Here is a 115,343-nt window from a genome sequence, read left to right as displayed (position 1 = left end):
GCGGCAAGCTAAAGCCAGCTTGAACAGCGTGCTGGATGGTATCGAAGCGGGGATGCCGATCGATTTGGTGCAAATCGATATGACTGCCGCTTGGGATAAGCTCGGTGAAATCACCGGCGACGCCGCCCCAGACGAGCTGATCACCCAGTTGTTCAGCCAATTCTGTCTGGGCAAATAAACCAGAGCGAAACTGCCCGGGCTTAGCGGTGGATATAAGGTGGGATGACGTTTGGGCGTACTTTGCCCAAGCGGCGTCACGACTTATATCATGCCGCGCTGGGCAGCGCAGCTCGACGAAGACCAGAGCGTGTAAAGTCCGGACAGGCGTTGTTCCGGCGCACGGGGAAAGCATCGGCGCAGGCGGTGCGGCCGGTTCCAACCGCACTGAGAAACGTGCGTTTTCCACCTAAGTTTGCAGCCACGCGCTCGCTTCGCTCACCTACGTGTCTGCAAACTTGCTGCGATCAGCACAGCAAGCCAAGCACAAACCGCTTGTCTCGCTGCGCTGATCGTTTCACGGCCTGACCGACGCTTTCCCCGCACACCTGCACAACGCCTGCCCTCCAATAGTCGAATCAGGCTTTTGATCGGCTTTACGGACGAACGGAAGTAACTTGTGTGTCCGGCGGCCTGGCGACTCGATGCATATATGAATCAGTCACAACGTCCAAGGCAAGGATCGACATAGATCAACCTTCAAAGCGGCGCCGAGCTCGATCCGGGTTACATTTTCGAATCAACACTCAAAAAATTTCCGCAAATATCACCCGGGAAATATCACCCCACAGCACAGATCATGATTTCAGTTAAGGAGAACGTAATGCCAAAAGTACGTGAATATGAAGCAGCAAGCTACGACGTGGTCGTGGTTGGCGCCGGACATGCCGGCAGTGAAGCCGCGTTGGCGGCGGCACGCATGGGCAACAAGACCTTGTTGATCACCATCAGCTTGGAAATGTTGGCGTTTATGCCATGCAACCCTAGTGTCGGCGGACCAGCCAAAGGGATCGTCGTGCGCGAAATCGATGCGCTTGGCGGCGAAATGGGCCACAACATCGACAAGACTTACATTCAAATGCGCATGCTCAACACCGGTAAAGGCCCAGCGGTGCGCGCATTGCGGGCCCAAGCCGATAAGGCCGCATACCATCGCAGCATGAAAGCCACCATCGAAGCTGAACCGAACTTGGACTTGCGCCAAGGCTTGGTGGAGCGCTTGTTAGTCGAAGACGGCACCTGCGTCGGTGTGGTTGCCGCCACAGGTGCCCGTTATCGGGCCAAAAGCGTCGTTTTAACGGCTGGGACCTCCAGTCGTGGGAAAATTATCATTGGCGAGTTAATGTACTCCAGCGGCCCGAATAACAGCTTGCCAAGCATCAAGTTATCCGAATCTTTGGAAGACAACGGCTTCAAGCTGCGCCGCTTCAAGACTGGCACGCCGCCGCGGGTCGTGGGCAATTCCATCGACTTCTCTAAGACAGAAGAGCAGCCTGGCGACACCACGCCGAATCATTTTAGCTTCATGACGCCGGATTCTATGTATCTCAAGGATCAATTGTCTTGCTGGATGACTTACACCAACAGCACCACCCATGACATCATTCGCCAGAACCTCGACCGCGCGCCGATGTTCTCCGGCGTGATCAAAGGCGTGGGGCCGCGGTATTGCCCGTCGATCGAAGACAAGGTCGTGCGCTTTGCCGATAAGCCGCGTCATCAGCTGTTCTTGGAGCCTGAAGGCCGCGACACCGACGAGTATTATGTTGGCGACTTCTCCACTTCCATGCCGGAAGAAGTGCAACTCAAAATGCTCCACTCGGTAGCAGGGTTGGAAAAGGCGGAATTAATGCGGCCAGGTTATGCCATTGAATACGACATCATCGAACCTTGGCAGTTGACGGCCACTTTGGAAACCAAAGTCGTGCGTAATTTGTTTACTGCCGGACAGATGAATGGCACTTCCGGTTATGAAGAAGCCGCGGGCCAAGGCTTGATTGCCGGCATCAACGCCGGTTTGCGTGCGCAAGGCAAGCCTGGTTTTACCTTGAAGCGCTCTGATGCCTATATCGGCGTGATGATCGATGACTTGGTTACCAAAGGCACCAATGAGCCTTACCGCCTGTTGACGTCGCGTGCGGAATACCGCTTGATCTTGCGCCATGATAACGCCGACTTGCGCTTGACTGATATGGGCCGCAAATTAGGCTTGATCTCAGACGCGCGTTATGCGCAGTTTGAAGCCAAGAAAGCCGCCATTGACGCGGAGAAAAAGCGCCTGGAAACCACGCGCTTGAAGCCTAAAGACGTCAACCCGTGGCTTGAAGCGCATCACGCGCCTGATTTGAAAGACGGTGTGTTGGCCAGCGATTTTCTTAAGCGGCCGGAAGTCACTTACGAGGATCTGATGCAGTTTGCCCCAGCAGAGACGGCAGTTGGGCGCTATGTGGCTGAAGAAGTTACCGTTCAAATCAAGTACGCCGGCTACATCGACAAAGAGCTGCAATCCATTGCCAAGCTGCAGCGCATGGAAAGCAAGCTGATCCCGGCGAATATCGATTATGAAGCGATCAACGGCTTGGCCACTGAAGCGCGCCAGAAGCTGACGAAGATCCAGCCTGAAACGCTTGCCCAAGCCAGCCGTATCAGCGGGGTCAACCCGGCGGATATCGCGATTTTGTCGGTATACATCGAACAAGGCAGAATTGCCAAAGTTGCCCAATAATCACTAGCATGGCCAGCAAAGCGGCGTCCAGTCGCCGCTTTGCTGGCCATTTTTGGATTCTGGGCTTGACCCTGACGCAGCGTCAGCGCTTATCTTAAATTTGGGAGGGGATATCATGTATACGACTAGCGAATTGGCAGCCTTGAGCGGTGTGACAGCGCGCACCCTGCGCTATTACGATCAAATCGGCTTGTTGACGCCGCCTGTGGCCAATAACGGCTATCGGCAATATGGCCAAGCGCAAGTCGATTGGCTGCAGCTGATCTTGACGTATCGGGCGCTAGGGTTTTCACTGGCAGAGCTGCAGACTTTGCTGGCACAGCCTGCAGCCAAGCAAATTGCCATGTTGCGCGCCCAGCGTGAGAAATTGCTGGCTGCGCGGCACCAAGTCGATCAACAGCTGCAGGCCCTTGATGTCACCCTCGCCAATCAGAAAGGGGAATCTGCCATGAGCGATCCAGAGAAATTTGCAGCACTAAAGCAACAACGCCTTAAGGACAACGATCAGCGCTTTGGGCCAGAAGTCAAAGCACGTTACGGTCAAGCGGCCAAGGCGGCGGCAGATGCGCGCTATGCCGGCTTGACTGCGGCCCAATATCAAACCATGACCCAAGCCGAAGATCAGCTTAAAGCGGCGTTACGGCGTTATCTCAGTGCACCTGTACTGTCGAGTGCGGAGGCCTTGCAAGCCTTTGATGCGCATCGCACGTGGCTGCTGGTCACCACGCCGGAATTAACGCCAGAATGGCATCGGGCACTGGCGGCGATGTATACAGATGATCCGCGCTTTGCCGCTTATTACACGCAGCTGACTGGCGATGCGCAGGCGGCTTGGGCGTTGCGGGCGATTATTGAACACTATACTGCATAAGTGAAATGCTGCTTAATGTGCCCAAAGCTTCACTTAACTGCTAATGCTATTGTAAAAATATCAAACAGGTCTAGAATTCGTGGCGTCGAATATTTCTCGCCAGCGGTTCTAGACCTTTTGTCATATTGGACGATCGTGGACAGTTTGATTGGACACTAATGTAAGCGCTTGTTATCGTGCTTAGGCTAAAGAAAGGAGAACGCGAGTCAGCGTCTTTGAACAAACGCAAGACTTGCGATGTGATGAGGATGATCAATATTGAGGACGTTAAAGCGTCATTGCGGCAGCCTGCTTCATACTACATCCCCAAAGCAGTAGCGCTGATCAATGGGCGCCGGCTTAAAGGACGGGCGTTAAAAATCGACGGGTTGACGCTGCCGGGTAAAGGCACCTTTGGAAAGATCTTCACGGCTTTGCAGCATAACATCGATGTCACTGTGAGCGACCACCAGCTTGTCGTTACCGAAAACGACACTGTACTTAAGTTTGTCGATCCGCAAATCGACGTGTATTGGCTGTTGATCCATTCTGAAAGCTATGGGGCGATTTCTGCGACAGGGCCGATTTATCACACAGTGTTGCATATTGTGGCGCAGCCGTATGATTTCTATGTTCAGCTTCCTGGCGCCCGCGCCGCCACTTACTTGGTGCACCACCCGCATAATTTGACCATCAACGACTGGACCCAAACTGGCAGCTTTGAAGAACATGATAGTAAGTATGCGCTGTATGACCAGATCAACCGAGTGGGTTATGCCAAATTAGTCGCCGGCACAGGGCTGGAATTTCTGAACAGGGCGGTTGACGAAAGTCCATTGAGCAAGCTGGACGAAACCGAACCTCAAAAGTAAACCCAAGCACAAACAAGCCGCCGTGATCACATGATCGCGGCGGCTTCTTCAGTTGACTCAGCGCACAATAAGCAGGCTGATCAAGACGCCTAACAAAACGACGTCGACGACCCCTTTCAGGGTGTAGCTGACCTTATTGCCGGTGCGGGTGCGCACTTCTAAGGCCAATAAGGCGGTGGTGACTGTCAGTGCAGCCAGCACCATGATCATCAATTTAATGACGACACTGTGCATGCGTTACACCTCCAGGTCGAAATAAGGGTTGAGGCGCTTTTGGATCGCGTGAATCTGCAACAAGTCGATCTTGGGCAACAAACGGTAGATGAAGCCGGCGAAGGTGTCGCGATGGAACTTGTAATCCATGCGGCCAAGGCGCTGATCGTGATCATCACTGGTTTTCTCCCAGACTTCTAGATTATATGTGCGGTCCGGGGTGATCGTGATGTAGCAATTGTCGTTGAGCCATACAACGGGTTTCGTGAGTGATTGATCCAGCACCTGATTATGCCTCCAGTTATCTAATCGAATCGCCATGCCGCAGCTTGTTGCGACATGGTATGTCATCTATTATAGCAGAATCAGCGCTCACGCAAATGTTGCCAGCTTTGTGAAAGATGATTCACAAACCGGCCGATTGCGCCATGGCGCGGGTGCGCTGTGTCAACCCCAAATTCGTTGATACAGCGTGGTATAACAGGTTGGAAGCCGGTCGAGTCGCCTCTTGCCCACGAAAAAAATTATTTTTGCGGCAGCAGCCGGTGTCTGTTTCGTTCACAAAGTCAGCAGAAACCGAACATATGCTCGCATAAATTATTCTTTCCCGATCAAAGCCCGCAGGCATCACCGCGTGCAAGGCCCAGGTGTTATTTTATCCGCGATGAAACAGCCAGGTCAGTCGATCAAGTGGAAGTGTTGCAAGGCCTTGACGATGCCGCCGGCCATATAGTCGGCAGTTTCGTAATCGGCGATGGCTTTGACTTGCGGCAAGGCGTTGCCCATAGCGATGCCGTGATCGGCCGCTTGCAAAATCGCGATGTCGTTGTTGCCATCCCCGAAGGCGTAAGTCGGCAAGCCGGCCAACTCCGGCTGCTGCATCAACAAGCGCAAGCCGGTGGCCTTAGATTGGCCGGCGTTGACGATGTCCAAGGTATTCTCAGAATTGCGATAGAAGGTGAATTCCGGAAAAGCGTCGATGTACTGCTTGGCCACGGCGTCGCCAGCTTCGTCGTGAGCCAAGAAGATCAACAACATGCACACGGCTTGATGCAAGTAGAAGGCTGGATCAGTAAGCGGCGGTGTTTGGTGAACCCATTGGTAGTTGGCTTGGGTCAAGGCGGTGGTTTGCGACAACGCCGCGCGTTGGTCGTTGTAATAGGCCAAGGCCAAGCCGTCTTTGGCGGCTTGGGCGCTGAGGCGTTTGAGCTGCGGAATGCCGATCAGGCTTTGGAAAATGTGTGCGTCGCGATAGAACACATCAGCACCGTTAGCGGCAATGGCGCTTTGAATGTGGCCCACCCGCATCCAGTCGGCTAATTCATAGTAGTTGCGGCCAGTGGCGATCACCGGCAGCACATGATTGGCATTCAATGCGGCCAAGGCGGCGATGTTTTCTTGCGGGATCTGTTTGTCTGGGTTGAGTAAGGTTTTGTCTAAATCGAATAATGCAACGGCTTTATAGCTCACGATGAACCCCCCTAAAGATAATGGTTTTATTTTACACCACTTCTCAGGTGCGTGGCGGATGCGCTTGGGGTTAAGCGTGTTATGCTGGTCAGGTGACAATTTTGTTCGTTGTATCTTGATGGGCAAAACAGTATATTTTGGGTGACATAAGATGGAGGGGTAAAATGGAAGAATTGTTGAAAGTCTCAGGCCTCAACAAGTCGTTCGGCAAGAAACAAGTCTTGCACGGCGTTGACTTCACAGTGGCTTCAGGCCGCGTCGTGGGGCTGGTGGGGCCTAACGGAGCCGGCAAAAGTACGATCATGAAGTCGGTGTTGGGCTTGATCCCAACAGATGCCGGCAAGATCGAAATCGCCGGCCAACCGGTGGCCATCACCAGCCACCAGGCGCTGAAACATGTTGGCGCGCTGATCGAATATCCCGGGATCTACCCGTTTCTGACTGGCAAGCAGCATTTGGAATTATTCGCCGCCAAACAAGACCGCAGCAAGCATGTGCAAGAAATCGTGCAGGCGATGGGGATGAGCGGCTACATCAATAAACCAGCGAAGTCTTATTCGCTGGGGATGAAGCAGAAACTTGGCATCGCCCAGGCGTTAGTCGATCAACCGCAATTGGTGATCTTAGACGAGCCGATGAACGGCTTGGATCCACAAGCCGTTAAAGACTTGCGCGACATTATCCGCAGCCGAGCCCAAGCCGGCACCAGCTTCTTGATTTCCAGCCATATCCTTAGTGAATTGGAGAAAGTCGCCGATGATGTGTTGATCTTAGATCATGGCCACATCGTCCAACAATCCACGATGCAAGCCCTCACCGAAGCCGGCGGGACGACATATTTGATCAAGACTGTCGACGATCGTGCCGCCCGGGCTGCCTTGGTCGCCGCGCATATCGAATTGGTTGGTGACGAGTTTGCCTTGCGCATCCCGCAACGCGACAAAACAACGCTTAATCAAGCGTTGCGCGCCCTTGTCACGGCGGGCATTGCGATCCAAGAAGTCGACAAGGCGCAACATGATCTTGAACAGTCCTTCTTGGACATGGTCCACACTGACAAGGAGGCCCAAGCATGATCACATTGATTAAACAAGAACTCTACAAGCTGTTGCATAAGAAAGGCACTTGGCTGGCGGTCATCTTTATGGTCGTGGTGCAAATCGGGTTTGCGATTTTAGGCAAGCAGTACCCCAAGATCTTCACCGCCGATGCATTGTTTGGTGAAGAATATATTGGCGGCGAGCTGGTGATATTCATTATGATCGCCAGTTGTGCCGGGATGATTGCCATGGAGTTCCAGTATGGTACGATCAAACAATTACTGTATCGGCAGTACTACCGCAGCCAAGTCTTCATCAGTAAGATCATCGTGATGGTGTTGCAGCTGGCGGCTTTGCAAGCTATCGCCAGTGGGGTGACGTTTGCTTTGACTGTGGCCTTGTTTCCCAAGTTTGATTTGCAACAAGCGGCAGGCCAAGGCCACACACTGTTTGAGAATTACTGGATCAATATCGGCGGCGCAACGGTCGTGACATTGCTGATTTTAAGTGTCGTGGTGTTGTTGGCCACGTTGTTTAAGAGCAATGCTACGGCAATTGCCACTGGCTACATTGGTTATTTTGTGTCGATGCTTGCTTCGGAACTGCTGTTGCTGTTGGTCCACCAGTGGCATTATCTCAAGTGGAATCCTTTCACCATGTTGTTGGTGCAAGATCAGATTCAAAATCCCAAGGTGTATAGTCAAGCCACTTATCTCAGTACCAATGTGATGATCTTGTGCGCGTTGGGGTATACCGTGTTGTTTACCTTCATCGCCTATCTCAGCTTCCGTCGTCGTTCCGTATAAACACAAATAGGAGGAAAATGTAATGGCAGATATGTTAGTGACCACCACCGAGAATATCCCTGGGCGCAAGTATGAAGTAATTGGTGAGGTGTTTGGTCTGACCACCCAGTCCAAGAACGTCTTTTCCAACATCGGTGCTGGCTTGAAGAATGTCGTCGGCGGCGAGATCAAGGCATATACGGGGATGCTGCATGATTCCCGCGAGAAAGCTTTGACCCGCCTGCGCGAAGAAGCCGCAGCCAAAGGCGCCGACGCAGTGGTGATGATGCGCTTTGATTCAGGAGCTATTGGCGGCGATATGCAGTCAGTTGCCGCGTATGGGACTGCGGTTAAGTTCGTCGATTAACCAGAGCGCAGTGGCGCGCATTTAGCGGTGGATATAAGGCGGGATGACGCAAGGGCGGTTTATGCCCAAGCGGCGTCACGACTTATATCACGCCGCGTTGCGCCACGCAGCTCGACGAAGCCCAGCGGAGCAAAGCGTACTTAGCGGCTGATATAAGGCAGGATGACGTTTGGGCGGTTTATGCCCAAGCGGCGTCATGACTTATATCCTGCCGCGTTGCTTTGTGCAGCTCGACGAAGACCACAGTCGTAAAAGGCCCGGATCGGTGAGGCTTCGGTGCGCTGGGCCAAAGAGACGGCGCAGGCGGTGCGGCCGGCTTCAACCCCGCAAAGTACGCGTGGTTTACGCCTAAGTTTCGAGCCCCGCATCGCTTTGCTCAGCGCGGGTCTTGAAACTTGCCGCGATCAGTACAGCGAGCCAAGCAAAGTGCGCTTGTCTCGCCGTGCTGATCGTTTCACGGCCTGACCGTCTCTTTGGCCCAGCGCACCTGTGCCTCACCGATCCTCCAAAGTTGGTATCCGGATATTAAGTTGTGCGATGAACGAAGTGTCGACGTTTCGGTAGTGTTAGTCAGCTGATCATCACTGGGCTGACGCAACTTTGCGCCATGATAAGTCAGATAAACAACGCTGCTTTACGATTAAACGTACATAATCGTTGAGGCAGCGCTGTTTGCATTATCGGCAAGACCCGTCTGTGACTTGGCCGGACCACTTGCCGTTTAAGGTTAAGCAGCAGGGATGCTCGCCGAAAACCCGCCTGACTGTGCCGCTACTGCGCTATAATGGAACTAAAGCGCTTAGCGGGAGGCGAGGCTGATGGGAGCCATCGAATTAGAGCGTTACACCGTCGTCAATGAAGACGGCGAGTTCTTGGAAGGCGACAATTTATTGTTGTTGCCGGCGTGGACGGCGGAAATGCGGCAGATGTGGGTAACGACCAGTGCTTTAGAAGCGCAGAAAATCGCTCACCAAGCTGGCGGTGTGGCGTGTGCCATTCAGTTGGCACCTTTGGCCATCGACCCTAAAGCGGCGCATCACCGCGGCATTCCCGTTTCGGTTCAGAAACAGATCGTTAACTTGCGCGATCAAGGGATGAGCTACCGCAAGATCGCCAGTTTATTAAATATTTCGAAGACGACTGTCGGCAATATTTTGCATCGGTAATCGGTAAACCGCCTGTTGGAGGCGGTTTTTTTATTGTGTGAAAACGTCTTGCTTAAAATTTCTTCAAAAAGAATACGAATTCAGATTGCGCTTTCATCGAGTAAAGACTATACTTTTAGTTGTAAATGATTGTGCTTTAAGATTTTATCCTGCTGGGAGGTGGGGCAAGTTCAATAAAGTTCCGGGGGGAACGCTTAAATATTCTGTATTTCGTATTATTTGGGTATTGCTATCATAACCTTGCCTTGCAAGGAGATATTGTTTGAAACGGAGATGAATCTTAATGGAAAACAAGAAGCAAAGTGGCTTCTCGAAAGTCCTTAACGAGACGATCTTTCCCAAGATCATGAAATTCGTCAACACCAAGGCTGTTACGGCGTTGAAGGATGGTATCGTGTACTCGATGCCGTTTATCATCATTGGGTCGATCTTCTTGATCTTGAACAACATCCCGATTCCATCAGTTGCCGCAGCAGTTACTGCTAGCGGTTGGGGCGCCATTTTTAATCAGGCATACACCGCAAGTTTCGCGATCATGTCTGTCTGGGCCGCCGTTGGGATCGCGTATGTCTATGCGCGTAACGAGAATGTTGAAGCGCTGCCAGCTGGGTTGACCAGTTTGGCGACCTTCATCTTGATTCAGTCATTAAGTATCGCTAACCCATTGGTCGCAGCCATGGGCAAAACCGGCACTGGTGTCAAAGACGCTGCCGGCAAGGTGGTCATGAGCGGCACACAGCTGCAAGCCTTTGTTGATAAGGCGCCTAAAGCAGTTCAAACCTTCATGAGTGCTGATGTGACTGGTGTTATCAACCTGACTTGGTTAGGCGGTCAGGGCATGATCGGTGCCATCGTTGTCGGCTTGTTAGTCGGCTGGACTTACACCGCCATGATGAAGAAAGGCTGGCAGATCAAGATGCCAGAGCAAGTACCTGCTAACGTCGCAGGTCAGTTCTCTGCTATGATCCCAGCCGGTGTGATCTTAACTGTTTCCATGATCATCTACGGCTTGTTGTCCAAGTTCGCTCACACGAACCTGTTGCAACTGGTTTACACTTGGTTGCAGACGCCATTACAAGGGATCTCCGATTCCTTAGGCGGCGCGTTGCTGATTGCCTTCTTAGTACCATTCTTCTGGTTCTTCGGGGTCCATGGTGGGATGATCATGGGTGCCGTAACTGGCGGCTTGTTGATCCCTAACACTGCCGACAACGCTGCTTTGTACCAAGCTGGCAAGTTAACGCTTGCTCATGGTGCGCACATTGTAACCAACGAATTCTACAACAACTTCATTAACTTAACTGGTTCTGGTATTACCATTGGCTTGGTTATCTTCACTTTGTTCTTTGCCAAGTCCATCCAATTCAAGTCAATTGGTCAAATCGAAGCTGTACCGGCGATCTTCAACATCAACGAACCATTCCTGTTCGGGTTGCCATTAGTTATGAACCCATTCCTGGCTGTACCATTCTTCTTGACACCAGTGATCGTGGCTTTAACCACTTATCTGGTCATCGCATCTGGGATCGTACCACCGCTGAATGGTGTCGCTGCGCCTTGGACCACGCCTCCGATCATTTCTGGTTTCTTGATCGGCGGCTGGAAGATGGCGATTTGGCAGACCATCGTCTTGGTTGAATCTGTATTGATCTACTTCCCATTTGCACGCAAGTACGACAATGTCTTATTCAAGCAGGAACAAGAAAAGGCTGCTGAAGAAGCTAAAGCAGGCAAAGCCAACGCTTAATCTAATGTAATTTATCGGGAGGCATTATTATGGCCAAGAAAACGATCATGCTAGCATGCTCTGCTGGTATGTCCACATCATTGTTAGTTTCTAAAATGCAAAAGGCAGCAGCGGCAGAAAACAAAGACTATGAGATCTTCGCTACCTCTGTTTCTGACATTGACAATCAATTGAGCAAAGGTACTGTCAGCGTCTTAATGCTTGGCCCACAAGTGAGCTACATGAAAGGCGATGTCAAAGCTAAGACAGATCGCGCCGGCATCCCGATGGACGTCATCAACATGCAAGACTACGGCATGATGAATGGCGAGAAGGTTCTGGCGTCTGCAGAAAAGCTGATGGGCATCTAAACCAAAGCGAAGCAGCTCGCGGAAGACATCGGCTCGAGGGCTGTCCTTAGCCAACGTCAAAAGTTTAATATCTTATTGAGCAGCCCTGATCATTTTCCCCGGTCAGGGCTGTTCTGTACGTTTGGAAGGTCAAAAGCGTATAATATTATATGATGGGTGTAAATTGTAGTAAGGAGCGTGTATTATGTCGACACCAAAGTATCAAGTGATCGCCAGTGAGATCCGCGATCGCATCAAAGCAAACATTTATCCGCCGAAATCACTGATTCCTGATCAGAATACGCTTGCCAAGGAATTTGGCGTGAGTCGCATGACGATCAAGAAGGCTTTAGACGGATTGGCCACTGAAGGCCTGATCTACAAGCAATCCGGCTTGGGGACCTACGTTTTGGGAGACGTATCCGTTCATGCCAGTGATTCACCGGTCGAGCGTTTTGATGGCTTGACGCGGCAAGAAGGCAAAGGTCATGTCACCAGCCAAGTGCTGAAGTTCGATGTGTCGCTGCCTGATCCGTATGTTCAAGCCAAACTCGACGCCGCTGCTGATGAGCCGGTGTATGTGATCGATCGCTTGCGCTTAGTCGACAACGTACCGCGGGTGTTGGAGCACACTATTTTTCCGTTGAAGTTGGTGCCGGGATTGACGCATGACATCTTGTTGGGTTCGATTTATGATTACATCAATAATGACTTGAACTTGAAGTTCGGCGGGGCGCTGCGCCGGATCAATGCGACAGCGGCAGGCGAGATGGAAGTCAAACATCTTAACGCCACAGCAGGTGAGCCGGTGTTGGAAGTCGAGCAGGTGATCTGGCTGACCACCGGGGAAAATGTTGAGTATTCCACCAGCCGCAACTTAGCGAGCTGGCGCGGGTACACAGTTTTGGATATCAATAGCGATTAAGCGTGAATTGTTGACATTTCCGTCGCAGAATCTTCACATCTCGCCGGTAGTATAACCAACATAGAAACAAGTTGCCCGCTTGTTTCTACCCACTTTTTCATTTTTACTCCTCCAATGAAGACACCAGTAAACTGATATCTTCACCAACCCTTTTTCGCCGCCAAGCCCATGGCGGCTTTTTTTGTTACCAGAGCGCAGCAAAGCGTATTTAGCGATGTGTGTAAGATGGCCTGAGCTAATGGCGGGCTTTGCCATAAGCTCGGGACAGCTTACACGCAATCGCGTTGCTTTGCGGAGCTCGACGAAGAAACCAGAGCGCAGTGGCGCGCTTCAAGCGGGTCGGGTAGCCTAGCCCGCGTGCTTGAGGCGTACTTTGCCTCGAGTACGCGGGCGTAGCTAACCGCACCCGCGATGCGCCACGCAGCTCGACGAAAGAACCAAAGCGGAGCAGCCCGAACTTAGCGGTGGATATAAGGTGGGATGACAGTTGGGCGTACTTTGCCCAATTGACGTCACGACTTATATCACGCCGTCAAAAGCCCAGACAGACGTTACCTTGGCGCATGCTAGCCCAACAAGCTGCTACCTTTGCAAAGGTGCCGGCTTGTTGGGCTATTTTAAAGGTGCCAATCTAATGGCTAACAATGGGTGCTTCATGTTCAAACTGCGCCACAGCTTATCTTGTACATGATATTTGCGAATTTCCTTCCCAGGACCGAAGACGTTGGCTTGCCATTCGTGTAAACTAAAGTTTCAAGGAGGGCGACGTCATGAAACATTATTTGCGATTTGTGAGCGTAGCGATGTTAGCAATGGTGCTGGTGGGGTGCCGCCAGCAAAGTACCCCAACGCATCGCAGTTCAACCAGCAGTGCAGCGACGCAATCCAGCGCGCAAGATCCGCTGGCAACGGTGAAAACCCAGGGCTTAACGGTAGAACAAGTCAAACAACTGCACACCTATCCAGAGGCGGTCAAAGCCACCAGCGGCTTGGCTTGGCAAGGGGCCAGCGGCGTGGCGATGCAGCTGTTGACTTTTCAGAATAACGAAAATTGTCAGGCAGCACGAAAATATTATGCCGGGCAAGACTTGCGGGTCTACACTAGCGGCAATCGCCTGTTGACAGCGGCGCGCGGCATGGGTCGCGGGTGGTTTGAGAAATATCAGCACGCCATTTTCAAGCAGTGATGTGAGGTATACCAAATTCAAGTTAGAAAAGTTACCATGACGAATATGTAACGTTTTCTGACACAGGGATTGGACAAAGACTTGAAGAATCGGTAAACTTAAATCTAGTTTGATAAATTTCAGAAAGTGGTGTGTTGTATGAAACGAAAGTGGCTCTGGTCCACCTTGTTCGTCGGGCTGTTGGTCGTGTTGGGGTTAGTCAATCCATCGCAGCAGGTTCACGCCGCGCAGAAGACTTACACGATCGGGACCGATGTAACTTTTGCACCGTTCGAATTCGCAGATAAGAATAACAAATATGTCGGCATCGACATTGACTTAATGAACGCCATCGCCAAAGAAGAAGGCTTCAAAGTCGACATTAAACCACTAGGCTTCAACGCCGCAGTGCAGGCCTTAGAAGCCGGTCAAATCGACGGCGTTATCGCCGGGATGAGTATCACCAAGGAGCGCCAAGAGAAGTTCTCTATGAGTGATCCTTATTACAAGTCTGGGGTCGTTATGGCCGTCAACAAAGGCTCCAAAGTCCAAGGGCTCAAGGATTTGCGCGGCAAGAAAGTCGCTGTTAAGACTGGTACGGCCAGTGCCGATTACGCCAATTCCGTGAAGGCCAAATATGGCTTCTCGGTGGTGACGTTTGACGATTCCAATAACGTCTACGATAACGTCAAAACCGGTAACGCACAGGCGTGTTTCGAAGACAAGCCGGTGATGCAATACGCCATTGCCACCAGCTATAAGAACGACTTGGAATTAGCCAAGGGCTTCAAGATGGCCATGGCCAACAACTACGGCATCGCCGTTAAGATGTCGGAAAAAGACACCTTGACCCCAAAGATCAACGCTGGCATCAAGAAGCTCAAGGCCAATGGGCAATACGACAAGATCGTCAGCAAATACTTAGGCGATGGTTCTGCCAGCTCCCAAGCTAAGAAAACCGCCAAAATGCAAGAAACTGACCGCAGCTTCTTTGGTTTGTTGAAGTCCAACTGGGGCACGTTGATGTCCGGGTTAGGCGAAACCTTGTGGCTGACGGTGGTCGGGATCGTTTTTGCCACGATCGTCGGGGTTTTGATCGGGCTGTTAGGCGTGGTGCCGAACAAGTTCGCCCAAGGTTTGTCGACGGTGTTTATCTACATTTTCCGCGGCTTACCAATGATGGTGCTGGCGTTGTTCATCTATTCTGGGGTGCCAACGCTGATCGATCAGAAGGTGCCGGCTTTCATCGCCGGGGTGATCACGCTGACGCTTAATGAAGGGGCGTATACGGCCGCTTTCGTTAAAGGCGGGATCTCGGCGGTTGACGGCGGCCAAATGGAAGCTGCACGCAGTTTGGGGCTGCCATGGGGCAAGGCGATGCGCCGCGTCATTCTGCCGCAAGGGATCCGCATTATGATCCCGAGTTTCGTCAACCAATTCATTATCACGTTGAAAGATACGTCGATTCTGTCAGTGCTGGGGCTGCTTGAATTGACCCAAACTGGGAAGATCATCATTGCCCGCAACATGGAAGGTTTCAAGATCTGGGCAATGGTGGCGTTGATCTACTTGATCATTATCACGTTATTGACATGGCTGTCTAATTGGGTACAAAAGAAGGTGAATGCATAATGGCAACACGAGTTGAGATGAAAGATGTGCGCAAAGCATATGGCGACAATGAAGTCATCAAAGGCGTTGACTTACAAGTGCAAGACAATGAAGTCGTTGTGCTGATCGGTCCTTCTGGTGCCGGCAAAAGTACCGTGCTGCGCATGATGAACGGCTTGGAAACTACGACCAGCGGTGAGATCTTCATCGATGGCAAAGACATTGCTCATGCCGGCAAGAACATCGATAAGATCCGCGAGAACATCGGCATGGTGTTCCAGCACTTCAACTTGTTCCCGAACATGTCGGTGCTGGACAATGTGACCTTGGCGCCGATCGAATTAGGCAAGAAGAACAAGGCTGAAGCCGTGCAAGACGCCAAGAAGTTCTTGGATGTCGTGGGTTTGGCGGACAAAGCCGATGCCATGCCGAGTTCCTTATCCGGCGGGCAAAAGCAGCGCGTCGCGATCGCCCGCGCCTTGGCGATGAACCCGGATATCATGTTGTTTGACGAACCGACTTCCGCGCTTGATCCGGAAATGGTGGGCGATGTCTTAGGCGTTATGCGCAAGCTTGCTGAAGACGGGATGACCATGGTGATCGTGACGCATGAAATGGGCTTCGCCAAAGAAGTGGCCGACCGCGTCGTGTTCTTCGGCGATGGCAAGATCTTGGAACAAGGTACGCCGCAACAGATCTTTGATCATCCGCAACACCCGCGCCTGCAGACGTTCTTGAAGCAGGTGCTGGAAGCTTAAGTACAAGCAAAACACCGCCAGTTGGCGGTGTTTTTGTATATCATGCCGCGTTGCCTGTGTGCCTGCGCAATACCTGTCCGTAATTTCGAATACTGACCGGATTTGAAGTCAGTGAAGAACTGGTGATTGTGATTCAAGATCGTATAGATTATACGCAAGCGTGGTATTTAGCTGCTGGTGCAGGAGGGGCGGATGGCTCGGCAGCGGATAATTTGTGCATCGCCACATTTGGACAAAAAACAGTTTTCCAAGTCTGTACTACTGTCGTCAGCTATCGCATCGATATCGTTGATCAGTGACGTTATGCATAAGGGATGACAGCGCTTGCTGCAATGTGTTAAACTGAAGAAAAATCGGGTGTAATGGCCTGGAAGAAGGAGCTGTCTTATGACAGAGCATACTTTTGAACAGTTGGTGTTTCATTTTCGCAACGGGGATGAATGGACGGTGGCTCATGATGAGCTGGCCGACATCTGGATCAGCCGCGTGACCACCAGTTATGGCCGGATCAATGGCGGACGCATTCAAGAGATCCATCCTTGCAAGAGTTTCCGCGTGGAGATCTTGCCGCAAGCCGATCATGTCAAGTCCAGTGATATCAACACTGGCAGCCTTGAATTAGGGATGTTCGGCCGCGCGACGAAGTACCAAGATATTGAGCGCATGGATCTGGTGTTCAATGGTGATCGCACCAGTCAGATCTATTTCCCATTCACCGCTAAAGATCCCAGCGGCTTGGACAACGCCAATCAATCCAGTTACGAAGATCCTAAGAGTGGACACTTATTTATCGTGATCGATCCTGAACATAACGTGAAGGATATTTACAAGCAGTTAGGTTAAGAAAGGAGGCCGTTGCATGGCGATCGTAGTAGATGACGCGGCAAGCGCGTGGTTTCGACGGGAATTAGAACTGCCAGCCGGGGCCGGCGTGCGCTTTTTCGGCAAGGTGTACGGCCAAACCAACGTGCACGACGGGTTCTCTGTGGGGATGACGCGCGATGACGCTGTAGAATCACCGGTGGTCCAAACCACCAAAGACCAAGTGACCTATTACGTGGATAGCAACGACGCTTGGTTCTTCGATGGTTTAGACCTGGCAGTCGGCTATGATGCCAAGCGCGACGAGCCGACTTACCACTTCACCCCGAATGACGGCTCGACAGTAGACGCCGTCAGCGGCGCTTCTAAACATTGAGGAATCGGCAACAAAATGAGCCAGATCACGATGATCTGGCTCATTTGTTATGCATCGCGCGATTCGCGGCGCAAAGGTTTGCGGTTAGGCAATAAGTGGCGGTACACATCGATGTCGCTGAGGCGCGTTGAAACCGTCAATGGCGGACAGCCTGCCAGCTGCAGCAGATGTGCCCAGGACCAATCGCGTGCGAGCACCTGCGCTTCTAGCGTGGTGAAGGCACAATTCAGCCGACAACAGGTATAACGCGGCCCATCCGGCGTGTTTAAGTAGCCAAAGCGCGCCACCAAAGGCGCTAAGGTCATCAGATCCAAGCCTTGATAGTCGCAAGCAACGACTAACACATCGACATGGGCGCGCGGCAAAGTGGCAAAATAACTCCACAAGCCGCTGATCGGCCCGCGATCCACCACCGGTTGGCGATCGACCACCACCGTGGCCCCTAAGGCAGCCACGGCTTGTTGCACAGCCATTTTGTTGTTAGCGTTGACGGCAACGTACACTTGGCTGCACAAGGCTTTAAGCAGCTTCACTGAATGCGCAACATTGGATAAGGTTGCCGAGTCAAAATGCGCCAAGGCTTTGTCGCTGCCGAAGCGGCGTGAAGAGCCGCCAGCTAGTACCAGTCCATCCATCACGCCGCCTCCTTTCTTGTAGCCAATCAAATGGTGACGTTTTCTATATTATAATGCTATTTTAATCAGAAATAAACGCTTACATTCAAGTTATCAGCGGCTTTGCGACACATTTGACGCGTTGCAGTCATTAAAAAAATCAGCACGCGGTTAACATGCTGATCGATTCGGTTTGCGCAAATGTTTCACGTGAAACAATGCCCTTAGCGTTAGTATAACGGCATTCTTGGCGGCGGTTAATCTTCTAAGACTGATTCAGGCAATTTCTGACCAGCAATTTTCAGTAAGAATGGGGCGACCAGCGTGGTAATGATCACTACCGTTACCAAGGCCGAATAGGTGTTGGTGGCAATCAGCTGCGCTTGGTAGCCGACTTGGGCGATGATCAGCGCCATTTCACCGCGCGAGATCATCCCTGCGCCGACGAAATTGGCTTCAGGCCAAGAGAACTTCGCCAGCTTTGCGCCGGTGCTTGCACCGATCATTTTGCTTAAGACGGCAACCAGGCTCATCACCGCGATAAACAGCAGCTGCTCGCGCAAACCGTCAAAGCGCATCGACAAGCCGATGCTGACGAAGAATACCGGAATGAATAACGCATAACCGATTGGCTCAATGGCAATGTTCACCGCGTGACGGACCTTGGTTTGGCCAATGGCGATCCCGGCAAAAAACGCCCCGACTACCGCACTTAACCCCACCAAATCAGCCACATAAGCCATTCCCAAGCACAAGATCATCGCCATTAATACCGGCCCTACCGGCAACAACAAGCGTTTGCCCAGATGCGCCAATGTTGGCGCGATGAAACGCACCACCACCACGATCCCGGCAAAATACAACACTTGCTCCACCAAGGTCACAGCCAAAGGCGTTTGCGCCCCGCTGTCGCTCATGACACTGACCAGTACGCTTAACAACACCACTGCCACCACGTCATCAACCACCGCTGCGCCTAAGATCGTGGCGCCGCCTTTGCCGTTAAGCAAGTTAAGTTCTTTCATCACTGCCACTGAAATCGACACCGAAGTCGCCGCAAACAACACGCCGATAAACAAGCTTTCCATGGCCGACAAGCCAAAGGCCCAAGCCACTGCTGCTGTGGTCACCAGCGGCACCAAGATCCCTAATGCCGCTACTAAGACGCTGGGTTTCAAGAAGCGCCGCAACTGGCCTAAGTCGCTTTCCAAACCAGCCAGAAACATCAACACGATCACGCCCAATTCGGCGCTGTCATGGATGAAAGTGGTATTGGTGACCCAGCCCAGCATGGCCGGGCCGATCACGATGCCAACGACCAGCTGGCCTAACACCGCAGGCACCCCGATCCGTGCACATAAGTGGCCAGCCAAGGTCGTTGCAATCAAAATCAGAACTAAATTTCCCAGGAATGTCAATCAATGAACCTACTTTCTGAATACAAAAAAGCACACCTGCAAAGACCCCTATTCCGCCCCGAATAGAGAAGTCCTTGAAGCTGTGCTTCAACCGATGAAACATATCATGTTGTAGACTATTATACCAAAACAGCGCCGATAATGCTAATTTATGGTAAGCAAGTGATGCGAATGAGTGTCGCGTCACCGATCAGTTCTTCTGGTGCAGCAATAACGCCAGGTTCAGCCGCTCGCAGGTGCCAGGATCGCTGAGATCGGCGTCTAAGATCTGGCTGATCTTCTTGAGCCGGTAAGTGACGGTGTTGCGGTGAATGAACAATTGCTTGGCCACGGCGTTGACTTGCTGATTGTTGTATAAATACAAGCGCAAGGTGTGCAAGAGCTCTTGGCTTTCGGCGGCGTTGCTCAATTCCAACAGCGGCCCCAGCAGGCCTTGAACAAACGAGGCACCTTCGCTTTGCGGGATCAAATGCAGCAGTTCACTGGCTTCTTTCGGCCGAAATTTGGCGATATTAGCGGTGCCTTGTTTGGCCAAGGTGACAGCTTCTTTGGCTTCTTGATATAACGCCGGCAATTTCTGCAAGGTCATGCAGGCTTGACTGAAGCCGGCTTTCAGCACGAATTTCTCATCGACATTGGCGCTGAGAAAAGGCAGCAGATTCTCTAACAGCGGCCGCGGGGTTTGCGCGGCTTGGATCACCAACACCACTTGGGAATCGGCGACAAACACCGTGACTGGCAACTTATGTTCGGCAACAAACCAGTTGCACAAGCGCCGGCAAGTATCGATTTCGCGCAATGATACCAGCGTTTGCGAGCTGGCGGCGGTGAGTTCAACGATCGCACAATAGCAGCGCTGATCAAATTGTAAGGCATAATCTTGCAGCCGATGGCGCAATAAGTCGTCGCTAAGCGTGCCGTTAAGCATGTTGAAGAAGAAGTTGTTTTCCATATGTACCGCAGATTCATTGGCAACATCGGTGCGCGAGTTCATCAAGCTTAAGACATTCTGGATCTGCTGGAGTTGGAGTTGTTCAACTTTAGTCGGGGTGTCCAAATCGAACAAGCCGATGAAGGCCTTGTTTTCTGGATACATGACCATTAATGGCAGAATGGTGACGCGGTGCTGCAAGCGGGTGATGGTCAGCGGTTTGTTAAGGTGAAAGTGATCCGGAATGGCGCTTTGGAAGACTTCCGACCAAGTGCTTTGCACCGCTGCTAAGCGGGTGCTGCTGTAGACCACGTTGCAGTGGCTGTCCAACAAGACGATTTCATGGTGAAACCAAGTGGCGATTGCTTCCAACACCGTGTTGTAATTGGCGTTGGCCATGGCCAAGGCGGAAAGCTGCTGGTTTTGTTCGATGGTGCGGCTAAGCACCAAGGCGTCTGAGCCGATCACTAATTCGGTGAGGTGCTTGACAATGGCTGATAAGTTCTGGTCGGCAGGGGTGACCACTAGCGGCAAGCCGACTTGATCGGCTAATGCGATCACTGAATCAGGGATCTGTTTGAAATAGCGATCGGCTTTGATGCCCAAACCTGCACAGCCGCTTTCAGCCATTTGCTCGATTAAATGCGTCAGTTTCGAGAGATCTTGATAGTAGTGATACCCGGTGGTGAGCAGCAATTGTGCCGGCACCAGATATTCTTCGATATCAGGGGCTTCGATCACACCCACGGCACTGACGGCGCGGGATAAGCCGCTTTCGCCACCGAGTAAGCGGATCGTTGGATCGTTGATCAATTGGGCCATTTGCATGCTCCCACCTCCTATTTTGGGCTCATTGTACCACACCGATTGCCTCATGCGACTGTGCTGGGTGCATAATTTTGCTTGGCAAATTAGCCTTGCTGCTTGAATTGGGCAAGGTTTTTGTGCGGGATTCACTAAGCGGCCAATGGCGATGCTCGCAGATGGGGCTGTGCGCCTTTAACAATAGCGGTTGTAATGCATCCTAAAGAAGCTATGATTAGGAGGAAATGATATCGGTAAGGAGGGCGTGGTGTGAATTTCAATTACTCGAATCTGACCACTCAAGCTTGGGTGGTGCAAACTGTGTTGGCAACATTCTTTACCGCGGGATTCTTGAGTTTGGATATGTACTTATGGCAGAATTCATTTTCTGCCATAAGCCACCCACGCCAACAGTTGGATCGCGTGTTATTAACTGTAGTTCCGATCGTGTTAGGCGGCGTGATGTTTTACGGCGGGGTCATCGGTTTCATGGATACCATGATGTTTACTAATATCAGCTTGTTTGTGCTGGTGATGGCGTTGTTTGATATGCAAATCAGCTTAGGCGAGTATCTGCTGCGAGTGGCTGCGGTGCTGGTTGTGTGGGGCTTGCGCCACGCTGCGGCACCAACGGCTTGGACTGGCGTGACCGTGGCGGTGCTGATCGGCATCATGATCGGGTTGCGCTTGACCCAAAGCCATACCCAAGCACGGGCACGGACGATGTTTGTGGTGGCGGTATTCGTGGCTGTGGCCTTCTGGTTCACCTTGCCGCCATTATCTTTGGGCTTGCGCGTGGATCCGCGCTTAGCAGGGCAGGCTGCAGCGATGTTTATCGTGATGGCTGCCTTAACGGATTATTTCTGGTCTCGCCAGCGGCAACAAGCGCAGCAGCAACAGCAGCTCCAGGAGTTGGCAGGGTATGACGATTTGACCAATGTCGATCAATACGCTCATGAACAAGCCGACATCAGTGCGCTGTTTGATCAAGCGCAAGCCCAACAGCAGCCATTGACCTTAGCGGCGCTGGATATCGATCGCTTGCGGTTGGTGAACACCGACTATGGGCATTTGGCAGGCAATGCGGTATTGATCCAAGCGGCGGACTTGCTGTTGCAGGTGTTGCGGCAAGCCGGTTTAGCTGAGCACTTCTACCGCACCGGCGGCGAAGAATTTAATATTGCATTGCCCAACATGACGCCAGATCAAGCCGTGCCGATTCTGCGTGATTGTTGGCAAGCCGTGCATGATGCCCAATTCAACTATGAAGGCCAGCCGCTGAATGTGACTGTGTCTATTGGCGCTACCGCCGTGGTGCCTGGCGACAGCGGTGTGGCAGATTTATATAAGCGCGCCGACGACAACTTGTATCAAGCCAAACAGCGCGGCCGCGATACGATCATCGTTAACAGCGCAGCAATGGCAGACCGCACCCCGCACAAGGCGCCGCAATACGCGTTTTATACGCAGCCGATCAACGATACCAGCGGCGCGCAGGCGCAAGTTTGGGGCAGTGAGCTGCTGCTTAGGCAATATGATGCAACCAAGGCGCGCTGGGTGCTGCCGGCGGCTTTTGACTTGGCAGTCGATCAGCAAGTGCAATTGATTTATCAGGCGGTTGCGCATAGTGCCTGCAAGAACGTCGCGATCAACTTAACGTTGGCGCAATTCTCCGACACGCAAACGGCGCATGCTTTGATCGCCTGCTTGCACGCCGAGCAAGGACCCAGCGCTTTGACGGTGGAAATCGTTGATGTGCCGGATCTGGCCACGACGCGGCGGATCTCGGCGCTGTATCGTGCAGCAGGCATCCGCATTCATATCGATGATGTTGGCTCGGATAACAGCTATGAATTGGTGCGGCGGCTGCTGCCTTATGTTGACGGGGTGAAGTTTGCCATTCAGAACCTGCGCAAAACGGAGTCGATGCCGCGCCTGCGCGAACGCATTCGCTTCTGGGCTGAGGTGGCCAACCACAACCACCTGCGCTTTATCTTGGAAGGGGTAGAAGACGAAACCGATATTCGCTTTGCCACCGATTTAGGGATCCATTATTTCCAAGGCTATTATTATGCCAAACCGGCGCTGCCAAGTGCCGCATAATGCCGCACATATCCAAAAATACCGCTGCCTCATTGAGGCGGCGGTATTTTTGAAAGACGGATTTAGTCGTTGCTTTCGGCGGCTAAATCGTCGTCTTCGTCACTGGCTTCGCCGGTATGGCTAGCCACGTGCTTGGTGGCAGCTTGCAAAGCTTGTTGTTCTTCTTGCAAGATGCGGGAGCGGTTGAATAACATGAAGGCCAAAACCACCAAGCCAATGATGATCGGGCCAACCAAACCAGCGTGCGCTGTGCCTTGATAAATCAACCAAGTCAGCGGGCTTGCGGCGAAGTCCACTGAAGCCACAGAGCTGGTGCCGGCAGGGATCAAGGAAGCCTGGACGACACGTACGGCGCTGGTGAAGATCCCAGCCAAGCTGGTGGCGGACAGCACGCCAACGATCATGGTCACTAAGCCGACGATGAAGCTGCGCACCACGTTGCCTTTGGTATAAGGCAAGATCAATGGGAAGACATAGATCAAACCAGACAAGCTGGCCAACGGCAGGAATTCGTTACCTGGGATCACCACAGATAAGAACAAGATCACAGGAATCAACAACAAGGAGCAAACCAAAGTGACAGGATGTCCGATCACCAAGGCTGGGCTCATGCCGATGTTAAAGGAGCGGCCTGGAAAGCGCTTGGCGATGAGTTCTTGTGAACGCACGGAAATCGGCTTAAGCCCTTCGATGAACAAGGCAGTGATCCGCGGGATCAATACCATCACAGCGGCTAAGATGATGGCCAGCTGCAAGGTCTTGGCCACGTTGTAGCGCGCCAAGACCCCGATCAAGATCCCGACGATCACACCTAAGAAGATCGGGTCGCCAAGGATACCGAAGCGCTTTTGCATTTTGTCGGCGTCTAAGTCGATCTTGCGCAAGCCTGGGATCCGGTCGATCACCCAGTTGATCGCAATGGCAAAAGGAATATATGTCACACAGAAAGCTTGCGGCAAGGAAATACCAGACAAGTCTTTGCCGTAGAATTTCTCGACCATCTTCTGTGAACGGTCAGCGCCAACTAAGGTGATGATGTACACGGCGATCGCCGCAAAGGCGCCCCAAGCGAAGCTCTTGGTGCTCATTGATACGATCGAGCCAATGAAGGCAAAATGCCAGTAGTTCCACAAGTCGATGTTGACCGTCTTGGTGGTTTTGGTTGCCAGCATGATCACATTGACCACCAAACCCAGCGGAATGATGATCGCGCCGACTTCGGTGCCAAACGCCACGGCAGAAGCCGCCGGCCAGCCGATATCCAACGTATGCAGATGCAGGCCGTAAGTCTTGACCATCGACGACACTGCCGGGCCGATGTTGTCGGTCAACAGCTGCGTGATCACACTTAGCCCAACGAAGCCGACGCCGACAGACAGCCCCGCCTTCAGTGACTTGCCGATCCCCATGCCTAGTAATAAACCAAGCACTAAGAAGATGATCGGCATCATCACACTCGCCCCTAAGGACATGATGTAGTTAATGACACCCATTGCTTTTTCCCCCTGATAATAGCACGCGCTTACTGGCGCCGCTTACAATTATTTCTAAAAGAGAAATGCCGTTCCCGTCTTAGAAACATGTTAAGAAGTATACCGTGCGCACGCGCCTGACGCAAGCGCCGATTTGTTTGGGTGACCGCCGGCGGCTGGCCAGGCTTGATATCAAAGGATTTATCGAGCTAAAAAAGTTCAAATAATAACTTAGCTACATATTCTTTCTGGATTATCGAACAAATTCTGGTAAAATCTAATTAAGTTCTCATGAAAAATTAACGGAGGCGTCAGCATGGATGGACAATTAGACTTCAAAGCAGGGCTCAAAGACGTGCTGCCCACGGTGTTTGGCTACATCGGCGTGGGCTTGGCGTTTGGGATCGTCGCCCACACCAGCCACTTATCGGTGTGGATGGTGCTTTTGATGTCGTTGATCGTTTATGCCGGCAGCGCTCAGTTCGTGATCACCAGCATGTTGTTGACAGGCAGTCCCCTAGGCGCCATTGTGGTGTCGACGTTGTTGATCAATGCGCGTATGAGCTTGATGAGCATGACGGTGGCCCCTTATCTCAAAGAAGAATCCTTCGGCCAAAACGTCGCCATTGGTACGCTGCTGACGGATGAAACGTTCGCCTTATCGATGAACAAGCTGAATTTGACCGATCACAAATTGCGACCGGCGTGGTTTAACGCCGCTAATGTGGTGGCTTACTTGGTGTGGGCGATCGCCACGGTGGCCGGGGCTTTAATCGGCAGCTTGATCCCGGATGCCAAGGCGTTTGGCTTGGACTTTGCGGTAGTGGCGATGTTTATCGGGCTGTTGTATCTGCAAATGATCACCGATCGCAGCAAACCGTTGTTGCGCCACCTCACTGTTGCCGCGTTTGTCGCGGTGATGATGGTGCTTTTGATGCGCTTCATGCCAGGCTCTACGGCGATTTTAGTCGCCACGATCTTAGGCTGCTTGTTTGGAATGGCGGTGGAACACAAATGAACGAACACGTCTTTATCACGATTCTGTTATGCGGCTTGGTCACCTGGCTGATCCGCGTGGTTCCATTTGCCTTAGTCAAAGCGGCAACGCTGCCGAAGTGGCTGCTGCAATTCTTGAGTTTCGTGCCGGTGGCGATTTTGTCGGCGATTTTTGTGGAAAGTCTGCTGGTGTATCACAGCGGTCACTGGCCAAGCGTTAATGTTGAGAACTTAATGGCTTCGGTGCCTTCGATCATTGCCGGAGTGATTTCCAAGAGCCTGTTGGTCGTGGTGGTTGTCGGCATTGTGGCGATGGCGTTGATCCGCGCGCTTGGTTGGGCATAAGGTGACGTCAAATAACCCGTCTGCAAATTTGCAGGCGGGTTATTGTGACTTTGCCCGGGAAATAAAACCCCAGAGCGGAGCAAAGCGATTTTAGGGCGGAGTGTAAGACAGGATGACGTTTGGGCGCACTTGGCCCAAGCGGCGTCATGGCTTACACGCAAGCCCGTTGCTTTGCGCAGCTCGACGAAGACCACAGCGTAACAGGCGCCGGCTAGGGTGCGGCCCGGACAGGCGTTGCTGCGGGGCGCGGGGCAAGCGGCGGCGCAGGCAGTGCGGCCGGCTGCAACCACGCAAAGTACGCGTGTTTTCCGCCTAAATTCAGAGCCAGGCGCTCGCTTTGCTCGCCTGCCAGTCTCTGAATTTGCCGCGATCAGCATCGCAAGCCAAGCACAGCCCGCTTGTCTTGTGATGCTGCTCGTTTCACGGCCTGACCACCGCTTGCCCCGCGCACCTCCGCAATGCCTGTCCTACCGTAGTCGAATCAGGATCGTGTTTGGCTTGATCAACGAACAGATGCAGATCGCGTCTATCAACTCGCTGAAAATCAGTTTATTTATCGATTGAACACAGCAGGGACAAGCGCGAATTACCGATACCAGTTGGGTGTAAAGCTGATGGCCGATTAGTTGATACCGCGTAATGTCCACGGCAAATTTTTGGTTTAAATCGACAGGACAGACTGATTGCACAGTTCGATAATCATCACTCAAAATCCAGTGTTTGCTTGGCCCTGGCGCTTTCGTAGATTTTTTGGACCACTGCTACTGCTAAGCGGCCGTCAAGTGCAGTGATCAATGGCGTGCCGTTGGTTTCAATAGCAGTGAGCAAGTCGTCGATTTGCGCGGTGAAGCCGTGATAGGTCAAAGGCTTCACGGCTTGGTAGGATGCGTTTAAGCGCGCGACTAAAGCTGAATTGCCGCCTGGTTGGGGGAATCCGTCAGGCGCTGATTGTTCGGCAATGACCTGCCAAGGTGCGGCGATCATGGCGTGTTGGCCTTGGATGATGATCTGGCGCTTTTGGCCGTGGGAAATGGTTGAGCTGGTGATCGTTGCGATCGCGCCGCTGGCATATTGCAAGATGGCTACAGAGAGGTCTTCGACTTCGGCGTTATCATGGTTGGCATTGGTGGCTACAGCAGTCACGGTTTGGGGTTTGCCCATCAGCCAGTTGAGCATGTCGATGTGATGGATCGCTTGGCTTAATGTGGCGCCACCGCCTTCGCTGGCCCAAGTTCCGCGCCAAGGCACGTCGTAATAGCTGTGGCCGCGCCAAGACAAGGCATCGACTTGGATGTGCAAAGGCCGGCCGATCAAGCCGGTGGCTAAGACGTCATGCAAGCGCCAAATATCGTCTTCATAACGCTTCTGGGACACCACTGCCAGGATTTTGTTAGCGGTTTGGGCAGCTTCGATCATCGCATCACAAGCCGCTACCGTTAACGCTAACGGTTTCTCGCATAACACATCACAGCCCGCTTGCAAACAGGCGATGGCCACAGCTTCATGCAACTTTGGCGGCAGACAAATATCGACGAGATCAATGCCGCCTGCTTTGAGTAATTCGTGATAATCCTGATAAATCACAGCATCAGGCACTTTCAAGGCTTCAGCTTTGGCGCGGGTGCGGTTGACTAACGCAACGACACGGCAGCGCTTGGGGAATGTTTGGAAAGCGGCAAGGTGTTGTTTGGCAATTTTTCCAGTTCCAATAATGGCAACGTTTAACATGACGACCTCCCATAAAAGCACAGTATTCGCCAACATCTTAACACAGATTTCTGTAACCGCTTGATTTTTATGGCGCGGGGTTCTATATTAGAAGGGTATTAACAATATATAAACGACATTTCTGTTTAAGAAATCTGGAGGCTTTGGCATGACTTTTAGTATGACGACCAATTATTCTCACAGTCCTAAGGATATCGAGCATTACTCCACTGAAGAATTGCGCGATCAATTCTACGTTGATAAGATCTTCAACCCAGGCGACATCTTGTTGACTTATACTTACAACGACCGCATGATCTTCGGTGGTGTGACCCCGACGACGGAACCACTCGAAATCGTTCTGGACAAGGGTCTTGGCGTTGACTTCTTCTTGCAACGTCGTGAACTCGGTGTGATCAACATTGGCGAAACTGGCTACATCACCATCGACGGCGACAAGCAGGAAATGGTCAAGCATGACGGCTATTATGTCGGCATGGGCCACAAGCATGTGGTATTTGAATCCGCTGATCCAAAGAAGCCGGCGAAGTTCTATGTCGTTTCCACGCCTGCGCACAAGACTTACCCAGACAAGAAGCTGCCATTTGCTAACGCCTTGAAGAAGCCGATCGGCGATCAAGAACACATGAACAAGCGGACCATTTACAAGTATATCGATGCTTCACAAATGGACACTTGCCAGCTGCAAATGGGCTACACCGTCTTGGAACCAGGCAACTCCTGGAACACCATGCCTTGCCACACTCACGCACGGCGTATGGAAACTTACCTGTACATCGAATTCCAGTCTGAACAAGACCGCGTCTTCCACTTTATGGGTCAACCACAACAATCCAAGCATATCGTCATGAAGAATGAATCCGCTGTGATCAACCCATCATGGTCTATCCACTGCGGCTTTGGTACCCAAAGCTACTCCTTCATCTGGGCAATGTGCGGTGAAAACCAAACTTACGATGATATGGACTTTGTACCAACTGAAACTTTGAAGTAAAAACAATACGCCGGTACTTTGACAAACTTGTCAAAGTACCGGCGCTTTTTTTGCGTTCAGGCGAAGTATTCAGGGTGGATCTTGCGCACCATTGCCAAATCGTCGACCAAAATGCCAAGGTGCTGATTGTTTAACGCAACGGCACCCTCGCCATCATGGGCACTAATGGCGTCTAAGATGCGCACATGGTCTTGATAAAGCTGCTGCCAATTGAGCTCTAAGAACTCCAGATGCAAGTAGCGCAAGCGGCTGTATTGCAAGTTGATGGTTTCCATCCATTTCCATACCGCTGGCTTTTCGGCGATTTGGTAAAAGTGGCGGTGGAATTGCTCATCCATATCAAAGAAGCGGTCGAAGTCATGAGAATATAGGTAGACTTGTTGCATCGCCAAGTCTTGTTGCAGGTTCTGCAGCTGGATGCTGGTGATGTGTTCGGTGGTTTCGCGGATCACGGTGCCTTCGATTTGTTTGCGCACCAAATGCGACTGGCGCACGATGTTTTCGTCGATGCGCGATACAAACGAGCCGCTTTGCGCAAACACGGCGACTAAGCCGTTGGTGCGCAAGTGGCCAATCGCTTCGCGCAATGGCGTGGCGCCTACGTTCAAGCTTTCGGTGAGCGTCTTCATGTGCAGTCGTTCATCAGGCTTGAGTTCGAAGTGCAGGATCTGTCGCTTCAGCAGTTCATAAACGTAACCTTGGGCACTCAATGGGTTCGCCATGCCGGTCATCACCTTTCGAATGTGAATTCACAAACATCTATTAATATCATAGTTAGCAGCTGAGCACTTGTCAAACGCACCCGCTACCAACATACTTGCAAGTGCTTACCAAAACTTATTTATGCTTAATAATTACGGGATTTTGCGACTAATATCACAGTTGCCTGGGAAATCAACTGTGATTTTAGTGGAAAAATCGTTACTTGTGGCTACTAAAAGCAAAGATCGGCTAAAATTTAGTCGTGTTATACAACATTTACAAAAGCCGTTAAATCGGCATTTCTATAGTGGAAACGGGTCAAACTAACACAGCGTTTCATTTTTTTGCGGCTGCGAATGCCGATAAATCAAGGGTTAGGGAATACCTGTGAATTTTTTAACTGGAATCGTTTGCAAAGCGTGCCTGGCTATTTTATGATGACGCTAGTACATCAGTTTGAGAGCTGATGCACAAAGGAGGGGAAAGTTTATGACAAATGTTGTGATTGGTCTTCTGCTTATCGCATCATTCTTCTTTATGGTCTGGTACTGTATGAAGGGCTACAACTTGATGGTTGGGTTCTTCATCATGGCAACGGTCTGGACGGTATTAGCACTTATTGGTAACGCGATCGAACCGACGACCGCGATGAAGGGCAAGGATATCATCCAAGTCCTGACTTTCGTTTATGCGGATGGTCCTGCCGCATATGCTCAATCGATCTTGGTTAACATCTTCTTCGGTGCCTTCTTCGGGCGCGTGTTGATCGATACTGGGATCGCGGCGACCTTGATTCGTAAGATCGTTGAACTTGGCGGTGATCGTCCACGCTTGACCATGGGTCTGCTGTGCATCATCGTCGCAGTTGTCTTCATGTCTATGACTGGTATCGGGCCTGTTATCTCGATTGCCGTCATCGTTTTACCGATCCTGTTCTCCTTAGGGATTGAAGCACCAGTGGCATTATTTGCTTTCATGGGGTCGATCATGGCAGGGATCTTCTGCAACACGGTCAACTTCATTCAGTATCAAACCATGTACAAAGGGTTTGTGAAAGCTGCAGCTAGCTATACTTATAACGATTACTTCAAGATCGGGATCATCGGCATGATCGTTGGTTTGATCGTCGTATTGACCATCGCCAACTTGACCATGAAGAAGACCGCTCACAACTGGGTCGTTGACGCTCAGCCAAGCGGTGGTTCCGGTGACGCACCTTGGTACTCTTGGATCTCTGTGATCCTGCCAGTGCTTGGTGTGGTTGTATTGAACCTTCCTATCATCCTTGGTTTCATTTTGTCCGGGGTCTATGCGATGTTGACCACTGGCAAGCTGCGCGGCAGTTACAAGGAAGTTTGCCGTCACTTTGCTAAGTTATTCACCGATGGCTCTATCGATGTCGCACCAATGATCGGCTTCTTGCTGGCATTGGCGATGTTCAACAACGCGGCAACTTTTGCTGCACCATACTTCACGGCTTTAATCGGGAACTTGATTCCGACTAACCACTTAGTATTGGCCTTAGTCTTTGCATTGTTAGTACCACTTGGCTTCTTCCGCGGTCCTATGAACTGGGTCGGTTCTGGCGCGGCGATCTTCGCGGTCGTATTGGCTGCCAACCCAACCATTCCGGTTCAATTCATGTATCCTTTGACCGCTGCTACCACGATTTTCCCACAACACTTGGATGTTACCCAGTCATGGGTTGCTTGGGGCTTTGGTTACACCAAGGTCGCTTCCAGCGATTATCTCAAGCGCTCCATCCCGACCGGCTGGATCTGCGGCGCCATCATGTGTATCGTCGCTTATCTGATGTACGGGATCTAATCGCGAGTTTCTGAATCAAATTTTTATAAGGTAAGGTGGAATGCATATGAAACGATCAGTAAGAATGGGGATCGATGTCGGCGGGACGCATACTAAAGCCGTTGCCATCGATAATGATACCCACAAAATGATAGGGGAACCGTCAGTTGTGAAGACGACCCATGACGACGTGCACGGCGTTGCCGCCGGCGTGGTGGAGTCCTTTGAGGCGTGTCTCAAGCAGAATGGGATCAGCCCAGACGAAGTGGTGTTCGTAGCGCATTCCACAACGCAAGCGACTAATGCGTTGATCGAAGGTGATGTGGCCCCTGTTGGTGTCATCGGCATGTCTAAAGGCGGCATCGAAGGCTTCTTGGCTAAGCGCCAAACGCGCTTGGACGATATCCAACTCGATGAGAAGAAGAAAATCGTGATCCATAACGATTATCTGCCGCTGAAACAAGCCACAGAACCCAACATCAAGAAGTCGATCGAAAAGCTCAAAGGTGAAGGCTCCAAAGTCTTGGTTGCCTCGATGGCCTTTGGGGTCGATGAAGGCGGTCCAGAAGAAACTGTGGCCAAGGTCGCCAAAGCAGAAGGTATGCCAGTCACGGCGGCTTCTGAAATCACCAAGTTGTATGGCTTGACGCGGCGCACCCGCACCGCAGCTATCAACGCCTCGATCCTGCCGAAAATGCTGGATACCGCCAATTCGACTGAAGATGCCGTGCGCAAAGCCGGCGTCAAAGTCCCATTGATGATCATGCGTGGTGATGGCGGGGTCATGGAAATCTCTGAAATGAAGAAGCGGCCTGTTTTGACGATGCTGTCAGGGCCAGCGGCTTCGGTCATGGGCTCTTTGATCTACCTGCGCGCTTCCAACGGGATCTATTTTGAAGTTGGCGGCACCACTAGTAACATCGGGGTTATCAAAAACGGCCGGCCTGCGATCGACTACTCGATCGTTGGTGGGCACAAGACTTACATCTCCAGTTTGGATGTGCGGGTCGTCGGTGATGCCGGCGGTTCCATGATTCGGGCCAATAAGAACGGTGTCGTTGATGTCGGCCCACGTTCGGCGCATATCGCCGGCTTGGACTATGCAGCGTTCATCGATCCGGCCAAGATCAAGAACCCGCATATCGAATTCTTCTCACCAATGGAAGGCGATCCAGACGATTACGTGAAGTTGGTCAACGAAGACGGAACGGCCTTTACCATCACCAACACCTGCGCGGCTAACGCGCTGGGCTTGATCGATGAGAAGTACTTCTCTCATGGTAACCGCGACAACTGTCGCAAGGCGATCCAAGTGGTGGCTGACTATCTGGGCAGCACGGTGGATGAAGTCGCGACGCAGATCATGGAGAAGGCCTTCGCCAAAGTCGAAGCCATCTACAATGACTTGGTTGAGAAGTATCAACTGGAGAAAGACCAAACCACGCTGGTCGGTGTTGGTGGCGGTGCGGCTGCGCTTGTACCGTACTTCTCTAACAAGACTGGGGTTAAGTACAGCATCCCAGACGATGCCGAAGTCATTTCCAGTATTGGGGTTGCTTTGTCGATGGTGCGTGATGTGGTTGAACGGATCGTGCCAAACCCGAGTAAAGACGATATTCGCTCGATCAAGAACGAAGCGACTAACAAAGCCGTGGAATCTGGTGCAACGCCAGAATCTGTGGAAGTCCATGTCGAAATCGACCAGCAAACCTCTAAGATCACCGCGATCGCCACTGGTTCTACTGAAGTCAAGACGGCTGACTTAACGGCCAACGCTGACGAAGGTGAAGCCCTCAAGATCGCTGCTGAAGACATGCGCTTGACCGAAGACCAGACGAAGTTAGTCCAAAAGGATAACTACTTCTACATCTTCGGCGGTCCGCATAACGGCGACGATCCAGCGCAGCCAATGCGCATCATCGACAAGAAAGGCTTCATCAAAGTCCAACGCAAGCGCGCGATGTGCTTGAAGGTCAAAGCCAAAGATTACGTGACGGCTTTGAAGAAGTTGTGGGACGACATGGCAGTTTACCAAGCCGAAAACGTCGCCCATCCAGACTTCTATCTGTGCTTAGGGGCGCGTGTGATGGACTTCTCATCCACTGACTTTGAACAACTTGAACTGTTGACTGACCTTGAAGTCTCCAGTGTGGAGCCAGACGATGAAGTCTTGATCGTTGCCGCTAACATCGATCAGACGTGATAACATGGATGCCGAGAAGCTCTACCTCACCTTGACGCATGTCGACCTTGAGACTTGGTGTGAGTTCTTGTTCAACCGCGACTTGTTGGCCAAGAAAGTCGACGCGCCGATGCGCAAGCAATTGATCAAAGATGCCATCGACAGCGGCGAAGAATTGGCAGTACAAGTGCGCAAAGAACATCCAGGGATGGATACCATTGAGTTGGCTGATGAACTATGTGAAGTCGAATATGGCAAATCACAAAACATCTCCCAGCAACTGTTCCTGGCGACGTTTCGCGGGCCCAACAAGATCAAGATCTACAATGAGCCGATCCAGAAGCTGGCGGCGTTAAACATCGCTGGTTTCCCTGAGCAAACCATTCGCCAAATCGTGATGGGTCATGAGTTGTTCCATTACTTTGAAGACAAAGACCCGAATATCGCTTCACGCATGGTTAAGATCCCGCTGTGGCACTTCTTGGGCTATGAGCACAAGTCGACTGTGCGCGCGGTGAGCGAAATTGCCGCAATGGTATTCTCTTGGCGCGTGCAGAAGCTGCCGTATTCGCCATTAGTGTTGGACATCATGTTGTTGAATATCTATAACCAAGACGCTGTCACGCCAGCGCTTGAAGAACTCAAGCAAGCCGGCATGGCCGAATAAACAAGAAGGCACTGCTGCGATTCGTCATTGAATCGTGGCGGCGCCTTTTTGCATCACGCACAAGGGCGTACGATCAATTGTAAAAAGTTTGTAAAACGCTTGCGATAAATCGGGGATGGTGCTATATTATCCTTGCAACCTGCAGTGGGGTGTTGAGACTGGCAAAGTACAAGTTGGTCTGTACCCGGCATCCCTACACGAGCTGATCTGAGGGTGTTATGTGTAACGGCATGCACCGCGGCTCGTGCGTTCAAAGCGCCAGAGCGCCATGAAGCCCAATGTCCGCAGTCTTGGGCAATGCCAGGACGTTATCAGATTGCACCACGACCACCTCAGCGCACGTAGGCTTACGGCGTTGGGTACTTAATTGAATATACCAGAGCGGAGCAGCCCGCTTTTAGCGGTGGATATAAGGCGGGATGACGCAAAGGCGCTCTTTGTCTTGGCGGCGTCACGACTTATATCACGCCGCGTTGGGCTGCGCAGCTCGCCGATCAACAGGCACAAGGCAACCATAGCCTGTTGGACCAACTATGCACGATACGCCACGGCATATCGTGTATTTGGCGTGGCTGGGAACAATCAAGGCGACTCAGCGAATACGCTGAGTCGCCCTTTTTAAGGAACAAGTTTTGTATTTATGCGCTAATCGGTGGTGCTGTGATTGACTGGCCGCTTTGTTATGTTGTCGAACAATCCGCAAGCTAGCTAGACGGCAAAGAATAGGTACATTTTGCGACTTGGTCGTAGCGATGAAACTTTTTAGCCGGTTATTTTCCGGGCAATATCCAAATTTGGCTGCATAGTCAGCGCAAAAAGCGCTTCTGCAACGATTATTCGCTGCAGAAGCGCTTTTTGAATGCTGATTTAGTCTAAGGTCATGGTGTAGCTGTAGTTTTGCGAACTGTTGGCAGCTAAGATGTTGTTGCCAGCCTTCTTGGTCCATTCGCCAGGCTTGCCGGCTTGATCTGGCAGGCCAGCGAAAGGTTCCACACACATGAATGGGGCTGTTTTGTGTTCAGGGCTCCAGATGCAGACATATGGGAAGTCGTCTAAGCTGACTTTGACGGTATGGCTGCCGTCTTTGTCTTGCAACACAGCCGCGGTAGCTTCAGGGGCGTTGATGATCACCAAGCCGTCGTCAAGCAGCTTGTGCGACAAAGGCACGACGTTGGTGGCTGAGAGCTTCTGGACGCTGCCATCGCGGAAAGGTACCGGACCAACGCCGAACTTCGTCAGCGGGCTGCTGACGCCTTCCAGCGTCAAGCGGTAGTCTTCAAGCGGCGCGTTCAATTGAAACGCCGGATGGCTGCCTAAAGCGTAAGGGAAAGGCTTGTCATCGTGGTTGACCACTTCAAAGTCGGTGGTCAAGCCGGTATTGGTCAGCACATAGCTGACGCGCAAGGCGAAGTTGAATGGGAACTTCTTGAGGGTCTCGGCATTGGCGTGCAAAGTTAAGGTGACATGCGTTTCGTCTTGCTGGTTGACTTCGTCGAATTCAAAGTCGCGGGCAAAGCCGTGTTGACCCATGGGATATGCCTTACCATCCAGCAAATAAGTATCGTCGTTAGATTTGCCGATTGATGGGAAAAGGATCGGGGCGTGGCGGTTCCAGTACTTGCCTTGCGGGTCGTCGATCAGGTATTTGCGGCCAGAGTCGTTATTTTCGATTTGTTGGATCTCCGCGCCAAGTTCGGAGATGGTAGCGGTATAAGCTTCATTCTTTAACGTGATCATGAGCAGCGCTTCTTTCTATTTGTAGAAACCGAAATAATCGTGGGCATTGTTATACGAAATGTCTTCGACGATCTTGCCCAGATAGTCTTCGTCATCAGGCACTTGCCCGCGTTCTGCCAAACCGCCGATGTAGTCGCACAAAACACGGCGGAAGTATTCGTGACGTGGGTAGGACAAGAAGCTGCGAGAATCCGTCAACATGCCGACGAAGTTTGCCAGCAGGCTTTGTTCAGCCATGGTGCGCAACTGTTCTTGCATGCCTTCGCGGGTGTCGTTGAACCACCAAGCCGCGCCGAGTTGAAGCTTTTGCTTGATGCCGTCGCCGTAGAAGTCGCCCATGCCAGTGGCCAGCTGCATCCAGTCGTTGGGGTTCAAGGAGTAAAGGATAGTCTTTGGGATATTGTTTTCACTTTGCATGGCGGTGAACAATTCCACCATTTGGCCAGCAAAGTCCGGCTGCGTGCCCATGGAGTCAAAGCCGGTGTCGGCACCGATCTTGGCAAACATCGGCTTGTTAGCGGAACGCACCGCGTTGCCATGGAACTGCATGGTCCAGTTGAAGGCTTTGTTCAGGCGCATCAATTCTTCGATCAAGGCAGTGGTATAGACATCTACATCATGCGCAGACAAGGCTTCGTTGTTCAAGCCTTTGGCAAAAACGGCTTCAACGTCTGCAGCGGATGCTGGGGTGAAGTGGAAGGTGTTCAACCCGTGGTCAGACAAGCTGCCGCCAACTGAAGAGAAGTATTCGAAGCGCTGCTTGAAGGCAGCTTTCAAATCAGCGAAGGACTTGATTGTCACACCGGCTTGCTTGCCCAGTTCTGCCATATAATCGGCAAAAGTGTCAGCGCCAATGGCAAACGCCTTGTCTGGGCGCATGGCTGGCAAGACTTTGAAGCCATTCTCAGCTTCGTCTTTGGCAAGCAGCTTGTGATACTTCAAGTCGCTGGCTGGATCATCGGTGGTGCAAACCACTTTAACATTGGCGTTTTTGATCAAGTTGCGGGGTTTGAAAGCATCAGTGGCCAATTCTGCGTTGGCCTTGTCCCAGATGGCCTTAACATTCTTGGTGTTGAAGGTGTCGGTGATGTTGAAGAAGCGCTGTAATTCCAAGTGCGTCCATTCAAACAGCGGGTTGCCGATGGCCTTTTCGATGGTGCCGGCCCATGCGACCAACTTCTCATAGTCATCGCCGTCACCGGTGATCAGTTCTTCTGGGACACCGTTAGCCCGCATCAAGCGCCACTTGTAGTGGTCACCATAAGTCGTGCCGGCCTCGTTGATCCAGATTTGTGAGAGGTTTGGATAATTCTTGTTTTCGTAGATGGTCTTTGGGTCCAGATGACAGTGGAAGTCAATGATCGGCATCTTAGCTGCGTGGTCATTGAAGAGCTTCTTCCCCATTTCATTTGTTAATAAGAAGTCTTGATCTAAAAGCGCCATAAGTAAGCTTCCTTCCCTTAAATTAAAATATTAGCATAACTGAATTCGCTTTCAGTTTAATGCATTCACAGGTGAAGTCAACCCTTTTGCAGAAATTCGTGACCTATCGTGACGGATCTTACAAGATAGGTTACAGTGGTCTAGGCGAAATAATCGGGATGGGCTTTCATTAAGACCAATGCATCGGAATCAACCATGTGCAGGTGTTGCGCCAGCAAATCGCTGAGCCGCGCGTTGTCTTTGGCCACTACCGCATCCACGATGGCAACGTGATCGGCATAGATCTGATCCCAATTCAAATCAGCGATTTCCAAACGCAAATAGCGGAAGCGATTGAAGCCCAAGGTCACGCTTTGCAGCCATTGCCAAATGAATTCTTTATTCACTGCGGTATAGAAAAGGTGATGGAAGGCGTCGTCAAGATCGAAGAATTGATCGTAATCATGCGAATCCAAGTACAAATGCTGCAGATCCAACAGCTTGTGCGCCTCGACTAATTGGGCCTCGCTGAGCTTCAAGGCCGCTTCTTGCATGATCACTTGTTCAATGTTTTCACGCACGAAACGGGCTTGATAAACGGTATCGATATTGATCTTGGCAATGAAAGTCCCGCTTTGCGGAAACACTTGAACCATATCTTCGCGGCGCAGGCGCAAAATGGCTTCACGCACCGGCGTGGCGCCGATGTGCAGCTCCGCCTCCAGGTCTTTCTTATTGATGCGTTCGCCGGGTTTCAGCTCCAGGCGCAAGATCTTCGTCAACAGCGCTTGATAGGCTTCTTCTTGAAAATTCGCTAACACGACCATGTTAACGCCTCCTTTGTACAGGTAGACCACATTTAGTGGTACTAGTTGCATCGTACTGTATTAATGGCCCAAAAACAATGCGTAGAAAACGTTTTTACAAATTTCATCGAAGTTGTTGAAAGCAAATTCACAATGTGCTATGTTCAAAGGGACGTAGTATATTAGTATATGCTCACTGAGATGGAGGAAGATCAATGGTTCAATTAACCGATGATTACCAACAAAACGCTGCCGCTTTTACCGCGGCAGGCATCACGGTACCGCAATTTGACCAGGCTAAAGCTGCTGCGGCTGCCGAAAAGGCCCCAGTGTGGGTCCACTTTGGCGGCGGCAACTTATTCCGCTGCTTCCATGCCAAGATCGCTCAAGATTTGTTAAACCAAGGCGAACTCAAAGCCGGCGTGGTTGTCGCTGAAACTTACGACGACGGCGTGGTGGAACAAGCTTACAAGCCGTTCAACAACCGCGTGCTGCAAGTGGTGATGGACGAAGCCGGCAACTACGACAAGACCTTGATCGCCAGCGTTGCCGAAGCCATTTACTACAACAAAGCCAATGCTGAAGGCTGGGCCAAGTTAAAGCAAGTCTTTGAACAGCCATCCTTGCAGTTTGTCACCATGTCCATCACTGAAAAAGGCTACGCATTGCGCGACTCTCAAGGCAACTTAACTGCCGCAGCCGAAGCTGACATTGCCGGCCAACCAAATGCCGCAGCCACCAACATGGGTGCCATTGCGCGCTTGCTGTTGGCCCGCTACAACGCCGGCAAGCTGCCGATTGCCATGGTGTCTACCGATAACTTCTCCGAAAACGGCAAGCGCTTTGAAGAAGGCGTCTTAACCATCGCTGAAGGCTGGGCCAAAAACGGCACCGTTGAACAAGGCTTCATCGATTATCTCAAAGACGACAAGCAAGTCAGCTTCCCTTGGAGCATGATCGACCGCATCACGCCAAACCCAGCCGAATCTGTTGCCGATATCTTGAAGGCCAGCGGCTTTGAAGACACGCAAATCATTCATACCGATAAGCACACCAACATCGCCCCGTTTGGCAACACCGAAGTGACGCACTACTTGGTCATTGAAGACAGTTTTCCAAATGGCCGGCCAGCGCTCGAAAAAGCTGGGGTGATCTTGGCTGATCGCGACACTGTTAATGATGCCGATCAAATGAAAGTCACCGCCTGCTTGAATCCATTGCACACCAGTTTAGCGATTTTTGGTTCGATCCTGGGCTACACCAGCATCGCCGAAGAAATGACCAACCCAGACCTCGTGGCTATGATCAAGCAGCTTGGCTATAACGAAGACCTGCCAGTGGTTAAGGATCCGAAAATCATTGACCCTAAGGCCTTCATCGACGAACTCGTTAACAAGCGCCTGCCTAACAAGAATATTCCTGACACCCCGCAACGGATCGCCAGCGATACTTCACAGAAGATCCCGATCCGCTATGGTGTGACCTTGCAGCATTACTTGGATGAAGGTAAAGATACCAGCAACCTCAAGGCGATCCCGTTGATCGTCGCCGGTTGGTGCCGCTATTTGATGGCCATCAAAGATGATGGCACACCGTTCACCCCAAGCCGCGATCCGCTGCTTGAAGAACTGCAGCCTTACGTGGCTGACATCAAACTCGGCGACGCTGTCGATGCCCATGCTAAGCTGCAACCGATCTTAACCAACAAGCAGATCTTCCCAGTAGACCTTGACGCAGTAGGCTTGACTGAAAAAATCGAAGCCAACTTCACCAAGATGATCCAAGCCCCTGGGGCAGTGCTTAAAACTATTCACGAAGAAGTAGGAGTAAACTAATATGAAGAATATGGGCTTTCGCTGGTACGGGAAGAATAACGACCCGATTACCTTACAAAACATCCGCCAGATCCCTGGCACGACCCAAGTCGTTGGCGCTTTGTTCGACATTCCAGTCGGCGAAGTATGGCCAAAGGCTAAGATCAAGGAATTAAAGGACGAAGTCGAAGCTGCTGGCTTGAAGCTGGAAGTCATCGAATCCGTTAACATCCATGATGACATTAAGATCGGCAAGCCAAGCCGTGACCAATACATCGAAAACTACAAGCAAACCATTCGCAACTTAGCCGAATATGGCATTAAGGTGATCTGCTACAACTTCATGCCGATTTTCGACTGGCTGCGCACCGATTTGCATTATGTCTTAGCAGACGGCTCCAATGACATGGCTTTTGAAGCTGATAAGTTAGCCGATGATCCGCAAGAAATCATCGACTCCACCCGCAACGGCTCCAACGGCTACGTGCTGCCAGGCTGGGAACCAGAACGCTTGGCCACTATCGAAGGGCTGTTCAAGGCTTACAAGGATGTTGATGAACCAACTCTGCGCGCCAACATGAAGTACTTCTTGGATGCCATCATTCCAACTTGTGAAGAATGCGACGTTCGCATGGCGATGCACCCAGACGATCCGCCACGCCCGCTGTTTGGCTTGCCGCGTATTTACAAGAACGCCGAAGACATGCGTGCCATTGAAGCGATGCATGAATCCAAGTACAACGGCTTCACGATCTGCACCGGCTCTTTGGGTGAGAACCCAGACAACGATGTCCCAGCGATCATCCGCGAATTCGTCGCCAAAGACCGCGCGCCATTCATCCACGCCCGCAACATCAAGTTCATGAATGCCAAAGGCGACTTCCATGAATCCGCCCACTTGTCCTCTGAAGGTTCATTGGATATGTACGAAATCATGAAGGCTTTGCATGATACGCATTTTGACGGCTATATCCGCCCAGACCACGGCCGCAATATCTGGGGCGAAGACGGGGTGCCAGGTTATGGTTTGTATGATCGTGCCTTAGGGATCACGTATCTCAACGGGCTGTGGGAAGCTATCGATAAAGACAGCAAACAAGCCTAAAGCAAGTTAAATCAGCGAGATTAGGCAGCTCTGCGTTGCGATTCGATCATGAATCGTGACGCAGGGCTGTTTGCGTGGGTTGGACAATAATTAACCTGTTATCGGTAGTGTAGGATCAGGACGGCGGAGCACCGTGGGACCAGTGAGTCGGTCAGGCCGCGAAACGATCAGCACAGCAAGTTCAGAGACGTGTAGGGCGAGCCGCAGGCGAGTACACGGCTCTGAACTTAGGTGGAAAACGCGCGAACTTCAGCGCGGTTGGAACCGGCCGCGCCGCCTGCGCCGACTCGCTGGTCCCGCGGTGCGCAGCTGTCCTGATCCGTCCCTGGTCGCCATTTACGACCTACGCCAATGTACTGGTCAGGCGCGTATAACAATACTCATGATGTAACTAGTTTTGTAACCGCTTGATTTTTGGTCACTATTACCCGGGAAATAAGCAAGGTGACTATTGCGCAGATTCGGCCGTTTCGATACCATGATAATAAGGTGGTATGCCACCAAATTTTGAACACAAAGGATGATGATTTATGGAAGATCCCGGATCGCAGAGGCCGATGACCCACTTGACGGTGGAAGAGACACAAGCGCTGGTACAGCTGCCGGATTTAGAAGACGGCTTAAGTGAACAAGAGGCTGCCAGACGACTGGCAGCCAACGGTCCTAACGCTTTGCAATCACACACGACGCCTAAGTGGGTCTTGTTTATCCGCCAGTTTAACAACTTGATCATTTATATCTTGATCGGGGCAGCGGTGATGACCAGCTTGATGCAACACGTCACCGATACGATCATTATCGCGTTGGTGATCATCATCAACGCGATCATCGGCTATGTCCAAGAGGCCAACGCCGCTGATTCACTCGAGAAGATCAAGTCCATGCTGGCGCATAATGCGACTGTATATCGCGACGGTCAGCGCGTCGATGTGCCTGCGGCGGATCTCGTCGTCGGCGACGTCGTTTTCTTGGAAGCCGGGGACAATGTGCCGGCGGACATGCGCTTGGTTGATGTCGACAATCTGATGATTGCCGAAGCCGTGCTGACTGGGGAATCAAATTCGATCGCCAAGCAAACACAAGCCCTCCCGGCAGACACGCCGCTGGCTGAGCAGACGAACATGGCCTACGCTTCAACGGCGGTGGCGGCAGGTTCTGGGATGGGCATCGTGGTAGCCACTGGGGCTGCCAGTGAGTTAGGAAAAATTTCTCAAGCCGTCGCCAATGCCAAAGTGCGCCAATCACCGATGATGAAGCAATTGGATGGGATCGGCAAAGGCTTGTCTTATGCCATCTTAGGTTTTGCGGTGATCTTATTTATTTACGGCTTGTTCAGCGGCCATTACACCATCGGGACGCTGGCGTTAGGGATCGTGACGATGATCGTCGGCTCGATGCCGGAAGGTTTGCCAGCGACTACCAGCGTGATCTTGGCGATGGGCGTGCAAGACATGTCCAAGAACGAACACACCATCGTCAAATCGCTGCCGTCGGTGGAAGTCTTAGGTTCCGTGGATGTGATTGCTACAGACAAAACCGGGACCTTAACGCAGAATGAAATGACGGTCACCGAAGTCGTCACGCCGCAAGCCACTTACACGGTCAGCGGCACCGGCTACGCGCCAAGTGGGGATTTTGCCTTAGGCGGGCAAGTGATCGCCCCACAGAAACATCCTGATCTCACGGCTTTATTGCGCGCTGGGTATGAAGCCAACGACACCACGCTGGCTGAAATCGATGGCAAATACGAAATCAACGGTGAGCCGACTGATGGGGCCTTCATGACCGCCTATCACAAGGCATTCGCTGATGATCCTGATGATTGCCAAGAGCTGGACATGCTGCCTTTTGACTCGAATTACCGCTACATGGCCAAGCTGGTGCAAGGCGACGACGGGGTGCGGCGCTTGTATATCAAGGGCTCGCCGGACAAATTGCTGCCGATGGCCCAAGCGCAAGATCCCAACTTTGATGTCGACCATTATTTGGCGCTGACTTCCGCGTATAGTAAAGATGGGCGGCGGGTGATCGCTGTGGGGCAGAAAGTTGTTGCCGATTCGGTGGCTAAGATCACCCATGAATTGCTGGCTGGAGGGATCGAGTTCTTGGGCTTAGGCGTGTTGATCGACCCGCCGCGCCCAGAAGTGATCGCCTCGATTCGCGAAATGCGCCGCGCCGGCGTTAAGGTCAAGATGATCACCGGTGACCATCCGGAAACCGCTGGAGCCATTGCCAAAATGCTGGGCTTAGCCGAAGATCCGGTGGTGGTCACCGGCCCTGAATTGGCCAAAATGCCTGAACCTGAGCGCAAAAAGCTGATGGTTTCGGCGGATGTTTTTGCCCGCACCACACCGGCTGATAAATTGGCGATCGTGCAGGCTTTGCAAGAAGCCGGCAACGTCACGGCGATGGTCGGCGATGGGGTCAACGACGCGCCGGCTTTGAAGCAAGCTGATATTGGCGTGGCGATGGGCGAATCTGGGACCGATGTGGCCAAAGACGCCGCTGATTTGATCTTAACTGATGACAAGTTCACCACCATGCAGCGCGCCATTGCCGAAGGCCGGCGCATTTACGCCAACATCAAGAAGAGTATCTTGTTCTTGCTGCCGACGAGTTTTGCAGAAGGCTTGGTCATCGCGTTCACCGTGTTGACGCAAGACGACATGCCGCTGAATGCCAGTCAGATGCTATGGATCAACATGGTATCGGCGATCACGATCCAATTGGCGTTCATCTTCGAGCCTGCAGAAGCCGGCTTGATGCTGCGCCCACCGCGCAGCAATACTGCCGGGATGATGAACAAACACGATATCTTTCAGCTGGCTTATGTGTCGGTGCTGATTTCCGGCATCGGCTTGATCGCCCATGATTGGCTGTTGAGGACCGGTTCGGTGTCACCGGCAGTGGCGTCGACGATGATGGTCAACATCATTATCTTAGGCAAGATCTTCTATCTGTTTAACATTCGGACCAGCTCGCTGGTGATCTCCAAGCAGTTCTTCTCTAACCCCAAAGCCTTTGCCATCATCGGCTTGATGATGGTCTTGCAGTTAGGGCTGACTTATTTGCCATTCATGCAGCATGTGATGCGCACCGCGCCAATGACTTGGCGCGAATGGGGGATCGCGATCGGCGCCGGGGTGATCACCTTGATCGTGACCGAATGCGACAAGCTGATTCGCATCGGCTTGCGCAAACGCGCTGGACGAGTGCGTTTCCATTAATTTATTGATGGGCTGGTCAGCACCGGGTTTTAGGCGTAAGCTGGTAGTAGGTAGTGTCAATACACGATCTGCGCGGGTACACCGCGCACAGTTACGGAGGAAAAGCTTATGTTAACCAGTGCAGAACGTCAGTCTCAGATCAGAATGGCATTGGCAGACGCACCAGAACCCATTACGGCGTCGGCTTTTGCCAAGCGCTTCGGCGTCAGTCGACAGACGATCGTCGGGGATGTTGCATTGTTGCGGGCACAAGGCACCAAGTTGATCGCCACGCCGCGCGGCTATGAATTCGAAGAAGCATCAGAACACACCGCAGTGGTGGTATGCAAGCATACCCGTGAACAAATGATCAAAGAAATGCAGATCATTATTCAAAACGGCGGCCGCTTGATCGATGTGATCGTCGACCATCCGTTGTACGGCCAGTTGCGCGGTGAGCTGCAAATCGACTCGCAACCCGAGATCAACTTGTTTAACTCCCGCTTGCTGCAACACGAAGGCCACTTGTTGTCTGAATTAACTGATGGCGTGCACCTGCACACCATCGCCTATGATAAGCCCGAGCAGCTGCGCGCCATCAAAGCGGGCCTGCGCGACGCCGGATTCTTATACGAATAATGCACCACGCAAAAGCGGCACCCCTCATCAACCTTGAAGGGTGCCGCTTTTGCGTACCTTGATTGCCGATAAGGCAGTAATCGGCAACGACAAAAAAGGTCGTCAACGATCGACGGCCTTTTTTGTCTGAAGTGCAGGAAGTTGACGATCTTCTAGTCAATTAAATGCCAGCCGTCGTAAACGGTCTGCATTGGACGCGGTGCTTGCACGCCGTGTCCTTTTTCTACGCCCATTATAACATAGCAATCAGCCAAACAGCCAGTGCTTGCCAGTACCAGCAGCTTATTTCAGTTTGGCACCGGTGTAGTTAAAGGAGTTGGCTGGGCTGTAAGTCAAACCGGAGATGTTCGGCCGCTGCAAGGTAGTCAGCACCCGTTGGTAAATCGGCACCACGCCCATGTCCTTGGTGAGGATGTTTTGCGCTTGAAGCAAGTCGTTCCAGCGCTTGTTGGGATCGTTGGCGTCAGCGCCTTTGGACTTGGCAATCAAGGCGTCATATTGCGGGTTGGACCACTTGCCGTCGTTATAGGAGTTGTTGGAGGTGAACAGATCCAAGAAGCTGATCGCATCTGGGAAGTCAGCGCCCCAAGCAGTGATCACCATGTCAAATTGGCCTTCAGAAGAGCGTGTCAGACGCGTCTTGAATGGCACTGTGGCAGTGGTGACCTTTAAGCCTGGCAAGTTGGTGGACAACGCATTTTGCAAGTATTCTGCGGTGGTTTTGGCGTTGTCGGTGTCGTCGGTCATCAATTCGACCTTCAAGCTGGAAACACCGGCTTCTTTGAGGCCTTGCTTGAACAAGGACTTGGCTTTAGCCGGATCATAATCGGTATATTGCTTGGTGTCTTTGGCGGCTACTGCGGCAAAGTCGGTGTTTGGATCGTCAGGCTTGCTCATCAAGCCGGCTGGCGTGACCACATGGGCATTCAGCGAGCCGTTGTTTAAGACCTTCTTGATGTATGAATCGCGGTCTAAAGCATAAGAAATGGCTTGGCGGATCTTAGCGTTCTTGAACGCCGGGATCTTCTTTTCGTTAAGCTCCAAGTAGAAAACAGATGACTGCTTCAAGGCTCTGTAGTCTTTGTTGGATCTAGCGGAAGCCGCTTGTTGGCCGCTTAAGGTGACTTGGTCAAGCTTCTTGGAGTTGTACAAGTTCATCGCCGTTGAAGAATCTTTGACCACTTGGGTCTTGATGGTGTTGATATGGATGTTCTTGGCGTTCCAATACTTTGGATTTTTGACTTCAGTCCAGGAATTGCCGGTACCATTCCAGCCTTTCAAGGTGTACGCGCCGTTGGTCAAGATGTGGTCGGAACTCGTGCCGTATTTGGCGCCATATTTGGCCACAGCCTTTTGACTTTGCGGGAAGAAGGCCGGATTGACCATCATCGTGTTAAAATACGGCACCGGCTTCTCCAGTGTGACTTCAAAAGTGTGATCATCGACGGCTTTAACGCCTAACGTGCTGGGCTTGGCTTTGCCGGCCATGATCGCATCAGCATTCTTGATGCCGCTGTAGAGATAGGCGTATTGCGCCTTGGTCTTAGGATCAACGGTGCGCTGCCAAGCATATACGAAGTCGTTGGCGGTGACTTTAGTGCCGTCGCTCCAAGTGGAATTGCGCAGCTTGTAAGTATAGGTCAAGCCGTTATCGCCAGCAGTCACGACTTTGGTGGCTAAACCAGGCTTTAACTCCTTGCCTTCATAATGGTACAAGCCTTCCATTGTGTCATCCAGTGCCTGACCGGAAATGGCGTCGGTGTTCTTTGACGCATCCATGGTGGAGATCACGTCGCCTTCCATGCGATGCCAAGTGTTGGTGTCATTTGTGGCATTCTTGCTGCCCCCACAAGCAGCCAAGAGTGCGGCCAGCGTTACGAATCCAACGCCGGCAGTGATGCCTTTGCTCAGTTTCATTAGAATACCCCCTTATCATATCGTAACTGTACATGGGCCAAAAAATAAAGTAAAGAATTTAATTTGAGTTCACATAATCCTTTAATGAATATCTGACGCTGTTATTTTAAGAAAGTATTCGTTTTCCTTGATGGCGTAAGCGTGCCCAAAATTTCGCGATAATGAGATGGCTCAAATGTTTTGTTGAGGCGAATGAGAAGGGATCTCATTAAGTTCGTTGAGCTGCGCAAAGCAACGTGATCGTGTATAAGTCGTGACGCCGCTAAGGCAAAGAGCGCCTTTGCGTCATCTCGCCTTATACACATCGCTAAAACCGCTTTGCTCCGCTCTGGTTTTGTCGTCGAGCTGCGCAAAGCAACGCGGGTGCAATTAGCTACGCCCCCGTACTCGTGGCCAAGAGCGCCACAAGTACGAGAGCTAGGCTAATTGACCCGCTAAAACCGCTTTGCTCCGCTCTCGTACAAAAAAAGCCGCCATGGGCTTGGCGGCTTCAGAGTTGGGGTATTGCTTTACTTTGGAGGAGTAAAAATGAAAAAGTGGGGTAGAAACGAGGGGGTAACTCATTTCTATGTTATTTATACTACCCACAAATTGTGATGAAACTTTGACGAAACTGCGGTGCTTTTGGGGCAATTATTGCGCTGATGGTTTGGCCGCTAAGCTGGCGTTGGTGACGGCACCTTCCACTGCGCCGCTGGTTTTGGTGACGCGGGCGGTGAATTTGAGCTTGTCGCCGACTTGGATAAAGCGGCTCAGCGGATCGGCTTTGGTGGAGACCGTGTAAACATGTGCGTCATCGGCCAACAAGAAGCTCATGGTGCCGTTGGCCAAGCTGGTGCGCAACACTGTGCCAGCCACTTGTTGACGCTTGCCGGCACTTGCTTTGGCAGTGGGATCATCGCCAAACAAGCTGCGGTATTTGCTTAATGCCGCTTCTGCATCGTCGCCGGTGGCCACTGTGCTTGAGGTGCCGTTGCCGCTGGCTTCCAGGTACACATAGCTGCGAAAGGCGTTAGACGAATCAAGCATTGACACCACCCAAGTCGGTCGGTCGTCGATACGATACAACATTGGCATTTTCGGCTTCCAGCCGGTTTGCTTCATCATGTCCTTGGCGAGTTTCTGGGCACGATCCGGCGTCATCGCGTCATGCGTCTCGCGATAGTAAGTGGTTTGCCCGGTGGCCGCGTCAGTGAAGGCGTAGCCCATCACCGAAGTTTGCGCCGATTTGGCAGAAGTTAGCGACTGTTGATAGAAGATCTGACCGTTGTACATCACCGGCGTCACGTCGCTTTGTTGGCCTTCGGTGCCGGCGTTGGCTACGGCGACCATCACCCCGTTGCGCGCGCCGCCCATGCCGTTGGCGTTCCACCAGCCGTTGCGCTCGCTGGCCCAAGCGGCAACTTGTTGGCTGGCGGTGGTGGGATCGATCGCCACATCCAGCCAGCTTGGCTTTTTGCTTAAGTCGCGATAAAAATGCAGCGCCCCGGTTACAGCGTCTAAGGTGACAACGGCTTTGTGGCGGAAGTCTTGGCGATTCGTTGCGCCATAGCGCTTCACCAGCGTTGCCACATAATATGGCTGGCCGTTTTCGTTGATTTCCAACTGTGGCGCGTTTGGCATCATCACATAGCCGGAATTGGCGGTGGCGGCGTACATCAGCCGCTTGGCGTCTTTGCCAAAATAAGCCGCCGGCGTGTATTTCATCGCGTGTTTGACGAACTTGGGGCTGGCGGTTTTGCTGGTGGCATCGGTGGTGAAATACCCATCAACTTGCCGATAGCGCAAATACCTAAAGAAGCTCCCGTCAAAATCCAACGGTGCCACATACACCAACTTGCCGTGATTGATTTGTGCGCGCACATGCAAAACGTCATACACGTTGGCATTCTTGATGTTTGACAGCGAGTTGTTGACTTGAGTCAAGACGGTTTGCGGCGCATTGACCACCGGGGACTGCTTGCTGGAAGTCACTTCCGGCAGCGGCGCGTTAGCCGTGGTGGCGACAGTTTTAACAGGCGCAGCATTGGCGACGTTCTTGGCGTCTTTGATCCCTAACGCAAAGAAGGTGATAAAAGCCACGATCACGGCCGCAAAGCTGTAAGCAGCCAATTGCCAGAAACGCTTGGCCCAAGGGCTGGCGGGCTTTGCAGCAACTTCTTTGCGCTTGGTGTGTTTGCCATTGATTTGAATTACGTTAGCCAATGCGCCGCTGCCGCTGATCAGCGCCAAGGTGCAGCTGATGACCAAGCAGCTGAGCAAGTTGTAAGAAACCGTGGTGGCTAAACTTGGCTCCGGCAGGCTGAAGTAGATCCAACCTGCCGCCAGAAGAAACCACACGATCGTCCAGATCCCGCCGCGCATGGCGGCTTTGCCTTGTTTCTTGGCAGCTAGTACAAAGCTTGCGCCAAGCCCAACAATGACGCCAAGGGCAGTGAAGCGTAAGGTGATCCCCAGAAATAATCCCAACATTTTAATCCAACTCCCCCAAATGATTTGTTGAGCATAGTGTAGCATATCCGTTGCAAGGGATGCCTAACATTTCTGTCACCTCGGCCAAGGGTGGTCAATTGCCATTCCCTTTTGTAGTCACCGCTAAAAGCGCGCTACTCGGCTCTGGTAAATTATGGAGGATCGGTGAGGCGCAGGTGTGTGGGGCAAGCGGCGGTCAGGCCGTGAAACGATCGGCACCGCAAGACAAGCGGGTTGTGCTTGGCTTGCGGTGCTGATCGCGGCAACTTTTGAGATTTGCAAGGCGAGCGAAGCGAGTGCAAAGCTCAAAAGTTAGGCGTAAAACGCGCGTCCCTCTGCGCGGTTGAAGCCGGCCGCACCGCCTGCACCGACGCTTGTCCCACACACCGAAGCCTCACCAATCCAGGGCTGTGGCATTCGTCGAGCTGCGTGGCGCAACGCGGCGTGCTATAAGTCGTGACGTCAATTGGGCAAAGAGCGCCCAACAGCCATCCCGTCTGATAGCCACCGCTAAGAGCGCGCCACTCCGCTGGTTTCGGTTGCAATCACCATGCGCAAGTGCGATACTGAGTAGCGATAAATGTCACTGCGAAATAACGGTTGTCAGAGAGCAACCATTTTGGAGGAAATACATATGCAGAAAGTTTCACTGCGCACTGCTGACCACATGTCTCACGAGCAAAAGCTGGTGATGGCATCCACGGCATCCGGGTTCTCGTTGGAAAACATGGACATCATGTTTCTCAGCTTCGCCATGACGCCGATCATCGCCGAGCTTCACATTTCAAGTGGAGCTGCGGGATTGATCGGGTCATTGACTAATGTCGGGATGTTGGTCGGTGGGGCGCTTTTTGGTATTTTAGGCGACAAGATCGGGCGGGTGAAGACCTTCTCGCACACCATCTTGATTTTCGCTGTGGCCACGGCGCTGATGGCTTTTGCCAACAACTTGTGGACGATTTACGCCTTGCGCTTCTTGGCCGGGATCGGCGCCGGCGGGGAATATGGCGTCGGCATCGCGCTGATTGCCGAAAGCTTCAACCACGACCGCATCGGGCGCATGACGTCAGTGGCGGCCATCGGCGGGCAAATCGGGGCGATCATTGCCGCTTTGGCCGCATCGGTGATCTTGCCACTGTGGGGTTGGCACGCTTTGTTCTTGATCGGCGTTTTGCCGGTGGCGTTGACTTTCTTTGTCCGCAAGCACCTCAAAGAATCCGAGCAATTCCTTGAAGCGCGTGCTGAAGCCAAGGCCAAGCACGAACGCGTGGCTTTCTCCGAACTGTTCAAAACGCCGCATTTGGCCACGCAAACGTTAGGTCTGATGGTGATGACCATTGTGCAAATCGCCGGCTACTTCGGCTTGATGAACTGGCTGCCGGTGATCGTGCAAAAGCAGCAAGGCCTGAGCGTTTCCGGATCTGCCTTGTGGATGGTGGCAACCATCGCCGGGATGTGCGTGGGCATGGCGGTGTTTGGCAACATTCTTGATCACCTCGGCCCGCGCTGGGCGTTTGGGTTGTTCTTAACGGCCAGTGCGCTGGTGGTGTTTGCCATCACCTTGGCGCATTCCAGTGCCGTGTTGGTAGTGATCGGCGCGGTGGTGGGCTTTTGTTCCAACGGCATGTTTGGCGGTTATGGCGCAGTGATTTCGCAGCTGTACCCGGCGCGCATTCGCTCCACGGCCAACAACGTGATCATGAACGTCGGCCGGGCGATCGGCGGCTTCTCCAGTGTGGTAATCGGCTTGTTGATGGATCATTACAATTTGATGATCACTATGGGCTTCTTGTCTGCCTTATACATCGTGTCCTTGTTGACTATGTTGAGCTTGCCTGGGTTGCGGCAGCTCACTGTCAAACACAGTGCTTAATAATTAACAAAAACTCCCGCCATTCAAGCATTTACTGGAATGGCGGGAGTTTTTTAGTGAGAGAGCAGTTCGATATTATGCATATCGGCCAAGAACGCCCATTTGGTGTGCTTGACCAGCGCCGCAAACGGCAAGGCGTTGAGGTAATCGTTAAAGGGATAATCACTAGTGAACACCGGCATCTGCGCCAGCCCCAAAGGATCTTGCACCGGCAGCGAGCCTGGGTGCAAGACCAAAGCCTGCGCGCCTAATGCGCCGATAATGCTGATAAAGCAAGTCCATTGCGGCGTGACCGCTTGCAGTACGGTGCGATAAATCGGGCCAGGATGTGAACCAGAGCCTAAGCCCACAATGCGTGAATTGTAGTCAAAAGGCGCCACCAGCACGGTGACTTGCGTAGGCGCAACGATCAGTGTGGGGCGGTGCGGCTGCGTGAGCACCAGCTTCTCGCCGTCAACGGCGACGCGCATCTCGGCCAACATTTTGTTGAAATACCACTGGAACACACCGTTATCCGGGAAGACTTGCTGGCCAATTTGAATGGTGCTGGCAGACAAGGTCCGGCCGTTGAGCAAATATTCCTGCCCCGCTTCAGGTAACGCTAATAGCGGGGCTTGCGGTAATGCGTCATGATCCGACACGTGACAACCCCCTTAGAAGGCGTGAGTCAACAGGCCCATGCCCATGACGATCAGCAGTGCCCCAAAGAACCAGCCATAGAAATTCGCATACGCAATAAAAGGCGACGTGTGCTTGTTCCCATAGCGCTGCACATTACGGAAATTTGAATATGCGGCATAGAACTGCCACAGTGCCAACAAAAGCAGCACGACCCCAACAATTTTCTCGAAGAGCATGATTGCCGCCTCCCAATATTTATTTAATCGAATACATCATGCGCTAACCGTCTGCAGATAGCAAGCGATGTGACAATTTTGTTAGCGCATTATGCATAGTAATGAACAATCAATGCAAAACGCAATGATTGCCGGCTTGGCAGTAATAAATACGACAATGATTTTCTGACGCCCGCCGTGGTATAATCGATTGCGTGAAATAACGCACATATTAACCGTGTTAACTTGGAGGCAGTCAAATGGCAGAATTATCGGAACGTGAGAAGTGCTATGCTGGGCAGTTGTACGACCCGTATGTGGCAGAATTAGTCGCCGATCGCGACGAAACAATCAAGAAAGTCTATGCGTATAATCATTTATACCCGCTTAAGCGGGACGAACGTGAAGCGGCGCTGCGTGAATTGTTAGGCGGCGTCGGCAAGAACATCGACATCGAGCAGCCAATGTTTTGCACTTATGGGTTCAATACCACCGTTGGGGACAATTTCTACATGAACATCAACGGTAAGCTGATGGACAGCGCTAAGATCACTATTGGCAACAATGTGTTCATCGGGCCTAATGTCAGTTTGGTCACCGAAACCCATCCGCAAGTGGTTGCCCAACGTCTGGCTGGTTTGGAATATGCCCGTCCCATCACCATTGAAGACAACGTTTGGTTATGTACGAATGTTGTGGTGCTGCCTGGCATGACCATTGGCAAGAATTCCGTGGTCGGCGCCGGCAGTATCGTCACCAAAGACGTGCCGGCTAACGTCTTGGCAGTTGGCAACCCATGTCATGTGATCCGTGAAGTGGCGCCGGAAGATCGCGTGTGAAACATTAATCAATAACGCCAACAGCGCTATCCCGTAATCGTGGGGTAGCGCTGTTGGCGTTATTGGGTAAATTCAGCTTGTGGGCGTTAAGCAAAGAACCAGTCGCTGGCGTCTTGGTAAACTTTGGCCACAGTTTCGGGTTTGTCTTCACCAGGTAAGTCAGCACTGCTGGTCAAGCCGGTTCTGGCTAAGACATAGCACAAGCCTTGGTAACTTTCGCGGTAAGTGGCCAATTCTTTAGTGTCGATCTTGATTGGCTTGCCGCCAACCACCGGCACGAGTTCATCGCGTTCGTAGATGCACTCGCCGTCAAGGATTTTCCAAGTGCCGTTGTCCTTCTCTAGGCGAGTGAAGATGCGTGCGTATGAGTGCAGATCAACGGCCTGGCCGTCAAGTTTGATCCGCGGTGACAACATCATCACCGACATTTCACCGATGGCTTTGGTGCCGTTGACCCAAACGGTGGTGTAATTGATCTTGTGCTTGGCGCCGCCGCCGTTGGCTTTGGCGAGTTTGGCAAAATAACCCTTGGCTGGCCCGTCATACCAAGACACATGGATCTGCGCCGATGCACTGTAGCAGGCGCCTTCTTGGATATACAAGCCATTATCGCGAGTGTAGCGTTCGTATTCCAGCAGTTCGCGGATCTCAGCGCGATCAGCAAAGGCCTGCTTATCGCTTTGATCCAGTGGGACATCATAGAATTGCTTATCAGACATGACATGGCCTCCTAAAGGTTGAGTGCGTTATACATAATCACAAACGGGGTGCCGGCAAGCTGATGGGTGCGCGGATGCATGCTGGCACTGTCGCTAACAGGCCCGGTGGGCATTTGCGTGATCGGGGTGTCGGTTTGGTTAGCGCCGGCTTTGATGGCGGCGACACCTTGGATCAAGGTACTAAGCAAATGCGACGGGAAAGCATCAACGCGGTGGCCGCTGTACAATTGCGCGTCATCACCAACCAATTGCTGCAACTTGGCCAAGCCGTCCGCCCAGTTTGTCAATGAAGGGCAGCGCGCATCGTAAAGTTCGCTCATCGTCAAGGTGGCTAAGCTGTCGCCGGTAAAGCCAAGGTGACGATCAACAGCGACGTAAACCATGCTGCCGGCGGAATGCCCTGGTAAGGCCAAAGCCGTTAGGACAGTGCCGCCAAGATCGAAGGTATCACCGTCATGCACCGGTTGATAGGTGAAACTGGTATCCTGCGGTTCGGCAGCTTTCATGTGTGCCACCAGTTCGGCATTGTGGCCACTGGCCACATCGACGGCATGCAGGCGAAAGCGCGGGTCAAAAGCGGCTTTCATTAAGGCGTCGTCTGCTGGATTCATATAGACATGATCAAACAGCTCCGCGCCGCCGGTGTGATCGGGATCGCCATGCGTCAGCAGGCAAATCACCGGCAGGGTGGTGATTTTGTGGATTTCCGTCAGCAGGTTTGAATCGATGCCAAATCCGGCATCGATCACCGCGGCGCGCTGATCGCCAACTACAAGTTGCTGTGAGAACTTGATCGGCCGATTCGTGATGTTTTCACTGATGTTGTAGACGCCAGCAGCTACTTGGGTGATGGTATAGAGATTATTCATAAGCGGGTCCCCCGATTAGTTGAGATGCAGCAGCTTGGCAGCATTGCGATAGGCAATTTTCTCTTGATCCGCAGGTGTCAGCTTGGATTCAGTTAAGAATTGTTGCGCGTCTGCTGGGTGGTTGTATGGGTAGTCCAGCGAGTACAACAGATGATCGGCGCCGACTTCAGTCATGGCCAGATCCAGCTGTGCTGAAAAGAACATTCCACTAGGGGTGATGTAGAAATTATCGCGGTAAGTTTGGCTGATGGTGCGGTCAAGGTGGACCGTCAAGCCCATGGTTTGATCCATACGTTCAAGAAAGTTTGGCACCATTTCACCCCAATGGCCGGTGATGATCTTGAGCTTTGGATGCCGATCGAATACGCCAGCTAAGATCAAGCGCACCATTTGGACCCCTAAGTCTTCATGCCAGCCCCAGCCGGCACCGGCGAAGGTGAAGGCCGTCAATTCAGACCAGCCTTGGCCTTGGTAATAATGTTCACTGATGGCTTCAGGAACAATAGCAGGGTGGAAGTACAGCGGCACGTCCAGTTCTTCGGCTTTGGCAAACAGAGGCTCATACATCGGTTCATCGAAAAAATGTCCGGCATAGCAGCCATGGATCATGGCGCCTTGCAGCCCAAGTTGCGTGACGGCACGCTCGAGTTCTGCCGCCGCCGCTGCTGGATCACCAACCGGCAGCGTGGCCCAGCCGCCCAGCCGATCGGGATGGATGCTGATGGCTGCCGCGAGATCATCGTTGGCCATTTGACACAAGCCAATGGCGACTTTGGGGTCTAAATTCTGCGGGGTGTCATCGCCGTATCCCATAATCTGCATCTGAATGCCGTTTGCATCCATGAAGGCCAACCGTTTGGCGTCGGCGCTGATGAGTTCGGTGTTGTCGCGTTTGGTCTTGGCCATGAATTCTTCGATGCTGTGGTCGTTAGGATCCTTGTGCAGGTTGCTTGGTTTCGGCAGATAGGCCTTGGCGGCGGCATTGACGCGTGGTGATTCCCAGTGTTCTTCTAATGTGATCAGCTTCATAATGAGTGACCTCCTTGATTGATTGACATCATTGTAGGCCGGCTCAGAAATCAAAAATAGCCGCGTTTGTTGTCAAACACGGCTATTTTGTCACACTTTATTAATTGGCGTTACAAAGCGTGAAAAATCTCAGCCGGAACTGGCATCATTTGCCGATAAATCGCAATCAACTCCGCCCGGCTCAACTCAAGATGGTCGCTGAGCACTTCAGCAAAGCTGATGTGCATCCGAGCCAGCAAATCGATCATAAAATCTTGTGTCGCAACGTCAGTGCCTTCGATGCTGCTGACGCGGCGCATGTCTTGGCTGAGATACGCAACGGCTTGGGCTTGGACATGCGCCCAACGCATCATCTTGATCAATTGACGGTGGGCCAGCAGCAAGTCAACGGTTAGCGGCGCAGCCTGTTCGCTTTGGCGAAAGGTCTGATCGGCTTGCTGAAGGAATCGATTGATCAAGCGGGCAATGGCGACTTCGATAATTTCGCCGCGGCTGTCGTAATGCCGGTAATAGGTTTGACGCGCCACCTTGGCAGTTTGACACAAGGTGCTAACGCTGATCGCGGCAAAAGGCTCGCCGGCTTCAAAATGTTGTTTCAGGGCGGCAAACAGTTTGTCTTGCGTGGCTTGCAGCCGCTTGTCAGGAGCTTTGTAATAGGCAACTGGGATGTGGATTTTACTCAAGATGGGCTCCTTTATCAACGGGATCAACTGCTGTTTTTATTATAAGCGCAATCGGCAATTGGCAGCCTTTATTTATTGCATCAGTTGCTGCTTGCGGTAGTTCAAAGGCGACGTGCCCATGTAGCGCTTGAATTCATGATGGAAGGTTTTGACACTTTGAAAGCCGCATGCTTCGGCGATTTCAGACATGGACGCATCGCTGTCGACTAAGCTGAAGCTGGCTTTCATCAGACGATAGTCCATCAAGAAGCTGCCGAAGGTGCTGCCGGTGTTCTTCTTGAAGAAGCGCGTGAAATATTGCGGATTGAACCCCACCACGCCGGCGATGTCAGCTAAGGTGATGGGCTGCGTGTAGTGGTTGTCGATGTAGTCGTAAATCGTGGTGAGCTGCTCTGCAATGGTTTGGGCTTGTAAGGCGTGATGATCAAGCAGCTGCAAAGGCGTCCCGGCGCTGGTCGGCAGCTGGTGCACGAAGGTGTCCAATAAGATGTACAATTCGCCGATGATCGTTGCGCGCCGCCCTGGATCGTTAGCCGCGGCAAATAACGCCGCCAGCTGAGCACTGACGGCTTCTTGCACGCTTTGCGGCCAAGCTTGGCTGCACTGGACGCGATGGGCCAAAGTCGCATTGATCGCCGCCAAAGACGTTTGCATCAGCTGGCAATCATACAGCGCCAAGTCAAATTGGAAAACGCGGCGCAAACTGTTAGGCGACGGCAGAAAATAATGCGGCTGGCCGCTGACAAAGAAGAAGATATCACCGGCATTCAAGGTAAAATTCTGCCCCGCCACGCCGATGCGCGTTTGATTGGTAATGGCTTGAATGATTTCAATGGCCTTGTGGCGATGCGGGTACACCGGCCCGTTGCCGTCATTGACAAAAGCCTTGAACTGCAGCGGTTCAGGCCATTGGGAAAGTTCGATATATGTTGCCATAGTTTCCTCCAAGAGAAGTCAATATTCGGGACAATCGTGTTTGCTCGCAGGGAAGAAAGCGCTGCCTGAATTCATTATACTGAAGCCGTTCCATAATGCTAGCTTATTGATACATAAGGAGGAGCAACTATGACTGTTCGGATCGGGATCATTGGCTGTGGCGGGATCGCCAACGGCAAACACTTGCCAGCGTTAAGCAAACTCGACGATGTGGCGCTGGTGGCTTTTTGTGATTTAATTCCAGAACGTGCCGAGAAGGCCTGCCGCCAGTACGGTACAGAGGATGCGACATGGTATACCGATTACCATGAATTGCTCAAGCAGCAACTGGATGTGGTGCATGTGCTGACGCCTAACGCCGCGCATGCGCCGCTAACCATCGCGGCATTAGAAGCCGGCTGTGATGTGATGTGCGAGAAGCCCATGGCCAAAACAGCCAAAGACGCCCAAGCGATGCTTGAGGCCGCTAAGCGCACCGGCCAATTGCTGACCATCGGCTATCAGAACCGTTTCCGCCGTGATTCACAATACTTGCATCAAGCGTGCGCAGACGGGGCGTTAGGCGATATTTATTTTGCCAAGGCGCATGCCATTCGCCGGCGTGCCGTGCCGACTTGGGGCGTTTTCTTAGACAAAGAAGCGCAAGGCGGCGGGCCTTTGATCGATATCGGTACCCATGCGCTGGATTTGACGTTGTGGATGATGGACAACTACGAACCGGCTTATGTCGTTGGTCAGACTTATCGGGAATTAGGCGATAACCCTAACAGTGCCAACGCTTGGGGCCCGTGGGATCCTAAGCAGTTTACCGTGGAAGATTCGGCGTTTGGCTATGTGGTGATGAATAATGGCGCCACTATTTTCCTGGAATCCAGCTGGGCGTTGAATTCCTTAGATGTCAAAGAAGCCAAGACCTCGCTTTATGGCTCCAAAGGCGGCGCCGACATGGATCACGGCTTGACGTTAAACGGCGAAGATCATCAAACCTTGTGGCAGAAGGAAATCGACTTATCCACTGGCGGTGTGGCCTTCTTTGAAGGCGCCGGGGCCGCTAGTGAAGCCGATGTTGAAGCGCGACAGTGGATCGATGCGGTTAAGACGCGCACCCAACCGGTGGTGCGGCCTGAACAAGCGCTGGTGGTCACGCAGATCCTGGAAGCCATTTACTTGTCAGCTAAAGAGAAACGGCCAGTATATCTTAAGGAGATCGGACAATGATCAAAGTCACAGTTTGGAATGAATTCCGCCATGAACAAAGCGAGCCTAAAGTCGCTGCGGTATACCCTGAAGGCATTCATGGTCAATTAGCCAGTTTCTTAGAGGCTTCTGATGTGCAGGTGCGCACCGCCACGCTGGATCAGCCGGATAACGGCTTGCCGCAAGCGATCCTGGATGATACTGATGTGTTGTTGTGGTGGGGGCATATGGCCCATGGGGATGTGCAAGATGCCACGGTAGAGCGGGTTTATCAGCGGGTGCTGGACGGCATGGGGCTGATCGTGCTGCACTCAGGGCATTTCTCAAAGATCTTTCGCAAGCTGATGGGCACCACTTGCAACTTGAAGTGGCGCGAAGACGGGCACCACGCCCGTATTTGGAATATTAAGCCCAGCCATCCGATCGCCGCGGGGATCGGTGATCACATCGAATTGGCTCAAGAAGAAATGTATGGCGAACAGTTTGATGTACCGACGCCAGATGACTTGATCTTCATCAGCTGGTTTCCTGGCGGGGAAGTCTTTCGCAGCGGCATGACATACCACCGCGGCAACGGCAAGATCTTCTACTTCCAACCAGGCCATGAAACTTATCGCAGCTACTACAACCCGCAAGTGCAGCGCGTGATCCAAAATGCTGTGCGCTGGTGTGCCCCAGATCACCCTAAAGCGCGCGTATTCGACCATTATGAGGCCTTAGAGCCTTTGGAGGATGAGTCATGAAAGCAGGATTGCAGCTTTATAGTATCGGCGAGGCAATGCGCCAAGACCCTTTAGCTGCCATCGCACAAGTCGGCGCGATGGGCTATCAAGGCGTGGAGTTTGCCGGGTATTTTGGCCAGTCGGCACAAGCAATGCGCCAAGCCGTCGAGCAGGCAGGCATGGTAACTTGCGGCAGCCACATTGGTTTAGACCAACTAACCGCTGATCTGCCGGCGGTGATGGCATACGAAGCTGAATTAGGCAACCGCAACATCATCGTGCCTTGGATGGCCTTTGACACGCTGGACGCTTGGTATGCGCAAATGGCCAAGTTGGAAGACATGGCTCAAACTTTGCATGCGCAAGGCTTCAACTTGATCTACCACAACCACGGCCATGAGCTGATGACTTTTGCCGGGGTGGATCTGTTAGATGAAATGACGCGCCGCACCCAACATGTGCAATTAGAAGTCGATGTCTATTGGCTTGCTTATGCTGGCAAAGACGTTTTGCCGTGGCTCAATGCCCATGCTGCGCGGATCGCCATGCTGCATATCAAAGACATGGCGCTGAATCAAGGCAGCCAAGAAAGCGTGATGCTTGGCACCGGGACCTTGCCGTTAAGCGATCATGTCACGTTTGCCCATGATCATGGCCTTGAGTGGCTGGTGGTGGAACAAGAAGCCTTCAGCCAAGCGACGCCAATGGCCGCGGCAGCAGAGAATGCGACGTTTTTGAATCAGTTGATACGGAGGATCGCAGAATGAAACTCGGTGTATTTACCCCAGTATTTAATGCGTTAACGTTTGATCAAATGTTGGATAAAGCCCAGTCTTTAGGGCTGCAGGCGTTAGAAATCGGTACCGGCGGCAATCCTGGCACTGCCCACTTAGATCCTGATGCGCTGTTGGCCAGTGCCGATTTGCGCCACGACTACTTAGCCAAGTTGGCCGATCATGGGTTGAGCATTTCGGCCTTTTCTTGTCACAACAATCCCATTTCACCAGAGCCTGAAGTCGCAGCTCTCGCCGATGACACCTTGCACAAAACGATCAAGCTGGCCAGTTTGATGAATGTGCCGGTGGTCAATGAGTTCTCCGGCGTGTCTGGCGGCAATGCGACAGACACCGCGGTAAACTGGCCGACGATCGCCTGGCCGACGGAATATCGTGATACTTTTGAATTTGAATGGGAAAAGCGCCTGATCCCGTATTGGCGCGGCATTAACCAAGACGCCACGGCAGCCGGCGTGAAAATCGGCATCGAATTGCACGGCGGCTTCTTGTGTCACACGCCTTACACCATGTTGAAGCTGCGCGATGCAACAGGGGATGCGATCGGCTGCAACTTGGATCCCAGCCACATGTGGTGGCAAGGCATCGATCCGGTGGCAGCCATTAAGATCTTAGGCCAAGCCGGGGCGCTGGTGCATTTTCACGCCAAAGACACTTACTTGGATCAAGACAACATCAACATGCACGGCTTGTTTGATATCCAGCCTTATGAAGACTTGACCCATCGCGCGTGGATCTTCCGCACCGTCGGCTATGGCCACGATTTGAAAACGTGGTCGGATATCATTTCGGCCCTGCGCATGTACGGCTATGATTATGTGGTGTCCATCGAACATGAAGACGCCTTGATGTCGGTGGATGAAGGGCTGCATCAAGCGGTGAAGAATCTGCGCTCGGTGATGATCGAAGAAAGTCCCGGCGCCGCTTGGTGGACCGGCGATACGATTTAGCGGAGGACATCATGAAAGAATTAACCATGGGTATTGTCGGCTACGGCGGAATGGGGTCGTATCACGCGTCAACATTGATTCCAGCCGCCGCACATATTCACCTCAAAGGCGCTTATGATATCGCGCCAGAGCGTCAACAAGCAATCGAGAATGACGGCTTTGTCGCTTATCCAACTTATGAAGCCTTACTGGCGGACCCTGATATCGATTTGGTGCTGGTGGCCACACCAAACGATCGCCACAAGCCGCTGGCGCTGCAAGCTTTGGCTGCAGGTAAGCATGTGATTTCTGAGAAGCCGGCGATGATGAGCCCAGAAGAATTAGCAGAGGTGTTGGACGCGGCTAAAATTGCCAACCGTGAATTCTTTGTGCATCAGAATCGCCGCTGGGATCCGGATTTTCGCGTGATTGCACAGATCCTGCAAGCACACACGATCGGTTCGGTGTTTCGCATTGAGTCGCGGGTGCATGGTGCCAACGGGATCCCAGGCGATTGGCGGCATTATGCCAAATACGGCGGCGGGATGATCCGCGATTGGGGCGTGCATCTGCTGGATCAGCTGTTATTCTTGATCGACAGCCCGATCTTAAAGGTGACGGCAGAAACCAGCCAGATCCTCGGGGATGATTGCGACGACGGCTTCACCGTGCGCTTGGATTATGCCAACGGGATCAGCGCGATTGCCGAAGTCGGCACCACCAACTTCATTTCCTTGCCGCGCTGGTACGTCAAAGGCACCACCGGCACCGCCCAGATCACTGATTGGGCACTGAACGGCCAGCAGGTGCTGGCAACTGGCGCTGAGGCTGCAGCACCGGCGCCGATCCAAGCGGGGGTGGGTTTGACCAAAACCATGGCGCCGCCTAGCGAAGCCGCAGTCAAACAAGCCCCGCTGCCAGCAGGCTTGCCGCTGGCGCAAAGCTTCTATGACAACGTGCATGATGTGATCACTGACCATGCGCCGCGCATCGTGAAGAATGCCGAAGTGATGCGGGTATTGAAGCTGATCAATGTGATTTATGAATCCGCAGCAACGCAGCAGACACTTGAGTTTGAAAGCAGCAAAATGTAACAAGATGGTAGCGATGGCAGATATGGCCATCGCTATTTTTGTTCCAGAGCGGAGCAAAGCGGGTTTAGGGCGGAGGGTAAGGCAGGATGACGTTTGGGCGTTCTTGGCCCAAGCGGCGTCATGACTTACACGCAAGCCCGTTGCTTTGCGCAGCTCGACGATGAAGTTGATGGGCCCGGCCCGGCGCGTTGCGGCACAGGGGCGCGGATTGGCGCAGGCTGCGCGGCCGGCTTCAACCGCGCTGAAGAGCGCGCGTTTTACGCCTAACTTTTGAGCTTTGCGCTCGCTGGCGCTCACCTTGCAAATCTCAAAAGTTGCCGGGTGTGGTGTCAGGCAAGCCTCGCAAACGGCTGCGCTGCGCTACGCCGCAAGTCTTGCCTGACACCGCACCTTTCGCGGCCTGACCGATCCGCACCCCTGCGCCGCAACGCGCCTACGGAAGTCGCAAAGGCGGCGAATGGTTGGATCGCGCATTGTCAAGCACAGCGAGGGTCTGCATTTGTTCTAACCAGCAATTCTATGCTCAGTGATCAACAGTCCTTTGGTTAAGGCATTAAGTGGCAACGGCGGTGGCGAATAGGTCACCGCTATTTTTATCGCTTGATGTCTCAGTGGTGCGTTTTCGTGGTACAACGCTTTTGCTTATTGGCTTGACCATGACACAGCAGCTGATGGTTACCTTTGGATAAACCAAGCCGGTATCTGCAGTTTATTCGTTCATCTTACAACTCATTATCCTGATGCCAACAATGTAGGACGGGTTTTGCGTAGGGGCGTGGGGGCAACAAGTCGGTCAGGCCGTGAAACGATCAGCACAACAAGCCAAGCGGGCTGTGCTTGGCTTGTTGTGCTGATCGCGGCAAGAATTGAGACAGGCAAGGTGAGCGCAGCGAGCGCCTGGCTCAATTCTTAGGTGGAAAACACGCGCCCCTCAGCGTGGTTGGAACCGGCCGCACTGCCTGCGCCGACTCGTTGCCCCCACGCGCCGAAGCAAAACCTGTCCGGACCCTACCGTTTCGCTTTGACTACGAAAAAAGCATCCTACACTCAAGCGTAGGATGCTTCCATATTCAACAGATTAAACTAATTGGATCGGGCCGTCGCCGTTGTTGCCATCATCAGTTGAATCATCAGCGTCATCGCCGGCGATCGTCACCGGTTCATCTGGCGTGTCTTCAACACCACTAGCAGGCTGCTTGGCTTGCGGCTTAATCGTTGGCTTATCCTTGGTGTCGTCGGCTTGGTCTTCTTCAACTGGGTCAAAGAGCAAGTGGCGCATCTTGGCAGTGATTTCGTCGAGCATGTCTGGGTGCTCGCGCAAGTAGTTCACCGCGTTAGGCGCACCTTGGCCAAGCCGTTCGTCGTTGTAGCTGTACCATGAACCGGACTTCTTGATCAGTTCGTGTTCGACTGCTAAGTTCAGCATATCGTCCACCGGTTCGATCCCGTGGCCGTAAGTCATGGTGGTTTCGACCTTCTTAAACGGCGGTGCGACCTTGTTCTTCACGACTTTGATCGTGGTGGTTTTGCCGATTGGGTCGTCTTCGCCGGCGACTTTAACTTGCTTGGTACCGCGGACTTCCAAGCGGATCGTCGCGTAGAACTTCAACGCGCGGCCGCCTGGGGTGGTTTCAGGGTTACCAAACATCACGCCGACCTTTTCACGGATCTGGTTGATGAAAATGACAATCGTTTGTGACTTGAAGATCTGGGCGGTGAGCTTACGCAAGGCTTGGCTCATCATCCGCGCTTGCAAGCCCACGAACTGGTCGCCGATTTCACCATCGATTTCGGCCTTCGGGGTGAGGGCGGCAACCGAGTCGACGACGACGATTTGCACAGCGCCTGATGAAACCAAGGCATCGGTGATCGCCAAGCCTTGTTCGCCGGTATCCGGTTGGGATAACAGCAATTCATCGATGTTGACGCCTAAGGCCTGCGCGTAGGTTGGATCCATCGCGTTTTCCGCGTCGACATAAGCGGCGATCCCGCCGTTCTTCTGGACTGAAGCGACCGCCTGCAAAGCGATAGTGGTTTTACCAGAAGATTCTGGGCCGTAGATCTCGACGATCCGGCCGCGTGGGAAGCCGCCGACGCCAAGTGCGGCGTCCAGCGACAGAATACCGCTGGAGATGACGTCGACGTTGGTTAAGGCCTTCTCGCCCATCCTCATAACGGCGCCGTCGCCGAATTCTTTGCTGATCTTCTTTAGCGCCTTGTCCAGCGCGGCTTGGCGTTCTGCGTCGTCAGTCAGTTCCTTGACGTTCTCACGCGAATTGGTGTTTTTAGCTGCCATGTTATCCCTCCTGGAATGAATGTCCTATGTCTATTATCGAACAAACGTTTCGTTAGCGCAAGCTTTTTCTACTTAATATCTGTATACGTCATAATTTTACCAGAAACATTTAACTCGGGAAAACGGCAACATTGTTTCACGTGAAACAGACGCAGAACTACTGAGCGGAGTGGGCGGCAAAATACGGCACGACGTCGTGCGCGACGAATTGCGCGAAGGTGGTTGGCGCGCGATGCAGCACCTGGCTTAAGGTATCAGTGGTGGTTTTGGCATTACCTAAGCGGGTGATCACATATAACATCACCATCACGTTGACGAATTCCTTGGCGATGCCGCGCTTGAGCATGGCCCGGCGAAACCGCAATAAGCCTGGTTTGGAGTAGGTGATCTCAAAGCCCAACTGCTGGGTCATGATCGCAGCCACTTGTTGGTAGGTCAAGGCTTGACTGCCAGTCAATGTCAGCGCTTGGCCGAGGTATTGAGGATCTTTAAGCACCACTTGGGCACACGCGGCGATGTCTTGGCAATCAATGAAGCTGGTTTTGGCGCTGCCAGCCGGAATGAACAAGTCGTGATGCTCAAGCAAGTCTTGGCCATGGGAGGTGATCAGATTCTGCATGAAGAAGCTGGGGCGCAAGAAGGTGTGCGGCAGATCAAGGTCAACGATCATTTTCTCGATTTTGCGGTGAGGCACCATCGGGTTCTTCTCAACGCCTTGCAGCGACACGAACACGACTTGGCGCAGGTGATGCAGCTGCACCGCCTTGAGAAACGGCAGCATATCGTGTTGCGGATCAGCCAGTTGCGGCGGCCGCACGAAGAACAGCTCATCGACTTCTGCCAGCGCCGGATTGAAGGTCGTTGGATCCAAGAAGTCAAAAGGCACCGTGTCCACGCCTAATGCATGCATAGCCGCAGTGGGGTGGTGATGGACGCCGGCGATAACGCTGACGTCAGGATCTTGTTGCAGTAATTGCACTAACGGCCAGCCAATGTTGCCAGTGCTGCCGAGGACCAATACTTTAGGCATGTTCGTGGCCTTCTTCCAATTGAGTGAGCAAATCCTGCAACTGAGCTTGTTGCGTAGGCGTCAACGCGGCGAGATAAGTCGCCGCAGTTTGTTGGGCGATTTGGGCGCATTGGGTATAAGTTTTGCGGCCTAATTCAGTCAGTTTCAACAGCGACGCGCGGCGATCAGAGGGCTTAGGCGACTTGCTGATCATTTTCTTGGCGACCAGGCGCGACACGATCCCAGACATGGTAGGCTTGTCCATATCCAAAGCCGCAGCTAATTCGGCGGCAGTGGCGCTGGTGGTGCGGGCCAAAGCAGCTAATAGGGCCCACTGGCTGACGGTAATGTTGCTGGTTTCTAAAGCATGCGTTTGCGCGGCTTTTAAGCGCTTGGCGTGATTGATCAATAAGTATCCGATATCGGGCATGATGAACTCCTTTAATAGCTTGGTTAGTGTACTAACTATATGGCTGGCGCATCACTTTCGTCAACCACAAAATCACCGCCATTTGCAGACGATGGCGGTCGATCCCAGTGATGGCGGGGCTTATCGCAATTGTTTCACGTGAAACAATTTGCGGGCGTGCTTTTTGTCAGGCACTGATATGGCTATTGTAACTGATATTACCGCTAATGGCGGTATCCGCCAGTGGCAAATTTACGCCGCACAATTGTGTTGCAGTATAACCAAACAAATGGCACCAGCTGCGCCTGAAGAGTCAGGGTAGCTGGTGCCATGATGTTAATGCGGGTATTGATCAAACGTTGACCGAAAGCAGCCTAACCAGGTACGAATGTGTAGGGAAGGGGTTCGTGGGGAAAACGTCGGTCAGGCGTAAAACGCGCGTTTCTCAGCGCGGTTGGCGCCGGCCGCACCGCCTGCGCCGACGTTTTCCCCGCGCCGCGCAGCAGCCTCTGCCCGGGCCGCGGCCCAAGTCGTTACCCAGCAGCCGTCAGCATGCGATATTGTGAATCATACAATTCGTAGTATTCGCCGCGCTTGGCCATTAACTCTTCGTGATTGCCGCTTTCTTGGATCTGACCATCATTGATCACCAAGATCCGATCGGCGTTTCTGATCGTCGACAAGCGGTGGGCAACGATGAAGTTGGTGCGCCCATGCAGCAGCTGTTCCAGTCCGGCTTGCAGCAAGACTTCGGTACGCGAGTCGATCGCCGCAGTCGCTTCATCTAAGATCAAGATCTTCGGATCTGCCAACAGCGTCCGGGCAATGGCAATCAGCTGGCGTTGGCCGGCAGACAAGGACACCCCGCGCTCTTGCACGACGGTATCATAACCGTCAGGCAGCTCTTTGATGAACTCATCGGCGCGCGCGACTCGGCTGGCTTCGAGGATCTCTTCTTTGGTGGCATCAAGTTTCCCATAGCGGATGTTGTCCAAGATGGTGCCAGAAAAGATGAAGGTGTCTTGTTGCATGACCCCCATTTGCTTGCGCAGGCTTTCGATGGTGACGCGGGAAATATCAACGCCATCGATCAAGATCTCGCCGCCATTCAAGTTGTAAAAGCGCGACAACAAGTTGATAATGGTCGATTTCCCAGCACCGGTGGGCCCGACTAAGGCGATGGTTTCACCGGCATGGGCGTGGAAGGAAACGTCTTTTAACGTCAGCGGCGCGTCTGGTTCATAGCGGAAGTCGACATGGTCGAACACCACGTCGCCGGTGATTGGCGGCAAGGTGATGGCATCTGGTGCGTCGACAACTTCCGGCTGCTCATCAAGTGTTTCAAAGATTCGCTCCAAGTAAGCCGTGGCAGTGATCAAGGAATTGTAGAAGTTACCAATATTGATGACTGGGTTCCAGAAGTTATTGATGTATCCCAGAAAGGCGATCAGCGTCCCAGTTGATACTGCTACGCCAAAATGCCGCACCCCGATCAAATAAATCAAAGCAGTCGTCAAGGTCGCAATATTTTGCACCCCAGGCCACAAGGCGAATTGGACGTAAATGGCGTGCATGTAACTGTGACGGTTCTGTTCGGCAACATCATCGAAAGTTTCCAAAGCATGGGCTTCTTGGGCGAAGCCTTGGGTGACTTTGATACCGGCGATGGATTCATGGATGTAGGCGTTGAGGTTGGACTGTTTGTTAGATAAGTCGCGGTAAGCTTCGTGCTGCTTATTTTTGATTACCCAGGTGTACCACATCAACACTGGAATCAAGATCATGGAATACAGCGTCAGCTTCCAGTTGATGGCAAACATGAAGACCAAGGTGACCACCAAGGAGATCATATCGGAAATCAAGTTGATCAAGCCGTTACTCAACAAATCAGACAAGGTGTTGATATAGTTAACCACCCGAATCAAGATCTTGCCATGCGGCCGCGAGTCAAAATACGAAAACGGCAGCACTTGCAGGTGTGTGAAAATATCCGTACGCATGTCCAGCAGCAAGTCTTGACCGATTTCGGTGATCGCGTAAATACGATAGCGCAAGCAGGCAAATGCCACCAACAGCGTCAAAACAAACACCGCCGACAGAATACTTAATTGGGCAAAATCATGATGAGGAATCGCTTGGTCAATGGCCACTTTGGTCAAATAAGGGCCGAGGATCACCGCGACGTTGCCTAACAAGATCGTGCTCAAAACGATCGCCACGCGCTTGCGGTAAGGCTTCAAGTACTTGGCTAGGCGTACATAATCGCGCCAGTTAAAGGACTCTTCATATTCTTCGTCTTCGTTAAACGTATTGCGTTTAGCCATTGAGCTCACCTCCGTTTCCAGCTACCGCGCCAACTTGGCGGCGGTAGGTTTCAGCATAATAGCCATTGGCTGCCAGCAGCTGATCATGGGTGCCGCGTTCAACGATGCGGCCATGGCGCAAGACGATGATTTGATCGGCATGGCGCAAACTGGAGATGCGGCTGGCGATAATGCAAACCGTTTTGTTAGCGGTGGTGGTGGTCAAACGCTGCTGGATCGCCGCTTCGGTTTCCATGTCCAAGGCGCTGGTGGTGTCATCAAGGATCAAGATCCGCGGGTCTTTCACCAGCGCGCGAGTCAAGGAGACACGCTGTTTCTGCCCGCCTGACAAGCCAACGCCGCGTTCGCCGACGATGGTGTCATAACCGTCAGGCATCGCTTCGATGAAGTCATCAGCGCGCGCGACGTCAGCCATTTGGCGAATTTTGGTTAAATCAGCGTTGTGGTCGCCATAGCTGATGTTGTCGGCGATGGTGTCAGAAAACAAGAACAAGTCTTGCATGACAATGGTGATTTGATCACGCAACGCTTGTACCGGCCAGTCGCGGCTGTCGCGGCCATCGATCAAGACGCGGCCATGCGTTGGGTCATAGAAGCGGGTGATCAAGTTCATCAACGTGGACTTGCCAGAACCGGTTTCGCCTAAGATCCCTAAGGTTTGACCAGGGGCCACATCGAAGTTGATATCTTCAAGCACCAGCACATCTGGGGCGTCTGCGTAGGCAAAGTCAACGTGTTCAAAGGTGATGCGGCCTTCGATGCGGTCGCCAGCGGCTTCAGGCTTGGCTTTGATCGCCGATTGGACGCCTAGCATCGAGCGGATCTTGATGGTCGCCGCAGAGAAGCGCTGGATATCATTGACCAGCCAGCCGCTCATACGCATCGGCTGGTTCAACATCCACAAGAACCCGTTGAACGTCACCAATTGGCCTAAACTCATGTTGCCATGAATCACTGAGATGCCGCCGATAAACAAGACTAACACGGATAACATCGACGCCAGAAAATCCAGCGGCGGCAGGTATTTCTGCGAAACATGCGCAGAATCCATGTTGCGCTTCTTGTAATCGGCGTTGTGTTGTTCAAACTTCTGAATTTCGAATTGTTCGCGGGCAAAAGCACGTACCACGCGGTTACCAGAGATGTTCTCTTCAACCATGTCGTTAAGCCGCGCAAAGCTTTGCCGGATCTCGAAGAACAGCGGATGGGCTTCGGCGCTCATGCGCATGGTGATGATCGCGATTAATGGCGTCAGCACCACCAGCGCCAAGGTCAAGCGCCAGTTGATGACCCCCATGACGATGACGGCAGTGAAGAACCACAAGATACATTCCACGACGTTATATGACACCCATGCCAGCATGTGCCGGATGGCGTCGGTATCGCCGGTCATGCGCGCCATGATGTCGCCGGTGCGCACCGTGTTAAAGAAGTGAAAGTCCAAACTTTGCAGCTTGGTGAATAAATCATGGCGAATATCATACAAAACATTCTGCGCCACTTGTTCGCAAGTCACCTGATAAGTGTAGCGAACCAAGGTGCGCAACAAGGTAACCCCGATCATTGCAATCAGCAGCGGCATCAGACGGTCGGTGTGGCCTTGGATGATCACTTGATCCACGATCATCCCCCCGGCCAACGGTGTGACGATGGTCCCCAGCGCGCTAACGATGATCAAGATCACGACTAGCACCAAGCGCGACTTGTCGTGCTTGGCATATTGCCAGACCCATTGATACGGATTCATGATATGTCTCCTCCAAGAAACGATAATGGCAAGTGCGCCTGCCGTGTCGTGTCGACCCAACGCAGCACGGCGCACTTAAGTTCTCAATAGCGTTATTATGGGCGAAGCAGGAAATAGTTGAATGGATTATTTTGCTTGCTTCCATGGTGAATTTTGATAGACTGGACTGTGGTAAGGCTTACATTAATGGGGTGGGTAACAATGCTTGATCTCAAAGGTTTCACACCAGAAGTGCTCTACACGTTCCCGAATTGGATGATCAAACCGGGGCATGGGATCTATCACGATCATGATTTCATCGAGATTTCCAACATCTTGGAAGGCTCCGTCGATTATCGCATTGAAGATCAATATGTCCATTTGCATGCCGGGCAGATCTTGGTGTTTAACCCAGGCGTCCATCATGCCGAAAGCCAGCCGGCCAATACCAAAAGCTTGCAGCTGCACATCGGCTTTCGCGGCATCGCGCTGCCAGGGATGTTGCCGGATCATTTGCCTTTTGCCGACAGCGTGGTGGATCTGGGGGTCCAACATGATGCGTATATCGCTTGTGCCAGGCGGATCGTTGATGAAGCCGAGCGCCGCGATGCATTCGGCCACCGCTTGTTGATCCAAGCGCGGGTGGTGGAGCTGTTGTGCTTGTTGATGCGGGCGCTGCCGGATAATGCGGTGAGTGTCGACGCTCCGGTGCAAAAAGACGACGTGGACACCAGCACCGCCAAGCTGGCTTTGGTTAGCACCGCGGTGTATTATTTGGAGTCGCATTACGATGAAGAAGTGGCGCTGACGGATCTGGCGGATTACTTGAATGTTTCTGCGGCGCACTTGTCGCGGACGTTCAAGGCGGTGCGCGGGGAAACCATCACCAGCTTCTTGACGCGGCTGCGGATGGATAAGGCCAGCCAGATCTTGCGCGATACCGATATGCCGGTGAATAAAGTGGCACATGCAGTGGGCTATCAAGATCCGTTCTACTTCAGTAAGTTGTTCAAGCGGTATTTCGGCTCGGCACCGTCAGTTAAACAAGAATAAGGCTGAGCCAGCAAGCGGTTTTAGCCAGTCACACAAGCGGCTATCTCTCGTGCATTCGTTCTTTGAATGTGCGGGGGATAGCCGTTTGCGTTGCTTGGCGTTGCTTGCTGGCTCGTGACTAGGAAGCGGCCGGACAGGAGCGGCTTCGCGTCTTGGGGAAAGCGCCGGGCGCAGGCGGTGCGGCCGGCGCCAAACGCGCTGAAGTGCGCGCGTTTTCTGCCTAAGAATTGAGCCAGGCGCTCGCTTCGCTCACCTGCCTGTCTCCATTCTTGCCGCGATCAGCGCAGTAAGCCCAGCACAACCCGCTGGTCTCACTGCGCTGATCGTTTCACGGCCGGACCCGACGCTTTCCCCAAGACGCTACGCCACTCCTATCCTACATTGGATGAATCAGTTGATAAACTAATTGATGTGAAGCGGGTTTGGAAGCGACGTAGGCGATGATGACTAATACTAACATGCTTGTTGAATGGAGCCTTTTAAATTTGTGTACCGAAAAGGGCAAAGTAATATCATTGTCAATCATTAGGATGGCGGTATTTAGAAGGCGTGACGCCGACTGCTTGCGTGAAGCGGCGGCTGAGGTAGTTGCCGCTGGGATAGCCGATGCGATGGGCGATTGCGTCGATGGTCAAATCGGTGCTGATCAACAACGCCTTAGCTTGCGTCAGGCGGATCCTCAGCAGTGCGGCGTCAGGGGTTTCATGGTTGACGGCGCGCATGCAGCGGGTAATGTAGCCGGCTGAATAATTCAAGGCGGCGCTTAAGGTTTGATAGGTGACGGCCTGGCGATAATGAGTTTCCAAGTAGCGACTGGCCGCTGCGGCGACGGCTTGGGTAGCGGATAGTGGGCGCTTCTGGGTGAGCAGCAACAACAGTTCATGAAAGCGGATCTGAGCTTTGAGCCGGGCGCGCACATCGCTGCGGATACACAAAGCCGTCAACTCTTCCAACAGCTGGGCCGCGTCTGGCAAGGCGATCGGCTGGTATTGCGGCAGCGTCAACAAGGTGTCAGGCGGTGAATAGAGATCAGGCATCGTCGTCGGGGCTTGATCAGTTGCGATGTGCCAAGTTGCTGCCGGAGTGAAATGCAGCCAATAGAAATGTGTCAGTTGGGTCACCGGCAGCCCGCCATGTTCCCCAGTCGGCGGCAGCAGCAGGCTTTGGCCCGCCTTGACGGCAAAAGCAACGCCTTGGACCACCATTGGCAAGCAGCCGTCAGTCACCACCAGCAAGTCAAAAACGCCCAGGTCATGGCGATGAACGTGAGTGTCGCCTACTGGGTAAGTAGCTTGCCCGGCGTAAATAAAAATCGGCAAGGCTGAGCTGGTAAAGGTAAATTGGGTCATTTTGTCACCTCCAATAAAGGTTCATATCAGGCAGATTATAGGTGATATCTGCCAGTGATTCCAGTGTGATGATTGCTTATACTGACTGTGAAATTCAGTTAGAAAGATGGTGTGTGATGATGACAGCAGGTTTACATATGGCCATGCAAGAGCTGCCTTTAGGCGCGATCAAACCGCGCGGGTGGCTGCTGGATCAGTTGAAGATCCAAGCGCAAGGCTTAAGCGGACAATTATATGAACATTGGGCAGATGTTGGCCCTGATAGCGGCTGGTTAGGCAATTCAGGCGAAGATTGGGAACGCGGACCGTATTACTTAGACGGTTTGTTGCCGCTGGCTTATTTGCTTGATGACGCCAAGCTTAAAGCGCGGGCGCAGCGTTTTGTTGAGTGGAGTTTGAACAGTCAAACCGAAGATGGCAACTTCGGTCCGCAAACCAATCTTGATTGGTGGCCGCGGATGGTGATGTTAAAGGTGCTGATCCAATACGCGCAAGCCACGCAAGATCCGCGAGTGGTGCCGTTTATGCAGAAATACTTTGCCTATCAGCTGGCCAACTTGCCTAAGCGTCCGCTGAAAGATTGGGGTGAGGCGCGCGGCGGCGAGAATGTGCTGAGTGTGCTGTGGCTGTATGAGCAGACCCATGAAGCGTGGCTGGTGGATTTGATGCACTTGCTTGAAGCGCAGACGCTGGATTGGGCGGCGACGTTTAAGCATTGGCCATTCACGCGTTATGTTGACAGTTGGGATCATCGCAGTCACGTGGTCAATGTGGCGATGGCGTTGAAATATCTCGGCCAAGATGCCGTGTTAGGCGATGAGGCACAAGGCCGCGCCTTGTTGCAGCAGGCTATGGCTGAGCTTGATCAATATCACGGCCAGCTCAACGGGATGTTCACCGGTGATGAGTGGCTGGCAGGCACGGAGCCTTCGCAAGGCACCGAGTTGTGCGCGGTGGTGGAGCTGCTATATTCGTTGGAGAATCTCTTGCAGACGCTAGGGGATGCCGAATTTGGCGATCGCTTCGAGCTGATCGCTTATAACGCCTTGCCGGCAGCGATCGCGCCGGATTGGGGTTCACATCAATATGATCAACAAGTTAACCAAGTGATGTGCACCTATGCCAAGCGCAACTGGACGCAAAATGGTCCCGACGCCAACTTGTTTGGCCTTGAGCCGCATTTTGGCTGCTGCACTGCCAACATGCACCAAGGCTGGCCTAAGGTGGCCACGCATCTGTGGCTGCAGTCAAAAACTCGGGGGCTGACGGCAATTTCTTATGCGCCATGCGAAGTTGTTGCAGGCGCTTTGCAGGTGACGGTGTCAGGTGATTATCCGTTCAAGAATCAATGCACCATCCGCGTGCAAGGCGACGGCTCAATGCAGCGCCTCAGCTTGCGCATCCCGGCTTGGGCTGATCAGGTGGTGGCAACAATCGATGGCGCACCGCTGGCTTTGCAGGTGAACGACGGCTATGCGCAACTTGATGAAGCTTGGGTCGACAACACGCTGACGCTGGCTTTTGAAACCAGTGTGCGCTATCTCCACCGCCCACAGAATGCCGTGGGGATCCGTTATGGCGCGTTGTTGTTTGCTTTGCCAATCAAAGCCGAGTGGGTGTTGCATGGCCAACACGATACTCTCAAAGATTGGGAGCTTTGGCCGCACAGCCGCTGGCAATACGGCGTGATCCCACAAGATGCCACGGTGCAAACTGCGTCGGTAGCGACGCAGCCATTTGATGTTGCGCAGCCCCCAGTGACAGTAACAATCACCGGCAAGCCCTTGCTGGATTGGGGGCTGGCGAATGATTCTGCCGCCCAGCCGCCGCTTGGACCGGTGGCGACTAGCGAGCCTGCAGAAACGCTGACGCTGGTGCCGTATGGAGCGGCCAAGCTGCGGATTGCCGAGTTGCCGACAGTGGAATAATAAGGCGAAGCCAGCCCATAACAGAAGCGCCTATGCGCTGCGATTCAGAGTCGAATCGCGGGGCATTGGCGCTTTTTTAGATGGTTATTGTTAAATCAGCATTTGCTCAAGCGCCTGGCGAAACAGCGGTGTCCATAAATTGCGGTAGCCAAGCTGCGTCGGGTGAATGTCATCAGCCATGGCCAAGGGATTAGCATGCGTGGCGGCATTTAAGGCAGCGTTATGGTTAAGGTCCAAGAATGTAAACTGCCATTTGTGCTGCAGCGGCACCATTGCTGCAGTCAGCGCGGCGTAATCATGATCTGCCGGGTGAATGCAAGAATAGATCAATACCGGGCAAGCCCAGGTGTTTTGGATGTATGCCAGAATCGCTTCCAAGGCGCCAAGTGTCGTTTCGGTATTGAAGGCTTGCTGCTTTGCAGCGTCAGTAATGTGGCCGAGCGGCTTGTTCATGCGGATGTCATTGGTGGAAAGCTGTACCACCGCACAATCATAAGGCGTTGCTGGCGGCACTTGTTCGATCAAGCGCACATAATAGCTGTTGACTTCAGGTCCGGCCAACGCAGTGCCTGATACCGCTTGTTTGGTGGCAATCAAGCCGTCTTGGGCCATGAGGTAGTCACTCATGGCCACCCCTTTGGCGCCGGAACCTTCTGTGATCGAAGATCCCAACCACAAGACCTGCTTGCCGTAAAGTGGGGCATGTGGGTCAAGCTGGCAAAGCGCCGGATGCCATATCGGCGCATTGCCGGCGATTTGGTGCAAATTTGGACGGTGCAATTTGCCTTGTTTGACCAATACCGCAGCGGTAGCGGCTGCAAGCGTTGTGGCAAGTAATTTGGTTTTCATCGATTGCGCTCCTTTTTAGATTGGCTCCAATAAGTTGTAGCGCCAAGTGTAGTCATAGGTTTGAGCCCCGGCTTGCCAGGCGGTGGGGTAGCGGCCTTGCATCGGCAGCTTAGGCAACAACAAGTCAGTTTGCGCGTAATTTCTGGCAAATGTCGCAGCAAGATCCCGTTTCTGCTCAGCAGTTAATTGACTGAAATCGCAAGACACCAGCAGCGGCGTGCCGCTGTCAGCCAATAAGTTCAGCCATTGCAGATTTTTCGCCCAGGGAATGTCTGCGGTGATGCCCACGCAATCGCCGTCGACTTGGTAGAACTGGTTGTGTTGCGGCATCCGAAAGGCCAAGGCGTTGACGCCCATGGCTACGGTGCGGTGAAAGGCGTGGCCGCTGGTGTCATCGCCGATACGCATGACATCGATCAGCCCTGCGGCCAGGTGGCTGACCACATTGCAGCCCATCACCAGCATCTCACCGGCAGCTTCTTTGATCGTGCGGTAAAGCTGCTTGAACAACTCTGCAGTAGTTTTCGTTTGATCGTGGAAAATAACTGGGCCATGCGCATAGGTCAAGCCCATGGTCGGCCCCCATTGTTGCAACACATCAAAGCACGAGAAATCGTATTTGACCAGTTCAAAGCCCCACTGCTTGAAGCGGTGCATATCTGCAGCAATTTGGTCTAAGACCTCCTGACGGCTGATATCCAAGGTAAAAGCGGTTGAGTCGGCGGCATGCAACGCCAACGGCCGCAGCTCAGGCTGGTTTGCCAATAGCGGCCGAAACCATAAACCAGGCCTGGCGCCGCGGGTCTTGATGGCTTGCGCGACGGCGCTCATATCGCCAAATTTCTGATTGCCGCCAGTCCACGGGCCGCCGTTATAATCGGCTTGGTGGGCCACTTGCCAGCCGTCGTCGATCACCACCCAAGGCTGATATGGCAAGCCTTGGCACAAGTCCACCACGGCACTGGCATTGGCTAATACGGCGGCTTTGCTGTTGTTGCCATAGGCGTAATACCAGTCGTTGGTGCCGATGATCTTCTCCGTCGGCGGGGCTGGCTGGTCAGCATTTAGGCGCTGGCAGAAGTCGCTGAGGGTGACCGACGGCGATTGCTTGGGGTAGTCGTGGTGCAAAATCGTACAACAGTCCAGTTGGCGTTGACTGAGATCAAGCGGCGCCGTGCCGCTGCGGACATCCAGCCACAAGCTGATACTGTCGGCGGCAGTTGTCCAAGCGCACAGCGCATTAGGCTGCGTGGCGACGCCCCAGCAGGTGTTGGCATGCGCCGTGGCAGCGATCAAGTACCAATAATACGGCTTTTCTTCATCAAGCGGCGTGAAGCGCAAGTCGCCATATGCGCGCTCGAAAGCATCACCGAAGAACAAAGTATCTGGGGCATAATGCGTCGACCAAGTCAGCTTGACGCGCTGCAGCCGGCACTTGGTGGGCAAGATCGTGACTTGCAAGCCGGCAGCTGCAGTGGCCGGCGTTTGCACAACCACTGCTGCGGCCTGCCACTGCTCACCTTGGGCCGTCAAGGACAACCAAGTGTCGTCAGCAGTTTGAACTTGGATTATTGTCGGTTGTAACATAACTTCCTCCGAAGTGACGCGAATCACTACTCACCGCGCATGATCACCGTTAACACCATACGCGCGTTATCGACCAAATCGGCGCGGGTCAGGCGGCCGTTCTTTAAGGCGTCAAGGATCCGGACTGGATCGCCATCGGCCATTTTCAAGTTGTTGCCGCAAAGCAGTTCTTGGACTTGGTCGACTTGGTTCCACCAATCAGTCATTACCAATCCATCAAAGCCCCATTCGTCGCGCAAGATGCCTTTCAGCAGCTCGGCGTTGGCTGATGGGTGGGTGCCGTTGACGCAGTTGTAGCTGGTCATGACATGCCACGGGTGGGCTTTGGTGACGGCAATTTCAAAGCCTTTGAGATAGATCTCACGCAAGGCGCGTTCAGAAACTCGTGAATCGACATGGTTGCGGTTGGTTTCTTTGTTGTTGCAGCAGAAGTGCTTGATCGTGGCACCAATATGTTCAGATTGAATGCCGGAAACCATTGCTGCGGCCATTTGCCCAGCGACATAAGGATCTTCTGAATAGTATTCAAAGTTACGGCCGCACAGCGGGTTGCGATGGATATTCAACGCCGGAGCCAGCCACACCCCGAAGTTATTCTCTTTGAGCTCGCGCGCAGCAGCTTGGCCGACTTGGCTGACTAAGGCTGGATCCCAAGAACATGCCAATAGCGTAGCACTTGGCCAAGCCGTTGTCTTAACGCCGCAATCAGGACCGATGCGTAAGCCGGCAGGGCCATCGGCGGTCATCATATTCGGGATCCCGTAACGCGGTAAGTTGCCAAAGCCGCCGGTGTCTGCGACTCCGGTGCAAGGCTGGCCGCAAACCAAATGGATCAGCTCACCGTTAGTTAATTGGGTGAGTAAGTCGTCTAAGGTCGCCTGGTGGTTAACCACATCGATCAACTGGATCGGCTTATCGGTGGCCACACCGCCTTCAAGGGCGATCGGGTCAGTGCCTAACAGCTTCATCTCGGCCTTGCTGTTGTCGGGATTGCCCACGTGATAGGCGTTAGGCGTTTCACCTTGCGGCAAGGTTTCGTAGCTACCATCTGCCAGCAAGCGCTTAGGCAAGGCCACCGGCGCGACTTTGCTGCTGAGTTGACGAATAACGCGAGTAGCGGCTTCATGGTAGGTGAAGGCGATTTTGGCGGCGGTGTCCACGGCATTGCCTAAATAGAAGGCGTAGTCGCCAGCTTCAAGCAAGTAAGCTGATTTCACCACTTTGCCTGTGTCGTCATAGCTGGCCATTGAAGCAATCGGCACAGTCAAGCGGATGAACTGCTGCTCGCCAGCAGCCAGCAGGCGGGTCTTCTGGAAGGCAACCAGACTGCGGGCGGCTTTGCCCAGTTGACCTTGAGGGGCTTGGACGTAAAGTTGGACGACTTCTTGACCGGCGGCGCTACCAGTGTTGGTGACGGTGCAGTCGATGGTCAAGTTGTCTGAGTCTGCTTGGCCTTGCTGATACGCAATGGCAAAAGTCGTATAAGACAAGCCGTGGCCGAATGCATAGTTGACATGGGCTTGCTGGTTTTGGGTGGTGAAATAGCGGTACCCGACGTAGATGTCTTCGGTGTAATCCACATAATCATCCGAATCGTTGAAGTGCTCAGCCGATGGATAACTTTCGAAGCGATCGGCTAAAGTGTCAACCAGCTTGCCGCTTGGATTGACGTCGCCGACGAGTAAATCGGCGATCGCCCCGCCGCTGGCATTGCCGCCTTGCCAAGCCAACAACGCCGCTTGAATGTCAGGATTATGCGCAAACCAGCTGGTGTCAGAAGCCACACTGATATTCAAGATCACGATCACCTTGGCAAAATGCGCCGTGACTGCCGCAATCAAGGTGGTTTCATCGGCGCTGAGATAATAATCGCCAGCTTCGGCCTTGCGATCCCAGCCTTCGCCGGAATTGCGCCCGATCACGATCAAAGCGGTGTCAGCAAAAGCGGCCGTGGTTTGCAGCAGGTCTTCAGGGATTGCCGGTTCACTGATATGGCCGGCTTCTACGCCGTTAGCCAGTTCTTTGGCGTTGTGCTGCTGATAGAAGCTGATCAGATCATCGGCCAGTACGACTTGGCCGGTTGCGGCTTTTTCTTGCAAACCATCGATTACATTCTGGGCGAAAGCGGCGTTAACGTCGCCGCTGCCCCAGCCGCCTTTGCTGTAGTCGATCGCGGCGCGGCCAAACACGGCCAAATGGGTACCATGGGCCAGTGGTAAGGTGTGATCGGTATTCTTGAGCAGAACTGCCCCAGCCGCGGCTGCTTTGCGATCTAAGGCAATGTGGGCTGGTGAGCCGGTGACCAGGCGTCCGTCTGCACCGAGGGGTTGGACGGGTTGGTATTGAATGCGCTGCCATTTTTGCATAATCTAGAAATCTCCTTTATCGGATTGATATGGGTGTTTGACAAAGCTGCGTCTAATAATTGCTGGTTAGAATTGATGTTGCCAGTCAAAGCCGATCGCTTGCAAGAAGGTGTTTGCCACTAACATATGGCCTTTGATGTTGGGGTGTACCCGATCGGCGGTGAGAATGTAGCTGGCGTGCAAGGTGAGATAGTGGTCAACAACGGATTGCACATCGACATAGCGCAGCCCGTTAGTCTTAGCCAAGTCTTCAGCGATGCCGCGGAATTGATCGACCATTGCCCGCATTGGGTTGCTGCGGTCTGGTTCAAAGAAGAAAGGACTGATAATGATGATATCTTTGACTTGGTCTTTAACCGCGTCGATCATCGCTTGATAGTTAGCCCGGTAGCTTTCAGGCGTGACCAAGTCGCTAGGATGGTAGAACGGCGCGTCAAAGTGGCGCCAAACATCGTTAACACCGATCAGAATTGATACATAGTCAGGGTGTTGTTGCACCACGTCTTGATCCCAGCGGGCAAGCAATTCATTGGTGGTGTCGCCGCTAACGCCGGTGTTTTGGACCTTGATCGTTAATTCGGGATAAATTGCGGTTAATGCAGCGCTGATCAGATTCGGATAGCCGTCGCCAAGGGATTCGCTGGTGCCGGGATAGCCGTTGCGATCGCGGCCGCAGTCGGTGACAGAATCGCCAGTGAAAAGTAAGGTATCATTTTTGTTCAATAACATTGAGGTTCACTCCTTTATAATTTGCGACGCTGGTGCCTTCGATCAATTTGAAGCCCAGCGTCACTTTCTGGACAAAATCTTGGGTGTGGCATTTCTTGACCAAGAGCTTAACAGCAGTTTTGCCGAGTTGTTCTTGATCTTGTTGAATATGGGTGAAGACAAATGGCCGTGCTTCATAGGGATTGAATGCCGGCGAGTCAAAGCAAACCACCGACAAGTCTTCAGGGATCTTGCGGCCAAGTGCTGTGGCAGCTTGTTGGATCAACAAGGCGATATTGTATTCTGAAGCAACTACTGCGGTGAGCTGAGGGTTGGCCAGTAAGAATTGCTTGATCTTAGTGAGATCTTTGTCGATTGGGACATGCGAGCTGGGAACAACAGAATCGATGTTGGAATTGATTTGAGTGCGCGAGAACGGTAACTGGCGGCGCAAATGGGCGTCCATGAAACCGCTGATGCGTTCGTCGATGGTGGTGACGTGGCTGTCGGAAGTGATCATCCCGATGTGAGTGTGGCCGTGGTCGATCAAGTAATCGGTCAACGCGCGAGCCGCCGCTTCGTTATCGGTTTTGACGCTGGATATTGGCAACTCACCCATTAAACGATCGATAACGACTACCGGGAAATTTTTAGCCGTCAACTCCAATAACTTCGGCGACGCATATTCAGACGAAGCCGGTAGAATGATCAGGCCTTGCACGCCCATGGAAACCAGTTCGCTGATCGCGCGTTCTTCTTGTTGGACATTGCCATAGCTGACTTTGACAATGAAGTCAGTATGATCGGTGGCAGTAGACAGAATGCTGCGCAGGATCCCGGCGCCGAAGAAATCGGTGAAGTTCGTCACGATCAGGCCAAACAAGGCATGCGAGGTGTTCAAGACGCGTTGTTTGACTGGATTGGCATCGCGAACGGTAGTGCCTTTGCGCGGCTTGCGGACAACGTAGCCTTCGTTAGACAACAATTCCATGGCTTTCTTGATGGTGATGACGCTAACGTCGAAGTTGTCAGCCAAGATCTTATCTGTCGGCAGGTTCTCACCGACAGGGTAGTGTCCAGACCGAATATCGGCTTGGAGCTTCTGGTAGATTGAGTAATACATTGGCGTTTTAGACATAATATCCTCCGTTAGCGTTAAATAGCTTATTGTGCACTTAAGATCAATTATACCTTCTAAATTTATTAATTAGAATATGATTAATCAAGGTAACCAATGAGGCGATAAATCATGTTGATATTGGTGGGTTGCGGCGTCATAAGTGAAGACCTGCTCGCCAAATGATCCGCGTACGGTGATGGCTTGATAAGGATGCGCATAGCCTTGATGGGTCAAGGTGATGCTGGCCGCGTCGGCAGTGGCGCGCACGTGATAACGATTATATGCGCCGCCTTGATAGGCGAAATCTTCGCCGTTATCTTGATAATGGTCATACTCGCCTTGGCTGCCCCATACCTGGAAGGTCAGTGAGGTTTCCGCGGCCACATCGACATGGTCGCTGGCAGGTCGGATCGGTAAGATGCTATTGGCTCGGACAAACAGCGGCAAGCGATCCAGCGGGGCGTCAACTTGCAAATATTGTTGTCCCGCATATTCCAGGTGGGTCCAGTAATCGATCCAGGTGCCAGCCGGCAGGTAGATCAGGCGGGTGGTTGTGCTTGGCGTCACCACCGGCGCAGCCAGCAAGTCGCTGCCAACCAGATATTCATCGTTGAGATTAGCCAAGTGCTCATCGCTGGCATCAGCCAGCACCAAAGGCCGCATCACCGGCAAACCAGTGTGTTCGCCGGCAGCCATCAAATCGTAGAGATAATCGATCAGCCGGTAGCGCAACTTAAGATAATCGCGATAGATGGTTAATGTTGTGTCATCGAATTGCCAAGGTTCTTGCAGCCGAGTGCCCGCACAACTGTGATTGCGCAACAGCGGGCTAAACAGCGCAGCTTGCACCCAGCGGATCAATAACTCGGCAGAAGTATCCGCCAGAAAACCGCCGATGTCCGTGCCGCAGAAGCTGAAGCCGCTAAGCCCAAGGTTGCATAATTGCGGGATGGCCATTTGCAAGTGCGCCCAGGAACTGCGGTTGTCGCCAGTCCACACGGTGCTGTAGCGCTGGGTGCCGGCATAAGCGGCGCGCGTGATCACAAAAGGCCGTTTGCCAGTGGCTGTTTTCAAACCTGCATAGGTGGCTTTGGCCATGTTGTGGCCATAGACGTTGTGCATTTGATCGATATGACTGAGCCGGTTTTCGTCATGGAAAATGGCGTCATCGGCAATCGGCCCTTTGAAAGAAGCCGGCTCGTTCATGTCATTCCACACGCCAGAAATCCCGTGATCGACTAAGAAGCGCTGATTGTCCGCCCACCACTGGCGCGTTTTGGCTTGGCCAAAGTCTGGGTAAGCCGCGCGCCCAGGCCAGACTTCATTGATGTAAGGTTGACCATCAGGCGCCAAGGCAAACAAGTGCTTGGCAACACCTTGTTGATAGATTGGGTAATTGGGATCTTCTTTGACGCCGGGATCGATGATGCTCACCAGCTTGATGCCTTGCTGACGCAACTCATTGGCTAGTGCTGGCATATCAGGGAAACGCCTGGGATCGATGGTGAAGACCCGATAGCCATCCATATAGTCGATGTCTAAGTGGATCGCGTCAATCGGCAGCGCCAGTTGGCGGAAATGGTTGGCGATTTGGCGTACCTCTTGGGCAGTTTTGTAACTGAAGCGCGACTGTTGATAACCAAGCGTCCATTTCTGCGGCAGCGGCGTGCGGCCGGTCAGGTAGGTGTAATTCGTTACCACCTCAGCCATCGTAGGCCCGGCAATCAAATAGTAATCAAGCACGCCATCTTCGGCACTGTAGACGAAGTATTCAGGATTCTCATGACCGAGATCAAAGCGGCTGTGATATGTATTATCGAAAAACAGCCCGTATGGATGCCCGTCATGTAAGCCAATGACAAAGGGGATGCTTTTGTATATCCGAGTCGTTTCTTCAAGCTGGGAAGGTTCGTCTGTATTCCAGTTCTCGTAGACATAACCACGCTTATCCAGAAAGCCTGTTTTATCGCCTAAACCGTAGAAATGTTCGTTTGCGTGAATGGCTTTGACCACTGAAACTGGCGCTGAGTCGACGGCTTTGGTCACGTGATGGCCTTCTGCTTGGACTAACTCGGCTTGTTCTTCGCTGATGTCACGAGCCAACGGTATTCGCTGCTGGCGATAATCGCAAACCAGCGGGGTCCCATCAGGAGCGAAGGCATCGACGTGGCCGGCTTGATCGACGACGACTTGCATCGCTGTCGTGCTTAGCGATAAGAAACTGGTGGTGCGGGTAATGGTAACTGCTACCGGGATCGCATCGCCAACGACGGCATAAGACGGTGTTGGTGATGCGCGGGCGCTGATGCGCACGATTGAAGCCGTGATCACAGCGATTTGATATTGACCAAATTCAAAAGTCATTGCAGCTGATTCCATGATTGCCTCCAAGTATATAAACGAGGATCGATATCTTTCGTATCCAATCCCAATCAACTAATTGAATACATCAGGATCTAACTTGAAACACCTTGCCGTGTGTAACGCCAGCTTCGTTGAAAGCATCGATTTGCATAAAGACCGGCTGGCCTTGCACCAAGGCGCTAATCACCTGTTGGCCCTGGTCAATAACGGTGCGACTGTGATACAGCTTGTCTGCGCGATGGCCCCAACTGATTACGACGCCGGTTTGGTTGCTTATTGCCCAGGAAACCAGCATGTCTTCATCTGTGAGCGAATTGGCGGTGAAGTCATCGATTTGATTAGGCAACTTTCCGTCTGAGATACCAAATACACGAATGCCTGAAATTGCCGGCACCTGATCATAAGGCAAAGATTTAATTGTCAGACGAATGTATTGCGCTTTTATTCCGGTTTCATCGATCCAACAATCATGCGAAAGGTCTGTTTGAGCCGATGAATTGTCCTTGATCATGAAATAGTTATTGCCGTCTAATGAGCCTTCCAATTGCCAACGGGTGAACATTTGGCGAAGTTCAATATAACGCGATGCGTTAGGCGCAGCTTCTGGAAGGCTGGCGGCGGCTTGGGCATCGTATTGGTTGCAATCGGCAAAGTTAATTTGAATGGCACGGACGTCTTTAACTGCAGTCAAATTAACTTCTACCCACTGCTCAGGTGTATGATCAGCGGCGGTCCACCAAGTCTTGGCGTTTTCGTCAACGACCTGGTCCAGATTCGTGCCAGATGACGCTTTGACAGGCTTGTGATAAGAAAGCAACATCCAGTCAGGATCAGAGAATGCTGGTGCGTCGCGGTTGATTGGCCAATTGCCGAAACGTTGATCGCAATAGAGTTCCCCGGCTGCATCGACACCAGCTTTCCATAAACCGAGGCGCCGTTCAAAGATATGATTGATGCTGATTTGAGATGACGAGATGTGCCAGAGACGCTTGTCTGGCGCAACAACCGTTGAGCCATGGCCGGCCCCGGTCATAAAGCCACCAGGCTGATATGAGAAGGGGTTGTTCGGCGCTTGGATAAAGGGCCCAAGGGGTGATTTAGCAGTATACACCCCGTCGCAGTAGATATTATATTCAGTTGCGGGGCATGCATATTGTAAGTAGTATGTATCACCGATTTTGTTGGTCCATGCGCCTTCAAGCCACGAATCGTAACTAAATTGTCTACGCAAGTCGTGGAAGCGTCGATTGATTTCGCGGATATCTTGCGGATCCTTGAGCGATTCGATGGCTTGTTGGACGTGTTGCAGAATTTCAGTATCAGTTAACGGCGCAACATTATCATCACCAACACGTTCGTAACCATTCTTGTGCGGGTGCAGTTCCATTAGCAGTTGTGGTGTGCCGATCATTGTCAGCGTGGTGGCATCCAGTTCAACGCCATATAGCGGCGATTCGTTGGAACAACCCCAGTAGAAGTAGAGGCGGCCATCATCATCACGGAAAAGATGCGGATCCCAGAAAGGAAAAGTACCGGTGATTTCTTCGAAAGGCCTGGTGAAAGGATCTGTTGTCCGGTAAAACGAGCAATTCTCATCGCTGGCAGAGGCTGTGTAATAGAGATAGTCGCCGATGACACAAACGTCTGGCGCGTAGTCGTAAATTGGCATGTCAAAGGGAAACTTGTGAAAGGCCCAGTTGCACAAATCAGTACTTGTATAGAAACCGCCTGAAACCGAAGGGAAGAGCATGTATTGGTCCATGAAATAAATCAAGGTCGGATCTGCAGCTTCCCGATAAAGCGTCGGGTGGTCGTGATCATCATTGGGGAAGCGCTGATATTTGTACTCGATATTGATCGGATTGCAATAGTACATACTTAGAGGCTCCTTTCTACTATGAAAAGGTAGTTGTAAAACCAGTAGATAAACGATTTTCCGTACTTAATGTGGAGCGTAATAAGTTTAATCGATGATGACATGTGTTTCCTTGGTGATCAGCGCTAAGGCGTTGAACATGAATGCCCACTGGAAAACGGCATGAGAAGGTGCATAAATTGCAAAATAGCATAAGTCGCTAGTAAGAGGGTTTGCCGGAGTTTCAAGGCGCAAGGTAACGTTAGCAAGCCCTTTCACCGAACTGAGTATAATAATTATGCGCATTCCAAGTCAATCGGTAATCTGCCCATTATTTTCGTCAATTTTGTTGGGTATAGTCGCGTCATATCGGAAAATAATTACTAGAATATATCAATATGTTGATCTGTGATCTGCCTGGCTGCCGCATACACCAACCTAAGTCGCGGTTTAGCGGCCTTGCTTGCGCCACTGACTGGGGCGCTGGCCGACTTTGGTCAAGAAGACGTTAGAGAAGTAATGTGGATCGCTGAAAGCCAGGCGATTGGCGATTTGGGCACTAGTCAAATTCGTATGGGTGAGCAAGATCTTGGCCATGGCGATCCGCCGATTCAGCAGGTATTGGTAAGGCGGCAAGCCGAATGCCGTCTTGAACTGGCGCGTCAATTGCGCCGGGGAAAGATTGATCGCCGCAGCCAGCGTGGTGATGGCCACAGGACTTTCCAGGTGGTTGTCTAAGTAGATACGCATTTGTTCTGCCAATGGGGCATGGAGATTCGGCAAGTGTTGCTGCTGCTCATGATGAAGCGTCAGCAGCAGCTCGTGAACCAGCACAGTGCCTTGCATGGTTCTGGCTTGGGGATCTAAGTATGTTTTGTGGCAGAAAGCCAAGATGCGATCAAGGATCGCTTGGGTGTTCAGGCCTGAGAACAAGATTTGGCTGCCTAATTGATATTGATCACAAAGCTGTTGGATCACACTGCCTGCTGCGTTGACCCAGATCTTCTGCAAAGGCGCTTTAGGGTCTGACCAGTAATCATGGTCGTCGCCTGCCATTAGCAAATAAGTGTCGCCGGCTTTGACGTTGACGCGCTGCTGGTTGATCACTAAGGTGCCGCGACCGGCTTGGACATATTCAATATCAAATACTGAAGATGGCCGGCGGGTGATGTGGTAGCTGGCAGAAGGGTAGGTGATGCCGGCCAGCTCGATACGAAACAACGCCGGATCTTCAAATTGGGAAGGCAAGAAACCGTAAATCGTTTCATCCATGCGTGAAATCCTCACTCTTTTAAGTGGATTATATATGGTGCTGAACGGTAGAACATTTATACTGTAAGCGATATCAATTAATCGCAGAAGGTAGGTAAGTGCAATGAATCAGATTCCTCGACCGGAGTATCCACAACCGCAGTTTCAGCGGGAAACTTGGCAGAACTTGAATGGTCAATGGGATTTCTTGATTGATGCTGGGGCAAGCGGCTTGGATCAGCACTTCGAAACGACTGGAACGTTTGATCGCCAGATCACAGTGCCGTTTGCGCCGGAAAGTCCGCTTAGCGGGATCAATGAGAAAGACTTCATGCAGGCGGTGTGGTATCGCCGGCACATCACCTTGACCGAAGCACAACTGCAGAATGTGGTGCGGCTGCATTTTGGCGCGGTGGATTATGAAGCCCATGTTTTCGTGAATGGTGAAGAAATTGGCCAACATCGCGGCGGGTATGCGTCGTTTGCCTTTGATATTCAAGCGGCACTGGTGCCAGGTGATAACACTTTGGTGATTTGTGCCATTGATCACTTGCGTTCAGGGGCTCAGCCAAGCGGCAAGCAAAGCCGCGCTTATCAATCACAAGGCTGCGATTACACCAGAACAACCGGGATCTGGCAAACAGTATGGCTGGAATTCCTGCCGATCGTGCATGTGCAAGACGTTCAATTCACCCCCAACCGGCTGGCACAAAGCGTGACGGTAGCGGTAACGTTAGCTGGACAAGCTGACTTGGCAGTCGCCGTCAGCTACCAAGGCCAAGCGTGTGGTCAAGCACAACTTGATGGCGCTCATGGCCAAGTCAGCTTCACGATCCCGCTATCTGAAGTGCATCTTTGGGAAGCGGGGCATGGGCGGTTGTATGATGTCACCGTCAGCTTTGGCGCAGATACGGTTAAGAGCTACTTTGGCTTGCGCGATGTGCGCTTTGACGGGCTGAAATTCTTGTTGAACGACCAATCGGTATTTCAGCGCTTGGTGCTTGATCAAGGCTTCTATCCGGACGGAATCTACACCGCGCCAACTGATGAGGCTTTCAAGAAGGATATCCAATTGTCTTTGGATGCAGGCTTTAACGGAGCCCGGCTGCATCAGAAGGCCAATGATCCGCGCTTGTTGTATTGGTGCGACAAGATGGGTTACTTAGTATGGGGCGAAATGGCCAGCTGGGGTGTGGACATGGCCAGTGCTGAAGGCCTGTACAATTTCTTGCCGGAATGGGAAGAAATTGTGGCACGAGATATCAATCACCCGGCGATCATTACTTGGTGTCCTTTCAACGAATCTTGGGATATCAACGGGCGTCAGCAGCGCAAAGACGCCATTAGTATCGTTTATGCCACAACTAAGCAACTGGACCCAAGCCGCCCTTGTGTCGATGTCAGCGGGAACTTCCACACTGCGCAAACTGATGTTTACGATTTGCATGACTATGAGCAAGATCCAGCAAAGTTTGCTGAACATTTCGACGGCAGCAAATGGCCAAACGGTCAATTCCGCGACGAGCACGAAGGCCGGCAGTATTACCACGCTGGCTGGCCGTTGGCGGTATCTGAATATGGGGGCATCAAGTGGGCACCTGATGTGGCCAAAGATGCGGCTTGGGGGTATGGTGATGGACCAGAGACGCCAGAAGCTTTCTTGGCGCGTTACAAAGGGTTAACTGAAGTATTGTTGAATGATCCGCGAATCTGTAGTTTCTGCTATACCCAACTTTATGATGTTGAGCAAGAACGCAACGGATTGTATTATTACGATCGCACGCCGAAGTTTGATGTGGCGTTATTTAAAGCGATCAACGCGCAAATTGCGGCGATCGAACGTTAAACGGTGTGTGATTTAAGGCAAAGCACAACGGACTGCTAGTTTTATAGACAGGGAGAAAACACATGAACGGACTTGGCGGCTTAGGCGTCAGGTCTGTTTGCGCATCCCGTCGCGTTGCGCGACGCAGTTCGCCGAAGCAACCAGATTAATCAGTTGGCCGCTTAAAGATGATTAGGGGCAACGGTGTCGCCTTCGATCAGCTTGAACGACAGGTTAACTTTTTCAAAGAACTTCGGCTCGCGGTATTTCTTGATCAGTAGGTTGACCGCCGTACGGCCTATTTCATTCTCATCTTGTTCAATATGGGTGAAAGTGAACGGGTGTGGGTCAAATTCATTGCGGGCTGGTGAATCGAAACAAACCACGGAGACGTCTCGCGGGATGACTTTGTGAAGTTGTTCTAATGCGCGTTGTGCAAGTAAAGCCACATTGAACTCGGAGCAAACTAGTGCGGTGATTGCTGGATCGGCCAACAGAAATTGCTTGATCTTGGCGACGTCTTCGGCAAGCTTACCTGCGGAGTTGGGAACGACAGAACTGACTTGCGAGAAGATTTGGGTGCGTGAAAACGGCAACTGGTGCTCGATTTGAGCAGAGATAAAGCCGGTGATCCGTTCATCGATGGTCGTCACAGCACTGTTGGCGTTGATCATGCCCAAATGTGTATGACCGCGATCGATCAGGTAGTCAGTCAAGGCCTTAGCGGCCACTTCGTTATTGGTCTTCACACTTGAAATCGGTAATTCGCCCATCAGCCGGTCGAGCACGACCACTGGGAAATTCTTGGCGATGAGTTCGATGAGCTTAGGTGAAACGTACTCAGACGAGGTTGGTAGAATGATCAATCCTTGCACGCCCATGGCAATCAGTTCGTTGATCGCCTGACTTTCAACTTGGCGATCGCCATAACTGATCTTGACGATGAAGTCGACTTTATCAGGCTCGGCATAGAGGATGCTTCTTAAGATTGTCGTGCCGAAATAGTCAGTGAAGTTAGTAGTCACCAACCCGAATAGAAGATGTGAGTGGTTCGTTGGCTGCGGCTCAAGCGGTGTAGTTGCCGTTACGGTCGTACCTTTACGGGGCTTGCGCGTGATATACCCATCGGCCGAGAGTAATTCCATGGCTTTCTTGATCGTGATGACGCTGACGTTGAATTGTTCGCTCAAGATATGATCGGTGGGTAAATTTGCTCCCAATGGATACTTGCCTGAACGAATGTCGGATTGAAGTTGTTGATATATCGTGTAGTACAAGGGTGTCTTAGACATGTGTTGCCTCCTTGGCAAGGCCGGTCGATCGCGGATTCTTTTATATTTAATATAATAATATCGAGAAATTAAAAATCAAGGCCAAAATTATTTTTCCTGTAAGCGTTGACACGTGCTTGAATACGGGGTATATTCTCCGTGGATCCAATAATATATAAATATAGTCAATCGGCGCGCGAACGACTATTGTTAAGCTTTTGTGGGTAATTGGTGCTAGGATATAGAACGCAGATTTAGATGGTTCCTTCAATTTCGGTAGTGGACTGTTAGCCCGGCTCTCGGTATGTAAGTTCACCTTCACAGTTAATTGGAAATGGCTGGCATGGCTTAAAGGGGGTCGTGTGAGTCATAGACGTGAGTATGGGTTGACCGTTAATTGTATACAACGCTCTTATTTTAGGAGGGAAAATAATGAACACGAAACACAAGGTACTGCTGATGGCCGCCTCTGCGGTCATGGCAGTCAGTGCGTTTGGCTTGGTGGGTTGTGGCAAAAAGTCCTCAAACGATAGCAGCAGCAAGAACCAAAAGCTGACAGTCTGGACGCAGTTTGCAACACCAGCTACCTCAGCGAAAACTTGGCATGATTCTCCGTGGCATGCCGGGTACGCCAAAGCAACTGGCATTGCTGTGGATTGGAAGTTTCCTGCCAAAGGGAACACTGGCGATCAAGCTTTTAACCTGATCACCGCTCAGAAGGATCTGCCTGACATCATGGGTTATAGTTTCATGGACAAGGCAGATCAGTACATTAAACAAGGCATTATTCGTGACTTGACGCCGGATATTAAGAAGAAGGCGCCAAATTACTGGGCTTACCTACAGGCACATCCGGACTTTGCTAAGGCGATGCGCACTGATAGTGGTAAGTATTACATGTTTGGTTACACCAAGCAATACGATTGGATGACTTCTTGGCAAGGACCAATCATTAACAAAACATATTTGGACAAACTTGGTATGAAGGAACCAACCAATATCAAGGAATGGGATGCCTATCTGGTTGCGGCCAAGAAGAAGTTTGGCGCAACGCTGACGACCCAAGGGGTTGCATCTCCGGGCTTTGCCGGTGCATTTGGCGCATACGGGACTAGCGCGCTCAATTACTACGTGGATAACGGTAAGGTCAAAGTTCCGCAAACAAGTAAGAATTGGAAAGATTTGATGACTTGGTACGCTTCGTTGTACAAGCGCGGTTTAATTGACAAGGACTTTGAAACGCTTGATGGCGAAGGCCTTGCGACAAAGGTCGCCAAGGGCAAAGTTGCTGCAACCATTGGCAGTGGTGCCGATGTCGGCAACTGGAACGATACCCAGGCCAAGAACAAAACCGCTAGTCGCTTTGAAGCAGTGGGTTATCCAAAACAAGCGGATGGTGCTGAGTCTGCCTCAATCTTTGGCGGCAATAAGTACAGCGCAAATGGTTTTGCAATCTCAACTTCTTGTCCAGAAAGCAAACTTGACGAAGCGTTTAAGTGGATGGATTACGCCTTTTCCAAGAAGGGTATCTACTACTGGAACTATGGTATCAAAGGCGAATCCTATAACATCAAGAATGGCAAAGTTGTGTTGACGGACAAGGTTACCAACAACCCACGCGGGATTGGCGAAGGCCGCTTTCTTTATGGCGAAGCCCACAATGGTGCCGGTGTTCAGTTGGCTGAAGGTGGTATGCTGACGAAGCCTGACACAGATGGCTCGAAGATTTGGTATGCATCTGGCAAAGGCTACATGAAGAAAGTTATGCCAGCGGTCACATTGACTAATGCTGAATCCAAGACTGCAGCAAGTCTTGAAAACACGATCAGCACGTACCTTGCTGAGCAAACCAGCAAGTTCATTACAGGTAAGCAGCCAATCAACGATTCCACCTACAAGGCCTTGATCGATCGGATGAACAAGGATGGGCTTCAGAAAGATCTGAAGATTCGTCAGGCTGCGTACGATCGCTTCCAGAAGCGTTAACTTACGGTTAGCTTGATGTTATTTCAAAATTAAAAAGGGGATGAGACAATGGATTCAGAGATTGCCACTCCAGTATTACCCCAAAAATCAGGCAAACCGCACAAAATGAAGTTCTCGCTGCGCCTGAAACGTGATCTCAAAAATAATGGCCTGAAGTATATCATGGTCATGCCCATTATCGTTTACATTTTCGTCTTTGCTTATCGCCCAATGTATGGGTTGCTGATGGTGTTTCAAGACTATGTACCACGGCTAGGAATTTCGGGAAGCACCTGGGTTGGATTTGCCAATTTCACTCGTTTCTTCCACGACTCGAATGCGTGGCGCGTGGTGGGCAACACCTTGCGTATCAGCGTGATCAGCATGATCTTCGGGTTCCCAGCACCAATCATCTTGGCGCTGTTAATTAATGAGATTCACAATAAAGTTTTCAAACGGCTGGTGCAGACCATTTCGTACATGCCTTACTTTATTTCAATGGTCATTATGTGCAGCTTGATTCGTTTCTTCGTTCAAAGTGACGGGCTGATTCCTGAGTTCTTGTCCTGGTTTGGGATTGCAAAAACCAACATGATTGCCTCGCCACATTTGTTTATTCCGATTTATGTTATCTCGGATATTTGGCAAAACGCAGGGTGGAGTTCAATCATTTACTTAGCAGCGCTGTCATCAATCAATTCTGAGCTGTACGAGTCAGCCCGGATGGATGGCGCAAGTCGGATGGAGCAAATGTGGCATATTACGTTACCAGGACTGCGGCCAACAATTATCTTGCTGTTTATCTTGGGAATGGGCGGACTCTTAGGTGTCGGTTTTGAAAAGATTCTGTTGCTGTATTCCCCGTCGACCTATTCTGTGGCTGATGTGATCTCAACGTATACTTATCGACTAGGGTTGCTCAACGCGGACTATAGTTATTCCGCGGCGATTGGGTTATTGAATACTTTAGTGAACGTGACGTTGCTTGTGATTACTAATACCATTTCCAAGAAGGTCAGTGGCAGTGGGCTCTTCTAGAAAGGAGAAGACAAGATGGAATTATTCTCAAGGCATAAGCCTAAGTCCAAGGAGCTGCTGCAGGAAACTACCGGCGACCGGATCTTTGGCGGGTTCAATACCGCCTTCATGATTTTTCTCATGATAGTGTGTCTCTATCCAATTTGGTTTGTGGTGATGGCATCGTTTTCGGATACTGCGTCGATCCAAGCCAACTTGGGCCGGCTGCTGTGGCCACACAACTTTTCAATTATGGCGTATCGTCAGGCACTTGCGCACCCTCTGGTTGTCTCAGGGTTTCGGAATATCTTCTTCATTCTGATTTTCTCGCTGCCTTTACAGATGATCATGACAGTCTTTTGCGGCTACTTCATGTCTGCTAAAGACATGATGTTCAAGACGCCGATTATGATCTATCTGCTGTTCACCATGTACTTTGGTGGTGGGTTAATTCCAGGTTACTTGAACCAGCGGCAATTGGGTTTGTATAACAACTTATGGGCTCTGATCATTCCTGGGGCGTTGAGTCTCTATAACGCGATCGTCTGCAAATCGGCTATCGACGCCATTCCAAATTCGCTGGTTGAATCAGCTTATATGGACGGGGCCACTGACTTCACGATTCTGACCAAGATCGTGCTGCCACTGATTAAGCCGACGTTGGCTGTCATTCTGCTTTGGTATTTCGTTGGGACGTGGAACAGTTGGTTTGGTGCCTCGATTTATATTGAGGATAGTAACTTGCTGCCAATTCAGAATGTTTTGCGCAGTGTGTTGATTGCTAATGATGCTGCACTGAATAGTGCTCAAGGTTCTTCATCAGCTGGGATCAACCAATTTGCCGAGACGATTAAGTATTCAGTAATTGTAATTTCCACCCTTCCAGTCATGTGTGTCTATCCTTTCGTGCAGAAGTACTTCACGAAAGGCGTCATGATTGGATCTTTGAAGGGCTGATCGAAATACGGATTCGAAGGAGTGATCAACTATGAAGTATTTGGCTAACTCAGATAGCTTATTCTCCCGAGTGGGTGGCATGCTTGTGAATCTCGTCATGTTGAACGTCGTTTTTCTGGTGACGTGCATTCCCATTGTAACAATTGGGATCAGCACAACCGCATTATTTACGGTCACCTTTAAGATGATTAATACGAACGAAAATACAGGTCTGGTTAAACTGTACTTCTCTGCTTGGAAAGAAAACTTTGCTCGCGGTTTGGCTTTAGGGCTAACTCAAATAGCGCTAACAGTCCTTCTGGTCATCCTCCTGAAGATCCAGCAAGTGTTACCAACCATCAGCTTTGTTATTGGCGGCGTTGGCGTGCTTGTTGCGGCAATGTATTATGGTCTGGCCTTTGTCTATGTGTACGCATATACCAGCCGCTACAATGATACTTATTGGAACAGTCTGAAGGCTTGTGTGCAGATGGGTTTGCGTAAGTGGCAGCAAAGCGCTGCGCTGTTGATTACGCTTATCGCAATTGTCCTGCTGATGTCTTCTGCTGCGTGGCTCTTGGCATTGGGCATGATGATCTTGACCGCCTTTGGTTTCTCCGGGTTGGCATATCTGGCATCAGCAGTTGAGCTTGATGTGTTCACCTCATTTGAAAAGCAGCGCTGACAATTGTAGCAATAACTCAGTTCGTTAGAAGGATAGGGTCAGTACCTGCATAAGGGGGATTTGCCATGAAGTATTCGTCTAACTCGGATAGTTTGTTCACCCATGTCGGCAGCAAACTCGCCAATTTGACCATACTTAATCTAATTTATCTGTTAACGTGCTTGCCGATCGTCACGATTGGTGTCAGCACTACCGCGTTGTTTAAGGTGACCTTCAGCATGGTCAACGAACACCAAGACACAAAGCTGGTGAGAACCTACTTCAAAGCGTGGAAAGATAATTTTGGCCGCGGGCTCAGCTTGGGCTTGATCCAATTGTGGCTGCTGATACTTCTGCTTGTCCTCTTACAGATCCAACAGGCCTTGTCGGCGCTTAGCTTTGTCATTGGCGGTATCGTCGTCTTAGGGGCGGCAATCTTGTATGGCATCCTCTTCGTGTATGTCTATGGCTATTCCGCGCGTTATCACGATAAGCTGTGGCACAGTATCAAAGCCTGTGTGGTAATGGGCGTGATCAAATGGCGGCAAACTGCGGTGCTTCTGATCACTGTGATTAGTTGCTTGTTGGTCTTGCCATCAACGGCTTGGTTATTGGCACTGGGGATGATGGTGTTCGTCTTGTTTGGCTTTGCTTTGCTGGCTTATCTGGCGGTGCCTGTGCAGATGGCTGTTTTCACAGCGTTTGAGCCGCATAGCCAACACCCGAATGAATCGGCGGTGACTGAATCAGGTGAAGCATCTGATGATGAAGCTCGCCTAGCAGGCAAGTAGCGAGTTGAGCGACACGAGTGAGGAGTGGACATGACATTTGTAGAATATGCTGATCTTGGCCAGCAAAGCATTGATAAACTGTTTGCTAGCGATGATCCGCATCAGTATGTCAATAATGTTTATCCTGTGCGATCAGCTCAGGATAACGCGATTTTTAATTATTGGTGGGTGGCACATTTGGTCGACACGCGGATCGATGGGTATCTGCGCGGTCAGAATCAAACTTATCGTCAAGGGGCCGAAGCGGCGTACTTGGCGAATAAGAACCGCAACTATGGGCGCTTAACGCATGAGTTCTATGACGACATGTTGTGGAATGCCTTGGCTGCACTGCGGTTATACGAAATCACCGGGAAGCAGACTTATCTCGATGATGCCAAAGATGTTTGCCAAGATATTTTCACGACTGGCTGGAACTTGGCAGCCGGTGGCGGCTTTGCTTGGAAGCGGACGCAGATCAATTACAAGAACACACCGGTCAATGGGCCGCTAATGATCTTGGCGCTGCGTTTGTACCAAGTGGATCCTGATCCTGTGTATCTCAAGACCAGCTTGGAGATCTTGCATTGGCTGCATTACACGCTGGTGGATCCAGTCACCGAATTTGTCAATGATGGGATCAACAGTCGTGGGACTAATGAAGTTGATCCATGGCAGTTCACGTATAATCAAGGCACCTATATCGGCGCATTAGTCGAGTTCTATCATGTAACGCGAGACCCGCGTTACTTGGACAAGGCGCTTAAATGTGCCAAGACGGCCATTAAGACCTTCGCGCCGGAAGGGATCTTGTTGGATGGCGGCGACGGTGGAGATGCTGGGTTGTTTAAAGGAATCTTATACCGTTACATGGTGTTGTTATACAAGGCGAGTCACGAGGAATTTCTCAAAGACTTCATCTTGAATGCAGTACAGGTATTGGTGAAGAATGACTTCATCGAAGAGACGTTAATGGCTGATCGTAATTGGCAGCCATATCAGGAGGGTCAAGCGATCCTCTTATCAGACGAAGTAGGTGCTGTCATGTCGCTTGAAGCTGCTGCCGCAATCGAATGATTAACTGATAGCTATCTACTAATTGTAGGTAGCTATCTTTGCGATAGGGGAAACTTCGCGTCACTTAATTTATAAAAAGCTCAAACGCACGTGCAATGATGCGCGGGAAATGATGAGGTGGAACATTGTTTAGTCTAAGAAAATTGCAACAACAAACGCATTTGATCAAGGAATTCTGGGAGAATGAGTTACAAGACACTTATCAAGTCAGCATTTTCCACGATCAACGACCGACCCATACGACCTTACCAGAAGCGGCAGAATTTAGTGCTTTTGCCCCAGGCCAGCAATTCAGCGGCCATGACCAATATTATTGGCTGAAGTTTCCAGTGGTGGTGCCGGCATTGGCTGATGGTGCGCAATATCAAATCAATGTCCAGGTGCTAAGCAATCAAGATAATGGCAACTCGATCGCTGAAGGCATGGTGTTTGCCGATGGCATGCCGATCCAAGCTGTCGATGGCAATCACCGCGACATCATGTTGGATGACAGTTACCGGTATCAGCAAGTGACCATCGCCATTTGCTTCTGGACAGGCTTAGGCAGCAATACCTTATATCCTGAGCCGGTTTATACTTATCACGCGATCCGCGGCGGCGTCTTTGATGCGGATGGTTATTACACCTGGCGTTATTTGGACGTCATGGCGCAAACCGTGGCTGAATTTGACGATGATGAACCGCTGAAGTATGCCTACTTGAATGTGATGAACCAAGTTGTTAAGTTATTCAACTTCGGGGCGCTGGGCCATGCGGCTTTTGCCGAGAATACCAAGCAGGCATTGGCATTGATCCATCAGTTCACCAAAGCGCATGCTGGCCAAGACAAGCAGTTCAACATTGCTGCAATCGGCCACACCCATATCGATGTGGCTTGGTTGTGGCGGCTGCAGCACACCAGAGAGAAGACTGGGCGCTCTTTTGCCACTGAATTGAGTCTGATGAAGCAATATCCTGAGTATGTGTTCATGCACAGCACGCCGCAAGTTTATGATTTCGTGAAGCATGATTATCCGCAGCTCTATGAACAAATCAAGCAGCGGGTCCAAGAAGGGCGTTGGGAGCCTGATGGGGCCACTTGGCTGGAACCGGATATGAATATTCCATCAGGTGAATCGATTACGCGTCAATTCTTGTATGGCGGGAAGTTCTTCAAACAGGAATTCAATGCCAAACAAACCGTGTTGTGGCTGCCTGATGTCTTCGGCTATTCCGCTGCTTTGCCGCAGATCATGCTGGGCTTTGATATTCATAACTTCATGACCACCAAGATCTCTTGGAACGATACCAACCACATGCCGCATGATACCTTCGATTGGGAAGGCATCGACGGCAGCAAGGTTTTGACCTACTTCATCACCACGGTTGATCAAGGCGACGACTACAAGCATGGTGACGGCTTCTTTGCCACCTATAACGGCCAGCTGACACCGCACAGTGTCTTAGGCAGTTACCATCGCTATCAAGACAAGCTGCAAAACGACGACTTGCTGTTGTCGATGGGTTACGGCGATGGCGGCGGCGGCCCAACTCGGGAAATGGTCGAAAACGAACAGATCATGAACGAGCTGCCAGGTTTGCCAAGCGTGCACCCGACACGGGTCGACGATTTCTTCAAGCAGCTGCGGGCGAACTTTGCCGCTAGCGGCCAGGCGGTACCGCAATGGGCTGGGGAGTTATACTTCGAATATCACCGCGGGACCTATACGTCACAAGCGCGAGTCAAGAAAGAAAATCGCCAACTCGAATATGCCTTGCGGGCGTTGGAGATCCGCGCCACTGAGGCACAGGTCTATGCCAATGTGCCTTATCCGGCGGAAAAGATCCAAGCACTATGGCAAATCGTGATGCGCAACCAGTTCCATGATATCCTGCCAGGGTCTTCGATCCATGAAGTCTATACCGATAATGCGGCAGAATATCAGCAGGCTTTTGCCGGCATCAAGGCGTTGAATGCTGATTTGGATCAAGCCTTGCGCGGTCAGCTTGAAACGGCCTTGACGGTGCGCAATGATTTGGCTTGGGCGCGCCAAGCGGTGATCACCGTTGACCAACCTAATGCTGGACATTATGAAACCGAAGATGGCACCGTATTGACCAGTGTGCGGCAAGGCACTGCGCTGATCGTGCAAACGCCAGTGGTACCGGCGTTAAGTGAAATGACGTTGAAGTTCGTGGCAGGCGCAGATGCCACTGACGCATTGCCAGCTGAAACTGCTGGCCAAGGCGTTGAAACGGCGCAATATCGGGTAACTTGGGATGCAAGCGGCGTGTTGACTTCAGTGTATGACAAGACCAATCAGCAAGAAGTCATCAATAGCTTGGGAGGCAACCGCTTAACAGTTTATGAAGATCGGCCGCTGGATTGGGACAATTGGAACATCGACGCCGACTATGTGGACAAAGCCACCCAGCTGCAGGCCAATCAGGTTCAAGTCACGGAATATTCAGCTTTGCGTACTGTGGTCACGTTCACTTATCGCTTCCAAGCCTCAACGATCACCCAACAAATGATCTTAACTGCAGGCTCGCCGCGCATCGACTTTGATACCAAAGTGCAATGGCATGAACACCATCAACTATTGCGGGTCGCTTTTGACACAACGGTGCAAGCCAATGAAGCCACTTATGACATTCAATATGGCAATGTGCGCCGCTCGACACATCGCAACACGTCTTGGGACGTGGCCAAGTTTGAAACAGTTGGCCACAAGTGGGGCGATTTGTCCCGGCCGGATTATGGCGTGGCGCTGCTTAACAATGCCAAGTATGGCTATGACATCACCGAACATACCTTGTCGCTGTCTTTGATCAAGTCAGGCCAAGGCCCAGATCCAGAGGCGGATCAAGGCACGCACCACTTCACCTACAGCCTGCTGCCACATCGCGGCAACTTTGTTGAAGGCGGCGTGGAACAACAAGCCAGTGAATTGAACGTACCATTGACGCAAGCTGTTGGCCAAGTGGCAGATGATCAGCAAGCATTATTTGCCTTCGGTGCAGATCAGCTGCCAGTAGCAGTAGATGCCATCAAGCAAAGCGAAGACGGCCAGCGCGTGATCTTGCGCCTGCATGATTACAGTGGCGCTTGCTCGACCTTGAAGTTCAAGCCGCAATTTACTTATCAAGCAGCCGCATTGACTAATCTTGCTGAAGTGGCGCAACAAACCATTGCAGCTGTTGATGGCTGGTTTGAAATTTCGTTGAAGCCTTATCAAATCGTAACCGTTGCTTTTAGTCGCTAGGGATACGACCATTCAAAAGGGGTAAAGTCATGAATAAATTGCAACCACGTGCGCGATATTTCGATTACCAAGATCTGCAAAGCGCGTTGGCGTATCAAGAAGACGCTTCTTCATATGTGCATTCGTTGAACGGTACTTGGTCCTTTGCCTACCTGCCTAACCCGCGGGAGATCCCGGAAGCTTTCAAAACCGGCGATTACAGTGCAATCGATTGGCAATCGATCACAGTGCCAGGGCACATGGAGCTGCAAGGCTATGGCAAGCCGAATTACACCAACGTTGACTATCCAATTCCCGTTGCCGCCCCAGATGTGCCAGCAGAGAATCCAACCGGCTTGTATTATCGGACCTTCAACTATCAGCCAAGCTTGCCGCGGCAGATCCTGCGCTTTGACGGGGTCGATTCGATCTTCACCGTATGGCTCAACGGTAAGTTAGTCGGCGACGGTCACGGCAGCCGGTTGATGAGTGAGTTTGATATCACCGACTTGCTGGTGGCAGGCGAGAATTCGATCGCCATTGAAGTGGAGAAGTGGTCTCAGTATTCGTTTATTGAAGATCAAGATATGTGGTGGCTGGCAGGCATTTTCCGCGATGTCACTATTGTTGAAGCCGGCGAGTTGAATGATGTGCAAATCACGCCGGTATATGGTGCCAACGGCTGGGAAGCCAAAGTCGTCGTGGCCAGTGTGGCCAAAACCTTCACGCCGCTGCAAGCCACAGTATACTTCAAAGATACTGCGGTGGTGCAAACGACGTTGACCAGTGATACCACGCTGATCGCCATTCCAGATGCCAAAGAGTGGACCAATGAAACACCGAATCTCTACACATTGGTGCTGGAAGACGTGCCAGGTGCCGCGTTTGTACCGGTGCGCTTTGGGTTGCGCCGGGTGGAAATGATCAATTATCAGATCTGCTTGAACGGGGTGCCGGTGTTGTTTAACGGCGTCAATCGTCATGAGTTTGACCCGGAACATGGCCGTGCGCTGAGCAAGGCGTATATCCGCTCGGAAGTTATCCAAATCAAGTCCAACCACATCAACGCCATTCGCACGTCGCATTATCCAAACACCCCATATTTCTATGATGTGTGTGACGAACTTGGGGTATTGGTGATCGACGAATGCGATTTGGAAGCCCATGGCATGTGGGTCGCTGAAGTGCCAGCCAAGGATCCGTATTGGGAGGCAGAATTCGTCTCCCGCGGTCAGCGCATGGTCCATCGCGACTTCAATCACCCGTGTGTGCTGATTTGGTCGTTAGGCAACGAAAGTGATTTTGGCCCGAACTTCGTGGCGATGGCCAATGCCATGCGCCAAATCGATCCCAGCCGCTTGATCCATTATGAAGGCGATCGGCAAACCGAAGTGGCTGACATGTACAGCACCATGTACACCGGCGTTGAAGAGCTTGAACAACGCGCCGCCAAAGCCGGCCACCGCAAGCCGCAGATCTTGTGTGAATACGGCCACGCCATGGGTGCTGGGCCTGGGAGCTTGCAAGATTACCAAGACGTCTTCCAGTTGTATGACGGCTTGCAAGGCGGCTTCATTTGGGAGTGGAAAGACCATGGCATCAAAGTCGGTGACCGCTATGTTTGGGGCGGCGCCTTTGATGAACCAGTTAATGATGGGGTCTTTTGTATTGATGGCTTAGTGCGGCCTGATCGTAAGCCTTCACCAGGCTTGTTAGAATATGCCAAAGTCATTCAACCGTTGAAATTCTATGTGGCCCAAGACCATGTGGTGGTGCAAAGTTTGTATCACTATCGGACTTTGGATCAACTGGAATTGCAATGGCAGCTGCAAGTGCAAGGCCAAACTGTGGCAGACGGCCGCATCACTATGCAGCCGCTGGGGCCTGGCGAATTGTCTGAGGTGATGGCCTTGGCGGTCCCAGATGCAACCGGCGCTGATGTGTATTTGAACCTGGCGGTGGTGACCACAGCCGCTTATGATGTCTTTGCGCCTGGCAGTGTGATCGCCAGTGAGCAAACGCCTTATCAGCAATTGGCCACAGACGATGGTGAAGACGTGACTGTTGCCACCACGCCGGCGAGTGTCACCTTGACCCAAGGCGCTCAAACGGTGGTGATCGATCGCGGTACTGGCAATATCAAGCAGTTGACCAACGGTGAAAGCGCACTGCTGGCTGGCGAAATGGTCTTGAATCTTGACCGCGCCCCGATCAGCAACGAGATGAATGTCGTGCAAGCCCGCAAAGATAAGCGCATCGCGACGTTGTTCACCCGCTGCAAAGGATTAACTGTCACAGCTAGCGGCGATGCGGCAATGGTCTTGCTTCGCCAGCGCATCCAGCCGCCGGTGCTGGGTTGGGGGATCGAAGTCGCCGCTCAAGTTTGGTTGACGCCAGCCGGGTTGACGGTGCATACCCAAGCCTGGTTTGACGGCGATAAGCCTAAAGAAGTGCCGCGGATCGGCTATCAGCTGCCACTTTCTACAACGATCCAAGCCGTTGATTGGTTCGGCCGCGGCCCTGAGGAAAGTTATCCAGACAGCTTAGATGCTGCTCCGGTTGGCCGCTATCAAAAGACCCGCGCACAATGGGGCTTCCCGTATGTGGTGCCGCAAGAATCAGGCAACCGTATGGCGGTGCGCCAAGCAACGATCACCACTGCGGCTGCGCCAACTTTGGCCATTGATGCGTTGACCCCATTAAACCTGAATGTGGTCGGCGGCGATGGCCAACCGCTTGGCGCTCAAGCAAACGACGCCGTGCGCATTGACGCGCGGGTCCAAGCGCTTGGCAGCAACTCTTGTGGGCCGCGGCCGTTGGAGCGTTATCGCGCATACAGCGACCCGATCGACTACACGTTCACGTTAAGATTGGAGTAGTGTGATGACTTATCAAGCAGACACCAAGCGGTATGAGACGATGCAATATCGGCGCGTCGGTACCAGCGGGTTGAAACTATCAGCTTTATCATTAGGCTTATGGCATAACTTTGGGGATGTGGATCGCTTGGCCAATCAGCGTGCGTTGTTACATCGTGCGTTTGACCTGGGGATCACCAGCTTTGACATTGCCAACAACTATGGGCCAAGTGCCGGGTCTGCCGAGATCAATTTCGGCACGATCTTTAAAGAAGACTTCAAGGCGTATCGCGATGAAATGGTGATTTCGTCCAAGGCTGGCTACTACATGTGGCCAGGACCATATGGCGAATGGGGTTCGCGCAAAAGCATCATTGCCAGCGCCGATCAAAGCCTGAAACGGACGGGTTTGGAATATTTCGATATTTTCTATTCGCATCGACCGGATCCAGACACGCCTTTTGAAGAAACGGCACTGGCTTTAGATCAGCTCGTGCATCAAGGCAAGGCGCTATACATTGGCATTTCCAATTACTCACCTGCCCAAACCAAAGCGATCGCGGCGATTTTCCGCGAGTTGAAGACGCCTTATATCATCAGCCAGAATTGTTACAACATGTTCAACCGCGGGCCTGAAGAAGAAGGCTTGTTTGAGACGCTGACAGAAGGCGGTCAAGGCGGGATCGTCTTTAGCCCGTTGGCGCAAGGCTTGTTGACTGGGCGCTATCTCAATGGGATCCCAGAAGATTCCCGGGCCAACCGCAAAGACAGTCCGTTCTTGTCGGCAGATGATGTTGCGCGTAAGCTTGACCAAATCAAGGCCTTGAACGCCATCGCCGAGTCCCGCGGACAAACGCTGGCAGACATGGCTTTGGCGTGGGATCTGCGCCAGCCGGCAGTAGCCAGTGTGATCATCGGGGCCAGTCGCGTCAGCCAAATTGAAGACAACGTCAACGCGTTGGCAAAGCTGGAATTCAGCGGCGATGAATTGGCGGCGATCGATCAGATCCTGACAGAATGATGAGGATACAGCCAATGACAACTTTACTCACGACTGGGGCTAAGCACTTCATCGATGACATCACCAAGCGATGCGGTGCTGAGCACGCCAATTGGGCGGAAGTCTTCGCCCATGTCTATACTGATACTTTAGAGAATGCTTTATTGCCTGATGGCGACCAGCGCGTCTTTGCCTTAACCGGAGATATTCCGGCGATGTGGCAGCGCGATTCCACTGCCCAAGTCCGGCCGTATTTAGTGCCGGCGCAATCAGATCCGGAATTGGCTGAGGTGATTGCTGGGGTGATCCGGCGGCAATTGTTCAACATGCAACACGACCCTTATGCCAATGCGTTCAACCAAACCGCCAGCGGTGCCGGCCATCAAGATGACGAAACGGTGATGAGTCCTTGGATCTGGGAGCGCAAGTATGAACTGGATTCGTTGTGTTATCCAGCCCAATTGACCTACTTGTTCTGGCGCAACACCGGCCGCACCGATTTATTTGACGACGATTTCCAAGCGGCGATCAAACAAATGGTGCGGGTGATCCGCCAAGAGCAAGATCATGAACATTCTGCTTACCGCTTCCAGCGGCACAACGGGATCGCCAGCGACACCTTGCAAGACGGCGTTGGTGCACCAGTGGCTGCAACTGGGATGAGCTGGAATGGGTTTCGGCCGAGCGATGATGCTTGCACCTATGGGTATTTGATCCCGGCGAACCTGTTTGCCGCAACGACGCTTCGGCAATTGGCGACGATTTACCGCGAAGTCTTGAACCGCTTTGATGTGGCAGAAGAGTTGGAAGACTTGGCTGCCACCATTCATGATGGGGTGCTGGCTGCCGGGTTGACCACCAATGCTGCCGGTGAGCAGGTGCTGGCTTATGAAGCAGATGGCTTAGGCCATACGACCTTGATGGATGACGCCAATGTGCCGAGTTTGTTGAGCCTGCCTTATCTTGGTGCCATTGACGCCCAAGATCCGTTGTACCAAGCCACTCGGCGCACGATCTTAAGCACAGAAAATCCGTATTACTATACCGGCCGCCATGCGTCAGGCATTGGTTCGCCGCACACGCCAGCGCATTATGTGTGGCCGATTGCCTTGGCGATGACCGGTTTGACCAGTGACGATCAACAAGCCAAAGCCGATATTTTGGATCAATTGGCGGCGACCACTGCCGGCACCGGGCATATGCATGAAAGCTTTAATGTGGATGATCCAGAAGCCTTCACGCGGCCGTGGTTCTCTTGGGCGAACATGATGTTTTGCGAATTGGTCATGGATTATTATGGCTTGCGCGTGAAATACTAAGCAAACATGAGGTGGCGGCCGGAAGCAATTGGCTGACGCAGAAAGAAGGAAGAACATGTTGAAACAAGCGGTGCTTGGCCAAATCGACAACCGGCCGGTGCATGCCTATACGGTTACCAATGCCCATGGCGTGGAAATGACCGTCTTAGATTACGGGGCGACTTGGGATCGGTTGGCGATTCCCACGGCGCATGGCTTGCAGAACCTGTTATTGAATGTTGATGTGGCGACTTACGCTGGTGATAAGGCGTATTTTGGCAAAGCGCTGGGCCGCTTCTCCGGGCGAATTGGAAAAGACCAGCTGATCATATCGGGTAAGCCTTGGCCGCTGGTGCCTAATGAAGATGGTACGACTTTGCATGGTGGACCGCGTGGGTTCAGCAATCTGTGGTGGGATGCAGAAGCTGCTGATGACCATGTGACTTTCAGCCGGGTGATCCCCAGTGACTTAGACGGCTTTCCTGGTGATTTAGCCGCGACGGTGACGTATACGCTGACTGATGCTGATGAAGTGGTGATCGACTTCACCGGGGCCAGCACCGCAGATACTGTGTTTAATCCGATGAATCACGCCTATTGGAATTTAAATGCTGAAGATTCAACTATCGAGAACCATGTGTTACAGCTGCGCTCCAGCAAGCGGTATGCGTTGGCGGATAACAAAGTACCAACTGGGGAAGTGTTGGATAATTCAAACACACCGTATGATTTCACTAGTGGTGTTTCGGTAGGTGATGCGGTCGCACAACTGCAAGATATTCCGGAACAAGGCTTTGATGATATCTTTGCCATTGATAAACACACCGTGGATGAACCGGTGGCCACACTGCAAGCTGGCGGGATCAAGGTGGATTTCTACTCAAATCGCAATGCCTTGGTGTTGTTTACCAGCAACCATTTCGATGATAGTTTCCATTTTGTCGACAAGACGTCGCGGCAGTATATCGGCATCGTCTTGGAGCCGGAAACCACGCCGCTGGCGGCGGTGGCCCCGGCGTTTGGGGATGTGTGGCTGCGACCTGGGGAAGTAAGACATGAGCAGGCACGGTATGCGGTGAAGTGGTAAGAATATGATGGAACGGCGCGCACACTTGTTGTGGGCGCTGTTTCTGCAGTTGCTTGGATCAGTGCCTGATGTGGTTAATTATCAGGCTTGAACCTAAAAAATTTGGTCTGGGAAACTAACATGCTTACGCCATAATTTGGAGAAGTATCAGCTGTTATCTGTTGCGATAAAAAGTGGGAGGGACATTGTGTTATATCCTAAAAGTCAAACAACCAGCATGGACCCGCAAGTTTTCACTGCGCCTGGTCCAGAATATCGCGGGGCGCCGTTTTGGGCGTGGAACACCAAGCTTGATCAGACAATGTTGATCAAGCAGATCCACTATTTCAAAGAAATGGGGATGGGTGGGTTCCACATCCATGTCCGGATCGGATTAGATACGCCGTACTTAGGGCCAACCTTCATGGCAGACGTCAAGGCCGTTGCGCAGGAGGCCAAACAGGAACATCTGTTGACGTACTTGTATGATGAAGATCGCTGGCCTTCTGGTTATGGCGGCGGCAAGGTCACGCAAGATCCGGCGTTTCGCAGCCGTTATTTGGTGTTGACGCCGGTTGCCAATGAAGATCGTCCGCCACATGACGATTTCTTCATTTCTAGTGCCGAGGTGGTGTCTAATGGCCATGGTAAGCTGCTGGCTCGCTATGCTGTCACGCTTGAAGACGGGGCTTTGGCCAGTTATCGGCGCTTGGCTGATGACGAAAGCAGCACGGACTGTTGGTATCTGTACCTAGAAGTCGCCGAGCCCAGCCCTTGGTTCAACAATCAGACTTATGTAGACACCTTGAACAAGGCGGCCACACAGAAATTCATTGAAACGACGCATGAAGCGTATGCCAAAGTGCTAGGTGATGAATTCGGGGCGGAAGTGCCTTCGATTTTTACCGATGAACCACAGTTTGCCCATGAAACCACGCTTGAATCAGCTACTGATGAGCATCCGGTTATTCTGCCGTTCACCGAGCAATTTCTAACGCTTTATGCCGATAAATATGGCGCTGATTTTCTGGATACGATCCCGGAACTGATTTGGGAGCGGGCTGATCAGCAGCCGTCTGTGGCGCGGTTCCGTTACCATGATGAAGTCGCGGAATTGTTTGCTTCGGCGTATGCGGATACGCTGGGCGATTGGACTCAAGCGCATGGGTTGGCGCTGACTGGGCATGTGATGGATGAGCCGACACTGGACAGTCAAACGCATTCTACTGGTGAGGCAATGCGTTCATATCGTGCCTTGCAGGTACCGGGCATTGACATGCTAGTGGATTCGCGTGAGTATACTACCGCTAAGCAGGCGCAAAGCGCGGCCCATCAGTATGGTCGCGAAGGCACGATGAGTGAAGAATATGGCGTGACCAATTGGGACTTCGACTTCCGCGGGCACAAGCTGCAAGGTGATTGGCAAGCGGCTTTGGGGGTAACTTTGCGCGTTTTGCATTTGGCGTGGGCCAGCATGGCTGGTGAAGCCAAGCGGGATTATCCAGCGTCGATTTTCTATCAGTCGCCATGGTATCAGGAATACAGAATGGTCGAGGATCATTTTGCTCGGGTCAACACGGCGCTGACGCGAGGCAAGCCGATGGTGAAAATCGGCGTGTTGCATCCTATCGATACTTATTGGCTGCATTATGGGCCATTGGATCAAACTGGGATGATTCGCCAAGAGTTGGAACGGCACTTTGAAGACGTGACCCGGTGGCTGTTGTTTGGCCAGCTAGACTTTGACTATATTTCCGAAGGCTTATTGCCTAAACAGTGGCGACAAGGCGATGATGCGCGGTTACACGTTGGTGAGATGGCGTATGACGTGGTGGTTGTGCCTGGGTGCGAAACTTTGCGCCACACGACCCTTGATGCGCTGGAACAATTTAAGGCGCAAGGCGGGCAAGTCATCATCATGGGTAATGATCCATATTTGGAAGATGCCGAACCATCGACTGCGGTGAAAACTTTTGCCGCCGGGTGCGCGCATATTCCGTTTGCCCAAACCGCGCTGCTTCAAGCACTGGCTTCGGTGCGGACCATCGAGATCCGCCGCGCAGACGGCACGCTGGCCAGCGATTATCTGTATCAAATGCGCCATGAAGCTGACGGTGATTGGATCTTTATCGCCAATGGCAAGCCGACGCCTAATCGTGATGTGCCGCGCGGCGAAACGGTAACGATCGCGCTGCCTGGCGCCGTGGCTGTGACGCGCTATGACACGCTAAGCGGCGCAATTACGCCGCTTAAGACAACTTATGATGGCAAAATGACCCGCATCACTTGGCGCTTGTATGATCAAGACAGCCTGTTATTGAAAGTAACGCTCCAAGCAGCCAGCGGGTCAGATCTGGTTGCCCTTAGAACTGTTCATTATGCGGCACGCACTGATTTAGTTGAGACAGTCCCAGTGACTTTGGCTGAGCCTAATGTTTGTGTATTGGACATGGCGGCATCGCGCTTCGATGATCAGCCGTGGCAGCCAGCAGAAGAGATCTTGCGCATCGATAATCGCCTGCGCGCTAAGCTTGGCTGGCCGCTGCGGATGGAGGCCTTTGCACAGACTTGGGTCGATCAAACGCCTGAACCGGTGGCCCACCATCTGACGCTTAAGTTTACTGTGCATAGTCAGGTACACGTTGCACAGCCGCAGTTGGCCTTAGAAGAGGCTTCAAGTGCGCAGATCACGATTAATGGGCAACCAATCGACACGCAACTCAGCGGGTATTATGTTGATGAAGCGATTCAACGCGTGGCCTTGCCTGATCTTGAGATTGGTACCACAGAAATCGTGGTGACGATGCCTTACACACATAAGACAAATGTCGAAGCGATGTACCTGTTAGGTGATTTTGGCGTGCAAGTTGCCGGTGCAGAAGCGACTTTGACTGATCCGGTTAAGTCATTGGCATTTAGTGATTATGGACCGCAGGGGTTGGCGTTCTACGGTGGCAATATTACTTATCACCTGCCGATCGAAGTTGACGCAGGGACGTATGATTTGCAAATCAGCAAGTTCCGCGCACCGGTGTTGAAAGTCGCCGTTGACGGTGTTGAGGTTGGCAACATTGCTTTTGCCCCATACACGGTGGCGCTTGGTCAGTTAACGGCAGGGCCACACGAAATCGCCATTACCGTGTATGGGAATCGGTTTAATACTTTCGGCACCATCCATAATTGTGATGATAACGAGCATGGCGCCGGGCCAAATTCTTGGCGGACGACTGATGAACGGTTCGCGTATGAATATCAGTTGAAGCCAGTGGGGATCTTGAAAGCCCCGGTGCTGTTGAAGCAAGTGGCGGAATAGCGATGACACCAACGCATGTCGGACCGTTGTTCATCGTGACTGGGGCAAGCGGCGTCGGCAAGACGACCTTGTGTGAAGTGCTGTTTCAGCAAGAGACTGAATACCTGGTGTTGGATAGTGACCTCTTATGGGAAGCGCGCTATGATACACCGCAAGACAACTACCGCGCGTTTCGCGAGCTTTGGCTGCTGATGTGCGCCAATATTAGCCAATGTGGGTTACCGGTGGTGTTGTGTGGTGCTGGCGTGCCGGAATCCTTTGAACAATGTGAGAATCGCCAGCTGTTTTCGACCATTCATTACCTGGCCGTTATCGCCGATGATACCGTGCTGGCGCAGCGGATGCGGGAAGGACGCGGGATCACTGATGCACGATGGTTAGCCAGTTCGCAAGCTTTCAATCAGTGGTTGCGGGTCCATGCCGCAGAGACTATGCCGCCGATCACCTTGCTTGACCATAGTGGGGATGCCATCCAAGCAGATGCCGCCAGGATCGATGCATGGGTGAGGGGCTGGCTAAGCCATAGCGCAAGAACTTAATTCGATAAAACCAATCATACCCAGCAGCTGAACGCGGCAAACGCGCGCAGCTGCTGGGTATTTAATGCGCGCCGACTCCTGCAATTGTAAATATTGTAAAAAGTTAGAAAAACGCTTGCATATACTTTCTGGCGGTGGTATTTTATACTTGCTCAACCGCATAGGGGAGAGGAGACGAACGAAGGCCAAGATCGTCTGTACGCCAAACCCCGAAACAGGCCGGTCTGGCACGAATGAGTTCTGCTCAGGAGTGTGGCCTGTTCCCCCAGAGCGCGCGCTATGAAGCCCGGTCTCCTAGTCCACGGGCAATGCCAGGGCGTACAACAGGACCGTATCACGACCACCTCAGCTGGAGTAGGCTTACGAAGGCTGGGTACTTAAATGAATAATGATTGGCAGGGCAAGAAGATAAGAAAGAAATCGCCTGCTGCGACGAAGCTCCACGATGGGTGAAGGCCCGATCGTGTATTCGTTATGTCTAGAGTTCCGATATCGCGGCTCAGCAGAGATTACTGTTGAGCCGCGATTTTTTTTCTACCGCTAGTCAAGCACAAATCCCGATATTACACACTTTTCTTGTACTTTTCACTGGTGGATCTTATGCGCAGATTGGGGATGTGCTTGTGGTTTGGCAAGATTAATCCTTATATTCAAGATTTTGAGTACACCAAACAGACCTAAGCTATTGTCATTTTTCACCTTAGGGGATTACACTATACACGTAATCAGATGCCTTGACGCTAGACGCCGTACTGATACATCTGGTTCGTTGTTACGAGATGGTAAATCGTTCGTAGTAGGCGACCCATCGCGGCGATCGCAACTTTCTTAGTGCCAACGGGTTTCCCGTTGACTTGAGGAAGTTGCTTTTTTCGTTTCTGATAGAAATCGTTGATATGGTTTGGCTGCGTAGTTGCGGCACTGGCGATGTTTGAAATAGCACGATACAGAATTGCTCTGGCAATATGATTACCGCGTTTGCTGATGTGATCTGAGGCGATGAAGTTACCAGACTCATAGTGGCGCAAATCAATGCCCACAAATGCATTCAGCTTGTTACTGCTACCAAAGCGGCGAATATCACCAAGCTCACCAATTAGGCGAACGACAGTCTTCTCGGCAAAGCCGGGAATGCTGAGGAGAATCTCGAACTCAGGCAGTGGTTTAGCCAATACAGTCATCCGTTTAATAATTTTGTCTTTGAGGGCATCAAGTTCGGCTACACGTTGAGCGTGATAACGCGTTTGATCAGGTGCTGGTGACGCCACGGCAGATGCTGGGTAGGAGCACCGTCCCAATTCAAGCAAGTGAACCGCCAACCGCTTTGCCTTAGGCAAAGCGAGCCGATTATTCGTCTCAACGAGATGTGTCGCAATTTCATCAGCTGAATGATCGTTGAGTAAATCTGGGTGTGGATATTCTTGAACGATATGCCAGTACAACTTCCCGGTGGCTTTACTGGTGATTTGTTCAACCTCAGGAAAAGTCAGTTGGAGAACCCGATGTAATCGGTTCTTTTCACGTACTAGATCCGAGTTGATTTGCTGATAGAAGCGGCTGAGATCCATTAAATCATGGTAAACAGGCTTCTGATAATACGTCAGGCGGCGTTTAAAGATAAACTGCGTCTCTGCTAAATGTAGTGCGTCATTCTTATCTGTTTTACGTGTTCGCAGTCCGTCCAATTGTTTCTTGGCAGCGAGAGGGTTGAGCATAGTATAGCGATAACCTTGCTCGTCTAAGAAACGGTTGAGACGCTTTGAATAGACCCCTGTGGCTTCGAACACGATTTGTGGCTCAACATAGTCCTTTAGTCGCTTAAGCAGCTTTTGGAAGCCAAACCAGTCATTATCAATGCTACCTTCCCAAACCGTGACTTGTTCATCGACAATCGCAACTTCAGAAGTTGCTGCACTGACATCAATACCAAATGCTACGGTCATTACGAACACCATCCTTTGGTTTTTTTGTGAGGTACACCATCAAACTAATTTTCAATACTCGGCTTAAAGGCCAACAGACTACGAACAGATTTTCTGATGGTGCGGTGAAGTTGCCATTTTGTGTTGCGACGTCAAGCGTCAAAAAGACCTACGACAGGTCAACTTCACCACTTTAGCAGAAAACTAAAGTGGTGAAGAACGATTCCGTCGAATCATTCTTCACCACTAAGGTTAGTCTGTTTGTGTTGAATGGTGGGCGTTACTTGGTTGGGTGCGCTGTTTTCGATTGCAACAGCCCTGACTTGAGTTGCGACCAAATGGCGTGTAGGCCAAACGCTGAAGCAAACGATAAGTACCAAGTCAGCAGGTATAAAAACAAGATACCGACCCAAGTGTTGCAGGTTGTCAGGTGCTTGCCTGTACATGGCGGCTATAAAATGTAGGAAAGCTGCATTTCAAGACCGCCCTTGACACTTGCCAAACCAAAGCCACAGGCATTCAAACCAGAAGACGTTAGATAAGTAGGCTTTGTAGGCAAAACCGGCGAACTTATGGACGAACTTGGTGAATGGCCTGCGTGCTTTGACTTGATACAGACATAAGGCGGAAAGCAAGCCGATCACGGCAAGGTCATATAGTGTCATGGAAAGCTTGTAGTAAGGTGTATTGGCGAGGTTGACGGAAGGTCGTAGCTGAATAGTTAGTGGTTAGACCGCCAGAAAGTCGCTAGGAATATGACAACCAATGCCGGCCACCAGTGCATAAAACACTACCAATTCTAAGGTGATGAAAACATAGTATCCCATCCATACACCGTGTGCTTAGTGGGTAATTTTCTGTCATCAGTGTGCTAATCTACGTGATTAACGACGAACCCTGACAAAGCTTAGACAAGCACTTGTTCGGCATTGACGCTATTGGGGAGCACAATTGCGGCTAATGAACGATTTATGCAATTAGTTACATCTTATACGGTTAGCATTACTTCTTCACCTCGTTGTTTGGAATTTAATATTGATACAGCGCCGAAACGTCTTGTTCAGTACTAGTCTATAAGGTGCATGTACAAGGTGAATTTACTTGATTCACTAGTATAACTCAATGAAATAGCACAGTATTGTCAAGGACGGTTTTGAAATGCTCGCCCGTTGCTACTTCATTATAGCCGCCATGTACACAGTATCTCGAGAATCGAATTTTTAAGAATCTGAGACAGTATTTTCGAGCAATTACTTAAGTACTTAACTAAATATAAATTGATGAATTATATGTATCACTCCAAATTGGCGGTGCGAATCCTCTATTTGGTTAGGTACTTACTTTCGTTCTATTGCACCAGTAATTGTTGTTTTCGGTAATTCAGAGGCGATATTCCCATGTAGCGCTTGAACTCATAGTGAAATGTTTTTACACTTTGAAATCCACAGGCTTCAGCAACTTCAGGCATCAGTGCATCACTGCTGACTAGAATAAAACTCGCTTTCATCAAGCGATAATCCAGCAGGAAACGTCCAAAAGTGCTGCCTGTATTTTTTTTGAAAAAGCGAGAGAAATATTGTGGATTGAACCCTACTATGGCAGCGATGTCTTCTAGCGTGATTGGTTGCCAGTAGTGATCATCGATATAGTCGTAAATTGTGTTAAGTTGATTGGTGGTGGTTTCTGCCTGTAGCGCATTACGGTCTAGTAACTGCAAAGGTAAACCTGCGATATATGGCAACCGGTGCACAAAACAGTCAAGTAATAAGTATAGGTTGCCGATTATTGTTGCTCGCATACCGGGATCGTCAGCAGCACGATGAAGAGCATTCAAAATAGTGCTAACGTTTTGCCTGACATCGGTAGGCCAATCTTGGCTGAATTGTGCGCGATGTGTTAAAGTTGCGTTGATTCCGGATAGAGTAGTCTGCATTAGCTGGCAATCGTAAATTGATAGATCAAATTGAAAAACGCGACGGAAACTGCTAGGTGTCGGCAGAAAATAATGTGGTTGTCCACTAGGAAGAAAGAAAATATCACCAGCGTTCAACGTAAAATTATGCCCTGCGACCCCTATTCGTGTCTGATTTGTTACAGCCTGGATGATTTCGATGGCTTTGTGTCGATGTGGGTAGACCACACCGTTGCCGTCACTCTCAAGTGTTTTGAATTGTAAAGGAGCGGTCCATTGCGGTAGTTCGATGTAAGTGGCCATGTTGCCTCCAACGAAGTCAATATTCGAGATAATAATGTTTGCTCAGTGGGAAGAAAATGGTGCCTAAGTTTATTACACTGAAGATGTTTTAAAATGATAGTTTATCGTTTGATTAGGAGGAAAAATATGACAGTACGGATTGGAATTATTGGTTGTGGTGGTATTGCTAATGGTAAACACTTGCCGGCTTTGAGTAAACTAGATGACGTGGCTCTGGTCGCCTTTTGTGATCTGATTCCAGAGCGCGCGGAAAACGCCTGTCGCAAGTACGGTGCAGAAGCAGCAACATGGTATACGGATTATCGAGAATTACTTAAACAACCGTTGGATGTAGTGCATGTGCTGACTCCCAATGCCGCACATGCACCGCTGACAATCGCTGCACTTGAATCCGGGTGCGATGTGATGTGCGAAAAACCGATGGCGAAAACTGCTGCTGATGCGCAAGCTATGCTTGATGCATCTAAACGTACCGGAAATTTGTTGACGATTGGTTATCAAAATCGTTTCCGTCGTGATTCACAATATTTGCATCAGGTCTGTGAAGAAGGCGGGTTAGGTAACATTTATTTTGCTAAAGCACATGCGGTTCGGCGTCGTGGTGTGCCGACTTGGGGGGTGTTCTTAGATAAAGAAGCCCAAGGTGGTGGTCCTTTAATTGATATCGGTACTCATGCGTTGGATTTAACGTTGTGGATGATGGACAACTATAAGCCAGAATATGTCGTAGGCCAGACCTATCGTAAGCTTGGCGACAATCCGAACAGTGCTAATTCACTTGGCCCGTGGGATCCAGCAAAGTTTACTGTTGAAGATTCCGCCTTTGGATATGTGGTGATGAAGAATGGTGCAACCATTTTTCTCGAGTCTAGCTGGGCGTTGAATACCCTAGATGTTAAAGAAGCGAAAACTTCATTATATGGAGATAAAGGTGGTGCTGATATGGATAGAGGCTTGACCCTCAATGGTGAGGATCACCAAGCGTTGTGGCAAGAAGATATCGACTTATCCACAGGTGGCGTGGCGTTCTTTGAAGGTGACAAGGTTGCTAGCGAGGCAGACATCGAAGCGCGGCAGTGGATTGACGCAGTAAAGATGCGCACGCAACCGGTGGTGAAGCCTGAGCAAGCCCTGGTTGTTACTCAGATACTCGAGGCAATTTATAAATCATCTAAAGAGCGGCGTCCTGTATACTTGACAGAGGTTGAATAGCCAGCAATATTACAAATTGTAATATATGTTGACATAACAACAAAGGTGCACTGGGGATTATTGTTCATCGTGGTCGGTATAGGTAACTAATGGAATTTTTCAAAAGAATGGTGCCAAAATGATATGGTGATATTAACGAGAATCTAATAACGAACTACTACGATTATGCGCCGATGAGACATATATCTTTGTGCGAAACCAATGAATATTCAGGGTGCTTGACGGCATCGCGGTGGAAGGCGTTTATAGTCGTACCGGATGGCATGAAATTGACTCAGGAGTAGTTTGCCAAAGTCTTTCGTAACCTAGTGAGGACTTGAAAGCTATATTGAACGTAATTATTACAAAATGCATGGTGACCAGTTTGATGTGATACTTGCCAGCGTAGTTGTAAGCATTTAACGTTCTGTGACGAAATCTATTGCTTCCAGTCAAAGCGTTTAAATCACCACTCTGTCACAATGTGTAGGACACATGATGTAATATACGGTACGTATTTACCGAAACATCATAAGATATACTTAGTTGGTTATTATGAAGGTTAAAAGCTACTTGATAACAAGGAGTCTGAATCATGAAATCTGGATTGCAACTGTACAGTGTTGGCGAAACGATGCGGCGAGATCCGTTGTCGACAATCGCTACGTCGGCGAAATGGATTATCAGGTTGTTGAATTTGCCGAATCTTTTAACCAAACGGCAACAACCTTTTGTCAGATAGTTGAAGCCGCCACGTTAGTTTAGACCAATTCGAAAATAATTTGCTGGCGGTCCTTGACTATGAAGGAGAACTGGGTAATCGTAACCTAATCGTGCCACGGATGGAATTTTCAACTCTTGAAGCGTGGTATGCCAAAATGGCCGAACTTGATCGATTGACAGATGCATTACATGCTCGTGGCTTCCATTGAATTTATCACAATCATGGACATGAACTAACGGTATTTTGTAACATCGATATTCTTGATGAAATGACTAGACGCACAAAACATGTGCAACTTGAAGTCGATACTTATTGGTTGGCATACACCAGTAAACCTGGATTATTCATAGAATTTCAAAAAAGCAGCGCAATCCCACGATTCACACGGGACTGCGCTGCTTTGGTGTTTCACCCATTGGGTGCGCCTATATGCTAAGGTTGAGTCAACGAAAACCATCACGAAAGCGAGGCTTCACACCATCTCAACTTTAACCAGCTTATCCCTGCAATGCAATACCAATGTGACTCTGACCGCCGACGGCGGTCAACTTTCAAATGATGCCGGGCTCGTTTTGTTCCAAGAGTTTCTTCATCGTATCAACTTTAGGCAACTTGCCAATCAGTGCCTCAAGTTACCAGACCAACGACGATTCTG

Annotated in this window: 89 protein-coding genes (1 of these 89 running past the window's edge); 51 read left to right on the top strand and 38 right to left on the bottom strand. The window is 51.7% G+C overall.

Annotation, left to right across the window (positions count from 1 at the left end; translation table 11 throughout):
* The 4 genes from mnmE to ACGG90_RS02930 all read left to right on the top strand — a co-directional run.
* Positions 1 to 178, top strand: the end of a protein-coding gene (gene mnmE / locus ACGG90_RS02945; RefSeq protein WP_390405648.1) for a tRNA uridine-5-carboxymethylaminomethyl(34) synthesis GTPase MnmE. It extends 1,244 nt beyond the left edge of the window; 178 of the gene's 1,422 nt are visible here — the last part of the coding sequence; its start codon lies beyond the left edge, outside the window; the stop codon is at positions 176 to 178.
* Between the two features lie 642 nt (positions 179 to 820).
* Complete coding sequence (gene mnmG, locus ACGG90_RS02940; RefSeq protein WP_390405646.1) at positions 821 to 2,722, top strand: tRNA uridine-5-carboxymethylaminomethyl(34) synthesis enzyme MnmG; 1,902 nt, start codon at positions 821 to 823, stop codon at positions 2,720 to 2,722.
* Positions 2,723 to 2,837: 115 nt separating this feature from the next.
* On the top strand, positions 2,838 to 3,593 hold the full coding sequence (locus ACGG90_RS02935) for a MerR family transcriptional regulator (RefSeq protein ID WP_390405645.1): 756 nt from the start codon (positions 2,838 to 2,840) through the stop codon (positions 3,591 to 3,593).
* A gap of 248 nt (positions 3,594 to 3,841) precedes the next feature.
* A complete protein-coding gene (locus ACGG90_RS02930) occupies positions 3,842 to 4,444 on the top strand; it encodes a hypothetical protein (RefSeq protein WP_390405643.1) in 603 nt (200 codons plus the stop codon).
* Positions 4,445 to 4,501: 57 nt separating this feature from the next.
* On the opposite strand, the gene ACGG90_RS02925 is transcribed toward ACGG90_RS02930, so the two are convergent.
* The 3 genes from ACGG90_RS02925 to ACGG90_RS02915 all read right to left on the bottom strand — a co-directional run bounded on the left by ACGG90_RS02925 (position 4,502) and on the right by ACGG90_RS02915 (position 6,127).
* A complete protein-coding gene (locus ACGG90_RS02925) occupies positions 4,502 to 4,678 on the bottom strand; it encodes a hypothetical protein (RefSeq protein WP_390405641.1) in 177 nt (58 codons plus the stop codon).
* Between the two features lie 3 nt (positions 4,679 to 4,681).
* A complete protein-coding gene (locus ACGG90_RS02920) occupies positions 4,682 to 4,942 on the bottom strand; it encodes a hypothetical protein (protein ID WP_390405848.1) in 261 nt (86 codons plus the stop codon).
* A gap of 393 nt (positions 4,943 to 5,335) precedes the next feature.
* A complete protein-coding gene (locus ACGG90_RS02915; RefSeq protein WP_390405639.1) occupies positions 5,336 to 6,127 on the bottom strand; it encodes a Cof-type HAD-IIB family hydrolase in 792 nt (263 codons plus the stop codon).
* Positions 6,128 to 6,291: 164 nt separating this feature from the next.
* Here ACGG90_RS02915 and ACGG90_RS02910 point away from each other — a divergent pair, with 164 nt between their 5' ends.
* From ACGG90_RS02910 to ACGG90_RS02855, 12 genes are all read left to right on the top strand, one after another.
* The gene (locus ACGG90_RS02910) at positions 6,292 to 7,203 is read left to right on the top strand and encodes an ABC transporter ATP-binding protein (protein WP_390405637.1); all 912 of its coding nucleotides are present in this window, start codon (positions 6,292 to 6,294) and stop codon (positions 7,201 to 7,203) included.
* Positions 7,200 to 7,973 carry an ABC transporter permease gene (locus tag ACGG90_RS02905; protein ID WP_390405635.1) on the top strand — a complete coding sequence of 258 codons (774 nt, stop codon included), beginning with the start codon at positions 7,200 to 7,202 and terminating at the stop codon, positions 7,971 to 7,973. The genes ACGG90_RS02910 and ACGG90_RS02905 overlap by 4 nt, the downstream gene beginning before the upstream one ends.
* A 22-nt stretch (positions 7,974 to 7,995) precedes the next feature.
* Entirely contained in the window at positions 7,996 to 8,319 is a 324-nt protein-coding gene (locus tag ACGG90_RS02900) for a heavy metal-binding domain-containing protein (protein WP_390405633.1), read from the top strand.
* Positions 8,320 to 9,137: 818 nt separating this feature from the next.
* The gene (locus ACGG90_RS02895; RefSeq protein WP_390405631.1) at positions 9,138 to 9,485 is read left to right on the top strand and encodes a helix-turn-helix domain-containing protein; all 348 of its coding nucleotides are present in this window, start codon (positions 9,138 to 9,140) and stop codon (positions 9,483 to 9,485) included.
* Between the two features lie 283 nt (positions 9,486 to 9,768).
* Positions 9,769 to 11,232, top strand: a complete 1,464-nt coding sequence (locus tag ACGG90_RS02890) for a PTS sugar transporter subunit IIC (protein ID WP_390405628.1) — start codon at positions 9,769 to 9,771, stop codon at positions 11,230 to 11,232.
* A gap of 29 nt (positions 11,233 to 11,261) precedes the next feature.
* Entirely contained in the window at positions 11,262 to 11,582 is a 321-nt protein-coding gene (locus tag ACGG90_RS02885; protein ID WP_390405625.1) for a PTS sugar transporter subunit IIB, read from the top strand.
* A gap of 184 nt (positions 11,583 to 11,766) precedes the next feature.
* On the top strand, positions 11,767 to 12,486 hold the full coding sequence (locus ACGG90_RS02880) for a GntR family transcriptional regulator (RefSeq protein WP_390405622.1): 720 nt from the start codon (positions 11,767 to 11,769) through the stop codon (positions 12,484 to 12,486).
* A gap of 770 nt (positions 12,487 to 13,256) precedes the next feature.
* Positions 13,257 to 13,673: a hypothetical protein gene (locus tag ACGG90_RS02875; protein ID WP_390405619.1), complete on the top strand. Its 417-nt coding sequence runs from the start codon at positions 13,257 to 13,259 to the stop codon at positions 13,671 to 13,673.
* Between the two features lie 177 nt (positions 13,674 to 13,850).
* Entirely contained in the window at positions 13,851 to 15,284 is a 1,434-nt protein-coding gene (locus tag ACGG90_RS02870; RefSeq protein ID WP_390405845.1) for an ABC transporter substrate-binding protein/permease, read from the top strand.
* Positions 15,284 to 16,021, top strand: coding sequence for an amino acid ABC transporter ATP-binding protein (locus tag ACGG90_RS02865; RefSeq protein WP_390405616.1), 738 nt, complete (start codon positions 15,284 to 15,286; stop codon positions 16,019 to 16,021). Before ACGG90_RS02870 ends, ACGG90_RS02865 begins: the two co-directional genes overlap by 1 nt.
* 387 nt (positions 16,022 to 16,408) lie before the next feature.
* Positions 16,409 to 16,864, top strand: a complete 456-nt coding sequence (locus tag ACGG90_RS02860; RefSeq protein ID WP_390405613.1) for a hypothetical protein — start codon at positions 16,409 to 16,411, stop codon at positions 16,862 to 16,864.
* A 16-nt stretch (positions 16,865 to 16,880) separates the two neighbouring features.
* Positions 16,881 to 17,219 carry a HesB/YadR/YfhF family protein gene (locus tag ACGG90_RS02855; RefSeq protein WP_390405610.1) on the top strand — a complete coding sequence of 113 codons (339 nt, stop codon included), beginning with the start codon at positions 16,881 to 16,883 and terminating at the stop codon, positions 17,217 to 17,219.
* 47 nt (positions 17,220 to 17,266) lie between these two features.
* On the opposite strand, the gene ACGG90_RS02850 is transcribed toward ACGG90_RS02855, so the two are convergent.
* The 3 genes from ACGG90_RS02850 to ACGG90_RS02840 form a co-directional block, all read right to left on the bottom strand.
* On the bottom strand, positions 17,267 to 17,854 hold the full coding sequence (locus tag ACGG90_RS02850; protein WP_390405607.1) for an NTP transferase domain-containing protein: 588 nt from the start codon (positions 17,852 to 17,854) through the stop codon (positions 17,267 to 17,269).
* 236 nt (positions 17,855 to 18,090) lie between these two features.
* Positions 18,091 to 19,251: a cation:proton antiporter gene (locus ACGG90_RS02845; RefSeq protein WP_390405605.1), complete on the bottom strand. Its 1,161-nt coding sequence runs from the start codon at positions 19,249 to 19,251 to the stop codon at positions 18,091 to 18,093.
* A 190-nt stretch (positions 19,252 to 19,441) separates the two neighbouring features.
* The gene (locus ACGG90_RS02840) at positions 19,442 to 21,010 is read right to left on the bottom strand and encodes a PucR family transcriptional regulator (RefSeq protein WP_390405603.1); all 1,569 of its coding nucleotides are present in this window, start codon (positions 21,008 to 21,010) and stop codon (positions 19,442 to 19,444) included.
* 246 nt (positions 21,011 to 21,256) lie between these two features.
* On the opposite strand from ACGG90_RS02840, the gene ACGG90_RS02835 reads away from it, so the two are divergent.
* The gene (locus ACGG90_RS02835; RefSeq protein ID WP_390405600.1) at positions 21,257 to 23,089 is read left to right on the top strand and encodes a diguanylate cyclase domain-containing protein; all 1,833 of its coding nucleotides are present in this window, start codon (positions 21,257 to 21,259) and stop codon (positions 23,087 to 23,089) included.
* 62 nt (positions 23,090 to 23,151) lie between these two features.
* Here the strand turns inward: ACGG90_RS02835 and ACGG90_RS02830 are convergent, their stop codons facing one another.
* Positions 23,152 to 24,582 carry a PTS galactitol transporter subunit IIC gene (locus tag ACGG90_RS02830; RefSeq protein WP_390405598.1) on the bottom strand — a complete coding sequence of 477 codons (1,431 nt, stop codon included), beginning with the start codon at positions 24,580 to 24,582 and terminating at the stop codon, positions 23,152 to 23,154.
* Positions 24,583 to 24,877: 295 nt separating this feature from the next.
* On the opposite strand from ACGG90_RS02830, the gene ACGG90_RS02825 reads away from it, so the two are divergent.
* Both ACGG90_RS02825 and ACGG90_RS02820 read left to right on the top strand, forming a co-directional pair.
* Entirely contained in the window at positions 24,878 to 25,579 is a 702-nt protein-coding gene (locus tag ACGG90_RS02825; RefSeq protein ID WP_390405595.1) for an AzlC family ABC transporter permease, read from the top strand.
* Complete coding sequence (locus tag ACGG90_RS02820; RefSeq protein ID WP_390405594.1) at positions 25,576 to 25,902, top strand: AzlD domain-containing protein; 327 nt, start codon at positions 25,576 to 25,578, stop codon at positions 25,900 to 25,902. Before ACGG90_RS02825 ends, ACGG90_RS02820 begins: the two co-directional genes overlap by 4 nt.
* A gap of 702 nt (positions 25,903 to 26,604) precedes the next feature.
* Here the strand turns inward: ACGG90_RS02820 and ACGG90_RS02815 are convergent.
* Positions 26,605 to 27,630 (bottom strand): Gfo/Idh/MocA family protein, encoded by a 1,026-nt coding sequence (locus ACGG90_RS02815; protein ID WP_390405591.1) that lies wholly within the window; start codon positions 27,628 to 27,630, stop codon positions 26,605 to 26,607.
* Between the two features lie 148 nt (positions 27,631 to 27,778).
* Here ACGG90_RS02815 and kduI point away from each other — a divergent pair, with 148 nt between their 5' ends.
* A complete protein-coding gene (gene kduI, locus ACGG90_RS02810) occupies positions 27,779 to 28,624 on the top strand; it encodes a 5-dehydro-4-deoxy-D-glucuronate isomerase (RefSeq protein WP_390405588.1) in 846 nt (281 codons plus the stop codon).
* Between the two features lie 56 nt (positions 28,625 to 28,680).
* Here the strand turns inward: kduI and ACGG90_RS02805 are convergent, their stop codons facing one another.
* Positions 28,681 to 29,346, bottom strand: coding sequence for a GntR family transcriptional regulator (locus ACGG90_RS02805; protein WP_390405585.1), 666 nt, complete (start codon positions 29,344 to 29,346; stop codon positions 28,681 to 28,683).
* Positions 29,347 to 29,815: 469 nt separating this feature from the next.
* Here ACGG90_RS02805 and ACGG90_RS02800 point away from each other — a divergent pair, with 469 nt between their 5' ends.
* The 3 genes from ACGG90_RS02800 to ACGG90_RS02790 are packed head-to-tail and all read left to right on the top strand — an operon-like array spanning position 29,816 to position 33,981.
* Entirely contained in the window at positions 29,816 to 31,153 is a 1,338-nt protein-coding gene (locus ACGG90_RS02800) for a citrate transporter (protein ID WP_390405584.1), read from the top strand.
* Between the two features lie 46 nt (positions 31,154 to 31,199).
* Positions 31,200 to 33,335 (top strand): hydantoinase/oxoprolinase family protein, encoded by a 2,136-nt coding sequence (locus tag ACGG90_RS02795; RefSeq protein ID WP_390405581.1) that lies wholly within the window; start codon positions 31,200 to 31,202, stop codon positions 33,333 to 33,335.
* On the top strand, positions 33,310 to 33,981 hold the full coding sequence (locus ACGG90_RS02790) for a hypothetical protein (protein WP_390405579.1): 672 nt from the start codon (positions 33,310 to 33,312) through the stop codon (positions 33,979 to 33,981). The genes ACGG90_RS02795 and ACGG90_RS02790 overlap by 26 nt, the downstream gene beginning before the upstream one ends.
* Positions 33,982 to 34,848: 867 nt before the next feature.
* On the opposite strand, the gene ACGG90_RS02785 is transcribed toward ACGG90_RS02790, so the two are convergent.
* The 3 genes from ACGG90_RS02785 to ACGG90_RS02775 form a co-directional block, all read right to left on the bottom strand.
* On the bottom strand, positions 34,849 to 35,718 hold the full coding sequence (locus ACGG90_RS02785) for an aldose 1-epimerase family protein (RefSeq protein WP_390405576.1): 870 nt from the start codon (positions 35,716 to 35,718) through the stop codon (positions 34,849 to 34,851).
* A gap of 15 nt (positions 35,719 to 35,733) precedes the next feature.
* On the bottom strand, positions 35,734 to 37,161 hold the full coding sequence (gene uxaC / locus ACGG90_RS02780) for a glucuronate isomerase (protein WP_390405573.1): 1,428 nt from the start codon (positions 37,159 to 37,161) through the stop codon (positions 35,734 to 35,736).
* Between the two features lie 140 nt (positions 37,162 to 37,301).
* On the bottom strand, positions 37,302 to 37,967 hold the full coding sequence (locus tag ACGG90_RS02775; RefSeq protein WP_390405570.1) for a GntR family transcriptional regulator: 666 nt from the start codon (positions 37,965 to 37,967) through the stop codon (positions 37,302 to 37,304).
* A gap of 194 nt (positions 37,968 to 38,161) precedes the next feature.
* Between ACGG90_RS02775 and ACGG90_RS02770 the strand changes: the two genes are divergently transcribed.
* The 4 genes from ACGG90_RS02770 (at position 38,162) to ACGG90_RS02755 (ending at position 44,710) form a co-directional block, all read left to right on the top strand.
* Complete coding sequence (locus ACGG90_RS02770; protein WP_390405567.1) at positions 38,162 to 39,781, top strand: mannitol dehydrogenase family protein; 1,620 nt, start codon at positions 38,162 to 38,164, stop codon at positions 39,779 to 39,781.
* Between the two features lies 1 nt (position 39,782).
* On the top strand, positions 39,783 to 40,865 hold the full coding sequence (uxuA, locus tag ACGG90_RS02765) for a mannonate dehydratase (protein WP_390405565.1): 1,083 nt from the start codon (positions 39,783 to 39,785) through the stop codon (positions 40,863 to 40,865).
* Positions 40,866 to 41,395: 530 nt separating this feature from the next.
* A complete protein-coding gene (locus ACGG90_RS02760; RefSeq protein ID WP_390405562.1) occupies positions 41,396 to 44,092 on the top strand; it encodes an HAD-IC family P-type ATPase in 2,697 nt (898 codons plus the stop codon).
* 108 nt (positions 44,093 to 44,200) lie between these two features.
* Positions 44,201 to 44,710: a 3H domain-containing protein gene (locus ACGG90_RS02755; RefSeq protein WP_390405559.1), complete on the top strand. Its 510-nt coding sequence runs from the start codon at positions 44,201 to 44,203 to the stop codon at positions 44,708 to 44,710.
* Positions 44,711 to 44,992: 282 nt separating this feature from the next.
* Here the strand turns inward: ACGG90_RS02755 and ACGG90_RS02750 are convergent, their stop codons facing one another.
* Together ACGG90_RS02750 and ACGG90_RS02745 are read right to left on the bottom strand one after the other, a co-directional pair.
* Complete coding sequence (locus tag ACGG90_RS02750) at positions 44,993 to 46,627, bottom strand: peptide ABC transporter substrate-binding protein (RefSeq protein WP_390405556.1); 1,635 nt, start codon at positions 46,625 to 46,627, stop codon at positions 44,993 to 44,995.
* Positions 46,628 to 47,260: 633 nt separating this feature from the next.
* Positions 47,261 to 49,099, bottom strand: a complete 1,839-nt coding sequence (locus ACGG90_RS02745; protein ID WP_390405554.1) for a hypothetical protein — start codon at positions 49,097 to 49,099, stop codon at positions 47,261 to 47,263.
* Between the two features lie 634 nt (positions 49,100 to 49,733).
* Here ACGG90_RS02745 and ACGG90_RS02740 point away from each other — a divergent pair.
* A complete protein-coding gene (locus ACGG90_RS02740; RefSeq protein ID WP_390405553.1) occupies positions 49,734 to 50,972 on the top strand; it encodes an MFS transporter in 1,239 nt (412 codons plus the stop codon).
* A 53-nt stretch (positions 50,973 to 51,025) separates the two neighbouring features.
* Here the strand turns inward: ACGG90_RS02740 and ACGG90_RS02735 are convergent, their stop codons facing one another.
* A complete protein-coding gene (locus ACGG90_RS02735) occupies positions 51,026 to 51,613 on the bottom strand; it encodes a hypothetical protein (RefSeq protein ID WP_390405551.1) in 588 nt (195 codons plus the stop codon).
* Between the two features lie 12 nt (positions 51,614 to 51,625).
* Positions 51,626 to 51,829: an immunity protein gene (locus ACGG90_RS02730; RefSeq protein ID WP_390405549.1), complete on the bottom strand. Its 204-nt coding sequence runs from the start codon at positions 51,827 to 51,829 to the stop codon at positions 51,626 to 51,628.
* Between the two features lie 239 nt (positions 51,830 to 52,068).
* On the opposite strand from ACGG90_RS02730, the gene ACGG90_RS02725 reads away from it, so the two are divergent.
* Positions 52,069 to 52,647: a sugar O-acetyltransferase gene (locus ACGG90_RS02725; RefSeq protein WP_390405546.1), complete on the top strand. Its 579-nt coding sequence runs from the start codon at positions 52,069 to 52,071 to the stop codon at positions 52,645 to 52,647.
* An 86-nt stretch (positions 52,648 to 52,733) separates the two neighbouring features.
* On the opposite strand, the gene ACGG90_RS02720 is transcribed toward ACGG90_RS02725, so the two are convergent.
* From ACGG90_RS02720 to ACGG90_RS02700, 5 genes are all read right to left on the bottom strand, one after another.
* Positions 52,734 to 53,366 (bottom strand): hypothetical protein, encoded by a 633-nt coding sequence (locus tag ACGG90_RS02720; protein WP_390405544.1) that lies wholly within the window; start codon positions 53,364 to 53,366, stop codon positions 52,734 to 52,736.
* Between the two features lie 11 nt (positions 53,367 to 53,377).
* Positions 53,378 to 54,235: an MBL fold metallo-hydrolase gene (locus ACGG90_RS02715; protein ID WP_390405541.1), complete on the bottom strand. Its 858-nt coding sequence runs from the start codon at positions 54,233 to 54,235 to the stop codon at positions 53,378 to 53,380.
* Between the two features lie 15 nt (positions 54,236 to 54,250).
* On the bottom strand, positions 54,251 to 55,264 hold the full coding sequence (locus tag ACGG90_RS02710; RefSeq protein ID WP_390405538.1) for an amidohydrolase family protein: 1,014 nt from the start codon (positions 55,262 to 55,264) through the stop codon (positions 54,251 to 54,253).
* 110 nt (positions 55,265 to 55,374) lie between these two features.
* Complete coding sequence (locus ACGG90_RS02705) at positions 55,375 to 55,947, bottom strand: hypothetical protein (protein ID WP_390405535.1); 573 nt, start codon at positions 55,945 to 55,947, stop codon at positions 55,375 to 55,377.
* A gap of 72 nt (positions 55,948 to 56,019) precedes the next feature.
* Positions 56,020 to 56,883 carry an AraC family transcriptional regulator gene (locus ACGG90_RS02700; protein ID WP_390405533.1) on the bottom strand — a complete coding sequence of 288 codons (864 nt, stop codon included), beginning with the start codon at positions 56,881 to 56,883 and terminating at the stop codon, positions 56,020 to 56,022.
* A gap of 129 nt (positions 56,884 to 57,012) precedes the next feature.
* Between ACGG90_RS02700 and ACGG90_RS02695 the strand changes: the two genes are divergently transcribed.
* Genes ACGG90_RS02695 through ACGG90_RS02675 form a run of 5 tightly spaced genes read left to right on the top strand, consistent with a single transcriptional unit; the run spans position 57,013 to position 61,619 of the window.
* On the top strand, positions 57,013 to 58,101 hold the full coding sequence (locus tag ACGG90_RS02695) for a Gfo/Idh/MocA family protein (protein ID WP_390405531.1): 1,089 nt from the start codon (positions 57,013 to 57,015) through the stop codon (positions 58,099 to 58,101).
* On the top strand, positions 58,098 to 58,823 hold the full coding sequence (locus ACGG90_RS02690) for a ThuA domain-containing protein (protein ID WP_390405529.1): 726 nt from the start codon (positions 58,098 to 58,100) through the stop codon (positions 58,821 to 58,823). Before ACGG90_RS02695 ends, ACGG90_RS02690 begins: the two co-directional genes overlap by 4 nt.
* Entirely contained in the window at positions 58,820 to 59,569 is a 750-nt protein-coding gene (locus ACGG90_RS02685) for a sugar phosphate isomerase/epimerase family protein (protein WP_390405526.1), read from the top strand. Before ACGG90_RS02690 ends, ACGG90_RS02685 begins: the two co-directional genes overlap by 4 nt.
* On the top strand, positions 59,566 to 60,546 hold the full coding sequence (locus ACGG90_RS02680; protein ID WP_390405524.1) for a sugar phosphate isomerase/epimerase family protein: 981 nt from the start codon (positions 59,566 to 59,568) through the stop codon (positions 60,544 to 60,546). The genes ACGG90_RS02685 and ACGG90_RS02680 overlap by 4 nt, the downstream gene beginning before the upstream one ends.
* Positions 60,547 to 60,557: 11 nt before the next feature.
* The gene (locus ACGG90_RS02675; protein WP_390405521.1) at positions 60,558 to 61,619 is read left to right on the top strand and encodes a Gfo/Idh/MocA family oxidoreductase; all 1,062 of its coding nucleotides are present in this window, start codon (positions 60,558 to 60,560) and stop codon (positions 61,617 to 61,619) included.
* A gap of 1,078 nt (positions 61,620 to 62,697) precedes the next feature.
* Here ACGG90_RS02675 and recA read toward each other — a convergent pair.
* The 5 genes from recA to ACGG90_RS02650 form a co-directional block, all read right to left on the bottom strand.
* Positions 62,698 to 63,915, bottom strand: a complete 1,218-nt coding sequence (gene recA, locus ACGG90_RS02670; RefSeq protein WP_390405518.1) for a recombinase RecA — start codon at positions 63,913 to 63,915, stop codon at positions 62,698 to 62,700.
* A 157-nt stretch (positions 63,916 to 64,072) separates the two neighbouring features.
* Positions 64,073 to 64,945 carry an NmrA family NAD(P)-binding protein gene (locus tag ACGG90_RS02665; protein WP_390405515.1) on the bottom strand — a complete coding sequence of 291 codons (873 nt, stop codon included), beginning with the start codon at positions 64,943 to 64,945 and terminating at the stop codon, positions 64,073 to 64,075.
* A complete protein-coding gene (locus ACGG90_RS02660; RefSeq protein WP_390405513.1) occupies positions 64,938 to 65,354 on the bottom strand; it encodes a MarR family winged helix-turn-helix transcriptional regulator in 417 nt (138 codons plus the stop codon). Before ACGG90_RS02660 ends, ACGG90_RS02665 begins: the two co-directional genes overlap by 8 nt.
* 512 nt (positions 65,355 to 65,866) lie before the next feature.
* A complete protein-coding gene (locus tag ACGG90_RS02655) occupies positions 65,867 to 67,657 on the bottom strand; it encodes an ABC transporter ATP-binding protein (protein WP_390405511.1) in 1,791 nt (596 codons plus the stop codon).
* On the bottom strand, positions 67,650 to 69,404 hold the full coding sequence (locus ACGG90_RS02650; protein ID WP_390405508.1) for an ABC transporter ATP-binding protein: 1,755 nt from the start codon (positions 69,402 to 69,404) through the stop codon (positions 67,650 to 67,652). Before ACGG90_RS02650 ends, ACGG90_RS02655 begins: the two co-directional genes overlap by 8 nt.
* A 201-nt stretch (positions 69,405 to 69,605) precedes the next feature.
* Here ACGG90_RS02650 and ACGG90_RS02645 point away from each other — a divergent pair, with 201 nt between their 5' ends.
* The gene (locus tag ACGG90_RS02645; RefSeq protein WP_390405505.1) at positions 69,606 to 70,436 is read left to right on the top strand and encodes a helix-turn-helix transcriptional regulator; all 831 of its coding nucleotides are present in this window, start codon (positions 69,606 to 69,608) and stop codon (positions 70,434 to 70,436) included.
* A gap of 518 nt (positions 70,437 to 70,954) precedes the next feature.
* Here ACGG90_RS02645 and ACGG90_RS02640 read toward each other — a convergent pair.
* Complete coding sequence (locus ACGG90_RS02640; RefSeq protein ID WP_390405502.1) at positions 70,955 to 71,785, bottom strand: helix-turn-helix transcriptional regulator; 831 nt, start codon at positions 71,783 to 71,785, stop codon at positions 70,955 to 70,957.
* A 116-nt stretch (positions 71,786 to 71,901) separates the two neighbouring features.
* Here ACGG90_RS02640 and ACGG90_RS02635 point away from each other — a divergent pair, with 116 nt between their 5' ends.
* The gene (locus ACGG90_RS02635; protein ID WP_390405843.1) at positions 71,902 to 73,713 is read left to right on the top strand and encodes a beta-L-arabinofuranosidase domain-containing protein; all 1,812 of its coding nucleotides are present in this window, start codon (positions 71,902 to 71,904) and stop codon (positions 73,711 to 73,713) included.
* 90 nt (positions 73,714 to 73,803) lie between these two features.
* On the opposite strand, the gene ACGG90_RS02630 is transcribed toward ACGG90_RS02635, so the two are convergent.
* From ACGG90_RS02630 to ACGG90_RS02595, 8 genes are all read right to left on the bottom strand, one after another.
* Positions 73,804 to 74,562, bottom strand: coding sequence for an SGNH/GDSL hydrolase family protein (locus ACGG90_RS02630; RefSeq protein ID WP_390405501.1), 759 nt, complete (start codon positions 74,560 to 74,562; stop codon positions 73,804 to 73,806).
* Between the two features lie 15 nt (positions 74,563 to 74,577).
* Positions 74,578 to 76,149 carry a hypothetical protein gene (locus ACGG90_RS02625; protein WP_390405498.1) on the bottom strand — a complete coding sequence of 524 codons (1,572 nt, stop codon included), beginning with the start codon at positions 76,147 to 76,149 and terminating at the stop codon, positions 74,578 to 74,580.
* A 26-nt stretch (positions 76,150 to 76,175) separates the two neighbouring features.
* Positions 76,176 to 78,515 (bottom strand): glycoside hydrolase family 3 protein, encoded by a 2,340-nt coding sequence (locus tag ACGG90_RS02620; protein WP_390405495.1) that lies wholly within the window; start codon positions 78,513 to 78,515, stop codon positions 76,176 to 76,178.
* A 66-nt stretch (positions 78,516 to 78,581) separates the two neighbouring features.
* Entirely contained in the window at positions 78,582 to 79,244 is a 663-nt protein-coding gene (locus ACGG90_RS02615) for an SGNH/GDSL hydrolase family protein (RefSeq protein WP_390405492.1), read from the bottom strand.
* Positions 79,225 to 80,361 carry a GntR family transcriptional regulator gene (locus ACGG90_RS02610; RefSeq protein ID WP_390405490.1) on the bottom strand — a complete coding sequence of 379 codons (1,137 nt, stop codon included), beginning with the start codon at positions 80,359 to 80,361 and terminating at the stop codon, positions 79,225 to 79,227. The genes ACGG90_RS02615 and ACGG90_RS02610 overlap by 20 nt, the downstream gene beginning before the upstream one ends.
* 84 nt (positions 80,362 to 80,445) lie before the next feature.
* Positions 80,446 to 82,722 carry a glycoside hydrolase family 31 protein gene (locus ACGG90_RS02605; RefSeq protein ID WP_390405487.1) on the bottom strand — a complete coding sequence of 759 codons (2,277 nt, stop codon included), beginning with the start codon at positions 82,720 to 82,722 and terminating at the stop codon, positions 80,446 to 80,448.
* Between the two features lie 70 nt (positions 82,723 to 82,792).
* Complete coding sequence (locus ACGG90_RS02600; protein WP_390405485.1) at positions 82,793 to 84,583, bottom strand: family 43 glycosylhydrolase; 1,791 nt, start codon at positions 84,581 to 84,583, stop codon at positions 82,793 to 82,795.
* 429 nt (positions 84,584 to 85,012) lie between these two features.
* The gene (locus ACGG90_RS02595) at positions 85,013 to 85,834 is read right to left on the bottom strand and encodes an AraC family transcriptional regulator (RefSeq protein WP_390405482.1); all 822 of its coding nucleotides are present in this window, start codon (positions 85,832 to 85,834) and stop codon (positions 85,013 to 85,015) included.
* Positions 85,835 to 85,937: 103 nt separating this feature from the next.
* Between ACGG90_RS02595 and ACGG90_RS02590 the strand changes: the two genes are divergently transcribed.
* Complete coding sequence (locus tag ACGG90_RS02590) at positions 85,938 to 87,659, top strand: glycoside hydrolase family 2 protein (protein ID WP_390405480.1); 1,722 nt, start codon at positions 85,938 to 85,940, stop codon at positions 87,657 to 87,659.
* A 161-nt stretch (positions 87,660 to 87,820) separates the two neighbouring features.
* On the opposite strand, the gene ACGG90_RS02585 is transcribed toward ACGG90_RS02590, so the two are convergent.
* Positions 87,821 to 88,930 carry a GntR family transcriptional regulator gene (locus ACGG90_RS02585; RefSeq protein ID WP_390405478.1) on the bottom strand — a complete coding sequence of 370 codons (1,110 nt, stop codon included), beginning with the start codon at positions 88,928 to 88,930 and terminating at the stop codon, positions 87,821 to 87,823.
* Between the two features lie 411 nt (positions 88,931 to 89,341).
* Between ACGG90_RS02585 and ACGG90_RS02580 the strand changes: the two genes are divergently transcribed.
* The 13 genes from ACGG90_RS02580 (at position 89,342) to ACGG90_RS02520 (ending at position 108,636) form a co-directional block, all read left to right on the top strand.
* Entirely contained in the window at positions 89,342 to 90,895 is a 1,554-nt protein-coding gene (locus tag ACGG90_RS02580; RefSeq protein WP_390405476.1) for a hypothetical protein, read from the top strand.
* Positions 90,896 to 90,943: 48 nt separating this feature from the next.
* Positions 90,944 to 91,912, top strand: a complete 969-nt coding sequence (locus ACGG90_RS02575) for an ABC transporter permease (protein WP_390405474.1) — start codon at positions 90,944 to 90,946, stop codon at positions 91,910 to 91,912.
* A 15-nt stretch (positions 91,913 to 91,927) separates the two neighbouring features.
* Entirely contained in the window at positions 91,928 to 92,848 is a 921-nt protein-coding gene (locus ACGG90_RS02570) for a carbohydrate ABC transporter permease (protein WP_390405471.1), read from the top strand.
* A 31-nt stretch (positions 92,849 to 92,879) separates the two neighbouring features.
* Entirely contained in the window at positions 92,880 to 93,512 is a 633-nt protein-coding gene (locus tag ACGG90_RS02565; protein WP_390405468.1) for a YesL family protein, read from the top strand.
* A gap of 65 nt (positions 93,513 to 93,577) precedes the next feature.
* Positions 93,578 to 94,282 (top strand): YesL family protein, encoded by a 705-nt coding sequence (locus ACGG90_RS02560; protein WP_390405466.1) that lies wholly within the window; start codon positions 93,578 to 93,580, stop codon positions 94,280 to 94,282.
* 30 nt (positions 94,283 to 94,312) lie between these two features.
* Positions 94,313 to 95,338, top strand: a complete 1,026-nt coding sequence (locus ACGG90_RS02555) for a glycoside hydrolase family 76 protein (protein WP_390405464.1) — start codon at positions 94,313 to 94,315, stop codon at positions 95,336 to 95,338.
* Between the two features lie 125 nt (positions 95,339 to 95,463).
* Positions 95,464 to 98,583 carry an alpha-mannosidase gene (locus ACGG90_RS02550; protein ID WP_390405462.1) on the top strand — a complete coding sequence of 1,040 codons (3,120 nt, stop codon included), beginning with the start codon at positions 95,464 to 95,466 and terminating at the stop codon, positions 98,581 to 98,583.
* Between the two features lie 29 nt (positions 98,584 to 98,612).
* On the top strand, positions 98,613 to 101,441 hold the full coding sequence (locus ACGG90_RS02545; protein ID WP_390405459.1) for a glycoside hydrolase family 2 TIM barrel-domain containing protein: 2,829 nt from the start codon (positions 98,613 to 98,615) through the stop codon (positions 101,439 to 101,441).
* A gap of 4 nt (positions 101,442 to 101,445) precedes the next feature.
* Complete coding sequence (locus ACGG90_RS02540) at positions 101,446 to 102,441, top strand: aldo/keto reductase (RefSeq protein ID WP_390405456.1); 996 nt, start codon at positions 101,446 to 101,448, stop codon at positions 102,439 to 102,441.
* A 14-nt stretch (positions 102,442 to 102,455) separates the two neighbouring features.
* Entirely contained in the window at positions 102,456 to 103,739 is a 1,284-nt protein-coding gene (locus ACGG90_RS02535; protein WP_390405455.1) for a glycoside hydrolase family 125 protein, read from the top strand.
* Positions 103,740 to 103,794: 55 nt separating this feature from the next.
* A complete protein-coding gene (locus tag ACGG90_RS02530; RefSeq protein WP_390405452.1) occupies positions 103,795 to 104,805 on the top strand; it encodes an aldose epimerase family protein in 1,011 nt (336 codons plus the stop codon).
* A gap of 187 nt (positions 104,806 to 104,992) precedes the next feature.
* The gene (locus tag ACGG90_RS02525; protein ID WP_390405449.1) at positions 104,993 to 108,097 is read left to right on the top strand and encodes a hypothetical protein; all 3,105 of its coding nucleotides are present in this window, start codon (positions 104,993 to 104,995) and stop codon (positions 108,095 to 108,097) included.
* Between the two features lie 2 nt (positions 108,098 to 108,099).
* Positions 108,100 to 108,636: an AAA family ATPase gene (locus tag ACGG90_RS02520; RefSeq protein WP_390405447.1), complete on the top strand. Its 537-nt coding sequence runs from the start codon at positions 108,100 to 108,102 to the stop codon at positions 108,634 to 108,636.
* Positions 108,637 to 109,376: 740 nt separating this feature from the next.
* Here the strand turns inward: ACGG90_RS02520 and ACGG90_RS02515 are convergent.
* Together ACGG90_RS02515 and ACGG90_RS02510 are read right to left on the bottom strand one after the other, a co-directional pair.
* Positions 109,377 to 110,579 (bottom strand): IS110 family transposase, encoded by a 1,203-nt coding sequence (locus ACGG90_RS02515; RefSeq protein WP_390405445.1) that lies wholly within the window; start codon positions 110,577 to 110,579, stop codon positions 109,377 to 109,379.
* Between the two features lie 1,327 nt (positions 110,580 to 111,906).
* A complete protein-coding gene (locus ACGG90_RS02510; protein ID WP_390405442.1) occupies positions 111,907 to 112,773 on the bottom strand; it encodes a helix-turn-helix transcriptional regulator in 867 nt (288 codons plus the stop codon).
* Between the two features lie 126 nt (positions 112,774 to 112,899).
* Between ACGG90_RS02510 and ACGG90_RS02505 the strand changes: the two genes are divergently transcribed.
* Positions 112,900 to 113,985, top strand: coding sequence for a Gfo/Idh/MocA family protein (locus ACGG90_RS02505; protein ID WP_390405439.1), 1,086 nt, complete (start codon positions 112,900 to 112,902; stop codon positions 113,983 to 113,985).
* Positions 113,986 to 115,343: the final 1,358 nt, after the last annotated feature.

It is taken from the genome of Lacticaseibacillus jixiensis (assembly GCF_042847315.1).
GTDB classification, from domain to species: Bacteria; Bacillota; Bacilli; order Lactobacillales; family Lactobacillaceae; genus Lacticaseibacillus; species Lacticaseibacillus jixiensis.
This window is presented reverse-complemented; position numbering and strand designations above follow the sequence as displayed.

Bases quoted from the DNA above. Each gene is read 5' to 3' on its own strand.
- ACGG90_RS02695 (WP_390405531.1), top strand. From the start codon at position 57,013: ATGACTGTTCGGATCGGGATCATTGGCTGTGGCGGGATCGCCAACGGC.
- ACGG90_RS02740 (WP_390405553.1), top strand. From the start codon at position 49,734: ATGCAGAAAGTTTCACTGCGCACTGCTGACCACATGTCTCACGAGCAA.
- ACGG90_RS02535 (WP_390405455.1), top strand. From the start codon at position 102,456: ATGACAACTTTACTCACGACTGGGGCTAAGCACTTCATCGATGACATC.
- ACGG90_RS02590 (WP_390405480.1), top strand. From the start codon at position 85,938: ATGAATCAGATTCCTCGACCGGAGTATCCACAACCGCAGTTTCAGCGG.
- ACGG90_RS02725 (WP_390405546.1), top strand. From the start codon at position 52,069: ATGGCAGAATTATCGGAACGTGAGAAGTGCTATGCTGGGCAGTTGTAC.
- ACGG90_RS02640 (WP_390405502.1), bottom strand. From the start codon at position 71,785: ATGACCCAATTTACCTTTACCAGCTCAGCCTTGCCGATTTTTATTTAC.
- ACGG90_RS02935 (WP_390405645.1), top strand. From the start codon at position 2,838: ATGTATACGACTAGCGAATTGGCAGCCTTGAGCGGTGTGACAGCGCGC.
- ACGG90_RS02760 (WP_390405562.1), top strand. From the start codon at position 41,396: ATGGAAGATCCCGGATCGCAGAGGCCGATGACCCACTTGACGGTGGAA.
- ACGG90_RS02520 (WP_390405447.1), top strand. From the start codon at position 108,100: ATGACACCAACGCATGTCGGACCGTTGTTCATCGTGACTGGGGCAAGC.
- ACGG90_RS02860 (WP_390405613.1), top strand. From the start codon at position 16,409: ATGACAGAGCATACTTTTGAACAGTTGGTGTTTCATTTTCGCAACGGG.
- ACGG90_RS02830 (WP_390405598.1), bottom strand. From the start codon at position 24,582: ATGGGTGTCATTAACTACATCATGTCCTTAGGGGCGAGTGTGATGATG.
- ACGG90_RS02930 (WP_390405643.1), top strand. From the start codon at position 3,842: ATGATCAATATTGAGGACGTTAAAGCGTCATTGCGGCAGCCTGCTTCA.
- ACGG90_RS02910 (WP_390405637.1), top strand. From the start codon at position 6,292: ATGGAAGAATTGTTGAAAGTCTCAGGCCTCAACAAGTCGTTCGGCAAG.
- ACGG90_RS02540 (WP_390405456.1), top strand. From the start codon at position 101,446: ATGACTTATCAAGCAGACACCAAGCGGTATGAGACGATGCAATATCGG.
- ACGG90_RS02575 (WP_390405474.1), top strand. From the start codon at position 90,944: ATGGATTCAGAGATTGCCACTCCAGTATTACCCCAAAAATCAGGCAAA.
- ACGG90_RS02850 (WP_390405607.1), bottom strand. From the start codon at position 17,854: ATGGATGGACTGGTACTAGCTGGCGGCTCTTCACGCCGCTTCGGCAGC.
- ACGG90_RS02680 (WP_390405524.1), top strand. From the start codon at position 59,566: ATGAAACTCGGTGTATTTACCCCAGTATTTAATGCGTTAACGTTTGAT.
- ACGG90_RS02925 (WP_390405641.1), bottom strand. From the start codon at position 4,678: ATGCACAGTGTCGTCATTAAATTGATGATCATGGTGCTGGCTGCACTG.
- ACGG90_RS02775 (WP_390405570.1), bottom strand. From the start codon at position 37,967: ATGGTCGTGTTAGCGAATTTTCAAGAAGAAGCCTATCAAGCGCTGTTG.
- ACGG90_RS02620 (WP_390405495.1), bottom strand. From the start codon at position 78,515: ATGCAAAAATGGCAGCGCATTCAATACCAACCCGTCCAACCCCTCGGT.
- ACGG90_RS02600 (WP_390405485.1), bottom strand. From the start codon at position 84,583: ATGTACTATTGCAATCCGATCAATATCGAGTACAAATATCAGCGCTTC.
- ACGG90_RS02745 (WP_390405554.1), bottom strand. From the start codon at position 49,099: ATGTTGGGATTATTTCTGGGGATCACCTTACGCTTCACTGCCCTTGGC.
- recA (WP_390405518.1), bottom strand. From the start codon at position 63,915: ATGGCAGCTAAAAACACCAATTCGCGTGAGAACGTCAAGGAACTGACT.
- ACGG90_RS02655 (WP_390405511.1), bottom strand. From the start codon at position 67,657: ATGGCTAAACGCAATACGTTTAACGAAGACGAAGAATATGAAGAGTCC.
- ACGG90_RS02800 (WP_390405584.1), top strand. From the start codon at position 29,816: ATGACAAATGTTGTGATTGGTCTTCTGCTTATCGCATCATTCTTCTTT.
- ACGG90_RS02665 (WP_390405515.1), bottom strand. From the start codon at position 64,945: ATGCCTAAAGTATTGGTCCTCGGCAGCACTGGCAACATTGGCTGGCCG.
- ACGG90_RS02605 (WP_390405487.1), bottom strand. From the start codon at position 82,722: ATGGAATCAGCTGCAATGACTTTTGAATTTGGTCAATATCAAATCGCT.
- ACGG90_RS02570 (WP_390405471.1), top strand. From the start codon at position 91,928: ATGGAATTATTCTCAAGGCATAAGCCTAAGTCCAAGGAGCTGCTGCAG.
- ACGG90_RS02865 (WP_390405616.1), top strand. From the start codon at position 15,284: ATGGCAACACGAGTTGAGATGAAAGATGTGCGCAAAGCATATGGCGAC.
- ACGG90_RS02750 (WP_390405556.1), bottom strand. From the start codon at position 46,627: ATGAAACTGAGCAAAGGCATCACTGCCGGCGTTGGATTCGTAACGCTG.
- ACGG90_RS02595 (WP_390405482.1), bottom strand. From the start codon at position 85,834: ATGGATGAAACGATTTACGGTTTCTTGCCTTCCCAATTTGAAGATCCG.
- ACGG90_RS02770 (WP_390405567.1), top strand. From the start codon at position 38,162: ATGGTTCAATTAACCGATGATTACCAACAAAACGCTGCCGCTTTTACC.
- ACGG90_RS02900 (WP_390405633.1), top strand. From the start codon at position 7,996: ATGGCAGATATGTTAGTGACCACCACCGAGAATATCCCTGGGCGCAAG.
- ACGG90_RS02700 (WP_390405533.1), bottom strand. From the start codon at position 56,883: ATGGCAACATATATCGAACTTTCCCAATGGCCTGAACCGCTGCAGTTC.
- ACGG90_RS02890 (WP_390405628.1), top strand. From the start codon at position 9,769: ATGGAAAACAAGAAGCAAAGTGGCTTCTCGAAAGTCCTTAACGAGACG.
- ACGG90_RS02585 (WP_390405478.1), bottom strand. From the start codon at position 88,930: ATGTCTAAGACACCCTTGTACTACACGATATATCAACAACTTCAATCC.
- ACGG90_RS02805 (WP_390405585.1), bottom strand. From the start codon at position 29,346: ATGGCGAACCCATTGAGTGCCCAAGGTTACGTTTATGAACTGCTGAAG.
- ACGG90_RS02885 (WP_390405625.1), top strand. From the start codon at position 11,262: ATGGCCAAGAAAACGATCATGCTAGCATGCTCTGCTGGTATGTCCACA.
- ACGG90_RS02785 (WP_390405576.1), bottom strand. From the start codon at position 35,718: ATGATCACGTTAAAGAATGAAGCTTATACCGCTACCATCTCCGAACTT.
- ACGG90_RS02855 (WP_390405610.1), top strand. From the start codon at position 16,881: ATGGCGATCGTAGTAGATGACGCGGCAAGCGCGTGGTTTCGACGGGAA.
- ACGG90_RS02795 (WP_390405581.1), top strand. From the start codon at position 31,200: ATGAAACGATCAGTAAGAATGGGGATCGATGTCGGCGGGACGCATACT.
- ACGG90_RS02515 (WP_390405445.1), bottom strand. From the start codon at position 110,579: ATGACCGTAGCATTTGGTATTGATGTCAGTGCAGCAACTTCTGAAGTT.
- ACGG90_RS02635 (WP_390405843.1), top strand. From the start codon at position 71,902: ATGATGACAGCAGGTTTACATATGGCCATGCAAGAGCTGCCTTTAGGC.
- ACGG90_RS02905 (WP_390405635.1), top strand. From the start codon at position 7,200: ATGATCACATTGATTAAACAAGAACTCTACAAGCTGTTGCATAAGAAA.
- ACGG90_RS02820 (WP_390405594.1), top strand. From the start codon at position 25,576: ATGAACGAACACGTCTTTATCACGATTCTGTTATGCGGCTTGGTCACC.
- ACGG90_RS02685 (WP_390405526.1), top strand. From the start codon at position 58,820: ATGAAAGCAGGATTGCAGCTTTATAGTATCGGCGAGGCAATGCGCCAA.
- ACGG90_RS02610 (WP_390405490.1), bottom strand. From the start codon at position 80,361: ATGTCTAAAACGCCAATGTATTACTCAATCTACCAGAAGCTCCAAGCC.
- ACGG90_RS02880 (WP_390405622.1), top strand. From the start codon at position 11,767: ATGTCGACACCAAAGTATCAAGTGATCGCCAGTGAGATCCGCGATCGC.
- ACGG90_RS02730 (WP_390405549.1), bottom strand. From the start codon at position 51,829: ATGCTCTTCGAGAAAATTGTTGGGGTCGTGCTGCTTTTGTTGGCACTG.
- mnmG (WP_390405646.1), top strand. From the start codon at position 821: ATGCCAAAAGTACGTGAATATGAAGCAGCAAGCTACGACGTGGTCGTG.
- ACGG90_RS02510 (WP_390405442.1), bottom strand. From the start codon at position 112,773: ATGGCCACTTACATCGAACTACCGCAATGGACCGCTCCTTTACAATTC.
- ACGG90_RS02645 (WP_390405505.1), top strand. From the start codon at position 69,606: ATGCTTGATCTCAAAGGTTTCACACCAGAAGTGCTCTACACGTTCCCG.
- ACGG90_RS02555 (WP_390405464.1), top strand. From the start codon at position 94,313: ATGACATTTGTAGAATATGCTGATCTTGGCCAGCAAAGCATTGATAAA.
- ACGG90_RS02755 (WP_390405559.1), top strand. From the start codon at position 44,201: ATGTTAACCAGTGCAGAACGTCAGTCTCAGATCAGAATGGCATTGGCA.
- ACGG90_RS02560 (WP_390405466.1), top strand. From the start codon at position 93,578: ATGAAGTATTCGTCTAACTCGGATAGTTTGTTCACCCATGTCGGCAGC.
- ACGG90_RS02625 (WP_390405498.1), bottom strand. From the start codon at position 76,149: ATGTTACAACCGACAATAATCCAAGTTCAAACTGCTGACGACACTTGG.
- ACGG90_RS02545 (WP_390405459.1), top strand. From the start codon at position 98,613: ATGAATAAATTGCAACCACGTGCGCGATATTTCGATTACCAAGATCTG.
- ACGG90_RS02895 (WP_390405631.1), top strand. From the start codon at position 9,138: ATGGGAGCCATCGAATTAGAGCGTTACACCGTCGTCAATGAAGACGGC.
- ACGG90_RS02675 (WP_390405521.1), top strand. From the start codon at position 60,558: ATGAAAGAATTAACCATGGGTATTGTCGGCTACGGCGGAATGGGGTCG.
- uxaC (WP_390405573.1), bottom strand. From the start codon at position 37,161: ATGGCGCTTTTAGATCAAGACTTCTTATTAACAAATGAAATGGGGAAG.
- kduI (WP_390405588.1), top strand. From the start codon at position 27,779: ATGACTTTTAGTATGACGACCAATTATTCTCACAGTCCTAAGGATATC.
- ACGG90_RS02815 (WP_390405591.1), bottom strand. From the start codon at position 27,630: ATGTTAAACGTTGCCATTATTGGAACTGGAAAAATTGCCAAACAACAC.
- ACGG90_RS02505 (WP_390405439.1), top strand. From the start codon at position 112,900: ATGACAGTACGGATTGGAATTATTGGTTGTGGTGGTATTGCTAATGGT.
- ACGG90_RS02710 (WP_390405538.1), bottom strand. From the start codon at position 55,264: ATGAAGCTGATCACATTAGAAGAACACTGGGAATCACCACGCGTCAAT.
- ACGG90_RS02650 (WP_390405508.1), bottom strand. From the start codon at position 69,404: ATGAATCCGTATCAATGGGTCTGGCAATATGCCAAGCACGACAAGTCG.
- ACGG90_RS02615 (WP_390405492.1), bottom strand. From the start codon at position 79,244: ATGTTATTGAACAAAAATGATACCTTACTTTTCACTGGCGATTCTGTC.
- ACGG90_RS02690 (WP_390405529.1), top strand. From the start codon at position 58,098: ATGATCAAAGTCACAGTTTGGAATGAATTCCGCCATGAACAAAGCGAG.
- ACGG90_RS02660 (WP_390405513.1), bottom strand. From the start codon at position 65,354: ATGCCCGATATCGGATACTTATTGATCAATCACGCCAAGCGCTTAAAA.
- ACGG90_RS02715 (WP_390405541.1), bottom strand. From the start codon at position 54,235: ATGAATAATCTCTATACCATCACCCAAGTAGCTGCTGGCGTCTACAAC.
- ACGG90_RS02840 (WP_390405603.1), bottom strand. From the start codon at position 21,010: ATGCAAATGGCCCAATTGATCAACGATCCAACGATCCGCTTACTCGGT.
- ACGG90_RS02530 (WP_390405452.1), top strand. From the start codon at position 103,795: ATGTTGAAACAAGCGGTGCTTGGCCAAATCGACAACCGGCCGGTGCAT.
- ACGG90_RS02580 (WP_390405476.1), top strand. From the start codon at position 89,342: ATGAACACGAAACACAAGGTACTGCTGATGGCCGCCTCTGCGGTCATG.
- ACGG90_RS02565 (WP_390405468.1), top strand. From the start codon at position 92,880: ATGAAGTATTTGGCTAACTCAGATAGCTTATTCTCCCGAGTGGGTGGC.
- ACGG90_RS02875 (WP_390405619.1), top strand. From the start codon at position 13,257: ATGAAACATTATTTGCGATTTGTGAGCGTAGCGATGTTAGCAATGGTG.
- uxuA (WP_390405565.1), top strand. From the start codon at position 39,783: ATGAAGAATATGGGCTTTCGCTGGTACGGGAAGAATAACGACCCGATT.
- ACGG90_RS02630 (WP_390405501.1), bottom strand. From the start codon at position 74,562: ATGAAAACCAAATTACTTGCCACAACGCTTGCAGCCGCTACCGCTGCG.
- ACGG90_RS02825 (WP_390405595.1), top strand. From the start codon at position 24,878: ATGGATGGACAATTAGACTTCAAAGCAGGGCTCAAAGACGTGCTGCCC.
- ACGG90_RS02720 (WP_390405544.1), bottom strand. From the start codon at position 53,366: ATGTCTGATAAGCAATTCTATGATGTCCCACTGGATCAAAGCGATAAG.